This is a genomic window from Kitasatospora sp. NPDC032757 (assembly GCF_055579305.1).
Genome location: NZ_JBVINN010000030.1, coordinates 3,471 through 111,640, shown reverse-complemented (window position 1 = coordinate 111,640; position 108,170 = coordinate 3,471). Strand labels below are relative to the sequence as shown.

The 108,170-nt window shown below is 74.5% G+C and carries 93 protein-coding genes and 1 pseudogene; 48 read left to right on the top strand and 46 right to left on the bottom strand.

From position 1 onward, the window contains the following. Positions 1-500 precede the first annotated feature (500 nt). On the top strand, positions 501-950 hold the full coding sequence (locus ACZ5WK_RS28010; protein ID WP_465551266.1) for a PTS sugar transporter subunit IIA: 450 nt from the start codon (positions 501-503) through the stop codon (positions 948-950). A gap of 100 nt (positions 951-1,050) precedes the next feature. Further along, positions 1,051-2,721 carry a phosphoenolpyruvate--protein phosphotransferase gene (ptsP, locus tag ACZ5WK_RS28005; RefSeq protein ID WP_465551264.1) on the top strand — a complete coding sequence of 557 codons (1,671 nt, stop codon included), beginning with the start codon at positions 1,051-1,053 and terminating at the stop codon, positions 2,719-2,721. 91 nt (positions 2,722-2,812) lie between these two features. On the opposite strand, the gene ACZ5WK_RS28000 is transcribed toward ptsP, so the two are convergent. The 3 genes from ACZ5WK_RS28000 to ACZ5WK_RS27990 all read right to left on the bottom strand — a co-directional run bounded on the left by ACZ5WK_RS28000 (position 2,813) and on the right by ACZ5WK_RS27990 (position 6,627). After that, a complete protein-coding gene (locus ACZ5WK_RS28000; protein WP_465551261.1) occupies positions 2,813-4,831 on the bottom strand; it encodes an acetoacetate--CoA ligase in 2,019 nt (672 codons plus the stop codon). Positions 4,832-4,985: 154 nt separating this feature from the next. Continuing rightward, positions 4,986-5,534: an NUDIX domain-containing protein gene (locus tag ACZ5WK_RS27995; RefSeq protein ID WP_465551259.1), complete on the bottom strand. Its 549-nt coding sequence runs from the start codon at positions 5,532-5,534 to the stop codon at positions 4,986-4,988. A gap of 136 nt (positions 5,535-5,670) precedes the next feature. Next, positions 5,671-6,627: an NUDIX hydrolase gene (locus ACZ5WK_RS27990; protein WP_465551257.1), complete on the bottom strand. Its 957-nt coding sequence runs from the start codon at positions 6,625-6,627 to the stop codon at positions 5,671-5,673. A gap of 169 nt (positions 6,628-6,796) precedes the next feature. Here ACZ5WK_RS27990 and mmuM point away from each other — a divergent pair, with 169 nt between their 5' ends. The 7 genes from mmuM (at position 6,797) to ACZ5WK_RS27955 (ending at position 17,764) form a co-directional block, all read left to right on the top strand. Further along, a complete protein-coding gene (gene mmuM, locus ACZ5WK_RS27985; protein WP_465551255.1) occupies positions 6,797-7,735 on the top strand; it encodes a homocysteine S-methyltransferase in 939 nt (312 codons plus the stop codon). 104 nt (positions 7,736-7,839) lie between these two features. Next, positions 7,840-8,604 (top strand): IclR family transcriptional regulator, encoded by a 765-nt coding sequence (locus ACZ5WK_RS27980; RefSeq protein WP_396324888.1) that lies wholly within the window; start codon positions 7,840-7,842, stop codon positions 8,602-8,604. A 323-nt stretch (positions 8,605-8,927) separates the two neighbouring features. Continuing rightward, on the top strand, positions 8,928-9,647 hold the full coding sequence (locus ACZ5WK_RS27975) for an MIP/aquaporin family protein (protein ID WP_465551253.1): 720 nt from the start codon (positions 8,928-8,930) through the stop codon (positions 9,645-9,647). Between the two features lie 108 nt (positions 9,648-9,755). Beyond that, a complete protein-coding gene (gene glpK / locus ACZ5WK_RS27970) occupies positions 9,756-11,282 on the top strand; it encodes a glycerol kinase GlpK (RefSeq protein WP_465551251.1) in 1,527 nt (508 codons plus the stop codon). A 152-nt stretch (positions 11,283-11,434) separates the two neighbouring features. Further along, positions 11,435-13,030, top strand: a complete 1,596-nt coding sequence (locus ACZ5WK_RS27965; protein ID WP_465551249.1) for a glycerol-3-phosphate dehydrogenase/oxidase — start codon at positions 11,435-11,437, stop codon at positions 13,028-13,030. A 259-nt stretch (positions 13,031-13,289) separates the two neighbouring features. Further along, positions 13,290-17,312 carry a DNRLRE domain-containing protein gene (locus tag ACZ5WK_RS27960; protein ID WP_465551247.1) on the top strand — a complete coding sequence of 1,341 codons (4,023 nt, stop codon included), beginning with the start codon at positions 13,290-13,292 and terminating at the stop codon, positions 17,310-17,312. Beyond that, positions 17,312-17,764 carry a hypothetical protein gene (locus tag ACZ5WK_RS27955; RefSeq protein WP_465551245.1) on the top strand — a complete coding sequence of 151 codons (453 nt, stop codon included), beginning with the start codon at positions 17,312-17,314 and terminating at the stop codon, positions 17,762-17,764. Before ACZ5WK_RS27960 ends, ACZ5WK_RS27955 begins: the two co-directional genes overlap by 1 nt. A gap of 63 nt (positions 17,765-17,827) precedes the next feature. Here ACZ5WK_RS27955 and ACZ5WK_RS27950 read toward each other — a convergent pair whose 3' ends face one another. Then, positions 17,828-19,048, bottom strand: a complete 1,221-nt coding sequence (locus tag ACZ5WK_RS27950) for a metal-dependent hydrolase family protein (protein WP_465551243.1) — start codon at positions 19,046-19,048, stop codon at positions 17,828-17,830. 82 nt (positions 19,049-19,130) lie between these two features. Between ACZ5WK_RS27950 and ACZ5WK_RS27945 the strand changes: the two genes are divergently transcribed. Continuing rightward, positions 19,131-19,751 (top strand): TetR/AcrR family transcriptional regulator, encoded by a 621-nt coding sequence (locus tag ACZ5WK_RS27945; RefSeq protein WP_465551241.1) that lies wholly within the window; start codon positions 19,131-19,133, stop codon positions 19,749-19,751. A 185-nt stretch (positions 19,752-19,936) separates the two neighbouring features. Here ACZ5WK_RS27945 and ACZ5WK_RS27940 read toward each other — a convergent pair whose 3' ends face one another. Further along, a complete protein-coding gene (locus ACZ5WK_RS27940; protein ID WP_465551239.1) occupies positions 19,937-21,328 on the bottom strand; it encodes a GntT/GntP/DsdX family permease in 1,392 nt (463 codons plus the stop codon). Next, positions 21,325-21,891: a gluconokinase gene (locus tag ACZ5WK_RS27935; protein WP_465551237.1), complete on the bottom strand. Its 567-nt coding sequence runs from the start codon at positions 21,889-21,891 to the stop codon at positions 21,325-21,327. Before ACZ5WK_RS27935 ends, ACZ5WK_RS27940 begins: the two co-directional genes overlap by 4 nt. 206 nt (positions 21,892-22,097) lie before the next feature. On the opposite strand from ACZ5WK_RS27935, the gene ACZ5WK_RS27930 reads away from it, so the two are divergent. Beyond that, positions 22,098-22,838 (top strand): FadR/GntR family transcriptional regulator, encoded by a 741-nt coding sequence (locus ACZ5WK_RS27930; protein ID WP_465551235.1) that lies wholly within the window; start codon positions 22,098-22,100, stop codon positions 22,836-22,838. Positions 22,839-22,960: 122 nt separating this feature from the next. Next, positions 22,961-23,443, top strand: coding sequence for a hypothetical protein (locus ACZ5WK_RS27925; RefSeq protein ID WP_465551233.1), 483 nt, complete (start codon positions 22,961-22,963; stop codon positions 23,441-23,443). Between the two features lie 142 nt (positions 23,444-23,585). Here ACZ5WK_RS27925 and ACZ5WK_RS27920 read toward each other — a convergent pair whose 3' ends face one another. Genes ACZ5WK_RS27920 through ACZ5WK_RS27900 form a run of 5 tightly spaced genes read right to left on the bottom strand, consistent with a single transcriptional unit; the run spans position 23,586 to position 31,586 of the window. After that, positions 23,586-24,347, bottom strand: coding sequence for a metallophosphoesterase (locus tag ACZ5WK_RS27920; RefSeq protein WP_465551231.1), 762 nt, complete (start codon positions 24,345-24,347; stop codon positions 23,586-23,588). Between the two features lie 46 nt (positions 24,348-24,393). Then, complete coding sequence (locus ACZ5WK_RS27915; RefSeq protein WP_465551229.1) at positions 24,394-28,968, bottom strand: hypothetical protein; 4,575 nt, start codon at positions 28,966-28,968, stop codon at positions 24,394-24,396. A gap of 58 nt (positions 28,969-29,026) precedes the next feature. After that, positions 29,027-29,902: a hypothetical protein gene (locus ACZ5WK_RS27910; RefSeq protein WP_465551227.1), complete on the bottom strand. Its 876-nt coding sequence runs from the start codon at positions 29,900-29,902 to the stop codon at positions 29,027-29,029. Further along, positions 29,899-30,039, bottom strand: coding sequence for a hypothetical protein (locus ACZ5WK_RS27905; protein WP_465551225.1), 141 nt, complete (start codon positions 30,037-30,039; stop codon positions 29,899-29,901). The genes ACZ5WK_RS27910 and ACZ5WK_RS27905 overlap by 4 nt, the downstream gene beginning before the upstream one ends. Continuing rightward, complete coding sequence (locus ACZ5WK_RS27900) at positions 30,036-31,586, bottom strand: hypothetical protein (protein WP_465551277.1); 1,551 nt, start codon at positions 31,584-31,586, stop codon at positions 30,036-30,038. Before ACZ5WK_RS27900 ends, ACZ5WK_RS27905 begins: the two co-directional genes overlap by 4 nt. 164 nt (positions 31,587-31,750) lie before the next feature. On the opposite strand from ACZ5WK_RS27900, the gene ACZ5WK_RS27895 reads away from it, so the two are divergent. From ACZ5WK_RS27895 to ACZ5WK_RS27875, 5 genes are all read left to right on the top strand, one after another. After that, the gene (locus ACZ5WK_RS27895; protein WP_465551223.1) at positions 31,751-32,785 is read left to right on the top strand and encodes an IPT/TIG domain-containing protein; all 1,035 of its coding nucleotides are present in this window, start codon (positions 31,751-31,753) and stop codon (positions 32,783-32,785) included. A 207-nt stretch (positions 32,786-32,992) separates the two neighbouring features. Then, positions 32,993-33,529, top strand: a complete 537-nt coding sequence (locus tag ACZ5WK_RS27890) for a hypothetical protein (RefSeq protein ID WP_465551221.1) — start codon at positions 32,993-32,995, stop codon at positions 33,527-33,529. Positions 33,530-33,653: 124 nt separating this feature from the next. Then, positions 33,654-34,430 (top strand): LamB/YcsF family protein, encoded by a 777-nt coding sequence (locus ACZ5WK_RS27885; RefSeq protein WP_465551219.1) that lies wholly within the window; start codon positions 33,654-33,656, stop codon positions 34,428-34,430. Positions 34,431-34,546: 116 nt separating this feature from the next. Then, entirely contained in the window at positions 34,547-35,254 is a 708-nt protein-coding gene (pxpB, locus tag ACZ5WK_RS27880) for a 5-oxoprolinase subunit PxpB (protein ID WP_465551275.1), read from the top strand. Then, complete coding sequence (locus ACZ5WK_RS27875; RefSeq protein WP_465551217.1) at positions 35,247-36,152, top strand: 5-oxoprolinase subunit C family protein; 906 nt, start codon at positions 35,247-35,249, stop codon at positions 36,150-36,152. Before pxpB ends, ACZ5WK_RS27875 begins: the two co-directional genes overlap by 8 nt. A gap of 206 nt (positions 36,153-36,358) precedes the next feature. Here ACZ5WK_RS27875 and ACZ5WK_RS27870 read toward each other — a convergent pair whose 3' ends face one another. Together ACZ5WK_RS27870 and ACZ5WK_RS27865 are read right to left on the bottom strand one after the other, a co-directional pair. Next, entirely contained in the window at positions 36,359-36,676 is a 318-nt protein-coding gene (locus tag ACZ5WK_RS27870) for an aminoglycoside phosphotransferase family protein (RefSeq protein ID WP_465551215.1), read from the bottom strand. Positions 36,677-37,141: 465 nt separating this feature from the next. Then, entirely contained in the window at positions 37,142-37,921 is a 780-nt protein-coding gene (locus ACZ5WK_RS27865; RefSeq protein WP_465551213.1) for an alpha/beta fold hydrolase, read from the bottom strand. Between the two features lie 256 nt (positions 37,922-38,177). Between ACZ5WK_RS27865 and ACZ5WK_RS27860 the strand changes: the two genes are divergently transcribed. Next, the gene (locus ACZ5WK_RS27860) at positions 38,178-38,735 is read left to right on the top strand and encodes a PadR family transcriptional regulator (protein WP_465551211.1); all 558 of its coding nucleotides are present in this window, start codon (positions 38,178-38,180) and stop codon (positions 38,733-38,735) included. A gap of 96 nt (positions 38,736-38,831) precedes the next feature. On the opposite strand, the gene ACZ5WK_RS27855 is transcribed toward ACZ5WK_RS27860, so the two are convergent. After that, the gene (locus ACZ5WK_RS27855; RefSeq protein ID WP_465551209.1) at positions 38,832-39,434 is read right to left on the bottom strand and encodes a DUF4396 domain-containing protein; all 603 of its coding nucleotides are present in this window, start codon (positions 39,432-39,434) and stop codon (positions 38,832-38,834) included. Positions 39,435-39,567: 133 nt separating this feature from the next. Between ACZ5WK_RS27855 and ACZ5WK_RS27850 the strand changes: the two genes are divergently transcribed. Together ACZ5WK_RS27850 and ACZ5WK_RS27845 are read left to right on the top strand one after the other, a co-directional pair. After that, positions 39,568-40,263 carry a class I SAM-dependent methyltransferase gene (locus ACZ5WK_RS27850; RefSeq protein WP_465551207.1) on the top strand — a complete coding sequence of 232 codons (696 nt, stop codon included), beginning with the start codon at positions 39,568-39,570 and terminating at the stop codon, positions 40,261-40,263. A gap of 250 nt (positions 40,264-40,513) precedes the next feature. Beyond that, a complete protein-coding gene (locus ACZ5WK_RS27845) occupies positions 40,514-41,356 on the top strand; it encodes an undecaprenyl-diphosphate phosphatase (RefSeq protein ID WP_396324897.1) in 843 nt (280 codons plus the stop codon). Positions 41,357-41,644: 288 nt separating this feature from the next. Here the strand turns inward: ACZ5WK_RS27845 and ACZ5WK_RS27840 are convergent, their stop codons facing one another. Next, positions 41,645-43,159 carry a HEAT repeat domain-containing protein gene (locus ACZ5WK_RS27840; protein WP_465551205.1) on the bottom strand — a complete coding sequence of 505 codons (1,515 nt, stop codon included), beginning with the start codon at positions 43,157-43,159 and terminating at the stop codon, positions 41,645-41,647. 287 nt (positions 43,160-43,446) lie between these two features. Between ACZ5WK_RS27840 and ACZ5WK_RS27835 the strand changes: the two genes are divergently transcribed. Beyond that, positions 43,447-43,983: a hypothetical protein gene (locus ACZ5WK_RS27835; protein WP_465551203.1), complete on the top strand. Its 537-nt coding sequence runs from the start codon at positions 43,447-43,449 to the stop codon at positions 43,981-43,983. Between the two features lie 166 nt (positions 43,984-44,149). Here ACZ5WK_RS27835 and ACZ5WK_RS27830 read toward each other — a convergent pair whose 3' ends face one another. Beyond that, positions 44,150-45,634, bottom strand: coding sequence for a DNA-binding protein NsdB (locus tag ACZ5WK_RS27830; RefSeq protein WP_465551201.1), 1,485 nt, complete (start codon positions 45,632-45,634; stop codon positions 44,150-44,152). Positions 45,635-46,104: 470 nt separating this feature from the next. On the opposite strand from ACZ5WK_RS27830, the gene ACZ5WK_RS27825 reads away from it, so the two are divergent. After that, on the top strand, positions 46,105-47,319 hold the full coding sequence (locus ACZ5WK_RS27825) for an aminoglycoside phosphotransferase family protein (protein WP_396324861.1): 1,215 nt from the start codon (positions 46,105-46,107) through the stop codon (positions 47,317-47,319). Positions 47,320-47,372: 53 nt separating this feature from the next. On the opposite strand, the gene ACZ5WK_RS27820 is transcribed toward ACZ5WK_RS27825, so the two are convergent. The 3 genes from ACZ5WK_RS27820 to ACZ5WK_RS27810 form a co-directional block, all read right to left on the bottom strand. Beyond that, positions 47,373-48,725: an acyl-CoA dehydrogenase family protein gene (locus tag ACZ5WK_RS27820; protein WP_465551199.1), complete on the bottom strand. Its 1,353-nt coding sequence runs from the start codon at positions 48,723-48,725 to the stop codon at positions 47,373-47,375. Positions 48,726-49,127: 402 nt separating this feature from the next. Beyond that, on the bottom strand, positions 49,128-49,622 hold the full coding sequence (locus ACZ5WK_RS27815) for a hypothetical protein (RefSeq protein WP_396324859.1): 495 nt from the start codon (positions 49,620-49,622) through the stop codon (positions 49,128-49,130). Between the two features lie 744 nt (positions 49,623-50,366). Further along, a complete protein-coding gene (locus ACZ5WK_RS27810; RefSeq protein ID WP_465551273.1) occupies positions 50,367-50,570 on the bottom strand; it encodes a DUF397 domain-containing protein in 204 nt (67 codons plus the stop codon). A 479-nt stretch (positions 50,571-51,049) separates the two neighbouring features. Here ACZ5WK_RS27810 and ACZ5WK_RS27805 point away from each other — a divergent pair, with 479 nt between their 5' ends. Both ACZ5WK_RS27805 and ACZ5WK_RS27800 read left to right on the top strand, forming a co-directional pair. Next, positions 51,050-51,589 carry a PTS-dependent dihydroxyacetone kinase phosphotransferase subunit DhaM gene (locus ACZ5WK_RS27805; protein WP_465551197.1) on the top strand — a complete coding sequence of 180 codons (540 nt, stop codon included), beginning with the start codon at positions 51,050-51,052 and terminating at the stop codon, positions 51,587-51,589. A gap of 128 nt (positions 51,590-51,717) precedes the next feature. Beyond that, complete coding sequence (locus tag ACZ5WK_RS27800; RefSeq protein ID WP_465551195.1) at positions 51,718-52,647, top strand: NAD-dependent epimerase/dehydratase family protein; 930 nt, start codon at positions 51,718-51,720, stop codon at positions 52,645-52,647. A 48-nt stretch (positions 52,648-52,695) separates the two neighbouring features. Here the strand turns inward: ACZ5WK_RS27800 and ACZ5WK_RS27795 are convergent, their stop codons facing one another. The 7 genes from ACZ5WK_RS27795 to ACZ5WK_RS27765 all read right to left on the bottom strand — a co-directional run bounded on the left by ACZ5WK_RS27795 (position 52,696) and on the right by ACZ5WK_RS27765 (position 58,762). Next, positions 52,696-53,895 carry a GDSL-type esterase/lipase family protein gene (locus ACZ5WK_RS27795; protein WP_465551193.1) on the bottom strand — a complete coding sequence of 400 codons (1,200 nt, stop codon included), beginning with the start codon at positions 53,893-53,895 and terminating at the stop codon, positions 52,696-52,698. Further along, on the bottom strand, positions 53,892-54,380 hold the full coding sequence (locus ACZ5WK_RS27790) for an NUDIX hydrolase (RefSeq protein WP_465551191.1): 489 nt from the start codon (positions 54,378-54,380) through the stop codon (positions 53,892-53,894). Before ACZ5WK_RS27790 ends, ACZ5WK_RS27795 begins: the two co-directional genes overlap by 4 nt. A 128-nt stretch (positions 54,381-54,508) precedes the next feature. After that, the gene (locus tag ACZ5WK_RS27785) at positions 54,509-55,150 is read right to left on the bottom strand and encodes a NeuD/PglB/VioB family sugar acetyltransferase (RefSeq protein ID WP_465551189.1); all 642 of its coding nucleotides are present in this window, start codon (positions 55,148-55,150) and stop codon (positions 54,509-54,511) included. A gap of 67 nt (positions 55,151-55,217) precedes the next feature. Next, positions 55,218-55,952 carry a sugar transferase gene (locus ACZ5WK_RS27780; protein WP_465551187.1) on the bottom strand — a complete coding sequence of 245 codons (735 nt, stop codon included), beginning with the start codon at positions 55,950-55,952 and terminating at the stop codon, positions 55,218-55,220. Positions 55,953-55,989: 37 nt separating this feature from the next. Next, complete coding sequence (locus tag ACZ5WK_RS27775; RefSeq protein ID WP_465551185.1) at positions 55,990-57,180, bottom strand: glycosyltransferase; 1,191 nt, start codon at positions 57,178-57,180, stop codon at positions 55,990-55,992. 79 nt (positions 57,181-57,259) lie between these two features. Then, a complete protein-coding gene (locus tag ACZ5WK_RS27770) occupies positions 57,260-58,219 on the bottom strand; it encodes a polysaccharide deacetylase family protein (RefSeq protein WP_465551183.1) in 960 nt (319 codons plus the stop codon). A gap of 270 nt (positions 58,220-58,489) precedes the next feature. After that, positions 58,490-58,762, bottom strand: a complete 273-nt coding sequence (locus tag ACZ5WK_RS27765) for a hypothetical protein (protein ID WP_465551181.1) — start codon at positions 58,760-58,762, stop codon at positions 58,490-58,492. Positions 58,763-59,269: 507 nt separating this feature from the next. Here ACZ5WK_RS27765 and ACZ5WK_RS27760 point away from each other — a divergent pair. Next, a complete protein-coding gene (locus ACZ5WK_RS27760) occupies positions 59,270-60,211 on the top strand; it encodes a polysaccharide deacetylase family protein (RefSeq protein WP_465551179.1) in 942 nt (313 codons plus the stop codon). A 215-nt stretch (positions 60,212-60,426) separates the two neighbouring features. Here ACZ5WK_RS27760 and ACZ5WK_RS27755 read toward each other — a convergent pair whose 3' ends face one another. Next, the gene (locus tag ACZ5WK_RS27755; protein WP_465551177.1) at positions 60,427-61,203 is read right to left on the bottom strand and encodes a glutamate racemase; all 777 of its coding nucleotides are present in this window, start codon (positions 61,201-61,203) and stop codon (positions 60,427-60,429) included. Between the two features lie 18 nt (positions 61,204-61,221). Between ACZ5WK_RS27755 and ACZ5WK_RS27750 the strand changes: the two genes are divergently transcribed. Continuing rightward, positions 61,222-62,400: a glycosyltransferase gene (locus ACZ5WK_RS27750; RefSeq protein ID WP_465551175.1), complete on the top strand. Its 1,179-nt coding sequence runs from the start codon at positions 61,222-61,224 to the stop codon at positions 62,398-62,400. Positions 62,401-62,424: 24 nt separating this feature from the next. After that, positions 62,425-63,171: an SAM-dependent methyltransferase gene (locus ACZ5WK_RS27745; protein WP_465551173.1), complete on the top strand. Its 747-nt coding sequence runs from the start codon at positions 62,425-62,427 to the stop codon at positions 63,169-63,171. Positions 63,172-63,195: 24 nt separating this feature from the next. On the opposite strand, the gene ACZ5WK_RS27740 is transcribed toward ACZ5WK_RS27745, so the two are convergent. The 7 genes from ACZ5WK_RS27740 to ACZ5WK_RS27710 form a co-directional block, all read right to left on the bottom strand. Beyond that, positions 63,196-64,071 (bottom strand): alpha/beta fold hydrolase, encoded by an 876-nt coding sequence (locus tag ACZ5WK_RS27740; RefSeq protein ID WP_465551171.1) that lies wholly within the window; start codon positions 64,069-64,071, stop codon positions 63,196-63,198. A gap of 48 nt (positions 64,072-64,119) precedes the next feature. Continuing rightward, positions 64,120-65,319: a glycosyltransferase family 4 protein gene (locus ACZ5WK_RS27735; protein ID WP_465551169.1), complete on the bottom strand. Its 1,200-nt coding sequence runs from the start codon at positions 65,317-65,319 to the stop codon at positions 64,120-64,122. A 3-nt stretch (positions 65,320-65,322) separates the two neighbouring features. After that, a complete protein-coding gene (locus ACZ5WK_RS27730; protein ID WP_465551167.1) occupies positions 65,323-66,522 on the bottom strand; it encodes an ABC transporter ATP-binding protein in 1,200 nt (399 codons plus the stop codon). Continuing rightward, complete coding sequence (locus ACZ5WK_RS27725) at positions 66,512-67,417, bottom strand: ABC transporter permease (RefSeq protein WP_465551165.1); 906 nt, start codon at positions 67,415-67,417, stop codon at positions 66,512-66,514. The genes ACZ5WK_RS27730 and ACZ5WK_RS27725 overlap by 11 nt, the downstream gene beginning before the upstream one ends. A 147-nt stretch (positions 67,418-67,564) precedes the next feature. Then, positions 67,565-68,248, bottom strand: coding sequence for a thiol:disulfide interchange protein DsbA/DsbL (locus tag ACZ5WK_RS27720; RefSeq protein ID WP_465551163.1), 684 nt, complete (start codon positions 68,246-68,248; stop codon positions 67,565-67,567). Positions 68,249-68,444: 196 nt separating this feature from the next. Then, complete coding sequence (locus ACZ5WK_RS27715; protein ID WP_465551161.1) at positions 68,445-69,353, bottom strand: slipin family protein; 909 nt, start codon at positions 69,351-69,353, stop codon at positions 68,445-68,447. Positions 69,354-69,513: 160 nt separating this feature from the next. Then, on the bottom strand, positions 69,514-70,629 hold the full coding sequence (locus tag ACZ5WK_RS27710; RefSeq protein WP_465551159.1) for a glycosyltransferase family 4 protein: 1,116 nt from the start codon (positions 70,627-70,629) through the stop codon (positions 69,514-69,516). 302 nt (positions 70,630-70,931) lie between these two features. On the opposite strand from ACZ5WK_RS27710, the gene ACZ5WK_RS27705 reads away from it, so the two are divergent. From ACZ5WK_RS27705 to ACZ5WK_RS27655, 11 genes are all read left to right on the top strand, one after another. After that, positions 70,932-72,071, top strand: coding sequence for a glycosyltransferase family 4 protein (locus ACZ5WK_RS27705; protein WP_465551157.1), 1,140 nt, complete (start codon positions 70,932-70,934; stop codon positions 72,069-72,071). Between the two features lie 331 nt (positions 72,072-72,402). Next, the gene (locus ACZ5WK_RS27700; protein ID WP_465551155.1) at positions 72,403-74,265 is read left to right on the top strand and encodes a nucleotide-binding protein; all 1,863 of its coding nucleotides are present in this window, start codon (positions 72,403-72,405) and stop codon (positions 74,263-74,265) included. Continuing rightward, positions 74,262-75,392, top strand: coding sequence for a glycosyltransferase (locus ACZ5WK_RS27695; protein WP_465551153.1), 1,131 nt, complete (start codon positions 74,262-74,264; stop codon positions 75,390-75,392). Before ACZ5WK_RS27700 ends, ACZ5WK_RS27695 begins: the two co-directional genes overlap by 4 nt. A 58-nt stretch (positions 75,393-75,450) precedes the next feature. After that, the gene (locus tag ACZ5WK_RS27690) at positions 75,451-76,509 is read left to right on the top strand and encodes a GNAT family N-acetyltransferase (RefSeq protein ID WP_465551151.1); all 1,059 of its coding nucleotides are present in this window, start codon (positions 75,451-75,453) and stop codon (positions 76,507-76,509) included. Then, positions 76,509-78,209 carry a hypothetical protein gene (locus ACZ5WK_RS27685; RefSeq protein WP_465551149.1) on the top strand — a complete coding sequence of 567 codons (1,701 nt, stop codon included), beginning with the start codon at positions 76,509-76,511 and terminating at the stop codon, positions 78,207-78,209. Before ACZ5WK_RS27690 ends, ACZ5WK_RS27685 begins: the two co-directional genes overlap by 1 nt. Further along, the gene (locus tag ACZ5WK_RS27680) at positions 78,206-79,399 is read left to right on the top strand and encodes a DegT/DnrJ/EryC1/StrS family aminotransferase (RefSeq protein WP_465551147.1); all 1,194 of its coding nucleotides are present in this window, start codon (positions 78,206-78,208) and stop codon (positions 79,397-79,399) included. Before ACZ5WK_RS27685 ends, ACZ5WK_RS27680 begins: the two co-directional genes overlap by 4 nt. A gap of 129 nt (positions 79,400-79,528) precedes the next feature. After that, the gene (gene mscL / locus ACZ5WK_RS27675) at positions 79,529-79,987 is read left to right on the top strand and encodes a large conductance mechanosensitive channel protein MscL (RefSeq protein ID WP_465551145.1); all 459 of its coding nucleotides are present in this window, start codon (positions 79,529-79,531) and stop codon (positions 79,985-79,987) included. Between the two features lie 460 nt (positions 79,988-80,447). After that, positions 80,448-81,263: a DUF6643 family protein gene (locus ACZ5WK_RS27670; RefSeq protein WP_465551141.1), complete on the top strand. Its 816-nt coding sequence runs from the start codon at positions 80,448-80,450 to the stop codon at positions 81,261-81,263. A gap of 209 nt (positions 81,264-81,472) precedes the next feature. Then, positions 81,473-82,351 (top strand): MOSC domain-containing protein, encoded by an 879-nt coding sequence (locus tag ACZ5WK_RS27665; protein ID WP_465551139.1) that lies wholly within the window; start codon positions 81,473-81,475, stop codon positions 82,349-82,351. A gap of 217 nt (positions 82,352-82,568) precedes the next feature. Further along, positions 82,569-84,995: a right-handed parallel beta-helix repeat-containing protein gene (locus ACZ5WK_RS27660; RefSeq protein ID WP_465551137.1), complete on the top strand. Its 2,427-nt coding sequence runs from the start codon at positions 82,569-82,571 to the stop codon at positions 84,993-84,995. Positions 84,996-85,136: 141 nt separating this feature from the next. Continuing rightward, a complete protein-coding gene (locus tag ACZ5WK_RS27655; RefSeq protein WP_465551135.1) occupies positions 85,137-85,484 on the top strand; it encodes a DUF6191 domain-containing protein in 348 nt (115 codons plus the stop codon). 85 nt (positions 85,485-85,569) lie between these two features. Here the strand turns inward: ACZ5WK_RS27655 and ACZ5WK_RS27650 are convergent, their stop codons facing one another. Next, positions 85,570-86,160, bottom strand: coding sequence for a TetR/AcrR family transcriptional regulator (locus ACZ5WK_RS27650; protein ID WP_465551133.1), 591 nt, complete (start codon positions 86,158-86,160; stop codon positions 85,570-85,572). Positions 86,161-86,281: 121 nt separating this feature from the next. On the opposite strand from ACZ5WK_RS27650, the gene ACZ5WK_RS27645 reads away from it, so the two are divergent. Further along, positions 86,282-86,785, top strand: coding sequence for a DUF4267 domain-containing protein (locus ACZ5WK_RS27645; RefSeq protein ID WP_465551131.1), 504 nt, complete (start codon positions 86,282-86,284; stop codon positions 86,783-86,785). 22 nt (positions 86,786-86,807) lie between these two features. Here ACZ5WK_RS27645 and ACZ5WK_RS27640 read toward each other — a convergent pair whose 3' ends face one another. Then, complete coding sequence (locus tag ACZ5WK_RS27640; protein ID WP_465551129.1) at positions 86,808-87,941, bottom strand: PLP-dependent cysteine synthase family protein; 1,134 nt, start codon at positions 87,939-87,941, stop codon at positions 86,808-86,810. A 217-nt stretch (positions 87,942-88,158) separates the two neighbouring features. Further along, a complete protein-coding gene (locus ACZ5WK_RS27635) occupies positions 88,159-89,340 on the bottom strand; it encodes an ROK family protein (RefSeq protein WP_465551271.1) in 1,182 nt (393 codons plus the stop codon). Between the two features lie 146 nt (positions 89,341-89,486). On the opposite strand from ACZ5WK_RS27635, the gene ACZ5WK_RS27630 reads away from it, so the two are divergent. From ACZ5WK_RS27630 to ACZ5WK_RS27620, 3 genes are all read left to right on the top strand, one after another. Then, the gene (locus ACZ5WK_RS27630) at positions 89,487-90,776 is read left to right on the top strand and encodes an MFS transporter (protein WP_465551127.1); all 1,290 of its coding nucleotides are present in this window, start codon (positions 89,487-89,489) and stop codon (positions 90,774-90,776) included. Between the two features lie 84 nt (positions 90,777-90,860). After that, complete coding sequence (locus ACZ5WK_RS27625) at positions 90,861-91,004, top strand: hypothetical protein (protein ID WP_465551125.1); 144 nt, start codon at positions 90,861-90,863, stop codon at positions 91,002-91,004. Positions 91,005-91,036: 32 nt separating this feature from the next. Continuing rightward, positions 91,037-91,615, top strand: coding sequence for a HutD/Ves family protein (locus ACZ5WK_RS27620; RefSeq protein WP_465551123.1), 579 nt, complete (start codon positions 91,037-91,039; stop codon positions 91,613-91,615). A gap of 98 nt (positions 91,616-91,713) precedes the next feature. On the opposite strand, the gene ACZ5WK_RS27615 is transcribed toward ACZ5WK_RS27620, so the two are convergent. Further along, on the bottom strand, positions 91,714-92,625 hold the full coding sequence (locus tag ACZ5WK_RS27615) for an esterase/lipase family protein (RefSeq protein WP_465551269.1): 912 nt from the start codon (positions 92,623-92,625) through the stop codon (positions 91,714-91,716). A gap of 201 nt (positions 92,626-92,826) precedes the next feature. Between ACZ5WK_RS27615 and ACZ5WK_RS27610 the strand changes: the two genes are divergently transcribed. Continuing rightward, on the top strand, positions 92,827-94,104 hold the full coding sequence (locus tag ACZ5WK_RS27610) for a PucR family transcriptional regulator (RefSeq protein ID WP_465551121.1): 1,278 nt from the start codon (positions 92,827-92,829) through the stop codon (positions 94,102-94,104). 183 nt (positions 94,105-94,287) lie between these two features. Here the strand turns inward: ACZ5WK_RS27610 and ACZ5WK_RS27605 are convergent, their stop codons facing one another. Beyond that, positions 94,288-95,046: an acyltransferase gene (locus ACZ5WK_RS27605; RefSeq protein ID WP_465551119.1), complete on the bottom strand. Its 759-nt coding sequence runs from the start codon at positions 95,044-95,046 to the stop codon at positions 94,288-94,290. 164 nt (positions 95,047-95,210) lie between these two features. Next, positions 95,211-95,984: an enoyl-CoA hydratase family protein gene (locus ACZ5WK_RS27600; protein ID WP_465551117.1), complete on the bottom strand. Its 774-nt coding sequence runs from the start codon at positions 95,982-95,984 to the stop codon at positions 95,211-95,213. 189 nt (positions 95,985-96,173) lie between these two features. On the opposite strand from ACZ5WK_RS27600, the gene ACZ5WK_RS27595 reads away from it, so the two are divergent. Beyond that, complete coding sequence (locus ACZ5WK_RS27595) at positions 96,174-96,971, top strand: ATP-grasp domain-containing protein (RefSeq protein ID WP_465551115.1); 798 nt, start codon at positions 96,174-96,176, stop codon at positions 96,969-96,971. A 58-nt stretch (positions 96,972-97,029) separates the two neighbouring features. Next, the gene (locus tag ACZ5WK_RS27590; RefSeq protein ID WP_396324814.1) at positions 97,030-97,446 is read left to right on the top strand and encodes a RidA family protein; all 417 of its coding nucleotides are present in this window, start codon (positions 97,030-97,032) and stop codon (positions 97,444-97,446) included. A 30-nt stretch (positions 97,447-97,476) separates the two neighbouring features. Here the strand turns inward: ACZ5WK_RS27590 and ACZ5WK_RS27585 are convergent, their stop codons facing one another. Further along, complete coding sequence (locus ACZ5WK_RS27585) at positions 97,477-98,925, bottom strand: MFS transporter (protein ID WP_465551113.1); 1,449 nt, start codon at positions 98,923-98,925, stop codon at positions 97,477-97,479. Positions 98,926-99,007: 82 nt separating this feature from the next. Between ACZ5WK_RS27585 and ACZ5WK_RS27580 the strand changes: the two genes are divergently transcribed. Then, entirely contained in the window at positions 99,008-100,000 is a 993-nt protein-coding gene (locus ACZ5WK_RS27580; RefSeq protein ID WP_465551111.1) for an ArsR/SmtB family transcription factor, read from the top strand. 46 nt (positions 100,001-100,046) lie between these two features. Further along, positions 100,047-100,511: pseudogene (locus tag ACZ5WK_RS27575) on the top strand (glycosyl hydrolase family 18 protein); the annotation flags it as partial. Here the strand turns inward: ACZ5WK_RS27575 and ACZ5WK_RS27570 are convergent. Further along, a complete protein-coding gene (locus ACZ5WK_RS27570; protein WP_465551268.1) occupies positions 100,510-101,751 on the bottom strand; it encodes an RNA-guided endonuclease InsQ/TnpB family protein in 1,242 nt (413 codons plus the stop codon). The pseudogene ACZ5WK_RS27575 and the gene ACZ5WK_RS27570 overlap by 2 nt on opposite strands. Before the next feature lie 278 nt (positions 101,752-102,029). Beyond that, positions 102,030-103,337, bottom strand: coding sequence for a geranylgeranyl reductase family protein (locus ACZ5WK_RS27565; protein ID WP_465551109.1), 1,308 nt, complete (start codon positions 103,335-103,337; stop codon positions 102,030-102,032). Between the two features lie 170 nt (positions 103,338-103,507). Between ACZ5WK_RS27565 and ACZ5WK_RS27560 the strand changes: the two genes are divergently transcribed. Then, complete coding sequence (locus tag ACZ5WK_RS27560) at positions 103,508-104,875, top strand: M20/M25/M40 family metallo-hydrolase (RefSeq protein ID WP_465551107.1); 1,368 nt, start codon at positions 103,508-103,510, stop codon at positions 104,873-104,875. A 13-nt stretch (positions 104,876-104,888) separates the two neighbouring features. Here ACZ5WK_RS27560 and ACZ5WK_RS27555 read toward each other — a convergent pair whose 3' ends face one another. The 3 genes from ACZ5WK_RS27555 to ACZ5WK_RS27545 form a co-directional block, all read right to left on the bottom strand. Beyond that, a complete protein-coding gene (locus ACZ5WK_RS27555) occupies positions 104,889-105,716 on the bottom strand; it encodes a DUF4184 family protein (protein WP_465551105.1) in 828 nt (275 codons plus the stop codon). A 122-nt stretch (positions 105,717-105,838) separates the two neighbouring features. After that, a complete protein-coding gene (locus ACZ5WK_RS27550) occupies positions 105,839-106,906 on the bottom strand; it encodes an NUDIX hydrolase (protein WP_465551103.1) in 1,068 nt (355 codons plus the stop codon). Positions 106,907-107,484: 578 nt separating this feature from the next. Then, a partial coding sequence (locus ACZ5WK_RS27545) for a C40 family peptidase (protein WP_465551101.1) occupies positions 107,485-108,170 on the bottom strand: 686 nt, incomplete at its 5' end.

Sequence of the window (108,170 nt, the reverse complement as noted above, 5' to 3'; positions counted from 1 at the left end):
TTGACTTTTGGCACGCTGTTGAGTTCTCAAGGAACGGACACTTCCTTCGGACCGCCTTCCAGCGGGCCCTCCGGGCGCTTCGTTCTTTCGTGTTTCCAGCTTACCAGATGATTTCCGCTCCGTTTTCCGGCGCTTTTCGCATCTGAAATCTGCTGTTAACCGTCGACTTGCGGCGACTCGACCAACCATAGCGGGTCCCGCGCTGGATCGCGAACCGGGCCGCGCCCGGCATCACCCGGTCGGAGGCATGATTTGTTGCTCTCGCGAGCATATACAGCAATGGTCCTGATTCGCCAAGATGCCTGTAGAGTGCGGCGCATCGGTGAAGAGGACTAGACCACTGTCGGTCGCTGAGATGTCGGCCGAGTTGGGTGGTCGGGGCGTGGTTCTTCGCCCGGGAATGTCAGCATATGTCCGAAGTTGACATAATTTAGGCTTCAGCCGATGTCCTGCCGCAGCTCGCGGCCGCTCGCTGTACTGCGCACTTGGGAGGCTCAACCATGACCACTGTGACGTCGCCGCTGACCGGCCGTGTCGTCGGGCTCGCCGGCGTGCCCGATCCGGTCTTCTCGGGCGCCATGGTCGGCCCCGGCACCGCGATCGACCCGGTTCGCCGGCCGACCGAGGCCGTGGCCCCGGTGGACGGTGTCGTCGTCTCCATGCACCCGCACGCGTTCGTCGTGGTGGACGCGGACGGGCACGGTGTGCTGACGCACCTCGGGATCGACACCGTCCAGCTGAACGGCGAGGGCTTCGAGCTGCTCGTCAACAAGGGCGACACGGTGACCCGCGGCCAGGCCGTCATCAAGTGGGACCCGGCCGCCGTCGAAGCCGCCGGGAAGTCTCCGATCTCGCCGATCGTCGCACTGGAGGCTGCGGCCGACTCGCTCGGCGGACTCCGCGAGGACGGGGAGGTCGCCCTGGGCGACGCCCTGTTCAGCTGGAGCTGACCTCTTTCCTTCCGACACACCCGCCCCGCCGCACTCGACGGGGCGGCCCGGCACACAGCGGTACCCGGCGGGGCCGCTTCTCTCAGTGGAGACAGTGACTATGGAGAAGACCCTGCGCGGCGTGGGTGTGAGCCACGGGGTCGCGATCGGCCAGGTGCGGCACATGGGGACGGCGGTGCTGGAGCCGCCGGCCACCCAGATCCCGACCGAGGACGCTCCCCGTGAGCAGGCCCGCGCCCAGGCGGCCGTCGAGGCGGTGGCCGCGGACCTCACCGCTCGCGGCAACCTGGCCGGCGGCGAGGCCCAGGCCGTGCTGGAGGCTCAGGCGCTGATGGCGCAGGACCCGGAGCTGATGGCCGACGTCGCGCGCCGGATCGCCGTCGGCAGCAGCGCCGAGCGCGGCGTCTACGACGCCTTCGCCGCCTACCGTGCGCTGCTGGCGTCGGCCGGGGACTACCTGGCCGGCCGCGTCGCCGACCTGGACGACGTCCGCAACCGCATCGTGGCGCGGCTGCTGGGCGTGCCGATGCCGGGTGTGCCGGACAGCGACGAGCCCTACGTGCTGTTCGCCCGGGACCTGGCGCCGGCCGACACGGCGCTGCTGGACCCGACGCTGGTGCTCGGCTTCGTGACCGAGGAGGGCGGGCCGACCAGCCACAGCGCCATCCTGGCCCGGGCCATGGGCGTGCCGGCCGTGGTGGCGCTGCCGGGGGCGACCGATGTCCCCGAGGGCACCGTCGTCGCGGTGGACGGCAGCTCGGGCGACGTGCTGGTGGAGCCGTCGCTGGAGAAGCAGGACGAGCTGCGCCGGATCGCCGCCGAGCGCAAGGCCGCGCTTGCCGCGTCCTCCGGTCCGGGGCAGACCTCGGACGGGCACCGGGTGCCGCTGCTGGCCAACGTGGGCGGCCCGGCCGACCTGCCGGCCGCGCTGGAGGCCGGGGCCGAGGGCGTCGGGCTGTTCCGGACCGAGTTCCTCTTCCTGGACGACTCGGCGAAGGCGCCCAGTGAGGAGAAGCAGGTCGAGGCGTACCGCAAGGTGCTGGAGGCGTTCCCGGAGGGCCGGGTCGTCGTCCGGGCCCTGGACGCGGGCGCGGACAAGCCGCTGGACTTCCTGACCCCGGCGGACGAGCCGAACCCGGCGCTCGGTGTGCGCGGTCTGCGCACGCTGCTGGAGCACCCCGACGTCATGCAGACCCAGCTGCGCGCGCTGGCCAAGGCCGCCGAGGGCCTGCCGGTGCACCTCGAGGTGATGGCCCCAATGGTGGCCGACCGCAAGGACGCCAAGGACTTCGCGGACGCTTGTCGTGAGGCCGGGCTGAGCGCCAAGTACGGTGCGATGGTGGAGATTCCGTCGGCGGCGCTGCGGGCGCGGTCGATCCTCCAGGAGGTGGAGTTCCTCTCGCTGGGGACCAACGACCTCGCCCAGTACACCTTCGCCGCCGACCGCCAGGTGGGTGCGCTGGCCCGGCTGCAGGACCCTTGGCAGCCCGCGCTGCTGGACCTGGTCGCGTTCTCGGCCGAGGCCGCGCAGATCACCGGCAAGAGCTGCGGTGTCTGCGGCGAGGCCGCCTCCGACCCGCTGCTGGCCGTCGTCCTGACCGGTCTCGGTGTCACCAGCCTCTCCATGGGCGCGGCGTCGATCCCGTACGTGCGGACCGCGCTGGCCAAGTACACGCTGGCGCAGTGCCGCCGGGCGGCCGAGGCGGCGCGGGCCGCGGACAGTGCCGAGAGGGCACGGGCCGCGGCGCAGCAGGTGCTGTCCGGCGAGTAGCAGCACGAGTCGCCCGCCGCACGAGCGGCGGCAGCCGGAGATGTCGAAGGGGCGCCCCCGCCGTCCGGGGCGCCCCTTCGTCGTGCCCGGATCAGGCCTGGCGGTCGCGGCGGAGCTGCTCGAAGAACCGCAGGTGGTCGAGGTTGTCGACGGATCCGGGGTTGACGGCCTGCTCCAGCGGGGTGCCGGAGAGCAGGCGCTTCACCGGGACCTCGATGCGCTTGCCGGTGAGGGTGTGCGGAAGGCCGCGGACGGCGATGACCTCGTCGGGGACGTGGCGCGGGGAGAGTTCGGTGCGCAGCGAGGTGCGGATGCGGCCGGTCAGGTCGTCGTCGAGGGTGGCGCCGGGGGCGAGGACTACGAAGAGCGGCATCCAGTAGCCGCCGTCGGGCTCCTCCAGGCCGATGACCAGGGATTCGGCGATCTCGGGGAGGCGTTCGACGACCTCGTAGATGTCGGAGGAGCCCATCCGGACGCCCTGGCGGTTGAGGGTGGAGTCGGACCGGCCGTGGATGACGACGGTGCCGCGCGAGGTGACGGTGATCCAGTCGCCGTGGCGCCACACTCCGGGGTACATGTCGAAGTAGCTGTCGTGGTACCGGGCGCCGTCGGGGTCGTTCCAGAAGCCGGTGGGCATGGACGGGATCGGCTTGGTGACGACGAGTTCGCCGACGGCGTCGGTGAGCGGGCGGCCCTGGACGTCCCAGGACTCGACGGCGGCGCCGAGGCAGGGGGCCTGGATCTCGCCGAGGTGGACGGGGAGGGTGGGGACGCCGCCGACGAAGCAGGAGCAGACGTCGGTGCCGCCGCTGACGGAGGCGAGCCAGACGTCGTCCTTCACCTCGTCGTAGATCCAGCGGAAGCCGTCGGGCGGGAGCGGGGAGCCCGTGGTGCCGATGCAGCGGACGGCGGAGAGGTCGAGGTCGCGGCCGGGGTGGAGGTCGGCCTTGCGGCTGGCGATGACGTAGGCCGCGGAGGTGCCGAGGACGGTGGCACCGGTGCGGGCGGCGACCGACCAGAGGGCGCCGGTGTCGGGGTGGCCGGGGCTGCCGTCGTAGGTGACGATCGTGGACCCGGTGAGGAGGCCGGCGAGGAGGAAGTTCCACATCATCCAGCCGGTGGAGGTGTACCAGAGGAAGCGGTCGTCGGGGCCGAGGTCGAGGTGGAGGCCTGCCTGCTTGAGGTGTTCCAGCAGGATGCCGCCCTGGCTCTGGACGATGGCCTTGGGCAGGCCGGTGGTGCCGGATGAGTAGAGGACCCAGAGCGGGTGCTCGAAGGGGAGGGGTTCGAAGACCGGCTCGACCTCGTCGGCCACCAGGTCGTCCCAGTGCAGGGCGCCCTCGGGGGCGGGGCCGCCGAGCAGGGGGACGTGGACGACGGTGTGCAGGGTGGGGAGCTCTCGGCGGAGTTCGGCGACGACCTCGGTGCGGTCGTGGTCCTTGCCGCCGTAGTGGTAGCCGTCGACGGCGAAGAGGACGGCGGGTTCGATCTGCTGGAGGCGGTCGAGGACGCTTCGGGCACCGAAGTCGGGGGCGCAGCTGGTCCAGACGGCGCCGACGGCGGCGGTGGCGAGGAGGGCGACGGCGGCCTGCGGGATGTTGGGCAGGTAGGCGCTGACGCGGTCGCCGGGGCCGATGCCGCGGGCGCGCAGGGCGGCGGCGAGGGAGCCGACCTGGCGGCGCAGCTCGCCCCAGGAGAGCGCGACCGGGTGGTCGGTGGTCTCGTCGAGGTGGAGGATGGCCGGCTTGTCGGCGTTGGCCCGGTCCTCGGCGGCGCGCAGGGCGTGCTCGGCGTAGTTGAGGCGGGCGCCGGGGAACCAGCGGGCGCCGGGCATGGCCGGGTCGGCGAGGACGGCGTCGGGGGCCTGGGTGAAGCGGACGTCGAACCACTGGGTGACGGCGGTCCAGAAGCGGTCGAGGTCTTCGGTGGACCAGGCGTGCAGGTCGGCGTAGCGCCGGGCGGCCTGCTGGTCGTCGTCGGCGGGGGCGAGCGGTGCGGCCGGGGCGCCGTGGTGTTCGGCGGCCCAGGCCTGGAAGGCCACGAGCGTGGTGGCGGCGGCGCGAGCGGGGGTGGGGCGCCAGAGCGGCTGGTCCTGGGGTGGGGTGCTCACGGTGGTGGTCTCCCGGCCGGTGGATGGGACGGGGGTGCTTGTGGCAGGGCCCGTCCGGTTGGGGCTGTCGGTGCAGACCCTGCCATGTGATCGCCCGGTGCGCCAGGGTCTGCCCCGGGGGTGCGGGCCTGGTCAGCCCGGTGCCGGTGGCCGGTCAGCGCGGCGGGAACTCGCCGTTGAACCAGGCTCGGGAGACCCGGGTGTGGAAGGCGAAGACGAGTGGGGTCTCCGGGGTGGCGAGCTGCCAGCCGTCGGTCTCGTCGGTGGGCTTGGACGGCGGGAGTTCGGCCAGCGGGCGGGCGGGGAGCAGGCCGAAGAGGCAGAGGAAGCCGCCGTGGGTGTCGGAGTCGGTGGCGACCAGGGTGACGTCGGAGGCGTCGGCCAGGATGCCGGTCTCCTCGCGGAGTTCACGGACGCAGGCCTGCTGCCAGCTCTCGCCGTAGTCGATGTAGCCGCCGGGCAGGGCGAGTTCGCCGTAGCCGGGCTCGATGGTGCGGCGGATGACGACGAGGCTGGGCTCGGCGCTCTCCTGGGTGACCGGGAGGACGGTGACGACGACGGGCAGCGGGTTGCGGTAGCTGATCTCGGAGCAGCCCAGGCAGGTACGGGGCCAGGCCTCTGTGCCGGGCGGGTAGGGCGTGCCGCACCAGTGGCAGTGGGAGTTGGGCCGGTTGCTCGTCCTGCTCACCTCTTGAGTGGTCATGGCCGGATGGTAGTGCCGCCGGGTGGCCGGCGGCAGCGCTCCGCCGATCTTGGTCGGATCGTCCCGGGCGGTGTGCGCCGGCGGGCCGGTACTGGGGCCTGTCGGAGGGCGCAGGGAACGGGGCCGGTGGCGCCGGTCAGCGGATCTCGTCCTCGCGGGTGGGGCGGAGGAGGGCCGGGTGGAGGAGTTGGGCGTCGCCGGCGCAGTAGTTGCGGGCGCGGGGGCCGCCGCGGGCGCCGCCGCGCTCGGTGGTGGTGCCGGTGCTCTCGACGAAACCGGGGACGGAGAGGACCTTGCGGTGGAAGTTGCCGGGGTGGAGCTTCTCGTCCCAGACGGCCTCGTAGACGGCGCGCAGCTCGGGGATGGTGAAGTCGTGCCGGAGGAAGGCGGTGGCCAGCGGGCTGTACTCGATCTTGGCGCGGGCCCGGTCGAGGCCGTCGGCGAGGATGCGGGCGTGGTCGAAGGCCAGCGCGATGGGGGCGGGCCGGCCGTTTTCGGGCTCCTCGGTGTGGGGCTGCGCGGTGCGGGGCTGCCCGGCCTCGGCGGAGGGGCCGGCGGGCCCGTCGACGCCACCCCCGTGGGTGTCGACGGGCCCGTCGGCGGCTGGTGACCGGCCGGTGGGCGGCCGGAGGTCGAGGGCGGTGACGGGGTGCCAGGCGGCCGTCGCCGCGTCCGAGCCGGCCTGAGGATCCGGCAGGTCGGGGGCGAAGGCCAGGTAGGCGACCGAGACGACGTGCATGCGTGGGTCCCGGTCGGGCGCGCCGTAGGTACCGAGCTGTTCGAGGTGGATGCGGCTGAGGGCGGCTTCGGCGTCGGAGCTGCCGTGCAGGCCGGTCTCCTCGGCGAGCTCGCGGGCGGCGGCCTCGTCGAGGCCCTCCTCGCCGGCCCGCAGGAAGCCGCCGGGCAGCGCCCAGGAGCCCTGGTAGGGCGGGCCCGCGCGCTCGACCAGCAGGACGTGGAGGCTGCCGTGGCGCAGCGTCAGTGCGACGACGTCGACGGTGACGGCCACCGGGGTGTAGGCCCGTGGGTCGTAGGCGGCGAGCCACGCGCGCTCGTCCATGCCGGCGGTGACGGGGGGCTGCTCCACGGCCATGGCCGGCTCCTTTCCGGTGTGGCGCCCGGTACGGCGTCGTCGTTCTCGGGATGAGCACAACGTAGCGAGCCGTTGACTCTGCGGCAAATGGATTTCCGGGAGGCCCGCTCGGGCCGTCTTCTAGGCTGTGGCCAGGAGCTTTGCCCGAGGACAGGTCTTGGAGGCCGTCATGCCCGCCACTCCCCCGCCGGACTTCGCCGCGGCGGTGGCCGCCGGTCCGCTGGTACTGGACGGCGGGATGTCGAACCAGTTGGCGGCGGCCGGGCACGACCTGTCGGACGCGCTGTGGTCGGCGCGGCTGCTGGCGGACGCTCCGGAGGCCGTGGTGGCCGCGCACCGGGCGTACTTCGCGGCGGGGGCGGAGGTCGCGATCACCGCGAGCTACCAGGCGAGTTTCGAGGGTTTCGCGCGGCGCGGGCTGGGCCGGGCGGAGGCGGCGGGGCTGCTGGCGCGCAGCGTGGAGCTGGCGCGGGAGGCGGCACGGCGGGAGGGGGCACGGCGGGAGGGGGCGGGCCGGCCGCTCTGGGTGGCGGCGTCGGTGGGCCCGTACGGGGCGGTACTGGCGGACGGGTCGGAGTACCGGGGGCGGTACGGGCTGACGGTGGCCGAGCTGGAGGCGTTCCACCAGCCGCGGCTGGAGGTGCTGGCGGCGGCCGGCCCGGACGTGCTGGCACTGGAGACGGTGCCGGACGCGAACGAGGCGCGGGCGCTGCTGCGCGCGGTGCGCGGGCTGGGGGTGCCGGCCTGGCTGTCGTACAGCGTGGCGGGCGGGCGGACCAGGGCCGGGCAGCCACTGGCGGAGGCGTTCGCCCTGGCCGCGGAGGCCGACGAGGTGGTGGCGGTGGGGGTGAACTGCTGCACACCGCAGGACGCGGACCGGGTGGTGGCGCTGGCCGCGCGGGTGACCGGCAAGCCGGTGGTGGTCTACCCGAACAGTGGTGAGTCCTGGGACGCCGGGGCCCGGGACTGGCGCGGCGGTCCGACGTTCCGTGCCGACCGGGTGGGCGGCTGGCTGGCCGCCGGCGCCCGGCTGGTGGGCGGCTGCTGCCGGGTCGGCCCGTCCGAGATCTCCGCACTGGCCGCCGAGGTGACGCGCGGCCGGCGCTGAGATTACCGAGGGGGAAGGTGCACGGACGGGGGGCAGCCTGGCAGACTCATCCCGTTACCACTGCGGTCGACATTGTCGACCGCCTGTCAGCCCGGAGGTACCGAATGCCCGGCCCGATCCAGTCGCTCTCCCGGGCCGCCGCGATCATGCGCCTGCTGGCCGGCGGTGAGCGCCGCCTGGGCCTGTCCGAGGTCGCGACGGCGCTGGACCTGGCCAAGGGCACCGCGCACGGCATCCTGCGGACCCTCCAGCAGGAGGGGTTCGTGGAGCAGGACCCGGAGAGCGGCAAGTACCAGCTGGGCGCGGAGCTGCTGCGGCTGGGCCAGAGCTACCTGGACGTCCACGAGCTGCGCGCCCGGGCCCTGGTCTGGGCGGACGACCTGGCCAGGGCGTCCGGCGAGACCGTCTATCTCGGGGTGCTCCACCAGCAGGGCGTCCTGATCGTGCACCACGTCTTCCGGCCGGACGACACCCGGCAAGTGCTGGAGGTCGGCTCGATGCAGCCGCTGCACTCCACCGCGCTGGGCAAGGTGCTGCTCGCGTACGACCCGGTGGCCCGCGGCGAGCTGGGCGACGGGCCCTTCGAGGGGTACACCCCGCGGACCCTGACCGAGGCGGCCGACGTGGACGCGGAGGCGGCGCTGATCCGCGAGCGCGGCTGGGCGGACTCCGTCGAGGAGACCTGGGACGGCGTGGCCTCGATCGGCGCGCTGATCCAGGACCGGCGGCGCAACCCGGTGGGCGCGGTCTGCATCAGCGGCGCGGTGGAACGGGTCTGCGAGGACGGCTTCGTCAAGCCCTCGCTGGTCGCCTCCGTGCGCAGCGCCGCCCGGGCGATCTCGCGGGACCTGGGGGCCGGGCGGTTCTGACGCCGCCGCAGGGGCGGTCCGGCGGGTCGGTGCCGGAGATCCGACGTTCACGCTGAGGCGCGGACAGGCGCGATGCCTGTCCGCGCCTTAGCGTTTTGTCCGTATGTGGTGCTAACCGATCGGTCACCAGGAGTGAAGGGTCACAGCTGCGTAACCCGGCCTTGACGTGAAGGCGGCCCGGGGAGGAAGCTTCCGCATGACGGTCGACATTGTCGAACGATGGCCGAGCGAACCTCTCCCACAAAGCGCTCACCCGCACAGTGATCGCTCGGCCACCTGCCCCCACCCCCGCACCTCCGGGCCATATGGACAAGGGAGTCTTTGTGTCCGCGTTCTCCACCGGCGACATCTTCGTCGGCGAAACCCTCGGCACCGCCGCCCTGATACTTCTCGGCGGCGGCGTCTGTGCCGCTGTGACTCTCAAGAAGTCGAAGGCCATCAACGCCGGCTGGCTGGCGATCACCTTCGGCTGGGGCTTCGCCGTGATGATCGCCGCCTACATGTCGGCCCCCAAGTCCGGCGCGCACCTCAACCCGGCCGTGACCCTGGCCCTCGCCGTCAAGTCCGGCGAATGGAGCGACGTCCCCGTCTACCTCGGCTCGCAGCTGCTCGGCGCGATGATCGGCGCCGTTCTCGTCTGGGCCACCTACCTCGGCCAGTTCCAGGAGAACAAGGAGCCGACCCTGGGCATCTTCGCGACCGGTCCCGAGATCCGGAACCCCGTCCAGAACCTGCTCACCGAGATCATCGGCACCTTCGTGCTCTGCTTCGGCATCCTCACCCAGGGCGTCAACACCAGCCTCGCCGACTCGGGCCTCGGCATCCTGATCGTCGCCTTCACCGTCGTCGGCATCGGCCTCTCGCTCGGCGGCCCGACCGGCTACGCCATCAACCCGGTCCGTGACCTCGGCCCGCGCATCGTGCACGCGCTGCTGCCGATCCCCAACAAGGGCACCTCGGACTGGTCCTACGCCTGGATCCCGGTGGCCGGCCCGGTCGTCGGCGGTCTGCTGGCCGGTGGCCTGTACAACGCCATCTTCTAAAGCCACGGCCGAATATCCGCGGCCAGGCTTCGCGCCACCCGAGCACGGGGACTGACCGGACAGTCAGACCCACCCACCCGAACCCCCATTCTTGAGCCGAGGACCCTCATGACCTCCACTGGCACGGGCAACTACATCTCCGCGATCGACCAGGGCACGACCTCCAGCCGCTGCATCATCTTCGGTGCGGACGGACGGATCGTCGCCGTCGACCAGCAGGAGCACCGGCAGATCTTCCCCCAGCCCGGCTACGTCGAGCACGACGCCGCCGAGATCTGGACCCGCGTCCAGTCGGTCGTCCGCGGCGCGCTGGAGAAGGCCGGCCTGACCAGGGACGACATCCGCGCGATCGGCATCACCAACCAGCGCGAGACCACCGTCCTGTGGGACAGGCACACCGGCGAGCCGGTGCACAACGCGCTGGTCTGGCAGGACACCCGCACCGAGGCGCTCTGCCGCGAGCTGGGCCGCAACGTCGGCCAGGACCGCTTCCGCCGCGAGACCGGCCTCCCGCTGGCCAGCTACTTCGCCGGCCCGAAGATCCGCTGGCTGCTGGACAACGTCGAGGGCCTGCGTGCGCGTGCCGAGGCCGGCGACATCCTGTTCGGCACCATGGACACCTGGGTGATCTGGAACCTCACCGGCGGTGCCAACGGCGGCAAGCACGTCACCGACGTCACCAACGCCAGCCGCACCATGCTGATGAACCTGCAGACCCTGGCCTGGGACGAGAAGATCGCCGAGTCCATGGGCGTGCCGCTGGCCGTCCTGCCGGAGATCCGCTCCTCCGCCGAGGTCTACGGCCACGCCGTCGGCGACCTCGAGGGCGTGCCCGTCGCCTCCGCGCTGGGCGACCAGCAGGCCGCGCTGTTCGGCCAGACCTGCTTCGACAAGGGCGAGGCCAAGTCCACGTACGGCACCGGCACCTTCCTGCTGCTGAACACCGGCGAGGACATCGTCAACTCCTACCACGGCCTGCTGACCACCGTCGGCTACCGGATCGGCGACCAGAAGCCGGTCTACGCCCTGGAGGGGTCGATCGCCGTCACCGGCTCGCTGGTCCAGTGGCTGCGTGACCAGCTCGGCATCATCTCCACCGCCGCCGAGATCGAGACCCTCGCCAACACCGTCGAGGACAACGGCGGCGCCTACTTCGTCCCGGCCTTCTCCGGCCTGTTCGCCCCGTACTGGCGCTCCGACGCCCGCGGTGTGATCGCCGGCCTCACCCGGTACGTCACCAAGGGCCACCTGGCCCGGGCCGTGCTGGAGGCCACCGCCTGGCAGACCCGCGAGGTCGTCGACGCCATGGAGAAGGACTCCAAGGTCAAGCTGACCGCCCTGAAGGTCGACGGCGGCATGACCAGCAACAACCTGCTCATGCAGAACATCGCCGACGTACTCGACGCACCGGTCGAGCGCCCGTACGTGGCCGAGACCACCGCGCTGGGCGCCGCCTATGCGGCCGGCCTGGCCGTCGGGTTCTGGAGCGATCTGGACACCCTGCGGGCCAACTGGCACCGCGCCGCCGAGTGGACCCCGCGCATGGACGAGGCCACCCGGGAGCGTGAGTACAAGAAGTGGCTCAAGGCCGTCGAGCGCACCATGGGCTGGGTGGAGGAGGACGAGCAGAGCTGACCCGCCAAGCCGGTCGGGGCCCCGCGGCCCCGGCCGGCTTGCCCCCGTTTCACCGGCCCGCCGCACCGGGCCGACCGGCCTCTCAGCAGGGGCCGCACCGCACACCGAGAGGAGTAACGGCGCCGCCCGACCCGCGCCGCCGTACACACACCATGGCTACCATCCCGACCCTGGGCGCCGAGCGCACCGCCGGCCGCACCGCCTCCCGCGCCGAGACCCGCGAGCTGCTGGGCAAGGCCACCTACGACCTGCTGGTGATCGGCGGCGGCATTCTCGGCACGGCCGTCGCCTGGACCGCCTCCCAGGCGGGCCTCAAGGTCGCCATGGTCGACGCCGGCGACTTCGCCGGTGCCACCTCCAGCGCCTCCTCCAAGCTGGTCCACGGCGGTCTGCGCTACCTGCAGACCGGCGCCGTCAAGCTGGTCGCCGAGAACCACAAGGAGCGCCGCGCGCTCGCCACCGACGTCGCCCCGCACCTGGTCAACCCGCTGACCTTCTTCGTGCCGGTCTACAAGGGCGGCCCGCACAGCGCGCCCAAGCTCGGTGCCGGCGTCTTCCTCTACTCGGCGCTCTCCGCCTTCCGCGACGGCATGGGCCGGGTCTCCACCGCCGCGCACGCCGCCCAGCAGGTGCCCGCGCTGCGCACCGAGGGCCTGCGCTCGGTGGCCGTCTACGGCGACCACCAGATGAACGACTCGCGCGTCGCCGTGATGACGGTGCGCGCCGCCGTCGACGCCGGCGCCGTGGTGCTCAACCACGCCGAGGTCACCGGCCTGCGGTTCACCGGCGGCCGGGTCACCGGCGCCGACCTGAAGGACCGCCTGGACGGCACCGAGTTCGGCGTCGACGCCCGCCTGGTGCTCAACGCCACCGGCCCCTGGGTCGACCACCTGCGCAAGATGGAGGACGCCGGCGCGGCCCCGTCCATCCGGCTGTCGAAGGGCGCGCACGTCGTCGTCAAGCGGCGTTCCCCGTGGCGTGCGGCCCTGACCATCCCGATCGACAAGTACCGCGTCTCCTTCGCCATCCCGTGGGAGGACCACGTCCTGCTCGGCACCACCGACGAGGAGTACACCGGCGACCCGCAGGACGTCCGGGCCACCGAGGCGGACATCGACCAGATCATGGGCGAGGCCGCGCACGCCATCCGCGACGAGCACATCGACCGCGACCTGATCACCTACGCCTTCGCCGGCCTGCGGGTGCTGCCCGGCGGCCCCGGCGACACCGCCGCCGCCAAGCGCGAGACCGTTGTCACCGAAGGCCGGGGCGGCATGCTGTCCGTCGCCGGCGGCAAGTGGACCACCTACCGGCACATCGGCCGCACCGTGCTGGAGAAGCTCGCCCACGTGCCCGGCACCAGCCTCGGCGAGGACATGTCGCCGATCGCCCCGACCGTGCCGCTGCCCGGCGTGGGCGCGCCGAACGCCGTCGCGCACCGTCTGCTGATCGACCGCGAGCCCGGCAACCGGATGGAGCCGCTGGTCGCCAGGCACCTGGCCAGCCACTACGGCACGCTCTCCTTCGAGATCGCCCGCATGATCGACGAGAACCCGGAGCTGGGCCGGCCGATCCACGAGGACGGGCCGGACGTCTGGGCGCAGGTCGCCTACGCCGCCGACAGCGAGTGGGCGTACACCGCGGACGACGTGCTGCGCCGCCGCACCACCATGACCGTGCGCGGCCTGGACACCCCGGAGATCCGCGACGAGGTCGAGGCCTTCCTGGGCAAGCGCCAGGGCAAGTAAGGGCTCGCCGGAGGCCCCGTGGCCCGGCGCGCAGGACTCGGAGGGCGGGCACCCCAGGGCTGGGGGTGCCCGCCCTCCCGCATGCCCGGACGGAGCCACCGCGATCGTTTGCATACCGCGCGTCACAATCGCATCAAGTTCCTAAGGAAATCTTTAGGCATTGGGTCTTTTTGTCCTGATTTATCATGATCATCTCGCTCTATGGCCTTCCTTATGCTCCGCCCAGCACTGTTGATCAACAGTGGGTCAAGGAGCAGCAATGCACGTCTCAAGACGGGCCCTCGCCGGCCCGCTGGCCCTCACGCTGGCGCTGACGCTGGCGGGCGGGTCACAGGTCGCGTTCGCGGCCAAGCCACAGCCCAAACCCTCCCCCGGCAAGCCCCCGATGGTCGCCGCCACCGACCCGACCGGCAGCATCGCCGCCGCCCGGGTCGCCGCCCGTACGACCGGAAAGCGCGTCGAGGCGGCCTCCGAGCGCAGCGAGGTCTCGACCACCTGGGTCAACCCGGACGGCACCCTCACCACCGAACTCTCGGCCGGTCCGGTGCGCTTCCTGCGCGACGGCAAGTGGGCCGATGTCGACCTCACCCTCAAGGCCGCCGCCGACGGCTCGGTCGCCCCGGCCGGGCACCCCAACGCCATGAAGCTGGCCGGCGCCGGCGGCAAGCGCCCTCGCTCGCTCCAGGAGGCGCAGGCCCAGGGCGTGCAGGGCGGCGCGGAGGCGGCCCGCACCCTGGTCTCGCTCGGGTCCGGCGACGACGCGCTGGCCCTGCAGTGGAAGGGCGGCCTGCCCGCGCCCGAGCTGAACGGCCCGCGCGCCACCTACCGGGACGCCATCGGCGACGGCGCCGGCGACCTGGTCGTCGAGGCCACCCGGACCGGCTTCGAGCAGTTCGTGACGCTCAAGCAGCGCCCCGGCGCGGCCGGCTACTCGTACACCATGCCGTTCAGGGCCAAGGGCCTGAAGGCGGTCGCCCAGGCCGACGGCAGCGTGCTGTTCACCGACCGCAGGAACGGGCAGAAGCGCGCCGTCCTGCCGGCCCCCGTCGCCTGGGACGCCACCACGGCGCCCGGCTCCAGCGAGCACCCGCGGCAGGCGAAGGTCGACCTCAAGGTCGTCCAGCACGGCGACGACGTCGACCTGGTCTTCACCCCGGACGCCGCGTTCCTGAACGACCCGGCCACCGCGTACCCGGTGACCGTCGACCCGGCCACCGCCGGTCTCGGCAACGCCTTCGACACCCGCGTCCAGAAGGGCGAGACGGTCGACTGGTCGGCCGACACCGAGATCTACTGGGGCAACCCCGGCACCAAGAACGCCGACGGCAGCTCCCGCGAGGCCCGCTCCTTCATCAACTGGAACACCGCCTCGATCGCCGACGCGCTGGTCTCCGGCGCCACCCTGTCGCTGTACAACTTCCACTCCGGCAACAGCGACTGCCTGAACTACGCCTGGGACGTCTACGACACCGGCCTGGCCTCCACCGCCTCCCGGTGGACCGCCCAGCCGGCCTGGGGTACCAAGCGGGCGACGTCCACCGAGACCAAGGGCCGGGACGCCTGCGGCGGCGACGGCTGGATCAACGCCGACGTCACCACCATGGTGCAGAACTGGGCCTCGGCGAAGAACGCCACCTCGGGCCTGGGCCTGCGCGCCCCCGACGAGACCAGCACGAAGGTCTGGAAGGAGGTGAACTCCGCCAACGCGGCGAGCAACGTGCCGAAGCTGACGGTGAACTACAACTACCGGCCGCGCACCGGCACCAAGCAGCAGGCCGGCCCGCCGTTCCTGCAGGACGGCACCGGCACCTGGCGGGTGGACACCACCACCCCGGTGCTCCGCGACACCTTCGTCGACCCCGACGGGGACAAGGTGACCGGCACCTTCCAGCTGGTGGACGCCATCTCCGGCGCCCAGGTCGGCAACGTCAACGTCTCCGGCTACGTGGCCAGCGGCACCCCCGCCGAGGTCACCGTGCCGGCGGGCCTGCTCCAGTACGGGCACACCTACCGGTTCCGCACCTCACCGTACGACGGGCTGCACTACAACCTGAGCTGGTCCGCCTGGGCCACCTTCAGCGTCAGCCCGCTGCCGGACGTGCCGACCGCCCTGCAGAGCGGCGCCCAGCAGACGCTCACCCCGGTCCTGTCGGCCCTGGTGACCAATCCCAACCAGGGGCGCATCCGCACCGAGTTCGCACTGAAGGCCCAGGACGGCCAGCCGCTGCCGACCGTGCTCGCGCCCGTCTGGGTGGACAGCGGCAACCGGGCCTCCGTCCAGGTGCCCGCCGGCGCGCTGACCGACGGCGGCAGCTACACCTGGGCGGCGCGCGCCTGCGCCGCCGTCGGCTGCTCGGCCTGGACCGCCGACCAGCCGCTGACCGTCCACGTACAGACGCCGCCGGTCCCGCCGACGCCGACCACCGTCGTGCTCACCGGCGCCGCGCTCGCCGACGCCTCGGCGGCCACCGCCGGCGGCGGCTGCGACACCGGCGCCTGCCCGGCGGCGGACCCGGCCGAGCTGCGGATCGGGACCGTCGACGGCAGCAGCTGGACCAGCTGGCTCAAGCCCGACCTGTCGGCCGTCCCGGCCGGCTCCCGGGTGATCGGCGGCAAGCTGGAGCTGACCCGCTCGGACTGCACGGCCGGTGCCCCCGGCTGTGACGAGGCCGCGGTCGACGTCTTCCAGCTCGGCTCGGCCTGGGCCCCCGGCGAGAGCGGCACCGCGCTGACCGCGGCCGCCGGCGCGGAGAGCTACGCCTCCGCCGCCAAGCTCTCCGAGACCGACCTGGCCGCCCTGGCCGGCTCCTGGATCGAGAAGGGCGAGGCCTACGGGCTGGCCCTGCGCCCGCCGGCCGGCTGGACCGGCGCCGCCCGCTACTGGTCGGCCACCGCCGCCGACCCGGCACAGCGGCCGAAGCTGACCCTGGACTACCTGGCGCCGACCGCGCCGGGCGCGGCCGAGCTGGTCACCGCGACCGGCGGCGACGCCGGGCTGGTCGTCGGCTGGAACGCCCCGACCGACCGGGGTTCGGTCGGCGACATCGGCTACACCGTCCGGGTCGAGACCTCCGACGGCGCGTTCGTCCGGGAACTCACCACGGCCGACGTCCGGGCCGTGTTCACCGGTCTGGACAACACCCGCTCGTACCGCGCCGTGGTCACCGCCCGGAACAGCTACGGCAGCGCCGCCGCGGTCACCTCGGCCACCGTGCAGGGCACTCCCGCGGCCGGCGGCCCGGACCAGTACCGCGGCTTCGTGCAGGAGTACCTGGACGCCCGCAACAAGGTGAAGATGAAGGCCGGGTACACCGCGCCGGACGCCGCCGCCGAGGCCGCGCACGGCACCGTCTTCGTCGACCTGCTGGCCACCCAGGAGGCCTCGCTGGTCGCCAACCGCGAGGCGCTGGCGACCCAGAACCAGGTGTACACCGCGGCCGCGGTCACACTGACGGACGTGGTGGTGGACCAGCAGACGGCCGGCAAGGTCGTGGTGCGGGCCACCGCCAAGGACTCGGTGATGATCCGGTCCAACGGCGTGGACTCCCCGAGCGAGAGCGCGGGCCCGAAGCGGTTCGAGTTCACCGTCGGCCAGACGGTGGTGCTGGCCTCCGAGGCCGACGACCTCGCCGCCCAGCAGAAGCTCTCCTCCTCGGCCGCGGCGCAGGCCCAGGTCGAGGTCGCGGACGCCGCGCAGCCCGACCCGGCGGACAGCCAGAAGGCGATTCCGCTGGACGCCAACGGCTTCCCGGTCCAGCCGGTGCAGCAGGCCGCCGGTGCCGTCCAGGCCGGGTACAACTACTACGGCACCGCCGACTGGGCCCGCCGCAACGTCGGGATCAAGTGGGACTTCCCGCAGGACTGCACCAACTTCGTGTCCAAGGCGCTGTACTACGGCGGCGGCATGAAGGTCCGGTACGGTTTCAAGACCTTCGACAGCGCCTGGTGGACCAACGACTACTGGATGTTCGGCTGGCACATCAACCGGAGCTACACCTGGGCCGGCGCGGCCAACCTGCACCGGCACCTGCTCAACTACCGGTACTCGACCTGGCTCCGGTGGACCTCCGACGCCCGGCCCGGTGACATCGTCTTCTTCAAGTGGAAGTACGAGTCCCGGATCAACCATGCTGCGGTGGTGGTCAGTTGGGGAGCATCGATGGAGCTGCGCCAGCACGGCCGGCAGGGTGTCACCACCCTGAACGAGGTGCTGTCGTACTACCGGCAGAAGGGTGACCCGATCGAGTGGTTCGTCGTCGTCCGCCCGCTCGGGACCAACTGATGGCGCCGGGGCGGCCGGTCGCGGCGGCGCTGGCGGCCGTGCTCTCGGCCGCCCTGGCGGCGGGGTGCTCCGGCGGCACCCCGGACGCCGAGCTCGCGTACGCGAGCGACTACGCCGGCCATCCGCACCTGCGGGTGACGGGCTATCCGGTCACCGGCACGCTGGACGTCGTCCAGCAGGTCGTCTGGCGGCTCGCCGACGGCGCCGCGGACCGGCTGGAGAAGCTGGCCGCCTCGGACGGCTCGGCCGACGGGCACCGCACCGCCGCGGCCGCCTGGGTGCGTGAGTACCAGCAGGGCGCCAAGGGGTCGGTCACCGCCGACTTCGGCGACGACCCGGCCGACCGGCAGACCGTGCAGCTCAGCTTCCACGACACCGGTCAGGTGAAGGAGCTCACGCTCCGCCTGGACGGGCAGGCGGGCGGCTCCGGCTGGCGGGTGCTGTTGAAGTAACTCCCCGGCGACGGGCGGGCGTTCCTCCGGGAGCGCCCGCCCGTTCTCGTTCGACACCCCTGCTCAGACCACCGCGCCGGCCTTGACCACGTGCTTCAGGTGCCGCTCCGGGGCCGTCAGCACCCCGAGGTCGGCCAGCGGGTCGCCGTCGACGAGCAGCAGGTCGGCGTGGGCGCCGGGCGCGAGGGTGCCGAGCTGCCCCTCCATCCCGAGCAGCCGCGCCGCCGTGCTGGTGGCCGAGCGGATCACGTCCGCGGCCGGCTGCACCTCGGCGCGGAGCCGGAACTCCTCCAGCTGCGCCGGGTGCAGCGGCCCGAGCAGGTCGCTGCCGTAGACCAGGTTGGCGCCCGCGCGGTGGGCGCGCTCCAGCGCCGCCAGCCCGGCGTCGCGCACCTCGGCCAGCTTGCGCTGCGAGGACTCGGGCAGGCCGGACCGGGCTCCGAGCTTCGCCGTCTGCTCGTACGCGATCAGGGTCGGCACCAGGAAGGCGTCCTTCTCCACCAGCAGCGCGAGCGTCTCGTCGTCGATCAGGTTGCCGTGCTCGACGCAGCGCACGCCGGCCCGCAGCGCCCGGTCGACGGCGCGCGGGTGGTAGGCGTGCACGGTGACGTAGCGGTTGTGGTTCTCCGCCTCCTCGACGGCGGCGCGGATCTCCTCCTCGCTGTACTGGACGGCGGCTATCTCGTCGTGCGGCGAGGCGACACCACCGGAGAGCAGCACCTTGAGGTGGGCGGCGCCCTTGCGGAACTCGTCGCGGGCGGCGGCGCGGACGGCGTCCACACCGTCGGCGATCCGGGCGAAGTTCGGGCGGGACTCGCAGCAGGGCAGCGTGTCCTCGCCGAGCGGGCGCAGGTCGCCGTGGCCGCCGGTCTGGGAGAGCGCCTTGCCGCCGTGGACCAGCCGGGGGCCGAGCGCCAGGCCCTCGTCCAGCGCGCGGGCCATGCCGTGGTCGGCGCCGCCGACGTCCCGGACGGTGGTGAAGCCGCGGCGCAGCATCCGCCCGGCCTCGGCCAGGGCCCGCACGGTGAGGTAGCCCGGGGTCCAGTTCGCGACCGCCCCCAGGTCGAGGGTGGTGACCAGCAGGTGGACGTGGGCGTCGATCAGGCCGGGCAGTGCGGTGGCGCCCTGGGCGTCGATCACCCGGACGCCGTCGCCGGGCGCGGGCGGGCGGCCGGTGCCGGTGGCGGCGATCCGGCCGTCGGCGATCTCGATCCAGCCGGTGTCGGTACGGGTCCCGGTCTCGGGGTGGAGCAGGTGGGCATGGGTGATCAGCAGTCGGCTCATGACGGCGGTTCTCCTGGCGGGCAGAGTTCAGGGCGAAGATTTCAATACGACCTGTATTGAATACACCATGTATCGTGATCCTGTGAACCCACCCACGGTCGAACCCGATGCCCCCAGACCCCCGCGGCGGCGCGTCCACACCCGGGCGCGGATCCTCGCGGCCGCCGGCGAACTGTTCCTCTCCGCCGGGTACGGGCGGACGAGCATCGAGGACATCTGCGCCGCCGCCGGCTACACCCGCGGCGCGTTCTACTCGAACTTCGCGGGCAAGGAGGACCTGCTGCTGGCCCTCTTCGACGAGCAGGCGGCGGGCCGGATCGACGAGCTGGAGCGGCTGGCGGCGGCCGCCGGGGCGCTGGCGCCGCAGGAACGGGCACGGCGGCTGGTCGAGGCACTGCTGCGGGTCGAGCCGGCCGAGACCGGCTGGATCCTGCTCTTCCTGGAGTTCCGGCTGCTGGCCGCCCGGACACCCGGGCTGGCCGAGCGGGTCGCGGAGCACGACCGGGCGGTGTCCGCGGCGCTGGCGGCCGTCCTGGAGCGGGCGCTGCCCGGGCTGGTGCCGCCGGGCACGACGGCCGGGCAGGCCGCCGCGGTGATCCTGGCCGCCCGCGAGGGCCTGCTGGCCCGGACGGCGGCCGGCGGCGCGGCGGCGGAGGAGCTGCTGGCGGCCTCGGCGGCTGTTCTGGGCGGGCTGCTCGACTGAGCCCTCCGCGGCGGCGAACACGCCGAAGGGCGGCACCCGTTGCGTACGGGTGCCGCCCTTCGGCGTGCGGTCGCGCTCGCGCGGTGGAGACCTCGGTGCCGTGGAGCCGGCGCGGTCGAGAGCTCGGCGCGGTGGAGCCGGTGCGGTGGAGCCCGTGCGGTGGAGCCCGTGCGGTGGAGCCGGCGTCAGATGATCAGGCTGAGCGGCATGATCAGGGCGATGGCGACCACCGAGATCACCGTCTCCATCATCGACCAGGACTTCACGGTCTGGCCGACGCTCATCCCGAAGTACTCCTTCACCAGCCAGAAGCCGGCGTCGTTGACGTGCGAGAAGAACAGCGACCCGGCGCCGATCGCCAGCACCAGCAGGGCCGCGTGGGTCGACGACATGTCGGCGGCCAGCGGGGCCACGATGCCCGCGGCGGTGATGGTGGCGACGGTGGCCGATCCGGTCGCCAGCCGGATCAGGACGGCGATCAGCCAGCCGAGCAGCAGGGCCGAGATGTGCCACTTGCTCGACCACTCGCTGACCGCGTTGCCCACGCCGACGTCGATCAGGGTCTGCTTGAAGCCGCCGCCCGCACCGACGATGAAGACGATGCCGGCGATCGGGCCGAGCGACCTGCCGACGGTGTCGGAGATCCGCTGCTTGGAGAAGCCCGCGGCCCGGCCGAGGGTCAGCATGCCCAGCAGGGTCGCGGCCAGCAGGGCGATCAGCGGGGAGCCGATGAAGTCGAACACCCGCTGGACCATCGCCTTCGGGTCGTCGATCACGACATCGGCCAGCGCCTTGCCGAGCATCAGCACGACCGGCAGCAGGATGGTCGCCAGCACCGCACCGAAGGACGGGGTCCGCTCGGGCTTCTCCGTCTCCGCCGGGGCGGCGGCCTGCGGGATCTCCAGCGGGCCGACCCACCGCTCGGCGACGCGGGCGAACAGCGGCCCGGCGATGATCAGGGTCGGGACGGCGATCAGCAGGCCGAGCGCCAGGGTGACGCCGAGGTCGGCCTTCAGCGCGTCGACGGCCACCAGCGGGCCGGGGTGCGGCGGGACGAGCCCGTGCAGCACCGAGAGGCCGGCCAGCGCGGGTATCCCGATCCGCATCAGCGGGACGTTGCCCCGGCGGGCGACCAGCAGCACGATCGGGATCAGCAGGACGACGCCGACCTCGAAGAACAGCGGCAGGCCGAGGACGGCCGCGATCAGCGCCATCGCCCACGGAAGCATCCTGGGACCCGAGCGGGACAGCACGGTGTCCGCGATGATGTTCGCCCCGCCGGAGTCGGCGAGCAGCTTGCCGAGCATCGCGCCCAGGCCGATCAGCAGGCCGACGCCGGCGACCGTGGCGCCGAAGCCCGTCGAGAAGCTGGACAGGAGCTTGTCGAACGGAGCGCCCGCGACGGCGGCCAGCAGGCCCGAACCGAGGGTCAGGGCGAGAAACGGGTGCAGCTTCAGTTTGGTGATCAGCAGCACGATGGCGCCGATGCTGAGCAGCACCGCGATCAGCAGCTGGGAGTCGCTGCCGGTGTGCGGCAGGGCCGGTGGGGCGGCCGCGAGCACGAGGGTGGGGGTCACGCGAGGTCTCCATTGACGGGCCGCAGCAGAGCCACGGCCATCTCGACGAGTTCTTCTGGGGACGGGCCGACGTCCAGGACGGCGCCGCGCTCGTCCGCCTCGAGGGGTTCCAGGGCGGCGTACTGCGAGTCGAGCAGCGACGGCGGCATGAAGTGGCCGCTGCGGTGGGCGAGCCGGTCCTCGACCAGCTCGTGACCGCCGCTGAGGTGCAGGAAGAAGGCGCCCGGGCAGGCCGCGCGCAGGGTGTCGCGGTAGCGGTGCTTCAGCGCCGAGCAGGTGACCACGCCGCCGGTGCCGGCCTCGGTCCGCTCCCCGAGCCAGCCGCCGAGGGCGCGCAGCCAGGGGGCGCGGTCCTCGTCGTCCAGCGGGATGCCGGCCGACATCTTGGCGATGTTGGCGGGCGGGTGGAAGTCGTCCGCCTCGGCGTAGGGGAGGCCGAGGCGGTCGGCCAGGAGGCGGGCCAGGGTGGTCTTGCCGACACCGGAGACGCCCATCACCACGACCGTGAGGGGGCCGGGGGTGGTGGGCGCGGGGGTGTCGTGGTTCTCGACGCTGAGAGCCATGGGTGGTGCTCCTTCGTTGCCAGGCCGCCACTATCGCCCCAAAGATATGACGTATTCAAGTAGTGGAAACCAAATCGTCATACTTTTGATGACGGGGGGATGGAATGGGCTCCGCGGGCGACGGGCTCCGCGGGCAGCGGGCTCCGCGGGCAGCGGGGACGAGGGCCGCGCGGCACGCGGCTGCGGGTGACGTCTAGGCTGGGCGGATGGAGATCCAGGGGCTGCCCGGCCGACTGCTTGCCGAGCTCGGACCGGCCATCGCGTCCGGGGAGATTCCCGAGGGCGCGGTGCTGCGCAGCGAGGAGCTGGAGGAGCGGTTCGGGGTGTCGCGGACGGTGGTCCGCGAGGCGGTGCGGATCCTGGAGGGGATGCGCCTGGTGGCATCCCGGCGCCGGGTCGGCATCACCGTCCAGCCGAGGTCCGACTGGGACGTCTTCGATCCGCTGGTGATCCGCTGGCGGCTGGCGGGCAGCGACCGGCCGGCGCAGCTGCGTTCGCTCGGCTCCCTGCGGGTCGCGGTGGAGCCGGCCGCGGCCGCCCTCGCCGCACAGCACGCCAGCGACGACGACCGTCGCCAACTCAGCGCGCTGGCAGTTGAGCTGACGATGACGGCGCGCGCCGCCGATCTGGAGACCTTCCTTCGGCACGACATTGCCTTCCACGCCACCGTGCTGCGGGCGTCCGGGAACGAGATGTTCGCCCACCTCGGGGAGACCGTCGGGGCGGTGCTGACCGGCCGGACCGAGTACGATCTGATGCCCCATCAGCCGGAGCCGTACGCGATCCGGCTGCACCGCAAGGTCGCGGAGGCGATCTGCGCGGGGGATGCCGGGCATGCGGAGCAGGCGATGCGGACGATCGTGGCGGGCGCGCTGGAGGAGCTCAACCAGCAGTTGGACCGGCCCGCGGCCGAGCCGGGGCTTTCCGGTACAGATCACACGATTTGACGGCAGTTCGGTGAATTCGGGCGCATAGTCCGGGTACGGCAGGGCAGAGTGTTCCCCGGGGGGCGCGTTTCGTGCGCCCGTCCCGCACGCCTGCCACCGTCGACCGCGCTGGGGGTCGCCCGATGTCCGTCGCACGCCGTCGCCGCCGTCTGCCCGAGGAGGTGCGGGTCGCCGCCGTCCGGGCGGTGCTCTGCCTGGCGTTCACCCTGGTCGGACTGTTGATCGCCACGCTGGCCTCGTACGCGGGCAGTTGGCTGATGACGCCCGCGCTGATGGCGATGGGGCTCGGGGTCTTCGGCTCGGCGTGGTGCCTGCTGGAGATCCTGATCTCGCGCCAGGTCGCCGCGCAGCGGATGCGCGGTCCGAACTCGGCGTCGCCGATGGCGGGCAGCCGGGCCCCCTCCGGCCCCCGGCCGCTCCCCCGCCCGGCCGGCCCACCGGCCCGCGGAAGCACACCCTACGGAGGCAGCCCGGGAACGGGCACGCCCTACGGAGCCGCGCCGGGCGCGGGCATGGCCTATGGAGCCGCGCCGGGCGGGCGTCCGTCACCGGGTGGTCCGCCGCCGGGCGGCCCGCCGCGTCAGCCGCGGATGCCCGCCGCGTAGCCGTACGGCTCTGGCCGGTCGCACTCGGCGCCCGGCTCGTGGGCAGCGCCCGGCTCGCGGACGGCGCGCAGCGGCCGGTCCGGGTGGCGGAGCGGTTCGCGGCCCGCACAGGACGGCGCCCGCCGCGGCTCCTCGCAGACGGTCAGGCCGGGACGGCCCGGTAGTGCGAGGTGATCCGGCCGGTGTCGTCCAGCACGTGGAAGACGAGCATCGGCGGCTGGTCGAAGGTGACGTCGCCCTCGCCCTCGCAGGCCAGCGTGACGGTGGAGACGACGCCGGGCGCGACCAGGACGGGCAGCCCGGCGAAGGTGGTGGCCGCGCCGGTGTGGGCGTGGCCGCAGAGCAGGGCGGCCACGCGGGGGTGGCGGGCCAGCACCTCGGCGAGGCGCTCCTCGCCGAACTGACGGATCGGGTCGACGTACGGCAGCTGGAGGTCGGCCGGCGGGTGGTGGAAGGCCACCAGCGCGGGCAGCTCCGGGCGGCCGTCGGCGAGCCGGGCGTCCAGCCAGGCCAGCGTCTCGTCGTCCAGGAGGCCGTCGTCGCGGCCGGGGACGGAGGAGTCGATCATCAGGAGGTCGGCACCGGGCAGCTCGTGCCGCCGGTTCACCGGCCCCTCGGCGGGCACCTCGCCGAGCAGCACCTCGCGGTACGGCGCGCGCCGGTCGTGGTTGCCGGGGCAGGTGAACACCTGGTGACGGGAGCTCAGCACCTTGGCGACCCGCTCGTACTCCCCCGGCAGGCCGTGGTCGGCGAGGTCGCCGGTGACCAGCACGGCGTCCAGCGGGCCGGGCAGGGCGTTGAGGTGGGCCATCACCTGCTCGGCCCGCCGGTACGCGCGGGCGCCGGCGTCGCCGTCCTGGTCCTGGCCGATGTGGATGTCACTGAAGTGAGCGATCGTCAACATGCGGACACGCTAGTACGACCACCGGACGGCGTCACCTGACAACCTGTCACGCGATCGGGGCCTCCGCGGGGCGCTTGAACATCCGGGTGGCGGTGATCTCGCCGTGGATGGCCGGGCCGTCCGGGTCCGGCGCGGCCGGCAGGCCCGGGCGCAGGTGCTCCTCCACGGAGATGTACTTGAGCCCGGCCCGCAGGTCCGCGTCGTTGCGCAACCGGATGACCAGCGGGAACTCGGCCAGCGCGGTGGTGTCGAAGAGGCCGGTGGTGTAGATCAGCTGGACACCGAGGGCGTCGGCCACGGCCCGCTGGAGCTCCAGCAGGTAGGTGGCGTTGGCGCGGCCGATCGGATTGTCCAGGAAGAGCGTGCCGGCGTGCCGCAGCTGGGACTGGCCGCGGTCGTTGGCGCGCAGCGCGGCCATCGTGCAGTAGAGCGCGATGGCGGCGGTGAGCAGCTGGCCGCCGGAGAAGACGTCGGACATCTGGCCGACGCCGACCCGCTCGGCGCGCAGCACGGCGTCCGGCTTGAGGATCTCGACGGAGACGCCGCGCGGGCCGATCGCGGCGGCGACGCCGCGCAGCAGCAGGGACATGCCGTCGCGGCGCAGGTCGCTGTTCTTCTTGACGGCGGCGCGGGTGGCCTCGTCGATGACCTCGCCGAGGCGTTCGACCAGGGTGGCGTGGTCCGGGTCCTCGAAGCGGATCCGGAGGAACTCCTGGCCGGACCACTCCCCCAGGCCCTCGGGCAGGCGGGAGAGCCGCTGGGCGGCGCGCAGGGTGGTGAGCGAGGACTCCACCAGGCCGCGCAGGCGGTCGACGATCGAGCCGCGGTTGCGCTCCAGCTGGGCGAGTTCGTCGGTGAGCACGCGCAGCCGGGGGGCGAAGGCGGTGGCCCAGGCGGCGGCGTGGTCGGGCAGGGCGGAGGCGGGCAGTTCGCGGATCTGCTGGCGGGCGGGGGTGCGGACGGCCTCGTAGCGGACGGCGTTGGCGTGCCGGACGAGCGCGTCGGAGGCGTCGCGGACGGCGAGTTCGGCGGAGGAGAGCTCGCCGGCGGCGGTGCGCAGGGCCCGGCGGGCCTCGGCGGCGGCGGTGCGGGCGTCGGCGAGTGCGCCGAGGTAGGGCTCGGCCGGCCGGCCGTCGTCGTCCTGGTGCTCGCGCAGGCCGTCGCGGAGCTGGCCGGCGTGCTCGTCGAAGTCCGCGGCGGCGGACTGGGCGGCGTCGAAGGTGCGCTGCAGGTCGGCGTGCGCGGTGCGGGCGGTCTCGACCGTCTCGCGGCGCTCGGCGAGCCGGCTGGTGGCGGTGCGCAGCAGGACCTGGGCGTGCTCGGGGTCGGCGGGGACGAGGTCCTCGGGCAGCTCGGTGTGGGCCTCGCCGTCGGCGGGGGCGGAACGCTCGGCCTCGCCGCGCAGCCGGCCGAGCTGCTCGCTGGCGGCGGCGGAGCGGGCCTCGATGGTGGCGACCAGCTCCTCGGCGCGGGCGGCGGCGGCCTGACGGGCGGGGCCGTCGGCGCCGTCGGGGCTGCCGAGCAGCTCCTCGGCGCGGGTGCGGACCTTGTTGGTGAGGCGGTCGAGTTCGGTCGCGGCGGCGGCCTCGTCACCCTCCGCACGGGCCTGTTCGGCACGCAGGTCGGCGCCGACGCCGACCTTCTCGTAGAGCTGGGAGGCGGCGCGGTAGGCCTCGCGCAGGGCGGGCAGGGCGGCGGGGGTGCCGGTGTCGGGCTCGTCGTCCTGCTCGGCGGCGGGGATCTCGGCGCGTTCGGCGCGCAGGGTCCGTGCGGTGCGGCGGGCGTCGTCGGCGGCGCGCTGGGCGGCCCGGCGGTCCTCGTCGCAGGTGCGGGCGCGCTCGGCGCACTGGGCCTGGCGGCGGTCGCACTCGGTGGCGTCCTCGGCGAGTTCGCGCAGGGAGCGCGTCCAGCCGGCGCGTTCGCGCAGCCGGAAGGCGAGGCCGGAGAGGGCGTCGGCGCGGCGGCGGGCGCGCTGGGCGGCCTCGCGGTGCTCCTCGTGGGCGAAGGCGGCTGCGGCGTGGTCGGTCTCGGCCTCGTCGTGGTCGGCGCGAAGGGTGCCGAGGGCGGCGGCGGCCTGCTCGGCGTGCTCGCGGGCGGCCTCGGCGGCGGCGGCGAGCTCGGCGAGGGTGCCGGGCGGGCAGCTGGCGTGCCAGGAGGCGAGGCGGGCGGCGAGGGCGCGGTCGCCGCCGAGCCGGGCGGCGAGTTCGCGGATGTGCTCCTCGCGGGCGGTGGCGCGGGTGCGCAGTTCGCGGCGCTCGTCGTCGGCGGCGGACTCGTCGTGCATGGCCGGGTTCGGCGGCACGACGAAGAAGGGGCAGAAGGCGGGCCCCTCGTCTGCCGTGAGCGGGGCGATCAGCGAGGCGGCGGCGCCGACGGCCACGGTGGAGCGCGGCAGCAGGGCGGCGGCCTGGAGCGCCTCACGGGCCCGCTCCAGCGAGTCGGTGTCGGTGATGACCACGCCGTCGACCAGTTCGGGCCGGGCGGCGAGGATCGCCTCGTGGTCCACCGGGTCGACGGACTGGGCGAGGTAGCGCCAGCCGGGCAGGGCGGGGATGCCGTGCTCGGCGAGGTACTCGACGGTGGCGAGGACGTCCGGGCCGGGCGGCAGCAGGCCGCCGTCGCCCAGCGCGGCGAGGATGCGGGAGTCGTCGGCGGCGGCGGTGCGCAGGTCGAACAGGGTGCGTTCGGCGGTGGCGATGGCCTCGTCGAGCTGCTCGCGCAGCGCCTCGGCGGAGCGGTCCAGCACGGCCGGGGTGAGGAAGCCGGCCTCCTCCTCCGCGCCGTCCTGGTAGGGGGTCAGGGAGAGCAGGTCGGCGAGGCGCGGCTCGGTGGCGAGCAGGGCGGCGGTGCGCTGCTCGGTGGCGAGGGCGTGGGCGGCGGCCTTGCGGGCGTCGCCGGCGCGTTCGGCGGCGAGTTCGGCGCGGCCGGTGGCGGCGGCGGCCTCCCGCAGCCGGGCGGCGGCGGACTCGGCGGCCGTGCGGGCCTGGGCGAGCGCCGCGCCGGCGGCCTTCTCCACGTCGGCGGCGTGCAGGGCCGCGCGGGCCGGGTCGACGTCGCCGTCGGCGTCGATGAAGCCGGCCTCGACGGCGGCGGCGGTCTCCTGCTCGACCTCGGCGAGGCGCTGGCGCAGGTGGTCGGCCTCGCTGCGGGCCTTCTGGGCGGCCGTGGCGGCCTCGGTGGCGTCGCTCTGGGCCTTGGAGCCGTCGGCCTGCAGCTCGCCCGCCCGCTGCTCCTCGGTGTCGGCGCGGTCCTCGGCGGCCGCAGCGGCGGCTTCGAGGGCACGGGCCAGGGCGGTGGCGGCGCGGGCGCGGGCGGCCAGCGCGGGGGCGGCGTCCAGCTCGGCCTCGCGGATGGCGGCGGCGACCCGGGCCATCCGGTCGGCGGCGGCGCGCTGGCGCAGCACGGCCTCGGCGGCCTGCCAGGCGGCGTGCAGGGTGCGGGCCTCGGTCAGCTCGCGGCGCAGCGCGGCGGCCTCGGTGGTGGCGGCGGCCAGGCCCAGGGTGGCGTGCCGGTGGGTGAGTTCGGCGGTGATCAGGGTGTGCCGGGTGCGGTCGGCCTCGGCGGCGGTGACCGCGCCCGCCGCGGCGGCGACCTCGATGGCGAGGTCCTGGGCGCGGTCGCGTTCGGCGGCGGCCCGGGAGGTGAGGGCGTGGGCGAGCCGGCGGGTGCGGCGTTCGGCGGTGCGGTGGGCCTCGCGGACGGTCTCGCGGGCGGTGGTGGCCTCGGCGATCCGCTCCAGCAGGTCGAGCGAGCCGGCCGTGAAGTCGCGTTCGGCGGTGAGTTCGGCGCGGCGGCCGAGCTTGGCGGCGAAGCCGTGGACGAGGTCGGCGAGGCCGTCGGTGTCGCGGGTGTCGGTGACGGCCCGCAGCAGCAGGTCGGTGAAGTCGCTGTCGTGCTTGACCGCGAAGAGGCCGGCCGCCTCGCCCTCGTCGGCGTTCATCTCGCGCTGGTAGCGGAAGAGTTCGGGGTCGAGGCCGAGGTCGCCGAGGTGCTCCGTCCAGCGGTCGTGGCCGTCCTCGAAGACCAGGTCGAGGTGCAGGTGGGCCTTGCCGGCCTCGGTGAGGGCGTCACGGAAGCCCTTCATGGTGCGGCGGCGGCCGCGGGCCTTCTGGTCGCCGGCCAGGCTGACCCGCTCGGCGACGGGCAGCGAGTCCAGGGTGAGGCCGGGGCCGGGGCGGAAGGAGTACCACGTCTCGGCGAACTTGCGCGGGTCGGAGGAGACCTGGCGGCCGCGCCACTCGCTGACCTTGCCGACCACGATCAGCTCGCCGGTGACGGTGTGCTGCCACTCCAGGGCGACGTGGCCGCAGTCGTCGGCGAGCAGGAACTTGCGCAGCACGCCGGAGCTGGCGCCGCCGAGGGTGTTGCGGTGGCCGGGGAGCATCACCGAGAAGATCAGCTTGAGCAGGACGGACTTGCCGCCGCCGTTCTCCAGGAACAGCACGCCGGCCGGGGCGGGCCGGCGCACCGGGCCCTCGGCCTCCTCGCCGAAGAGGCCGATCTGCTGCGGGGCCGGGTCGGCGACGGGCTCGCCGACGCCGCGCAGGTCGAGCACCGTGTCGGCGTACCGGGCGCCGGCCGGCCCGATCGAGTAGAGGCGGACCCGGTTGAGCTCGTACATGTGCGGCGGTTCTCCAGATGGGCGGTGCGGGAGGAGACGGGCGGTGCGGGAGGTTCGGTCAGAGGGAGTGGAACGGCAGGCCCGCGTCGGCGACCAGCTCGTCGGCGGTGTCCGGCGGGAGCAGGCTGGCGGTGCCGTCGGAGACGGGGACGACGCCGAGGTCGAGCAGCTCGGCCATGGCGGCGCTGCCGGCCAGGTCGCGCACCTGGAGCTGGTAGCGGGCGGTGGTGCGGTAGGTGCCGCCGGCGTCGTCCGAGGTCTTCTGCAGGAAGCCCGAGTCGACCAGGAACATCACGGCCTTGGCGACGATGCCGATGGTCGAGCCGGAGAGCCGGCGGGCGTCCTTGGTGGCGCCGGTGGCGGTGCGCCGGGCCCAGACCCGCCAGGCGGCCTCCAGGCCGGGGGCGTCGCTCTGCGGGTCGGTGTTGGCGCCGTCGGCCTCGGCCTGCTCCTCCAGCCGGCGGCAGGCCTGGCGGACGAAGGAGTCGACGCCGTTGACGGTGATCCGGCCGAGGTAGCCGTCGTCGGCGAGGTCCTCGGGGCGGGGGAAGGCCATCGCGGCGACGGCCAGGTGGGCCAGACCGTGCAGGAAGCGGTCGGTGGACTCGGAGGCGGCGCGGCGCGAGTAGTCGCCCATCCGGACGGCGAAGACGGAGTCCTCGGCGGCGGCCACGGCCATGCCGGCGCGCGGCGAGACCTCCAGCACCACCAGGCCCATGCCGGTGGCGACGGCGTCGGCGAGGCGGGCGAACGGCGGGTCCTCGCGGTGGCGGCGGACCAGCTCGGCGTACTCGGCGTCACGGGCGGGGAGCAGCTTGGCCTGGAGGCCGAAGGAGACCAGCCGGGCCGCGTCGGCGACATCGGCCGGGGTGATCGCGGCGGGGGCGGCCGGCTCGGTCTCGGGCGCCCAGGACGTGTCGTGGTGGGTCGTCACGGGCGGTGCTCCTCGGGGGTGTTGCCACCGGTGCGGGTGGTCTGCGCGGTCTGCGTGGCCTGCGTGGTCTGCGTGGTCCGGTTGGCCCGGATGGCCCGGATGGCCTGTACGGTCCGGACGGTCTGGCGGTGCGTCAACTGGCGTCCTTGCGGTCGGCCGCCATGCCGGCCGCGTCCAGCAGGGCGCTGCCGACGATGAGGTCGGCGCCGCCGAACTCCGGGTCGTGCAGCCGGGTGCCGTCGTCGACCGCGAAGAGCAGCCGCTCCTCGCCCTGCCGGTAGGCGGTGCCGACCGGCGGGCTGGCCGCGTGCACGGCCAGCAGGGCGACCAGGTACGGGAGCTCAGGGTCCTGCTTGCGAGCGTCGGCGAGCAGGCCGGACAGCCGGCGGGGGGCGTCGGCGGGCAGGTCGAGCAGCTCCAGCGCGGACTCCAGCTGCGCCTCGGAGAACCGGCTGTCGTCGGGGGTGGCGACGAGGTCCGGGTCGGGCAGCTCGGCACCCAGGTGCTCGCGCTCGACCGGCGGGGTGAGCAGCAGGTCCACCAGGTCGGCGACGCGGACCGAGACGGGCGTGCGCAGGCCGGTGCCGCGGGCGAAGAAGGCGCCGGTGGGCCGGACGGCCTGCTCCACCGGCAGCCGCAGCACGGGCGCGAGCAGCTGCCCGTAGAGGTCGATGCCGCTGCGGGCTCCGGGCGTGGCGAAGGCCTGGCGGTCCTGCTCGGCGCGGAACAGCGGGCCGGCCTCCAGCAGACGGGTCTGCAGTTTCGTGTGGCGGCGGATGCAGTCCTTGACGATGTCGAGCAGCTCGGCGGCGCGGCGCTTGTGCTCCGCCCCCTCGGGAGTGTGGGGCTCGGCCTCGTCCCGGGCCTTGCGGATGTTGGTGAGAATCGCGTTCTCGTGCCGGTAGCGGTCGGCGATGTGGTCGAGCGCCTCGTCGATGAGGTCGGGGATGGCCTGCATCCAGTCGACGGCACGCACGTTGCGCCGGGTGGCGTCGAGGGCGCGGCGCAGCGTCTCGGCGTACTGGACGGTCCGGTAGCGGGCCTGCTCGGCGGCGAGCTGGGCGTCCGCCAGGCGGCCCCGGCGGATCAGCACCTCCAGCTTGACCTCGGCGGCGATCTGGGCCGAGGTGACGTCGGTGTCGAGTGCGCCGACCAGGACGTTGACCGCCTCGTCGGTGGTGCGCAGGTAGACGCCGCCGTCGGGGCCGGGCACCTCCTCGATCAGCTTGAAGTCGTAGTCGCGGCGGACGTACGCGCCGTCCGCTCCGAAGGTGCCGTAGACGGCGCGGAAGCCGCGGTCGACGCTGCCGACGTTGATCAGCGACTCCAGCACCCAGCGGGCGACCCGCTCGTGCTCGGCGGTGGGCCGGCCGGCGGCCTGGGCGGCGACGCGGGGCAGCAGCCGGGCGAGCACTATGTCGCGGTCGGCCCCGGTGTCGAAGTCCATGTGCAGGGTGACCAGGTCGATCGCGGCGAGGCCGACCTCGGCCATCGCGTAGCCGCCGTACTCGCCGGCCAGCATCCCCTTGCGGTTGTCCAGGTCGTGGAGCGGGGCGGTGCAGGCCAGCGCCTTGAGCCGGCGGGCGAGGCCCTCGTCGGCTGCGGGGCCGGGCGCGGGCCGCACGGCGGCGGTGGCGGGCCCGGCGGGCGGCCGGAGCCCGTGCTCGGTGGGCGGGTCAGCGATGGCGGTCACGGTGGACAAGATTAGAGGTAGGCACCGACTTCGACCGAAACGGACCTTACGGGCGGGCCGAGGCGGGGGCCGGGGCCGAGCCGAACGCGCGGCACTAGAACTGGATTTCGAGAAAACGGCTTCGCGGCGCGCCCGGCCCGGCCATCATGCGTCCTATGATCACCAGACTGGTTCGAGGCGGCCTGGCCGCCGCACTGGCCGCGACCACCCTCGCCGCGGGCGCCGCCATCTCCGCCGCCGCGACCCCCGCCCGGACGGCGGTCACCGGCCCGAACGTCAGCGTCACCCAGGCCGGGAACTACCCGATCTTCCCGGTCGACAACACCAACTTCTCGGTGACCTGGAAGTCCTCCGGCACCACCGACCTCACCGGCGTCACCCACCTCACCGTCGAACTGCCGCCCGGTCTGACCACGAGCGGCGCGACGATCACCTCGTTCCAGGACTACACCTTCACCGAGACGATCTCGCCCGACGCCCGCCGCCTGGACGCCTACTTCACCGGCAACCGGGCTCCGGGGCGCAGCGAGTTCATGAAGGTCTTCGTGCAGTCCCACGGCACCAGGCCCGCCGGGACGATCAAGGTGACGGCCGCGAACCGGAACGACGCGGACCCGTCCGACAACGTCTCGACCTACGTGCTCGGCAGCGGCCCGCAGGCCCCGGCCACCCAGGCGGCGCCCGTGGTGGCCGGTGTCGACACCTCGTCCGGCGCGGGCACGGGCGGCACCGCCGTCACGCTGACCGGCACCGACCTGGACAACGGCTTCGTGCTGTTCGGCGACTCGGTCGCGGCCGGCGGCTGCACCAGCACCACCTGCACCGTGACCACCCCCGGCGGCGCGGGCAGCACGCCGGTCACCGTGGTCACCCCGGGGGGTTCCGCGGCCGCCTCCACCCCGTTCGACTACACCGGCGCGGCTCCCCCGGCGCCGCCCGCCCCGGCGGTCACCGGCCTGACCACCGGCTCCGGCCCGGCCGCCGGCGGCACCCAGATCTACGTCCAGGGCAGCAACCTGGCCCAGGGCACGGTGCGCTTCGGCGGTGTCCCGGCCAGCCGTTACTCCTGCGGCGTATCGCTCTGCTCGGCGACCGCCCCGGCGGGGACGGGCGTGGTCGACGTCACGGTGACCACGCCCGGCGGGACGAGCGCGATCGGCGCGGCGGACCGGTTCACGTACACCGCGTAGCGGGTTTCGCAGGGAGTGGCCGGGCGCGGGGTTCGCGTCCGGCCACCGGCGTTTCCGGGCGGACCACGGGCGGGTGCCGGGTGCGCCCCGGGTGTGCCCCGGGCGCACCCGCAGCTGAAAGTTGAACGCGTTCAATTCGTGGGTCTAGAGTCGTGCTGCGCAGGTGGGACAAGGCCCCACCTGTCCTTCGGCATGGAGGTTGGCACGATGGGCACTGATTCCGAGGCGATCCTGCGGCGGGTACGCGGGTGGCTGTGGACCTTCGTGGTCTGCCTGGTGCTGAGCGGCCTGACCGCCTTCCCGCTGGAGACCGAGACCAGGTGGCTGGCCGGATTCGCCACCGGCCCGGCCGCCCCCGTCACCGACCACCTGCCGGCCCTGGTCGAGTGGCTCGAACGGGTCCGCGACGGCCTCGCCGAGACCAACGCCCGCTACCCCTTCCTCGCCTACGGCACCGACTGGCTCGCCTTCGCACACCTGGTGATCGCCGCCGCCTTCCGGGGGCCGCTCAAGGACCCGGTCCGCAACATCTGGGTGATCCGCTGGGCCGTCCTCGCCTGTGCGGGCATCATCCCGTTGGCCCTGATCTGCGGTCCGCTCCGGGGCATCCCGCTGTACTGGCGATTCATCGACATGTCGTTCGGTGTCGTCGGCGTCGTCCCGCTGCTGATCGTGCTGCGCGCGCTGCAGCCCCTGGAGCGGGCCGCCGACGCTGCTGCCCGCGGCACCGCCGCCACCGGGTGAGCCGTCCGGGGGAACGCCCGGGCAGCGGGCCGCCGGTGGGGCGGGCCGGTGCCCGGACGGACGGCGCCGGGCTTCACGCGCAGGCCCTACCATCTGGCTCAACAGCTGTGGGAGGCGGACGGGCGTGACCGATGCGGTGATCGATCTCAATGCGGACCTCGGTGAGGGGTTCGGGCGGTGGACGCTGACCGACGACGAGGCACTGCTCTCCGTGGTGACCAGCGCCAACGTCGCCTGCGGCTTCCACGCCGGGGATCCGTCGACCATGCGCCGGGTCTGCGCGCTGGCCGCCGAGCGCGGCGTCCGGATCGGTGCCCAGGTCTCCTACCGCGACCTCGCCGGCTTCGGCCGGCGCGCGATGGACGTCCCGCCGGAGGAGCTGGCCGACGAGATCGCCTACCAGATCGGCGCCCTCCAGGTCTTCGCCCGCGCGGCCGGCTCCCGGGTCTCGTACGTCAAACCGCACGGCGCCCTCTACAACCGGGTGGTGGGCGACTCCGAGCAGGCCGAGGCGGTGGTCGCGGGCGTCCTGCGGGCCGGGGCGGTCTGCGACGGCCCGCTGCCCGTGCTCGGCCTGCCCGGCTCCCGCTTCCTGGCGGTCGCCGAGGGCGTCGGGCTCCCGGTGGTCACCGAGGCGTTCGCCGACCGCGCGTACACCTGGGCCGGCACCCTGGTGCCGCGTCGCGAGCCGGACGCCGTGGTGCACGACCCCGAGACGGTGATCACCCGCGCGGTCGGCATCGCCCGGGACGGCATGGTGGAGGCCGTCGGCGGCGAGCCGATCGCAGTCGAGGCGCGGTCGCTCTGCGTCCACGGCGACACGCCCGGCGCCGCCCAGCTCGCCTGGCGCATCCGGGGCGCGCTCGCCTCGGCGGGCGTGCGGGTGGAGGCCTTCGCATGACGGCGGCGGGGGGCGGCGAGGGCCGGGGGGACGGTGCGGGCCGAACGGGTCCGGATGTCGGGGCGGCGGGCTCGGGCGCCGGGGCGGTCGGTCCGGGCGCCGAGGGCTCGGGCGTCATAGCGGCGGGGGGCCGCGAGCCGGAGCTCCGGCCGGCCGGGGAGCACGCGCTGCTGGTCGAGGTCACCGGGACGGCCGAGGTGGGCGCCCTGTACGCCTGGCTGCGCGAGCGGCAGGCCGCGGGCGAGCTGCCCGCAGTCGAGGAGATCGTCCCCGCCGCCCGGACCGTCCTGCTGGACGGCGTCACCGACATCCCCGCCCTCACCGCCCTGCTGCGGACGGCCCGCCCGACGGCGGCGGACGCGACGCCCGGCCCGCTGCTGGAGGTGCCGACCGTGTACGACGGCGCCGACCTCGCCGAGGTGGCCGCGCTCTGGGGGGTCTCCCCCGAGGCGGCCGTACGGATCCACACCGAGCCCGAGTACGTGGTCGCCTTCTGCGGCTTCGCCCCCGGCTTCGGCTACCTCACCGGCCTGCCGGAGCAGTACGCGGTGCCTCGGCGTGCCACCCCGCGCAGCGCCGTCCCGGCCGGCTCGGTCGCCCTGGCGGGCCCCTACACCGGCGTCTACCCGCGCTCCTCCCCCGGCGGCTGGCAGCTCCTCGGCCGCACCGGCCTGCCGCTCTGGGACGCCGCCCGCGAACCGGCCGCGCTGCTCGCACCGGGTGTGCGGGTCCGGTTCACGGCGGCGCGGTCCACGGCGGACGGGGCGGCGGCGAACGGAGGCACGGAGGACGGGGCCGCGGCGACGCGGGGTGACCGTGGCTGAGCGGGAGCCCGGGGCCGGGGCCGAGGCCGAGGCAGGAGCCGAACTGGAGGTCGTCCGGCCCGGCCCGCTGACCACCGTGCAGGACCTCGGGCGCCGGGGTGTCGCCCACCTCGGTGTTCCCCGGGCGGGTGCGCTGGACGAGCCGGCGCTGCGTGCGGCCAACCGGCTGGTCGGCAACGAGCCCGGCGCGGCCGCCCTGGAGACCACCCTCGGCGGGGTCGCGCTGCGCGCGGACCGGCCGGTGGTCGTGGCCGTCACCGGTGCGCCCTCCCCGGTCCGGGTGGACGGGCGGCCCGCCGCGTGGGGCGCGCCCGTCGCCGTGCCGGCCGGCGGGCTGATCGAGGTCGGTGCCGCCACCCACGGCGTGCGCGGCTACCTGGCGGTGGCGGGTGGGCTCGCCGTCCCGCCCGTCCTCGGCAGTCGCTCGGCCGACCTGCTCTCCGGCCTCGGCCCGGCCCCGCTGGCCGCCGGCGACCGGCTGCCGGTCGGGCCGCCCCCGCCGTACCGGCCTGCCCCCGACCTCGTGCCGCTGCCCGCGCCCCCGGCCGAACTGGTGCTGCGGCTGCGGCTCGGGCCGCGCGCCGACTGGTTCGAACCGCAGTCGGTGGCCTGGCTGGCCCGCGAGCGCTACCGGGTGGCCCCGACCAGCAACCGGATCGCCCTGCGGACGGCGGGCCCGTCGGTCAGCCGGGCGCGCGGCGGCGAACTGCCGAGCGAGGGCATGGTGCTGGGCGCCGTCCAGATCCCCCCGGACGGGCTGCCGGTGGTCTTCCTCGCCGACCACCCCACCACCGGCGGCTATCCCGTCCTCGGCGTCGTCCCGCGCGCCGACCTCGCGGCAGCCGCCCAGGCCCGCCCGGGGACGCCGGTCAGGTTCGTGCTGCTGCGGTGGCGGTAGGGCGTTCCCGCGGCAGCGTGGTGAGCCGCGCGAGGATCGGCCCGCCGCTGCGCGCACCCGTGGCCGGCGACGACCCGTCCGGGCGACGCGGTAGGGGTGGAGCAGTCGGGCGTAGCAGTCAGGGCGCAGCAGTCAGCGGGACCGCCCCAACAGGGCCTCCGCGATGGCGCGTTGGGCCGGGTCGACGACGGTCTCACCGCTCTCGATCAGTGCAGGTCCCAGTGGAGCAGACGGTCACCCGGTTCGTGCCGGACCTCGCGGAGGGCGGCGGCGCAGTCGGCGAGCAGGCGCCGGTCGGCCGGGCCGGTCAGTTCGGCGAGCGCCTCCGGCACGCGGGTCAGCGTCCTGTCGGCGACCTCGGCCAGGCTCCGCAGGCCGGGCGGGGCCCGGTGCGCCGTCAGCCGGGCCAGCAGGTCGGCGAGGACGCGCAGGGCGGTGAGGCCGTCCGGCACGGTGAGCAGGGAACGGTCCGGGTCCAGGCGTTCCAGCAGCATCGAGCCGGTTTCCGGCTCGTGGGCGAGCAACCGGACGGCTCCGTTGCCGCCCCAGGCGCGCAGGGCGACGGGCTCGCCGCCGCCTCCTCGTCCACCGGCTGGAGCTTGAGCGCGGCGGGTGTGCCGTCCGCGCGCAGCACCGGGAGGACGAGGCCGACCACACCGTGGGCGGGTGCGCCGTCGGGGCACAGCGACCACATCTCCGACAGCTCGGCGGCGAGCGCGGGGAGGCAGGCGGCCCAGTCGCAGCCCCGGTCGCCGAGGCACTCGGCGAGGGAGGCGGTCAGCGCGTCCGGGACGCGGACCGGTGATTGGAAGGTGGCCGGCATGGCGGGCGGCTCCTGGGGCGGCGGGGCAAACGCATAGCGGACGGGGCAGGCGCGCGTCGTACGGGGCAGGCGCGCGTCAGGCCAGTGTGGCGCACCGCGCCGAGGTGACACGTCGTGCCGCTGAGGCAGGGCAGGCCACCATGACACGCCCTGCCGCATCAGCGTGTCATGCCACCACGGAGCGACGAGCCAGGGCCACGGCGGCGGCCTCGGCGAAGCCGTCCGGATTGTCGAACATGATGTTGTGCCCGCAGTCCGGGACGGCCACCACCTCCACGCCCGCCTCGCGCAGCCGGTCCGCGCCCTCCGGTGCACCGTCGGCCTGCGGGTGGAGGAAGGTGCGCGGGACGTCCAGGTCGAGCAGGAGCTCCCGCATGGTCGGAACGGTGCCGCGGGCGAGGTTCACGGCACTGCGGTGGAGGGCCTCGGGGCCGGCCAGCCGCATGGTGGACCACCAGAGCGGGCCGACCCACCGGCCGACCTCCTCCCGGCCGCCCGCCAGGAACTCCTCCTCGGTGAACGTGGCGATCCCACTGCTGCCCGGGCGGCGGGTGGGCGTGATCGGGTCGAGGTTGGAGTCGACCAGGAGGAGGTTGGCGACCAGCCGTGGATGCCGGTGGGCGAGCACGATCGCCACCGCGCCGCCCATGCTGTGCCCGACCACCTCGACCTCGGCCAGCCCGGCCGCGTCCAGCGCCGCCGCCACCGCGTCGGCGTGGGCCTCCAGCGTGTAGGAGAAATCGGCGGGCCGGTCGCTGATGCCGAAGCCCAGCAGGTCGAGCAGGAGCGAGCGGCGCCCGGCGATCAGCGGGTGGGCCGCGGCTGCGGCGAAGTAGACGGGCGAGCTGGCGCCGAGACCGTGCAGGTAGAGCCGGGCCGGTTCGGCACCCGGCAGCTCCACCCAGCGGATCCGGTCGCCGTTCGGGGTGACGGTTGCGTGATGCACGGTCGTTCTCCTCCTCGGGTCGGGGTATCGCAACGTTCGCTGTCCAGCCGCAGGAACCATACCTCGCGATCGAGGTATAGCGGTAGCGATATAGTAAACGGCCGCCGGCCGACGACCGCCCGAACCCGGAAACGACCTCCGGACGCCCGGGCCGGCCCGGTGAACCCGGGAACGACCCTCTGAAACCCGACAACGACCCTCGGAGCCCGGGAACGACCCCCTGAGCCCGGGAACGACCCCCTGAGAGAGTGGTCCCATGCTGAAGCTCGCGATCCTCGGGTTCCTCCACGACCGACCCCTGCACGGCTACGAGCTGCGCCACCACCTCGCAGCGCTCACCGGGCACGTCCGGCCGATCAGTGACGGCACGCTCTACCCGGCGATCAAGCGACTGGAGTCCGGGGGCCTGCTGGTGCGCGAGACCGAGCCGGGGACGGCGGCCGCCCCGCGCCACACCCTCCACCTCACCGAGGCCGGGCGGGCCGCACTGCTCGACCGGCTGCGCACTCCGGACGAGCTGGACATCAGCGACGAGAACCGCTGGTTCGCCGTGCTGGCCTTCCTCCGCCACCTCGACGGCGAGCCGGCCGCCCAGGCCGCCGTACTCCGCCGCCGCCTGGCCTTCCTGAGCGAGCCGGCCAGCTTCTTCTACGACGGGGCACACCCGGTGGACGCCGAGGAGGCGACGGACCCGTTCCGCCGCGGGATGCTGCTGATCGCCCGCGCCACCACCGAGGCCGAGCTGACCTGGCTGCACGACACCCTCGCGGAGCTGGACCGCAACGAGCAGCAGCCCGGACGCAACGGGCAGTAGCCCCGGACGCACCGCGAAAACGCCGCGGCCCGCACCGACCGTCGAGCGGGTCGGTGCGGGCCGCAGGCGAGTCCCCGGCGCCTTCGGGGCGGGCGCTCAGTGCTGGTGGTGGGCGTGGACGACCGCATGGCCGCGGCCGCGCCCGATCATCCACTTGTTGACCGGCACGGTCAGCGCGAAGGCGAGGGTGAGCGAGCCCGCCAGCGCGATCCAGAACAGGAGGTCGCCGAGGCCCGCGTCCATCGCCCCCGGGACGGTGACCATCACGGTGTTGTCGATCAGCTCCATGACCAGGATCGAGACGGTGTCGGCGGCCAGCGCCACCTTCACCGCGGCCCGGACGTCCAGGCCCGCCTTGAGCACGCCGCGCATGGTGAGGGCGTAGCCGAAGACGAAGGCCAGCAGCACCGAGAGCACCACGGTCGCGCCGTTGTGCAGGCCGAACGCGGTGCCGAGCACCATGCCGAGGATCTCGCCGATGGCGCAGCCGGTGAGGCAGTGCAGGGTCGCCTGCGCGGCGGTCTGCCAGCTCGCCCCGCCGCCGTGCGCGGCGCCGTGGCCCGCGTGACCCGCGTGACCGGCGTGGCCTCCGGGGCCCGCGTGCAGGTCGTGCCCCTCATGCCCGGCCGGGTGGCCGTGCTGCTCGTGGTGCCCGTGGCCGGTGTGCTGCTCGTGCTCGTGCTGTGCGGGGTGTGCCATGTCGTCCTCCGCTTGCCCTGGCGCTTCGTTCCTCGCTCCGTCGATGAGGAACATATACCCCCTGGGGGTATGCCGCAACCATCTCTCCGACGCCCTCTTCCCCACCCCCGCGGGCCCGTGTTCCGATGGGACGATGACTGATGAGCGACGCAGGGGATACGACGGCACGGGACCGGGCGCGATCACACCGGACGGCTGCGCCGTCGAGCTGTACACACGGCTGCCGGTGCACGGCGAGCCGGAGGTGATCGAACAGGCGGTGCCGGCCGGCGCGCGCATCCTCGAACTGGGCTGCGGCGTGGGCCGGGTGACACACCCGCTGCTCGAACGGGGCTTCACGGTGACGGCCGTGGACGAGTCCGCCGAGATGCTGGCCCGGGTGCGCGGGGCCCGGACGGTCCGCAGCCCGATCGAAGGACTGGACCTCGGCGAGCACTTCGACGTCGTCATGCTGGCCTCCTTCCTGGTACACGCGGGCGACCTGGAGGTCCGGCGCAGGCTGCTCGCCACCTGCCGGCGGCACGTCGCCGCGGACGGCTGCGTCCTGATCCAGCGGGAGGGCGAGGACTGGCACCGCGAGGTGCCGCGCGAACGCCCGCTGGGCCGGGACGGGCTGGTCCGGATCGCCTCGTCCACGCCGGTCGGCGAGGGGGTGAACTCGGTGGTCGCCGAGTACGAGTTCCCGGACGCGCGCTGGACCCAGACCTTCCTCTCCCGCCCGCTCGGCGCCGCCGAGTTCGAGCAGGCGCTGGCCGACGCCGGCCTGGCCGTGGACCGCTACCTGACCGACGACCGGACCTGGGTCAGGGCACGGCCGGACACCGCCTGAACAGGGCTCGAACACCGGCCGCGCCGGTGGAGCGGGACCGGGGCAGGGGTGAACGAAAACCCGTCACCTTCACCGCGTACCATCAGGCGCGCGCCGGGCCCTCGCGCGACCCGAGCGTCGGGCGGGACCGGCCGTTCGCATGCCATCGGCATGTGCCCCGGGCATGCCGTCGGGCATGCTCCCGCACCGACGACCAACAAGGACCGCTGATGCGCATCGAGCGACGGATACCCCGGGCGGGTGTCCGGTGATCGAATGGTTCCACGGAGCCGTCCTCGGCCTGATCCAAGGGCTCACCGAGTTCCTGCCGATCTCCTCCAGCGCTCACCTGCGGGTCTTCTCGGCCCTGCTGGGCTGGGACGACCCGGGCGCGGCGTTCACCGCCGTAACCCAGCTCGGCACCGAGTCCGCCGTGCTGATCTACTTCCGGCGCGACATCGCCTCGATCGTGAAGACCTGGACGCTCTCGCTGTTCCGGCCCGCGCTGCGCTCGCACCAGGACGCCCGGATGGGCTGGTTCGTGATCATCGGCACTCTGCCGATCGGCATCCTGGGCAAGCTGTTCCAGGACACCATCGAGACCAACCTCCGCGACCTGCGGATCATCGGCACCACGCTGATCGTCTTCGGCCTGATCCTGGCGGTGGCCGACCGCACCCGGGCGGTCCGGCACGCCAAGCCGATCACCGACCTGACCCTGCCGCACGCCGCCGTCTACGGCATGGCGCAGGCGCTGGCGCTCATCCCCGGCGTCTCGCGCTCGGGTGGCACCATCAGCGCGGGCCTGCTGCTCGGCTACAGCCGCGAGGCGGCCGCCCGGTACTCGTTCCTGCTGGCCATCCCGGCGGTGCTCGCCTCCGGTCTGCTGGAGCTGTTCAAGATCGGCGAGGGCCCGGCCCCGGCCTGGGGCCCGACCGTCCTGGCCACCCTGATCGCCTTCGTCGTCGGATACGCGGCGATCGCCTGGTTCCTGAAGTACATCTCGCACAACAGCTTCATGCCGTTCGTGGTGTACCGGGTGGCGCTCGGCATTCTGATCATCGCGCTGGTGAGCGTCGGCACCCTGGCGCCCGACGCCGGCGTCGTGAAGTAGGCGGCATCCCAGAAGCAGCCGGTCCAGCAGCAGCAGGTCCGGAGCAGCCGTTCCGGAGCAGCAGGTCCGGAAGCCTCCGGTCCGCGAAGCAGCGGATCCGAGAGCAGCGGATCCGAGCGCAGCGGCTGCGGAAGCCGTGCCCCTGCGGAGCAGTGGCCTTCCCGAGTAGAACGCGGTTCCACCGCTCCACCGACAGCAGCGGGCCGGGGCACCTCACCAGGTGCCCCGGCCCGTTTCATCGTCCCGGAAGCGGCTCACGGCCGCGCTCGTCAGACAGCCCCCCGCGCCCTAGCGGCTTCGCTCGCGGGCGGCGGTCAGCCGGCCCCGCACGGCGGCGTGGACCTCGGCCTCCTCGGCCGGGTCGGCGGCGAGGCGGCGCAGGCGCTCCAGCACGCGGGCGTCGCCGGTGGTGGCGACGTGCCTCGCGGCGAGCTCCCGGGTGGACTCCTCGCAGTCCCAGAGGCACTCGACGGCCGGCCCCTCGGGGAAGTGCACGTCGGTCACGGCGAGCGCCCGGGCGGCGCGGCCGCGCAGTTCGGACGAGGCGGCCTCGCCGTAGATGTGGCGCAGGACGGGGACGGCTTCGGCGGCGGCAAGCCGCCCCGCACCGTCGACCAGCGTCCCGAGGCCGGTACCGGTGCCGGTCACGCCGCGCACCGAGATCCAGCGACGCAGCCCGGCGACCACCAGGGGCGCGTCGCAGGGCTCGCCGGCGTCGGCGAGCAGCTGGACGGCGGCCTCGCCGAGGGCGCTGTCGGCGCCGCCGGTGGCCGGGTCGGCCCAGCGGCGGGCGTGCGCCAGCACCTCGGGGCCGCGCATCCGGCCGAGCAGTTCCAGGGCGGCGCGCACCATCCGGTCGTCCACGTCGGCGGCGGCGGCCTCGATCAGGCCGGCTGCGGCCGGATCGCGCCGGTCGACCAGGTAGCGGAGGGCTGCCCGGCGGGCGCCGGGCAGGCCGCTGCGGGCCGCCTCCAGCACCGCGGGGCGGTCCTCGGGGCGGACCACCGCGGCCAGGCAGCGCGCGGCCGCGGCCGCGCGCCGGTCCACGGCGTCGGGGCCGGCCGGGTCACCGGCGTCGCGGGCGGGCTCGGGACGGTCGGGCTGGCCGGCGAAGGCGCCGGCACTCAGGCCGCCCAGCTCGCCCTGGTCGGCCCAGGCCAGCACGTCGGCGGTGGACCAGCCGGGGGTGACGCCGCTGCGGTTCAGCTGGCGTTGCCAGAGGTCGAAGGGGGACTGCTCGCTCGCCGCGGCGACCCGCGGGTGGTAGGCCGCCCAGAGCCGCCAGGGCCGGGGCTCGTACGCGGCGCGGATGAAGTCGCGCAGCTCGGCATCGCCCTCGGGGCCCGGCGGGAAGCGGTCCAGCACGGCGGTGCCGAGCAGCAGCAGGCCGCGGTCGTCGTCCCGCAGGGCCAGCTCGTCCAGGGCCCAGGCCCAGTTGGTGCCGGTGGCGGCGTACTCGCGCAGCATCAGCAGCGCGTCGCGCCGGCCGTAGGCGGCGAGGTGGCCGAGGACGGAGAGCGCGAGGCCCGTGCGGCCCTCGTCGTCGTCGAGGAGGTCCTCCGGGTCGTGAAGGTGGTCCTCGATGCCGCCGAGGGGCGCCTCCAACTCCATGTAGAGGCGTGCGTAGTAGAGGGAGCGGTTCTCGACCTGCCAGTCGGCTCGCGGGTCCCTGGTGACGCACTCCTCCAGCGCGGCGATGGCTTCGGTGCGGTCGGCGGCCAGCGCATGGAGCTGCCCGTCACCGCGACCTCGCTGAAGGAGGCCGAGGAGGCTGGCACTGGGTGCTATCACTGGCTCGAACATGAGGTCAGCATCCGTTGCGGCGGTCGTAGTGGCAACGGGATTTCCGTCGCCGGGGTCACTGGTCGGTACTGCGGTGGGCGCCCGGGCGCCGGAATCACCGAAGGTTACCGCCTCGGGCACCCCGCCGCACACAGGGCGACCGACCCTACTGTCCGGTTGGCATATGCCGGAGGAATTTTGCCGGGGATCTGCCCGAATCCCCCACGGGGGTCAGGCCGCTGTGCAACAGTCTTTTCACCACCCGGACAGGCCCCGCGAGGCCGCCACCTCCGACCGATGGAACCGCCATGAGCATGCCCAGAACCGCCGGCCGTCCGCCGGGCACCGCCGCGGCGGACGGGCCGGCGGGCAGCCCGGCGGACGGCGGCGCCCGGAGCGGAGCGGACGGTTCCACGGACCACCGGGCCGGCAGCGGAACGGGCACCGGGTCCGGAGCCGGGGCGGCCGACGACGCGGTGGACGGCAGAGTGGACGGCACGGCGCAGGCGCCGTCCGACCCCGGGGTCGGCTCGGCCGAGTGGGATCTGCTCACCGACGACGTCCGGTGGTCCGCCGAGGTGTTCCGGCTGCTCGAGTGCGACCCCGTGCACGGCCCGCTCAGCCTCGACCGGCTGCCCGACCGCCTCGACGAGGCGGACCGGCCACAACTGCGCCGCATGATGACCGAAGCCCTGGTGCACGGACGCCACGCCTACGGCACCCTTCAGGTACGCCGCCCCTGCGGCGGACACGGCGCGATCGAGTGCACGGGCGAGCCCGTCTTCGGCACCGACGGCACCGTCACCGCGCTGCGCCTGCTGATCCGCCCGGCCGACCGGGCCTGAGCCTCCTCCCGTCGCGCACGAGGTTCCGCGCAACGTCCTGCGCAAGGTCGCACACGAGGTTCCGCACGAGCTCCCGCACGCGAGGTCCCGCACGAACGCCGCCGGTGCCGGCCTGCCCCGCGCCGAGACCGGATCACGGTCGGACCGAAGTCGACGACCTCCGGGCTCAGGCGAGGTTCGGCCGGTTCTTGGCGTCCGCCTGCCGCAACTCCCGCCCCAGCTCCGCACGGAGCTCGTCCACCACCGGCACCCCCCGGTAGCGGGCTGTCAGCCGGTACATCTCGCGCAGCCGGTCCCAGGTGCGGTGGGAGGAGTTCTGGCCGATCAGGTTCATCGCCATCTTGGCCTGGAGCTCCGCCGCGTCCGGCTCGCCGGTGAGCCAGTGCACGGAGGCGAGGGTGATCCGGTCGAAGAGCGCCGAGCGCAGCTGCCCGGTGCCCTCGCGGAGCTTGATCACCCGCTCGGCCTGCTTCCGGGCCTGCGGGGCCGCCGACGGGTCGTGCTCCGCGAGGGTGCGCAGCACCAGCGCCTGCATGCCGCGCAGCTCGGCCTCGTCGAAGACCTGCATCCAGGACGGCGGCGGCTCGGGGACGTCCTCGGCGAAGAGGTCCTCGGCCTCGCCCAGCAGCCGCCAGGTGTCCTGGGAGTGCCCGATCGAGGCGTGCGCCCAGGCCTCCACGGTGTTGAGCATCGCGCGCGTTCTCGGCAGCACCCGGCCGCCGCCGGCCTTCGCGGCCGACATCAGGTCGAGCGCGTCGTCGGCCCGGCCGAGGTGGACCATCTGACGGGCGGCGCGCGAGATCGCCTCGCCGGCCCTCGGGCGGTCGCCGGCCTCCTGGGCCGCCTCGGCGGCGATCACGAAGTACTTCTGCGCGGTCGGCTCCAGGCCGACGTCGTGCGACATCCAGCCCGCCAGCACCGCGAGGTTGGCGGCGACCAGCCACAACCGCTGCTCCACCGCCGGGTTGTGGCGGCTCGTCAACAGACCGCCCACCTCGTTGAGCTGACCCACCACCGCCTTGCGCTGGAGGCCTCCGCCGCGCGCGGCGTCCCAGGCGCGGAACACCTGCACCGAGCGCTCCAGCGCCTCCACCTCGTCGAGCCCGACCGGGCCCGCGTCGTACACGTCCACCACCGGGCGGCCACCGCCCTGCCCGGTGACCACCGGTCGCGGGCCGGGCACGGAGGCCGCGTACGCGACCGCGTCCCCGCCCAGCCAGCCTTTCAGGGAGTCGGCGACGACCGCCCCGGCCGTGAGCGCGGCACCCGCGCCCACCAATCCACGTCGGTTCAGCATGAGGTCCATTCCCGTGAACTCGGTGAGGACCGCGGCCGTACGATCCGGCTCCCATGGATGTGCTGCGGGCTGCGCCGCTCCGGTCCTGGTGGGCCGGTGTCGTTCCAGACCGAGGTCCTCAGTGGTGACGACACGGCCGAGCCGCTCCGTGAACACGGTTGCCAGCACCCTCGGCACCGGATCGCGCGGGATCTCCCCCTGCTCGATCCACCGCCGGACCCGTGAGGTGTCGGTGGACAGCTGCTGCTGTCCCATCGCGGCACCGCGCCGGTTGACCAGCCGTGCCAGCTCACCCTTCGACCATCCGGTCAGGACGAACAGATCGGCGAGTCGGGTGTTGGGTCCCCTGCTCACGTGAAGCCCCCAGGTTCCTCGGCTGGTTCGAGGCTAGAGGCTCCGTCATGTGCCAGGCGAGCATTCGCCAGGCTTCGCCAGGGTCCGCCACATTACCAACCAGTGCCATCCGGGTGTGATGTAGAGGTGCGCCACCTCGCCCCTCGGGTCGGGCGGCGCCCCAGGCCGGACCGGGGACTCCCCCGCCCGTGCCAGGGGGCGTCCCCGGTCCTCACCCGAGGGGGTGGCGCGGCCGGGTGGCGCGGGGGCGCCGGGCACGGCCACGGCAGTACCGGCCGACCGCACTCCCCAGGGTGCGGGCGGCCGGAACACCGCCGCAGCAAGGGGCTTCGGCCCCCGCGTCCGTGCCCGGCGCCCGCGCTCCACCCACCGCACCAGGGCCGCCGTCACGCCAGGAAGCACGCGGCACCGGCCCTCCCCGCACCGCGGGGCGTACCCGCCGACGGACAGGAAGGGACCACCCTCACCCCATGTACTCCTCAGCGACCTCCCCCTCGCCGACCGCGACCCGCACCGCGCTGCGCCCCCCCACCGCAGCCACCGGCCGTCCCGGCCCCAAGCAGGTCCCGCCGCCGAGCCGCCCCGCGGCCCCGCGCGGCACCGACGGCCGGTCCGCGGACGCCCGGGGCCAGGCCGCGCGCACGGCACTGGGGCTGCGCGCCCCCGACTCCGTCCTGCCGGGCGGCGCCCGCGTCCCGGCCGCCCGCCCGGGCGACGGCCGGATGCTGCGCCCGCCGATGCGGCCGGGCCAGCCCGGCACCGCCGAGCGGATCGACCCGTCTGCGCTGCAGACGCCCGCGGTCCGGGCCGCGCTGGCCGGAGTCGCGCGGATATGTCCCGCCTTCACCCCGCGCCAGGTGCTGCGCGAGGGGAGCCGCCACATCCTGGTGGCGGGCACCATCGGGCGGGCGCCGGTGGTCGCCAAGTGCCTGGCGCCGCAGGCGGTGCGGAGTGAGTACTTCGAGCAGCTGGTGGCCGACTTCCACCACGAGGTCGCGGTCTACCGGGCCTTCGTCCGGCACCGTCCGCCGGTGCGGCTGCCCCGGCTGGTCGCGGCCGACCACGACCGCTGCGTGCTCGTCATGGAGCGCGTTCCCGGGCGGCCGGCCGCCCGGGAACGCCACCCGGTCAACGCGCCCACCCCGGGCGAGGTGCGGGCGCTGCTCGGCGCCGTCCGCACGCTCAACCTGTGGCGGCCGCCGACCGACGTGTTCCAGCCGCGGCTGGACTACCAGTTGGAGATCGCCCGCTACCACTCGGTGGGCCAGCTCACCGACCGGGACGCCGGCGACCTGCGCGGACTGCTGCACGGGCTGAGCCACACCCCGCTCCAGCTCTGCCACGGCGACGCCCTGCTCAGCAACATGCTGCTGGCGCCGTCCGGGCCGGTGCTGGTCGACTGGGAGCAGGCCGGCTGGTACCTGCCCGGCTACGATCTGGCGGTGCTCTGGAGCGTGCTCTCCGGGGACACCGCGGCCCGCCGCCAGATCAGCCAACTCGCCCAGAGCGGCGGCACGCTGGCCCGGGACGCGTTCCTGGTCAACCTGGTGCTGGTGCTGATGCGGGAGATCCGGCTGTACGACGTGCCGGGGGCCGGCGAGGAGCAGCGGATCATGATCCGCCGGCTGTACGACGACGCCGCACTGGCCCGCCGTGCCGTCCGCGCCGCGGTCGGCACGCGCTGAGCAGGGTCGGCGGAAGCCGGCTGCGCGTCAGGCCCGACCGCGGGGCCCGGTCCTCAGGACCGGGCCCCGCGGTCCAGGGCGGCACGGCCGGCGGCGTCCAGGACGGCCTCGTCCGGGGCGAAGTACACCCGGCTGCTGAGCACATCGCGCAGGTAGCGTTCGAGCGGGTGACGCCGGCTCAGACCGGGATTGCCGGTGAGCGAGACGGCCTGCTGGACGGCCGTCGTCGCGGCGCGGGTGACCAGCAGGTGGGCGGGCCCGGTCCGGGCGACGGCGTCCGGATCACCCCGGTCGACGCGCTGGGCAAGGCCGTTGACCAGCTCCTCGGCGCCGATCAGCTGGGCCTCGATCTCGCCCAGCGCGCAGCGGTACCGGGGCAGGCGGCCGAGCGGCTCGGTCAGGTTGGCCGGGGTGCGCTGGTGCAGGAAGCGCACCAGCCAGTCCTCGGCGGAGCGGGCCACCCCGAGGGCGACCGCGGAGAGGGCCAGGTCGTGCCAGGCCCGGGTGAGTTCGGCGGCCGGCACGGCGGACTCCCCGACTCCGGTTCCCGAAGGGGAAGTTCCGGTTCCTGTCGGCGCGCTTCCCGAAGGGGAGGTTCCGCTTCCCGAACGCGCCACTCCCGACAGGACGGGTCCGGCGGGGGTGGCTCCCGAAGGGGCGGCGGATCCCGAGGGAACGGTTCCGGCCACGGTCATCGGCACAGCGAGCCCGAGGGCGAGTTCGGCCGGCACCCGGACGGCGTCCAGCAGCACGTCATGGCCGGCACTGGCCCGCAGGCCGAGCTGGTCCCAGGTCGGGTCGACCTCGAGGCCCTCGCTCTCGCCGCGGACCAGGAACGTCCCGACCCGCGGCACCGGCTCGTCGGTCCGCGCGGTGACCGCCATCCAGGCGAGCGCCTCGGCGCCGGCGCAGTACGTCTTCCGGCCGGTGAGCAGCCATCCGTCGCCGTCCCGGCGGGCCGTCGTGGCCGGAATCGCACCTCCCGGCCCGCCGCCCTGGCCGCCGGGCTCCGCGTGCAGGGTGTTGACCAGCGCCGGCCCGCGCCGGGACTCGGTGAGCAGCCGCCGGTAGCCGGCCGCCGGCCAGCTCGCCACCCGGGCCTGCTCGGCGTGCCGGAGCAGGGTGAACGCGGTGACCACGGCCACCGAGGCGTCTCCGCGCCCGAGTTGGGCGAGCACCCGGACGGTGTCGGCGAGCGTCCCGCCCGGCCCGCCGTACCGCCGGTCGACGGTGAGGGTGAGCAGTCCGGCCTCGTGCACCGCCTCGATGCCCTGGTACGGGAAGGTGGCGTCGCGGTCGTGCTCCTCGGCCCGGGCGGCCAGCAGGTCGACGACCCGGGGCAGTCCCGCCAGAGCGGCGGCGACGGGCGACTGGTCGGCGGCGAAGGTGGTCGCGGTGCTGGTCATGGTGCTGGTGCCTCCGGGCGGCAGCGTGGGCTCGGCAACTGCGGGCGGCACGCCGACGGGCGCGCGGTACCGGTTCGGCGGCCCCGGAAGTCAGCGGAACGCCCGCCCCCGGATCGGCGCCGGCCCTCCGGCCGGCCGCACGCCGCCTCGGGGACGAATCCCCCTCAGTGGCCCGGACACGCCGCGCTGGCGGTGCGCCGCAGGTCCAGATAGCTGCGGCGGGTCAGCAGCGGGAGACGGCACGACATGTTCGCGACTGTACGAACCGGTGATCGAAACCGTCAAGCAGCGACCGGGCCGCGGGACGGCCCCGTCGCTCCCGGCCTGCCCCGACCGTCCTCCCGGCCGTCCGCCTGACCGTTCTCCTGGCCGGAATCCGACCGGGTACGGGGCGGGTGCCGGTCAGCCCTGCTGGAACATGTCCGCCGGGAGCGGCTTGAGCAGCTGGTAGAGGTCGTCCGAAATCGGTCGGTCCCAGGAGGCGATGGTGACCTGCACGCCGTCGCTGCGCCCGAACTGGGAGCAGAACAGCCGACCCTCGCTGACCTTGACCTTCTTCACGATCAGCAGGTCGTCCCCGAGCATCACCGGGAAGTCCTCGGCCGAGACGAACTCGACCGGTTCCTCGTTCTCCAGGGCCGCGAGCAGCTGCCGGACCTCGAAGGGCACGTCGTCCCCGGTGTCGCGGGCCGGCGAACCCTCGGGGAGGTTGCCGATGAACATCGCCGGGCCTCTGCCGCCGAACAGGTCATAGCGCAGGAAAATCCCCTGGCAGGAGCCGTCCGGACCGGTCATCATGGCCGCACCGAAGTCGCCGGGCCAGTCGCCCGGGTCCATCGCGAGCACGTCGAAGTCCGGGCCGGTGGGCTGTCCGGAGCGACGGCGGAGAAAAGACATGGGAACATCGTACGTGCCCGGCACACCGCGCTCACGGGGTGGGTGGGGCACCGGACGGAGATCCACGCTCAGAGACCAATGTTGACTCTGAGCAACCGTCCGGGCTACGTTCGGTTCAGCACGACAGCCGTTCTGGGTTTCACCCTCCGGGGGGACGGCATGTCGCAACGCGGCCCTACACGCGTATCCCTCACTGTGCACATTTGTCGTGCCGAACCGTCGAGCACCCAGCTTCGTCGTCGCACACAGCACTGCACAGCGAGCACAACACAGAAGCCAACAGTTCCATGCCACACAAGCAAGGTCCGCGGGGCCCCGGCCCGTCGCTCCCGCGGATCTGCTCGGGACGCCGCCGCGTGGGGGCGTGCGGGTCCCGAGCACCCGGTACCGGCTCCGAGTCGCTCTCGGTTCCGGTGCCAGCCTCCCGGCGACTGCCGGCCCCCTCGTGGGGCCGGGACCGGCCGACGCACCCCCGGTGCGCAGGGGACGACTGGGAGGCAGGCCTGGCATTACTGCCGGGCTACACAGCAGGCGCCGTGTCTGGCCGCGTGGGGGCGGTGGGCACGGCGTCTGCCTGTGCTCATACTCTGAGCTGCGTTTGTCTAACAGTCAACAGAAATTATGACCGGGTACGCTCAAATGAGATCGGACCGATGCAACCCCGATGCCCAGGGGGTGCACAGCGGAACGGGCCCCTGGTCGGGGCCCGTTCGGGCGGGTCCGGGGCGAGGCCCGGCCGGCGCCTCAGGTGAGGTCGAACTCGCCGTCCCGGGCGCCGAGCACGAAGGCCCGCCACTCGCCCGGGGTGAAGACCAGGACCGGGCCGTCGTCCTGGCGGCCGTCCCGCATGCCGATGTAGCCGTCCACGAACGCGATCTGGACATCCCCGACGCCCTGACTGCTGCACAGCCAGGTGGCCCCGGTGAAGTCGACCTTCGGCTTCCCGATCGGCGCGAGCTCCCGGACGGCTCCGGCCCCCTCGACGGCGGACCCTCCGGCCGCCCCGACGGCCGATTCCACGTCAGTCCCGATGTTGGCTGCCACTGCTGCTCTCCTCCCGACGGTCTTCCGGGGCCAGCCTAGCCATCGCCACCGCCCCGGTCAGGGGGTTGCCGAGGACTCCCCCGACGGTGGGACTCCTCGCCCGGGCCGTACTCCGGCGAGCGGCCCCGCCCGCCCCTCGCCGCCCGCCGGTGGACCGGAGCCCCCTCTCGCCCCTCGCCCCTCCGCCCTCGCCCGTGGACCGGAGCCCCGGACCGGAGCCGGTGCGCCGGAAGCGCTGAGCGTGTCCCGCCCGGGCGGGCGGCGGGCGAGCTGCCAGAGTGTGGGAAGCCCCCACCGAGCACCCCCCACCGAGCACCCCTCGCCGAGCAGCTTCACCGAGCACCCCCGCCGAACACCCCACCCCGCGCCCCCAGGAGCAGCCGATGAGCCGCCGGGACGGCACCCGCGCCGATGTCATCCCCATCTCCGACGCCCCCTCGGCCCACCCCCCGGCGCCCCGCACCCCGCCCTCGCGCACCCCGCTGCCCCGGCCGACCCCGGGCCGGCCCCCCGCGCACGGCCGGGTCGGGGTCGTCCTGGTCTCGCACAGCCAGGAGCTGGCCGCCGCCGTCCGCGCCCTGACGCTCGCGCTCGCCGGCTCCGACTCCCCCGCCCCGGTCGCCGCGACCGGCGGCGACCTGGTCTCCGGCCCCGGCATCAGCGCCGTCCTGGTCGCCGCCGCCACCCGCCGGGTCGACCAGGGCCACGGCGTGGTGATCCTGGCCGACCTGGGCGGCGCGGTCTCCACCGTCCGCGCGCTGCTCGCCGCCGCGGACGAGCACGGCCTGCCGTTCCCGGCCCGCTTCGCCAATGCCCCGTTCGTGGAGGGCGCGGTGGCGGCCGTCGCCACCGCCACCGCGGGGGGCGACCTCTCCGCGGTGCTGGACGCCGCCGAGGAGGCGTACCGCCAGCACAAGGACTGAGCCGCCGTCACCGCCTCGGTTCCCAGTGGCGCTTCTCGGCGTTCCACCCCACGGCGGGTGACCGCGCGGCTACCATCGGCGCAGGACCTGCCGGGCGGGCCGGTCGGTCGGAGGGGGGAACCTCAGCCATGCGCGTGGTCGTCACCGGCGGGGCCGGATTCATCGGAGCCAACCTGGTCCGGGCCCTGCTGGCCCGCCCCGAGGTGGACCAGGTCCGGGTCGTGGACGACCTGTCCACCGGCAGCAAGGCCAACCTGGCCGGCACCGGCGCCGTGCTCCACGAGGGCAGCATCCTCGAACCGGCACTGCTGGACGAGGCGTTCACGGGTGCCGACGCGGTGGTGCACCTGGCCGCGCTGCCCTCCGTCCCGCGCTCGGTCAAGGACCCGCTGGCCAGCCACCACGCCAACGCCACCGGCACCCTGGAGGTCCTGGAGGCTGCGCGGCGGGCCGGCGGACTGTACGTGGCCGCCGCCTCCTCGTCCTCGGTCTACGGCGCCAACCGCGAGCTGCCCAAGCGCGAGACCATGCGCACCGCGCCGATGAGCCCCTACGCGGTGAGCAAGCTGGCCACCGAGTCGTACCTGGCGGCCTACCACCACTGCTACGGGCTGGGGGTGCTCCCGCTGCGCTTCTTCAACGTGTTCGGCCCGCTCCAGCCGGCCGGGCACGCGTACGCCGCGGTGGTGCCCGCCTTCCTGGACGCCGCACTGGCCGGGCGGCCGCTGACCGTGCACGGGGACGGCGGCCAGAGCCGGGACTTCACCTACGTCGGCACGGTGACCCAGGTGATCAGCGAGGCGGTGGTCCGCCGGGTGGTGCACGCCGACCCGGTCAACCTGGCCTTCGGCACCCGCACGTCACTGCTGGAGCTGGTCGGCGAGCTGGAGTCGGTGCTCGGCCACCCCGTCGAGGTCACCCACACCGACCCGCGGCCCGGCGACGTCCGGGACTCCCAGGCCGACAACTCCCGGCTGCGCGGGCTCTTCCCGGACGTCCGCCCGGTGCCGCTGCGCGAGGGGCTGGAGCGTACGGCGGAGTGGTTCCGGACGCTCTGAGGGTCTGCCGGGAGGGCATGCCGTGAGGGTGGCGGCCCGCGCGCCGCGTCACGGCGCGCGTTGACCCTCGCCGTCCCGGACGTCCCGGCCCTGACCCTCGCCGTCCCGGCCCTCGTCATCCTTGTCGTCCCCGTCCCGGGCCTCGTCGGCGAACGGTCCGCCCGGGCCGAAGACCAGCGCGGCGAACCGTTCGCCGATCAGCCGGTGCCCGGCCGGGCTCGGGTGCAGCAGGTCGGCCAGACCCTCGGCGTCCTCCGGGCCCAGCAGCGCGAGCCCGTCCAGGTGGTGCAGGTGCGGGTCGCCGGCCGCCCGGGCCGCGGTGATCTCGGCCAGCTCGGCGCGGACCGCCTCCAGGGTGAGCGCACCGGCCGCGATGTCGGCCGGGTCGCCGAGCGCCGCGAACCGGGGCCCGTCCGCCGTCTGCTCGTACGCCGCCGGGCCCGGGGTCCGTTCGAACGGTGGGCTGAGCAGCGGGGAGACCACCAGGAGCGGGGTGTCCGGGTGCCCCTCGCGGACGGTGTCCAGGAAGCCGTGCACGGCCGGGACGAAGGCGCGCCGGCGGAACGAGGCCGCGGTGATGACGTTGATGCCGATCTTGAGGCTGATCAGATCGGCCGGCTGGTCGCGGATGGTGCGGGCGGTGAACGGGTCCAGATGGGCGTTGCCGGCCAGCGAGAGGTTGAGCAGGTCGACGCCGGCCCGCTCCGCGGCGATCCACGGCCAGACGTCGGCGGCCGAGTCGGCCTCCGGGGCCTGGCTGATCGAACTGCCGTGGTGCAGCCAGCGCCGCCGCGCGGTCGGCCGGGGCGGGTGGACCGCCGCGTCGGCGCGCAGGGCGACCAGCTCGACGGAGGTCCACTGCGGCAGCCACAGCTCCACCTCGCGCTCGGCGTCCGGGGCGCCGGGGTGGAAGCGCAGGACGGCCGGACCGCCGGCCGCCGGCAGTGGCGCCCGGTCGGCCCGCACGCCGTCCAGCACCAGCTCGACCGCGCCCGGGTGCGGCGGCTCCGGCGCCGCGTGCAGGACGAGTTCGAGCACCGTCGCCGCCGTCCGGAAGGCCAGCCGCACGCCGGACGGCATCATGGCCACCCGGCGCACCGCGTCGCCCGGGAACTGCGCGGCCGTCCAGGCGGGCAGCCGCCAGGGCCGCAGACCGGCCGCGGTGCGCTCCAGGTGCAGCGCACCGCGGAACTCCACCGGCCCGGCCGGGAGCGGGACTTCGGTCAGGTCTGCCGGGGATCCGGTCACGGCCGCTCCTTGCCCTCCCACTCGAAGAAGGTCCCGCCCCGGGACTCCCTGGCCTGGCGCAGGCACTGGTGCTCCTCGTCGATCATCGGCGGCAGGTCGTCCAGGTCGAACCAGCCGACGGCGAGCGCCTCGTCGTCGTTCACCCGGGCCTCGCCGCCGACCGGCCGGCAGCGGAAGACGAGCACCAGGTACTGCGACACGTCGCCGTTGGGGTAGGTGATGTCGTCCGTGACGCGCACGCCGGCGAGCACCTCGGGGACGGCGACGACGCCGGTCTCCTCCAGGCACTCGCGCACCACGCCGTCGGCGGGCTGCTCGCCCGGGTCGAGGATGCCGCCGGGCAGCGCCCAGCGGCCGTCGTCGGCCCGCTGGATGAGCAGCACCCGGCCCTGGTCGTCCAGGACGACGGCGATGGCGGCGCTGAGCCAGAGCTTGCGGGTGCCGACGACGGCGCGGAGGTCGGCGAGGAACGCGGGAATGGCCATGTCCCGCACCCTATCCGGCGACCGGGAACGACGGTCGGGAACGACGGGTCGGGAAGCGGCCGGGAAGCGCTGGTCGGAACCGGTGGCCGGGAACCCCGGTGGAGGATGTCGTCGGGAGTCTGCGGCGGTCAGGAACCGGACGCCCGCAGCGGCCGGGCGGGCGAGCCGACCACCACCTCACCGGGCTGGACGTCCCTGGTCACCACGGCGGCCGCGCCGACGAAGGCAGCCGCGCCGATCTTGCGGCCCTGCAGGACGACGGCGTTGCTGCCGACGGTGGCGCCGTCGGCCAGCAGCACCGCGCCGGACACGTTGCCGCCCGGGTAGACCGTCACCCGCTCGCCGAACACGGTGTCATGGCCGACGGTCGCGTTGTAGTGCACCTGGCTGTGCGCACCGAGGCGCACGCTGCTGGACACGTACGCGCCGCCCATCACCAGGCAGCCCGGCCCGAGCACGGTGTCCGGCGCGATCAGCGCCCGCGGGTGGACGAGGGTGGCGGGCACCGCGCCCCGGCCGTCCAGCAGGGCGGCGAGCCGCTGCCGGACGGCCGGGTCGGCGATGCCGACCAGGTAGCGGGCGCCGGACGGAAGGTCGGCGGGCCTGCGGACGGGCAGGCCGCGGACGGTGGCGCCGTGCTGGTGGTCGTCGAGGAACCCCGCTACCGGGACGCCGGCCGCGAGCGCCGTGTCCAGCGCCTCACGGCCGACGCCGCCGGCGCCGGCGATCCAGAGTTCCTGATGGTCCGTGGCGGCGGTCATGGCGGTCATGGCGGTCATCCTGCCCGGTTCCGGGCCCGGCCTGCCCGGGCCGTGCCCGGCCTGCTCGGTTCGGTGTTCAGGAGGGCTCCTCGACGACGGTGCGGACGGGCTGCGCCAGGCGCGGTCCGGTGGCCTGCCGGGGCAGGCTGATGGCCGGGAACGGGGTGACCGGCGCGGGTGCGGTTGCTGCTGCCGTTGCCGCCGGCGCTGTTGCCACGGGCGTCTCGGCGGGCTCGGTGGGCGCCGGGAAACCGGGGTTGACCCCGCCGGCTGCGGTGATGCCGCTGGGGTTCAGCAGCACCTTGACGGTGAGCACGAGGATGCGCAGGTCCAACAGCAGCGAGCGGTGCCGGACGTACCAGAGGTCCAGCTCGATCCGCTCGGGCCAGGTGATCGAGTTGCGGCCCCTGACCTGCGCCCAGCCGGTGAGCCCCGGACGGACGTCGAGCCGGCCGCGCTGGCGCCGGGAGTAGTGGACGACCTGCTCGGGCAGCGTGGGCCGGGGCCCGATCACGCCCATCTCGCCGCGGGCGACGTTCCAGAGCTGCGGCAGCTCGTCCAGGCTGGTCCTGCGGAGCAGTTCGCCGAGCCGGGTGATGCGGGGCGCGTCCGGCTCCTCGGGGAAACGTTTGTCCCGCATGGTGCGGAACTTGAGGATCTCGAACTCCTTGCCGTGCCACCCGGTCCTGGTCTGACGGAAGAGCACCGGTCCGCCCATCGTGCAGCGGATCAGCAGGGCGATCACCAGGCCGAGCGGAATCGCGACGATCCCGGCCAGAACGGTGACCGCGAGGTCCCCCCCTCGCTTCATGACGGTCCTTCCCCCTGATGTGGTGTGGCGGATGGGCTCAGCCGACCGTCCAGGGCAGGGCCTTGGCGCGGGCGACGGCCGCGTAGGTCTCCAGCGAGACCCTGGCGACGGCGCGCTGGTCGAAGTGCGCCGTGGCGCGGCGCCGGGCTGCGGCGCCGAGCCGGTCGCGCAGGCCGGGCTCGGTGAGAAGCCGGTCCAGCGCGGTGGTGAGGGCCCGGGCGTCCCCGGGCGGGGCGAGGAGCAGGTGCTCGTCGTGGCCGCCGATCTCGCGGCAGCCGCGGATGTCGCTGAGCACCATCGGGAGACCGCCGGCGGCGGCCTCCATGGCGGAACGCGAGAACCCCTCCCGGTAGGAGGGGAGCACGAAGACGTCGAGGGCCGCGTACACCGCGGGCATGTCGCTGCGCGCGCCGAGGAACTCGACTCCGGACTCGGCGCCGTGGGCGTCCGGCTTCTCCGGGTCGTCCGGGCCGATCCAGACGAACCGGGCCTTGCCGGCCAGCGCCCGGGCCGCCTCGGCGTACTCGCCGATGCCCTTCTCGGCCACCCGCCGGCCGACTCCGCCGACCAGCAACTCCTCCGGGCCGACGCCGAATTCCGCGCGGACCCGGGCCCTGGTGCGGGCCCGCTCGCCCGGGTCGGTGGCGAACCGGGTGAGGTCGACCCCATTGCCGACCACCCGCGAGCGGCGGGCCGGGACGGCGCGGGCCAGGGTACGGCGGTCCTCGCCGTTCTGGTACAGCTCCGCGTGCGAGAAGCGGCCCGCGAAGGCCTCGGCACCGAGGACGAACGCCCGCTTGGCGAACGGGTCGTGGGCCTGCGCCCAGAGGCCGTGGCAGGTGTTCACCACGACCGGCACCCGGGCGAGCCGGCCCAGCACCCGGCCGATCACGCCGGTCTTGGGATTGTGGGTGTGCAGCACGTCCGGGCGGAGCCGGTTCAGCACGGCGAGCAGTTCGCGGGCGGCCGCCGCGTCGGCGCGCGGCTGCCAGGCCCGGGTGAGCGCGTGCAGCGGCTCGTGCCGGACGCCGATCGCCTCGATCTCGGGGACGTACGGGCCGGGCGCGCTGATGCCGTAGGTCTCGAAGCCGGACTCCACGTCCACCTTGAGCTCGGTGGCGAGGAGGAGGTGCAGGCTCATGTCGACGGTGGTGAGGTGGGCGACGCGCAGCGGGCGGCCGCCGGGGCCGCGCAGTCTGGGCATCGGCGTCACGGGCTCGGTCGTCACGGGCTCGGTCGTCAGCAATGCGGGCGTCGGGGATGCGGTTGCGGCCGGCGCCGGTGTCACGGGCTCGGGCGTCACGGGCTCAGGCACGGGCCCCCACCGCCTTCGCGCTCGCCACGATCCGGGCGTAGGCGCGCTCGGGTATCAGCCGCCCGTAGAGCTTGGCGCGGAAGAAGTCGATCGGGTCGGTGCGGCGGACCGGCACCCGGCGCAGCCGGACCGGGTCGACACCCGGCGTGTTGCGGCCGACCTCGCCGGTCGCCGCGGTCCGGAACCGGGCCCGCAAGGCAGGCTCCATGTGCGGCACGGGGACACCCCAGGTGTAGGCGTAGTGCCGGGGGCGGACGCCGAGGTGCTGCTCGACGTCGTCGTTGCAGGCGTCCAGCTCGGCGGTGGTCAGCAGCTCGGGGCGGGCATGGCTGCGGGTGTGGTTGGCGACGGTGCACAGGCCGGAGGCGGTCATCTCGCGCAGCTGCTCCCAGCTGAGCCCGGGTGCGCCCGAGGTCTTCGCGGTCGATCCCTCCCAGCGCATCTCGCCGCCGACGTGCCCGCTGGCGAGGTAGATGGTGAACGGGAGCCCGCGCTCGCGCAGCAGCGGCCAGGCGTTGTCGTAGACGTCGGCGAAGCCGTCGTCGAAGGTGAGCACGGTGCTGGGGGTACGGCGGCCGGCCTCGATCCGGTCCACCGCCTCGTCCAGCGGAACCACCCGGCCGGGCGGGAGTTCGGCGAGCAGGTCGGCCTGGGCGGTGAAGTCGGTCGTGGTGACGTCCAGTTCGTCCGGGCTGCCGCCGCCGACGCGGTGGTAGATCAGGACGGTGGCGCCCTCGCCCGGCCGGGCCCCGACCCTGCGTGCCAGGTGGCGTTTGACCTGCGCGCGGATGCCCCCGGTCGTACCGGCCTCGGCGGCGGCCCCGGTCGCACCGGCCTCGGCCCTGGTGGGTGTCGTCCCGGCTTCGACCGGTGTCGTCCCGGCCTCGACCGGTGTCGCCTCGGCTTCGACCGGTGTCGTCCCGGCCTTCGTGGGCCCGGTGGTGCCGCTCAACGTTCCCCCTCTGCCCTCTGCCGCTCTCGGCAGCACCCTCCCCGGCGCCGTCAAGTGGCCTTTCATCCGGCGCAGTTGGCGCACGGATGGAAATCACAGTAGGGGGAACTGTGGGGCTGGTGCCCCGGAATTGTGAAAGAAGCGAGAAGGAGTTGGCAGATGGGCTGAAAACCGGCCGATCTGACCGGTTGGAATCGATCGGCCGTTCAGGCGGCAGCCGGGCTTTCCGGCCTCCCCGGCCCGCGCGTCAGGGGATCGCGCGCCCCGGATTCAGAGGGTGGCGCCGCGCCGGTACCGCAGCAGGGCGAACGCGATCCGGCCGAGCAGCAGCACCCCGGCGGCGAGGCAGCCGGACACCGCCATCGCCCAGGCCGGGCCGTCACTGTCCGGAACCGCCACCGCGACCACGATGCCGATCGCGAGACAGGCCAGCCCGACCACCGCCAGCGGGATCTGGTGGGTGACCAGTGCGCCACCACTCCACGCTCGGGCCATCCGGGTCGCACCGTGCAGGTGGAAGTGATCACGTTCCGCATCTGCCATGAGCCCAAGGTACCGCGAGGCCGCTCCGGAGGCAGCCCGCAGGGAGTGATTCCGTAGCGACCCTGCGCAACCGAAAGGGCGCCGGAAGCACTCCGGCGCACATCCGGGGCGCCGGTTCCGGGCCCGCGAAAAATCCCTCGGCCGTCCGGTACAACCATCTACGGCGTGTAGGGGTCTCCACTACATTGAGCGATCCAGGAGCCGTCCGCGGTGCGGGTTGGGAGTCCCCGCCGAGGACCGGAAGAACCCAGGGGGCGGAGCCGCCGTGCCCTGGAGTCGGAGGCCGGGCTCCGTCCTCCGGCGGTACCGCCACGCCGCACCGGCGACCGAGGGGGAACCGTGCCGCAGTCCCAGTCCATGACATCGACCTCCAGGACCCGGACCAGCTCCGTGGTCCGAGCCCTGCCGAGCGTGAACGTGCGCCCGTTGTCGCAGGCGGCCGCCGGGCAGCCGGCCGCCCGGCAACCCGCCGTTCGCACGCCCGTCCGGCAACCCACCGTCCTTCCGGTGGCAGCCCCCCGCCCGACGCCCCGGCCGGCCGCCGGGCGGGGTGACTGGCTGCGCTTCGCCCCTGTCCAGCCGCTGTTCCGGGCCCGGGCCGCGCAGCGGCTCGCCGTGCTCGCGTACCACGGCGTCACCGACCCGCGCTCCTTCGGCGCCCAGCTCGACCGCCTGCGAAGACTTGCCACACCCGTCTCGCTCGCCGCCGTCCAGCAGGCCGTCACCGAACGACGCCCCCTGCCGGCCCGCAGCGTGCTCGTCACCTTCGACGACGCCGACCGCAGCGTCCTCACCCACGCCCTCCCCGCCCTCAACGACCGGGGCATCCCGGCCGCCGCGTTCGTCATCTCCGAGCTGATCGGCACCGAGAAGCCGTTCTGGTGGCACGAGGCGGACTTCCTCGCCCGGCACGGCGGGCGCGCCCGCTCACTCGACTGCGGACCGGCCAACCAACTGCTCCCCCGGCTCAAGGCCATGCCCGACCCCGACCGGCGCCGCAGCCTTCAGGAGCTCCGGGTCAGCGCCGACCGCCGACCGCCCCGGCAGGAACAGCTCACCCCCGCCGACCTGCTCGCCCTGCGCGCGGGCGGCGTCGCCATCGGCAACCACACCCAGGGCCACCCCTGCCTGGGCCGCTGCGACGACGCCACCGTCCGCGCCGAGATCACCGGTGCCCACGAGGCCCTCACCCGCTGGCTCGGTGAACCGCCGGCCGCCTTCGCCTACCCCGACGGCGGCCACGACCCCCGCGCGGAAACCGTCCTCCAGGAGCTCGGCTACCGCCTCGGCTTCCTCTCCGACCACCGCCTCGGCCCCCGCCTGCCCGACCATCCGCTCCAGATCAGCCGCCTCCAGGTCGACTCCACCACCAGCACCCGCCGCTTCGACACCATCCTCTCCGGCCTCGAACCCGCCTACCGCCGCTGGCGCGGCCAGGCGGTGGCCTAGGGCAGCTCGGCGCCGCACGGGACGTCGGGCGGGGCCGACGTCCCGTGCGGCGGCGCAGGGTGCGGCCGGCTGCGGGAGTGGCGGGGGTGCAGCAGCGGGGTGCGGCGGCAGGTGGTCACGCCTCGCGCGCGGCGGTCAGCCTCCACGACCGGGCCGGCCAGGGAGCAGGTGCTCCGGCGACCGGCCCGCCCCGCTGCCCCTCCCGTTCCCGCTCGTCAGACCGCCGGGGCCGGAGCGGCCAGGGCGTGCCCCTGCGGGTAGAGGAGCGCCGCCGGCGGGAGCGTCGCGGGAGCGCCGGCGTGAAGGACGGCGAGGGTGGCGTTGCCGGTGCGGCCGGGGTCGGCGACGCGGCGGAGGGCCTGGGCGGCGACGGCCTCGGCGGAGCCGTGCAGCGTGAGGTGCGGGGCCGCGAGGGGGGCGACGGCGGTGCGGATGCGGTCGGCGACCAGTTCGTAGTGGGTGCAGCCGAGCACGATCGCCGCCGTGCCCGCCGGCGTACGGGCGGCCGCGTCGGCGATGGCCTCGTCGATGGCGCCGTCGTCGCCGTGTTCGACGGCGTCCGCCAGGCCGGGGCAGGCGACCTCGGTGACGGCGGCGGTCCCGGAGAAGTCGTGGATGAGGCCGCGCTGGTAGGCGCTGCCCGTGGTGGCGGGGGTGGCCCAGATGGCGACCGGGCCGCCGAGGGCGGCGGCCGGCTTGATGGCCGGGACGGTGCCGATGACCGGCAGCGCGGGCTCCAGTTCGGCGCGCAGCGTCGCGAGCGCGTGGACGGAGGCGGTGTTGCAGGCGATCACCAGGGCGTCCGGGCGAAGGTCCGCGGCCGCCCGCGCGCAGCCGAGGGCGAGCGCGGTGACCTCCTCGGGCGTGTGCGGGCCCCAGGGCATCGAGGCGGGGTCGGAGGAGAGCACCAGATCGGCGTCCGGGCGGAGCTTCCGCAGGGCGGCAGCGGCGGCGAGCAGGCCGATTCCCGAGTCCATCAGTGCGATCTTCACAGGGCAAGACTTTAGTCGATGCCCCGCCGCGGGCCCCGGGTGCGGCAGACTGCCCGGGTGACCGTCCTGCTGTGGATCGCCCTGCTCTCCCTGCTGGTCTGGCTCTGGCTGGCGTGCTGCCACGGCTTGTTCTGGCGTACCGACGTCCGGCTTCCGCCGCGTCGCCCGCCTGCCCGCTGGCCGGAGGTCGTGGTGGTGGTACCGGCCCGGGACGAGGCGGCGGTGCTGCCGCTCAGCCTGCCGGGCCTGCTGGCGCAGAAGTATCCGGGGCGGGCCCGGGTGGTGCTGGTGGACGACCACAGCTCGGACGGGACCGGCGCGCTGGCGCGGGCGCTCGCCACGCCCGGTGGGCTGGGGCTGACCGTCACCACCCCGCCCCCGCTGCCGCCGGGCTGGACCGGCAAGCTGTGGGCGCTGCGGCACGGGGTGGAACTGGCCGGTCCGGACGCCGAGTACCTGCTGCTCACCGATGCGGACATCGCGCACGGTCCGGACTCACTGGCCGAGCTGGTGGCCGCCGCCGAGGGCGACCGGCTGGACCTGGTGTCGCAGATGGCCCGGCTGCGGGTGGAGACCGGGTGGGAGCGGTTGATCGTGCCGGCGTTCGTCTACTTCTTCGCCCAGCTGTACCCGTTCCGCCGCAGCAACCGGCCCGGGGCCCGGACGGCCGCGGCGGCGGGCGGCTGCTCGCTGGTGCGGCGGGAGACGCTGGAGCGGGTGGGCGGGGTGGCGGCGATCCGGGGGGCGGTGATCGACGATGTGTCGCTGGCCCGCGCGGTGAAGGCGGCGGGCGGCCGGACCTGGCTCGGCCTGGCCGAGCAGGTGGACAGCGTCCGCCCGTATCCACGGCTGGCCCAGCTCTGGCGGATGGTCTCGCGCAGCGCGTACGCGCAGTTGCGGCACTCGCCGCTGCTGCTGCTCGGCACCGTCGTCGGACTGGCGCTGGTGTACCTGGTGCCGCCGGTGGCGGCGCTGGCCGGCCTGGCCACCGGCAGCTGGGCGGTGGCCGCGGCGGGCGGGGCGGCGTGGGCACTGATGGCGGGGACCTTCCTGCCGATGCTGCGCTACTACGGGCAGCCGGCGCCGGCCGCGCTGCTGCTGCCGTTCACCGCGTCGCTCTACCTGCTGATGACGGTGGACTCCGCGGTGCAGCACTGGCGCGGGCGCGGGGCCGCGTGGAAAGGCCGGACGTACTGACCCCGGCTGGTCCACACTGTTCGGATGGACCGCCAGACGATCTCCCGCCTCGCCCATGCCCACCACCCGATCGCCGCGCCGGTCGCCGACGACTCGGTGGCCAGGCTGCTGGCCCGGGCGACCTCCCGCTCCGAGGCCGGCCGGGCGCTGGACCTCGGCTGCGGTGAGGGCGGCTGGCTGCTGCGCCTGCTGGCCGCCCGTCCGCGCTGGCAGGCGGTCGGGGTGGACCTGGACGCGGAGGCCCTGACCCGGGCCCGGGAGACCGCGCAGGCCCTCGGGGTGGAGCGGCGGATCGGCCTGCACCATCTGGACGCCCGGGAGTTCACGGCCACCGAGCCGTTCGGCCTGGTGCTGAACGTCGGCGCGACGCACGCCTTCGGCGGCCTGCTGCCGACCCTGGCCGCGGCCCGCGAGCACCTGGCGCCGGGTGGCCTGGTGCTGGTCGGCGAGGGATTCTGGGAACGCGAGCCCGCCCAGGCCGTGCTGGACGGCCTGGGCGCGACCCGGGACGACTACGCGGACCTGGCGACCACCACCGACCGGGTGCTCGCGGACGGCTGGACTCCGGTGTACGGGTATGTCAGCAGCCCGCAGGAGTGGGACGACTACGAGCTCTCCTGGACGGGTTCGCTGGCCGAGTGGGCGCTGGACCACCCGGACCACCCGGACGCGGCGGCCGCGCGTGAGGCGGCGGACCGGCACCGCGCCGAGTGGCTGCACGGCTACCGGGGCACCCTGGGCTTCGTCACCTATCTGCTGCGCCTCGGCTGAGGGCCGGCTCGTCCCGGCAGGCGATCACTTCTGCGTGCGGGCGAGGAAGTCGTCGATCAGCGGGGCGATCTCGGGGAGCTTCTCCTCCAGCGCGAAGTGGCCGGTGTCGAACACGTGCAGCTCCGCGTCGGGCAGATCGCGCAGGTAGGCGCGGGCGCCGGGCTCGGTGAAGAAGGGGTCGTTCCGGCCCCAGATGACGAGCGCCGGCGGCCGGTGGGTGCGCAGCCACTCCTGCCAGACGGGGTAGAGCGCGACGTTGGAGTGGTAGTCGAGGGCGAGTTCGACCTGGATGTCCTTGCGGCCGGGCTGGTCGAGGAAGTGCTGGTCGAGGGTCCAGCCGTCCGGGGCGACGAGTTCCGGGTCGCCGGTGCCGCCCTCGTACTGGCTGCGGGTGACCTCCAGGGTGAGGATGGAGCGCGCCCGTTCGGCGGCGCCGTCGACGCCGTGCCGGTTGGCGATGAACTCCCGGGCCTGGTCGGAGAGTCCCTCCTCGTAGGCGTTGCCGTTCTGGACCACCAGGCCGGTGATCCACTCCGGGTGGCGGGTGGCCAGCCGCAGGCCGACGGGGGCGCCGAAGTCGAAGACGTAGAGGGCGAACCGGTCAAGGCCGAGGGCCAGGCAGAAGCCTTCGACGACGTCGGCGAGGGTGTCGAAGCGGTAGGTGAAGTCGCCGGGCGCGGGGCTGTCGCTGTGGCCGAAGCCGGGGTAGTCGGGGGCGATCAGGCGGTAGCGGGTGCCGAGCGCGTCGAGGAGCCGGCCGAACTGGTGGGAGGCGGAGGGGAATCCGTGCAGCAGCAGGAGGACGGGCGCGTCGCTCGGACCGGTCTCCCGGTAGAAGACGCGCAGGCCGTCGACCTCGACGTGGCGGTGCCGGATGTGCGGGATCGTCAGCTCGCTCATGCTAACCATTAAACACCGCAGTAATGGTTAGAAGCAATGGCCCGGCGATCACCGCCCCAGCAGCCGCAGCACGGCCGGCTTGGTGAACTCGTACCGCGCCATCTGTTCGAGGTCCTTCAGCCAGCCCGTCACCCGGGCCGGCCGGGCCAGCACCCGGCCGTACAGCTCCTCGAAGGCGGTGGTCACGCTCTCCAGCGAGAACCGCCCGACCACCCACTCACGCCCCCAGGAGCCCAGTCGACCCCGGCGCCCGGCGTCGTCCAGCAGGCCGCGGAGCTGGCCGGCCAGCACCTCCGGGGCGCGCGAGCCGTCACCGAACCCGTACATGCACCGTGAGGCGTGCGGCTCCACCAGCGGGCCCGGCTCGTGCACGGCGGTGTACCCGGCCGCGCCGTGGACCACCACCGGCTTGCCGAAGGCCAGGCCGCGCAGGGCCGAACCGCCCATGCCGAGGACGACGTCGGCAGCCTGGTAGGCGGGCCGCGGATCGGCCAACTGGCCCGGGACCAGGACGGCTTGGCGGCCGAGCGCCGCGTTCGCCCCGGCCGCTCGGGCGCGCAGCTTCTCCAGACTGGGCCCGGCGCCGACGATGACGAGCCGCACCCTCGGGTCGTCCAACTGCCGGACGGCATCGACGGTCAGCTCGGCACCGGCGTCCTTCTCCAGCGCGGGCACCAGGCGGGTGACGATGGCGAGCAGCAACTCGTCGTCGCCGATACCGTGTTCGCGGCGGAAAGCGGCCCCGTCCACCCGGCCGGGCGCGTCGGTGGCGGTGTTGACCGGCGGCTCGATCAGGCTGACGTCCCGGTGGCCGAAGGCCCGGCCGTCCCCCATCAGCGCACCGAGTCCGAGCACCAGCGGCTGGTGCCGGGGCAGGCCTCGCAGCATCCGGATGCCGTAGAAGGTGGTGACCACCGGCAGCCGGCCGTAACGCCCGGGCCCGAAGTAGGAGTTGCGGGCGGCCCGGACCTCCCAGGCGTGCAGCAGCTGGCTGCCGTGCTCGGCGGCGAGACGGCCGAGACGGCGGCGGATCTCGGCGTGCGGGGTGTCGGGCCCGCCCGCGACCACCACCTCCAGACCGTGCCCGGCGGCGACCTCGACCAGCGGGGCGGGGCCGGCCACGCCCTGCGCGAACAGCACCGGGTCGTGGCCGCGGTCGCGCAGGGTGCGGGCGATGTCGACGGCGTTGAGCTGGGCCCCGCCCAGGGCGAGGTTGTTGAGATGGACCAGCACCCGGACAGGTCGCAAGGCTCACTCCTCCCAGTGGTGCGGGACGAACACCGGCGCGGCCAGCACGACCGCGCGCGGCGGCGTGTCCAGCATCGGCCCGAACACGTCGAACTGGCCGACCGAGTGCCAGCTCATCAGCGTCCCGCCGTCGGTCCGGCCGATGCTGTAGACGCCGGCCCAGAGCGTGTACCGGCCGCGCGGCAGCGGCAACCTGGGTATCACACAGGCGACTTGGTGGTCCTCGCCGGTGAGCCGGACTTCGTGGCTGATCTGGAAGATCGGGCTGGAGGTGCCCTCGCTGACACCCAGGTGCAGGGTGGCGTCGCCGCGGTAGTCGCCGCCGAGGGTCAGCTCGATCGTCATCGGCTCGTCGGTGGTCAGGCTGTCGCGGTCCTCGCCCCGGACGGCGTGCTTGAGCAGTTGCAGCGGCTCGCCGGTACGGCCGCCGGCCTCGGACTGCGCCTCGATGGAGTCCCGGTAGCCGGCCATCGCCTCCTTGATGCCCGCGTCCACCCGCACCGAGCCCTGCTCCAGCCAGATGCCGCGGCGGCAGATCGACTCCACCGCCGGCAGGTCGTGGGAGACGAAGACGATCGTGGTGCCCTGCTCCGCGACCTCGCGCATCCGGTCCAGGCAGCGCTGCTGGAAGACGGCGTCGCCGACCGCCAACACCTCGTCCACCAGCAGGACATGGGGCTCCAGGTAGGCCGCGACGGCGAAGCCGAGGCGCATCTGCATGCCGGAGGAGTAGAACTTGACCTGCCGGTCGATGGCGCCGCCGAGCCGGGCGAACTCCACGATGTCGTCGAAGCGGGTGGCCACCTCGCGCCGCCGCAGGCCCAGCAAGGCGCCGAACAGGTAGATGTTCTCCCGGCCCGTCAGATCCGGGTGGATGCCGGCCCGGATCTCGATCAGCGCGCCGATCCGGCCGCGTACGTCGATCACGCCGCCGTACGGGTACATCACCCGGGTCAGCATCTTCAGCAGGGTGGACTTGCCGGAGCCGTTGGAGCCGATCAGGCCGACCGACTCGCCCGGCTCGATGTGCATCGTGATGTCGCGCAGGGCCCAGCGCCAGTCCTCGCCCTTCTCGCCGCGCAGCCGGCGGGCCAGCGAGTCGACCTTGTCGCGCAGCAGCATCCGCTGCTGGTCGGCCTTGAAGCGCTTCCACACCTGGTCGGTGCGGATGGTGCCCAGGGGGTACGTCCGGCTAGGCGACATCGGCGATCCCCGTCTCCAGCTTCTTGAACAGCAGGTAGCCGCCGACCAGGAACACCAGCGAGGAGACCGCGGCGATCGAGGTGAGCGTGACGTCCGGCGCGTCCCCGTACAGCAGGGCTCCGCGGTAGCCCTCGATGACGGCGCCGAGCGGGTTGAACCCGACGTAGATCTCCTGCAGGCGCTGCGGGATCTGCGCCAGCGGGTAGGCGACGGGGGTGGCGAAGACTCCCATCTGCGTGATGATCGGCAGCAGGTGGCGGACGTCGCGCAGGTAGACCACGGCCACCGAGAGGACCAGCGCGACGCCGTAGGTGAAGGCGAACTGGATGAGCAGCAGCGGCAGCACCCAGAGGAAGGTCGCGGCGGGGGCGGTCCAGAAGATCAGGAAGAGCAGGCCGAGGACGCCGATGCCGATCACCATGTCCACGCTGGCGACCAGCATGGTGGCCAGCGGGAAGACCTCGCGCGGGCAGTAGACCTTGTTCAGCAGGCTGAGGTTGTTGGCCAGGCTCAGCGCGCCCTGGTTCATGGTGTTGCTGAAGAACTGCCAGACGATCAGGCCGACGTAGGCGAAGAGCGGGTAGGCCGCCGTGCCGGTGTCGATCTTCACCGCGCGGTGGAAGACCAGCGTGAAGATGGAACAGAGCGCGAGCGGGGTCAGCACCGCCCAGGCGAAGCCGAGCACCGCCTGCTTGTAGCGGGCGCGCAGGTCGCGCTCGGCCAGCGCGCGGACCAGCTCACGCGCGCCCCACAGCTCCCGGGCCACCTGCGCGGGGCGCAGGTGGCGTTTGAAGACCAGCTCCGGTGGCGGCCCGTCGGCGGCCGCGGGCCGCCTCGGAGCGGCCGATGTCTGGCTGTCGCGCTCGTCGACGAGCTGCGCGCGTTGTCCCCCCACGGACCCCTGCCCTCTCCGGTACCGCCGGAATCGAGAAGTGGGCCTTCCGCCACGGCAGTTCCCGGCCTGAGCGGTGCGGCCCGGCGTCCACTCTGGCACAGAGTGTGGTCGCCGGGGGTCGGTTCGGTGAAGGTGATCGGGGCGGGGTCAGTACCGCGTCCGGCGCGGGTTGCGCTGCTGATCCTGCTGCACCAGCTGGTCCATGACACCGGGCATCGCCTCAACGCTCCCGGCGTGGGTCGGCGAGGTGCGGTGCTCGCCCTGCACGACGACGGTGGGCAGCTCGTTGATCCCGTACCGGACGAACAGTGCGGCGGCCTCGTCGACGGCGTGCCGCACGTCGGCCGAGCGGTACGCGTCCCGGAACTGCTGCTGGTCGACGCCCTGGCGCAGCGCCCAGTCGGTGGCGGTGTTCTCGGTGGTGAGGTCCTGCTTGTCGGAGTGGACCGCACGGAAGGCGCTGGTCTGCAAGCGCTCGACCAGGCCGAGGCGCTCCAGCGTGTAGTAGAGGCGCGCGTGGCCGCGCTGCGCGCCCTCCTCGCGCTTGCCCGGCCAGATCGCGGGCACCCGGCGCAGGTCGACGTCCTCGCGGTGCTTCTCGGCCCAGGCCTGGAGCGGCTGCTCCAGCTGCTGGGAGTGGCTGCAGTCGTACCAGAAGAACTCGAGCGCCTCGGTGCGGGCGCTCGCGCGCGCCGCCTGCGGGTGGTCGAGGCGGGTGAACCGGGAACCCTCGGTGGCGGGTTGATGCGTGGCTGCGCCGGCCTGGACAGGGGATGCGGCGATCCCGGTGGCGACGGTGAGCAGGACGGTGGACCTCAGCAGCGATTTCACACCGCGCATCCTCGCGGCCACGGTCCGCGACCGGCTGGTTCCGCCGGTGCGTCGCGGACGGATTCACCCGGACGGCCCAGCGCGGCCGGCCGCCCCGCCCGGGCCCACCCCGGCCCGGCCCGCCCCGGAGCCGGCCGCCGCCACGGCGACAGGCGGGACCAGGCGGGACCAGGCCGGACCAGGCCGGGGCCCTATGTCACTCCGGACGCGGCGCCTGCTCCGGGCGCGGCGGGACCACGGCGGGCGTGGGCACGGGCGCGGCCTGGGCGAGGGCGGGCGGCTCCCCGGCCGGGCGGTGCTCCCCGGCCGGCCCCTGCTCCCCGGCCGGCTCGGGCGACTGCCGTGGGGCGGTGCCCGCCTTCGGCGTGGCGCCCTCGAAGAAGCGCAGCAGCTCGACCGGGAACGGCAGGACGAGGGTGGAGTTCTTCTCCGCCGCCACCTCCACGACCGTCTGGAGCAGGCGCAGTTGGAGCGCGGACGGCGTGCTGTCCATCATCTCCGCCGCCTGGGCGAGCTTCGCGGCGGCCTGGAACTCGCCGTCGGCGGTGATGATGCGGGCGCGCCGCTCGCGGTCGGCCTCGGCCTGCCGGGCCATCGAGCGCTTCATCGAGTCCGGCAGGGCGACGTCCTTGATCTCGACCCGGTCGATGTGCACGCCCCAGCCGACGGCCGGGCTCTCCAGCATCAGTTCCAGCCCGCGGTGCAGGTTCTCCCGCCCGGACAGCAGGTCGTCGAGCTCGCTCTTGCCGATGATCGAGCGCAGCGAGGTCTGCGCGACCTGCGACATGGCGAAGGTGTAGTTCTGCACGTCGACGGTGGCGAGCACCGGGTCGACCACCCGGAAGTAGACGACCGCGTCGACGCGCACCGAGACGTTGTCCCGGGTGATGCCCTCCTGGGCGGGCACCGGCATGGTGATGACCTGCACGTTCACCTTGCGCATCCGGTCGATGACCGGCACCAGCAGCGCGGGGCCGGGCTGGCGCACCCGTCCGCGCACCCGGCCCAGCCGGAAGACCACACCCCGCTCGTACTGCTGCACCACCCGTACCCCGGTGGCGAGCCAGAGAATTCCCAGGGCCGCGAGGCCCGCGAGTACCACCATGCCGGTGACCTTTCCCCGTGCCGGCGCACCCGGGCGGAGTCCCTGCTGGCTCCGTCGTACGGGCGCGCCGCGCAGCGAAGTATGCGCCTGTCCGGCGTCCGTTCCCAGGGGCGGATGCCGTTTTGACGCATCGTCGGTGCGCGCCCCGGGCACGGGCCGGTCAGCTCCGGCGCCAGACCTCGGTGAACAGGCCCTGCCAGGCGTCGGTCACCACGCCGAGCTCGTTCTGCGCGAGCGTGTGCGCGCGGGCGGCGGCGCCGAGCGCGGCACGGTCGCCGGCCAGCACCTCGGCCAGTGCCTCGGCGAGCGCGAGCGGGTCTCCGGGGGCGACCAGGGCGCCGGTGACACCGTCGCGGACCACCGAGCCGACCCAGCCGACGTCGGTGGCGACGGCGGGCAGCCCGGCCAGCCCGGCCTCGATCAGGACACCGGGCACGCCCTCGCTGTCGCTGGTGAGCAGCAGCGCGTCGGCGGCCCGGTAGAGCGGGCCAGGGTCGGCGAGGGTGCCGAGGAAGTGGGCCCTGGCCGCGGCCGGATGCTGTTCGAGGGAGGCGCGCTGCGGGCCGTCGCCGGCCACGGCGAGGCGGACGTCGGGGAGCCGGTCGAGGGCGTCGAGGGCGAGGTCGAGCCGCTTCTCCGGCGCGATCGCGCCGATCCAGGCGACCAGCAGACCGTCGGCGGGCAGGCCGAGGGCGTGCCGGGCGGCCCGTCGGCCGGCCTCGCCGTCGGCGGGCGGGTAACGGTCGGCGGCGCGGGCGTTGGGGATGGTGCGAACCTTGCCGGCGGGCAGCCGGAAGCGGTCCCGCAGGACGCCGCGGGCCTCGTCGGCCAGTGCGGTGACGACGGCCGCGCGGTGCAGCAGGACGCCGGTGCGCAGCCGGCGCAGTGGGCTCGCCGTCCAGTGCCGGGGGTCGCCGATGGAGACGTAGACGAAGGGCGTGCGGGTGCCGGCCAGGGCGAGGGCGCAGGCCGGGAGGGTGGACGAGCCGTGCGCGACGACGAGGTCGGCGGTGCGGGCCGCGGCGCGCAGGGCGCGCAGGGTGGCGGGGTGCAGCCGGCCCGGTCCGAGCACGGTGGTGGCACGGGTGTCGGGCGCGTCCGGGTGGGCGTCGGGGTGCGGGGCGAGGGCGCGCAGTGCGGAGGCCTGGCCGCGGCGGCGCAGCTCCCGGTGGAGGTCCCTGGCGAGGTTCTGGGCGCCGCGGCGGCGCGGATCGGTGATCAGGTGCAGGATGCGGGGGCGGGTTCCGGCCGTCTTCGCCGGCGTCGCGTCGGGCATGGGAACGACCTTGGCACAGGGCCCGGCGCGGTACAGCCCGTTCGCGCAACCCCGTGGTGGCCTGCGCGCCCGCGTGGGTACTCCCGCGAGGCGCCGCGGGATGCCACCGCCCGCCGGGCGCACCGGCTCTGCGCCCTGCTGCGCGCCCCCGGCCGCCCCCGGCCGCCCCGGGAGGCGGGGGAGCGTCCTGGCCGATTCCCTGGCGGGCGGCGGCCGCCACCTGCGATGCTGATCGGCAATCAGGGTGCCGGCCGGCAGGGAGACCGGGCGCGCCCCAGGAGGGCGGGGGTTGGCCTGTGCATGTGCTCTATGTGATCGACAGCGTGAGCCGGGTCGGCGGGGCCGAGCAGGGTCTGGTGGCGATGGCCCCCCAACTGGTGCGGGCCGGGGTGAAACTGGACGTCGCGTACCTCAAGGACTCCCCCGGCGGCTTCCAGCCGGAGCTGACCGGGGCCGGTGCCGACGTGTTCGGCGTGGGCCGGGCCACCCGAGGGCGGACGGGCGCCGCACTGCACCGGCTGATCCGGGAGCGCCGGCCGGACCTCGTGCACACCACGCTCTACGAGTCCGACGTGCTCGGCCGGGCCGCCGCCCTGTCGGCCCGCACCCCGGTGGTCTCCAGCCTGGTGAACTCGTCGTACGGCCCGGAGCACCGGGGCGCGCGCGGGCTCAGCCCGTGGAAGGTTCGGGCCGCACAGGCGGTGGACGCCGCGACCGCCCAGGGCACCCGGCGCTTCCACGCCCTCACCCGGTACGTGGCCGGGACGATGGCGCAGCGGCTGCGGGTGCCGCGGGACCGGATCGACGTCGTCCCGCGCGGGCGCGACCCGGAGCTGCTGGGCTCCGTCACCCCGGACCGGCGGGCTGCCGTCCGGTCCGCGCTGGACCTCCCGCAGGACGTCCCGGTGGTCCTCGCGGCGGCCCGCCAGCAGTATCAGAAGGGCCTGGACGTGCTGTTGGAGGCCTGGCCCGGGGTGCTGCGCGCCGAGCCGGACGCGGTGCTGCTGCTGGCCGGCAGCGAGGGCGGCGAGACGGCCCGGCTGACCGCGCTCGCCGCGGCGGCGGGGAACGTGCGCTTCCTCGGGCCGCGCGACGACGTGTTCGACCTGATGGCCGCCTCCGACGCGTTCGCCGTGCCCTCCCGCTGGGAGGGGCTGGGCAGCGCCGCGATGGAGGCGATGGGCGTCGGCGTGCCGCTGGTCTGCGCGGACGTGCCCGCGCTGCGCGAGACGGTCGGCTCGGAGGACTACGCCCGGCTGGTGGCGCCGGAGCGGCCGGCCGAACTGGCGGCGGCGCTCACCGACACGCTGGAGGACCGGGCGGCGGCCCGGGTGCGGGCGAAGGCGGCCCGGGCCCGGTTCCTGACCTCGTTCACCCTGCACCAGGTGTCGGCACGGATGGTCGAGTTCTACGAGCGGTCGCTGCGGGTGCGCGCGGTCTGACGGGTTCCGGCCACTACCGGGCCGTTCGTCGGGAATCGGCCGGTCCCAGTATCGCCAAAGCGGTTGCGCCGCACGTCGCGGCTCGGCAAGCATCGCAAGGGGGGACCGGCGGGGGCGGCGGGCCGAGAGCGGGCTCGCGCGGCGACGCCGGACGGGGAACGCCGGGGAGCGAGTCGTCAGGGGGGCGAGTTGCGACATCAGCCGAGGGATCCCACCGTGCCGCGAGTCCGGCACAGGTAGCAGCACCCGGACCGTCGCGCTCCCGAACGGGCCGCCCCCGGGCGGGAGTTCCACAGCACCACCGCACCACGAACGCGAGGGGATCCAACCGGTGGAACCGGCAAACCACTTCACCGTCCTGCGGCGGTACTGGCGGCTGCTCGTCGGCTGCACGCTCGCCGCGCTCGTCGTCGGCTGGCTGCTGACCCCGGCCGGTGACACGGTGGACAACGCCAAATGGAAGTGCAAGGTCGCCATCACGCCGGTCGCGGGGGCCGGCGACACCGTGCGGGCCGACCAGGTGCTCTCGTACGCGCAGGGCTCGGACGTCGCGACGGCGGCGGCCAGCCAGCTCGGCATCGCCGACGCCGCCGCGGTGATCGCCCGCCGGACGGTGACGGCCGACAGCGCCCAGATGCTGTCGATAGCGACCACCGGGCCGACCCAGCAGTCCTGCTCCGACTTGGCGGCCGCCTACTCGGCCGCGATCATCAAGGGCTTCAGCGACGAGTCCGCCAAGAGCGCCGCCGAGACCATCAAGAAGCTCCAGTCGCAGGCCGACGCCCAGCAGAAGGCGCTCGACGACATCCAGCAGCAGTTCAACCGCTCCTCGGCCGGCGACCAGCCCAAGCTCCAGCCCAAGCTGACCGCCGCGTCCACCTCGCTGACCGCGACGCTCACCGCGATCAGCAAGTTGCAGAACGGCGCCCAGACCGACGCCATCCAGCAGTGGGGCAGCATCGACGCCCGCCAGGGCACCAGCAACCTGCTCTCCTCCCCCACCCGCAGCGTCCGGCTCGGCCTGGCGGTGGCCCTCGGCCTCGCCCTGGGCGTCGTCGCGGCGCTGATGCTCAGCCGGATGGACACCCGGCTGCGCACCCGCAACGCGGTCGAGGAGGCGTTCAACCTGCCGGTGATCGGCGAGGTGCCGCAACTCTCCCGCCGGCTGCGGCGGTTGCGCGAACCGCTGGTGCGCGCCCGGCCGTCCGACCCGGCCGCCGAGGCGTACCGTTCGCTGCGTTCCACCCTGCTGCTCACCGGCCCGGACGCGCTCGCCCTGCCGGCCCACGGGCAGACCAGCCGGGAACCGGCCGAAGGCGTCGCGCGCCGGCTCGGCCGACCGGCGCCGGTGGTCCTGGTCGCCTCCGGCAGCAGCGGCGACGGGCGGACCACCACGGTGGCCAACCTGGCCGCCGCGCTCGCCGAGACCGGCCGCGAAGTCCTGGTGCTGGACTGCGACTTCCGCCACCCGCAGCTGCACGCCCACCTCGGCGTGGGCGGCGGGCCGGGCATGGCCGAGCTGCTCAGCGGCGAACAGCTGGGCGAGCTGGACGAGTTGATCCGGCCGACCAACGTCGAGGGCGTCTCGCTGATCACCGGCGGCAACACCACCGCCTACCCGGCGGCGCTGGTGCTGCGGGCCGCCGAGGTGCTGCGCCGGGCCCGGCGGCACGCGGACGTGATCCTGGTCGACACCTCCCCGCTGCTGCACGCCAATGACGCGTACGACCTGGTCCAGCACGCCGACGCGGTCCTGGTGACCGTGCGAAGCGGCAACGTGACACCGGAACAGGCGGACCGGGTGGCGGAGTTGCTCTCCCGGACGGGTGTGCCGGTGGCCGGCGTGGCACTGCTCGGCACCTACGGCCCGGCCGGGCGGCGGCGACGCAGCACGGCGGGCGGCGGTCCGGTGGCGGTCGGCGGCCGCTCGGCGCAGACCGCCCTGCCGCGCGCGGCCGCTCCGGCGACGGCACCGGCGCTGGAGCGGGCTCGGGAGCGCGGGGCCGAGCGGCCGGCGGAACGGTCGGCGCCCAGCTGGGCCCGGCGCGGCGCCGACGGCCACCGTGTCGACGGTCAGGGCGGTCACGTCGGCCAGGGAGGCAAGGGCGGGCACGCCGCCCAGGGCGGCCCGGACCCCGAGGGCGACGGCGACCACGACGAGCCCGCCCTGCTGCGCGAGGCGGAGGAGCGGTGAGCGGGCCGACGAGGGTCCTCTGGCTGGCCAAGGGCCTCGGCCGCGGCGGCGCCGAGCAGCTGCTGCTCAACTGCGCCCGCCACGCGGACCGTTCACGCTACGAGATCGAGGTCGCGTACGTGCTGCCGTGGAAGGACGCCCTCGCCCCGGCACTCGTCGAGGCCGGGGTGCGGGTGCACTGCCTCGGCGGTGCGCCGGGCACCCCCGGCCGGGCCGACCCGCGCTGGCCGCTGCGGCTGCGCCGGCTGCTCGCCGGCCGCCGCTACGGGCTGGTCCACACCCACATGCCGATCCCGGCCGCCGCCGCCCGGCTGCTGGCCCCCACCGCCGGGTCCCCGCGGCTGGTGCACACCGAGCACAACGTCTGGGAGCGCTACCGGCCGGCCACCCGCTGGGCCAACGCACTGACCTACCGGCGCAACGACGCGGTGATCGCCGTCTCGCACGCCGTCGAGCGGACCATCCCCGCCGAACGCCGACGCCCCGGCGACTGGGTTCACGTGGTGCACCACGGCCCCGATCTGGCCGGCGCCCCCGGCGGTCCGGCCGCCCGCGCCGCCGCGCGCACCGAACTCGGGCTCCCGCAGGATGCGTTCGTGGTCGGCACGGTCGGCAACCTCACCCCGAAGAAGGACCAGGCCACCCTGCTCGCGGCCCACGCCACGCTGCGCCGCCGGCACCCGCAGGCCCGGCTGGTGCTGGTCGGCGCCGGCCCGCTGGACGGCCGGCTGCGGGCCCGCGCCACCGAACTGGGCGTCGCCGACAGCGTGTTGTTCGCCGGTTCGCGCTCCGACGTGCCGGTGCTGCTGCCCGGACTGGACGTGTTCACCCTGAGCTCCCGACAGGAGGGCCTGCCGGTGGCCCTGATGGAGGCGATGACCAGCGGCCTGCCGTCCGTCGTCACCCGGGTCGGCGGCATGCCGGAGGTGGTGGACGACGGCGGGCAGGGCCTGCTGGTGGAGCCCGGCGACCCGGCCGCGCTGGCCGAGGCCCTGGCCCGGCTGGCCGGCGACCCGGAGCTGCGCGAGCGCCTCGGCGCGGCGGCCCGGGAGCGCGCGAAGGGCTTCGACGTGGCGGGCGCGCAGCGGGCCGTCGAGGCGGTGTACGAGCAGGTCCTGCGGCGCTGAACCCCCGACCACCGCCTCCTCCGGAGGCCCTACCACCGAAATGAGTGCGAGTCCGGACGTGAGTGCCCTGCCCTCCCCCGCCGAGCCGGCCTTCCGCCCGCTCACGGACGCCGACCTCCCGGCGGTACTCGACCTGCTGACCGCCTCACTGGCCGGCGGCCCGACCGGCACCCGCACCGCCGAGTTCTTCACCTGGAAGCACCGGCAGAACCCCTTCGGCGCCAGCCCCGGCCTGCTCGCCGAGACCCCGGACGGGCGCCTCGCCGGCGTCCGGCTCTTCCTGCGCTGGCAGTGGCACGAGGGCGCCACCGGCCGTACGATCGCCGCCGTCCGGCCGGTGGACACCGCCACCCACCCGGACTTCCAGGGCCGCGGCATCTTCCGCCGGCTCACCCTGGACCTGCTCGAACAGGTCTCCGGTGAGACGGAGTTGGTGTTCAACACTCCGAACGGCAAGAGCCTGCCCGGCTACCGGACGATGGGCTGGCAGGAGCTCGGGACGGTCCCGGTCGCGCTGCGGGCCGTGCGCCCGGCGGCGTTCGCCCGCGGCGTGCGCGCCGCACTGGACCGCCGTCCGGCCGGTCCGGCGGCGCCGGTCGCCTGCCAACTCCCCACCGCCGGGGACTGGTTCGATGCCCAGCCGGCCGACGGCCCGCTGGCCGAGCTGCTGCGCGAGCGGGCCGCGGCCGACGCGGCCGACCCCCGCCTGGCCGTGCGCCGCACCCCGGAGTTCCTGCACTGGCGCTACGGGCGGGCCCCGGGCCTGGACTACCGCGTCCTCACCGCCCACCGCGGCGGCGAACTGACCGGCCTCGCCCTCGGCCGGCCCCGCCGGCGCGGCCCGCTGGCCGAGTTCACCCTCGCCGACGTCCTGGTCCGCCCCGGCGACCGGGACAGCGCCGCCCGGCTGCTGCGCGCCGCCGCCCACGAGTCCGGCTGCGACCACGTCGCCACCCACCTCTCCCCCGGCACCGAGGCGGCCGCCGCCGCACTGCGCACCGGCTACCTGCGCGCACCGCGCACCGGCATGCGGCTGGCCGCCCGCACCCCGGCCGGCCGCACCGAACTGACCGTGGCCGACTGGCGGTTCACCCTCGGCGACCTGGAGGTCTTCTGATGCCATGGCCGGCCCCGGCGGCCCGGGCCGCGCTGCACCCCGCCCGGGCCGCACTGACCCGCGTGCCCTGGCCCTCCACCGTCGCGGCCGCGCTGGTGACCGGCTACGTCACACTCTTCGTGCTCGCCATGGTGCACACCTCGTACGACACCTGGGGCGCACTGCTGATCCTCCCGGCGCTGATGGCGGTCGGTACCCCGATCCTCGCCCGGATCGCCGCCGCCAACCCCGAGCGGGACGTGTTCCGCCTGCTGCTGCTGGCCATGACGGCCAAGCTGCTCTGCGCCTTCCCCCGCTACCTGATGGCGTTCGTGCTGTACGGGGGCGCGGCCGACGCCAAGATGTACCACCAGAAGGGCACCGAGCTCGCCGTCTACCTCGACCAGGCCGACCTGTTCGCCGGCGTCCACTACGACCTCGGGATGAAGGTCGCCGGGACCGGCTTCGTCATCATCGTCACCGGCGTCGTCTACGCGATCACCGGGCCGTCGCTGATCGGCGGGTTCCTCGTCTTCTCCTGGCTGGGGTTCTGGGGCCTGCTGCTGTTCTGGCGGGCGCTGCAGATCGCGTTCCCCGAGGCGGACACCCGCAAGTACGCCAAGCTGGTCTTCTTCCTGCCCTCGCTGCTGTTCTGGCCGTCGAGCATCGGCAAGGACGCCTGGATGATGTTCTGCCTGGGCCTGACCACCTACGGCACCGCCCGGCTGCTGGACCGCCGCTTCGGCGCCTTCGCCTGCATCGCGCTCGGCTCGCTCGGCACCGCGATGGTCCGCCCGCATGTCACCGCGCTCGCCGGGGCCGGACTGATGGTCGCGTACGTGCTGCGCAAGCGCCCGCAGCAGGCGAGCGCGCTCGGGCCGCTGCGGACCATCCTGACCGCGGTGGTGCTGGGCGCGATGGCGGTGCTGATGCTCCAGCAGGTCTCCACCTTCTTCGGCACCGACGGCACCGGCGGCGACGCCGTCAACCAGGTGCTCTCGGAGACCTCGCGGCGCACCAGCCAGGGCAACTCCATGATCAGCGCGACCGCGCCGGAGGACGCCGCGCCCAGGTTCAGCCTCAATCCGGCGGGGCTGCCGGTCGCCGTGGTCAGCGTACTCTTCCGGCCGTTCCCGTTCGAGGCGTCCAACATCCAGAACCTGATCCAGTCGGTGGAGTGCTTCGCGCTGCTGGTGATGTTCATCCGCAGCTGGCCGCGGCTGAGCCGCTTGCCCCGGCTGTTCGTGCAGCGCTCGTACCTCGCCTTCACCGCCGTCTACACGCTGCTGTTCTGCTGGGCCTTCTCGACCATCAACAACATGGGCATCCTGTCGCGCGAGCGCGTCCAGGTGCTGCCGCTGGTGCTGGTGCTGCTGGTCGTCCCGGCGGCCACCACGGCCCGCGGGCCGGCCAAGCGCCGCTCGCCACCGGTCTGGCGGGTCGCGCCGGGGCAGTGGGGTGGGCGGCTGCGGCCGCCCGAGGTCCACGCCGTCGGCCGCGTCGGCGGTCCGGGCCGCACGGAGGCCGCTGCGTCGTCCGGCTCGCCGCCTCCCTGCCCACCACCGCAGCCCTCGCCCCGGTCACCGTCACAGTCCTCGCCCCTGCCCTCGTCGCAGCCCTCGCCCCGGTCACCGTCCGGGCCACCGTCGGCGGGCAGGCTCCCGTTCCCGCGCAACTCCGAGTCCCAGTCACCGTTCCAGGGGGGATCCACCGCGCCATGACCACCGACACCCTTGCCCTGCCCGCCGCCCTCGGCGGCACGCCCGCGTTCCCGGACGGACTCCCGCTCACCCGCGTGCGGGTCCCCGACCGCGCCGCGCTGCTGGAGCGGCTCGGCACCGTCCTCGACAGCGGGCAGCTGACCAACGGCCGCACCGTCGCCGAACTGGAGGAGACCGCCGCCAAGCTGCTGGACGTGCCGCACGTGGTGGCCGTCTCCAACTGCACCGCCGGCCTGATGCTGGTGCTCCAGGCCGCCGGGGTCGAGGGCGGGCGCCCGGTGGTGATGCCCGGCTTCACCTTCTCCGCCACCGCGCACGCCGCCCACTGGGCCGGCGGCACCCCGGTGTTCGCCGAGGCCCGCGAGCAGGACATCACCCTCGACCCCGACGACGCGGCCGCCCGGCTCGCCGCCGCCGACCGCCCGGCCGCGCTGATGGCCACCCACGTCTACGGCACGCCCTGCCAGGTCGAACGGCTCCAGGAAGCCGCCGACGCGGCCGGCGTGCCGCTGGTCTACGACTCGGCGCACGGCTTCGGAAGCCGCCGCAAGGGCGTGCCGGTCGGCAACTTCGGCTACGCCGAGGTGTTCTCGATGAGCCCGACCAAGGTCGCGGTGGCCGGCGAGGGCGGCCTGGTCGCCACCCGCGACGCCGGCCTCGCCGGCCGGCTGCGCACCGCCCGCGACTACGGAAACCCCGGCGACTACGACACGCTCTTCCCCGGCCTGAATGCCCGGATGAGCGAACTGCACGCCGCCGTCGGCCTCAACTGGCTGGCCGGGCTGCCCGAACGGGTGGCCCATCGAGGCACTCTTGTGGCCGAGTTCGCCGCGGAGACTTCCGGCCTGCCGGGGCTGCGGCTGGCCCTGCCGGAGGAGGGCGACGTCTCCACCTTCAAGGACCTCACGCTGATCCTGGACGCCGCCGCCTTCGGGCTCACCGCGTCCCGACTCGCCGACGCCCTGAGGGCCGAGGGCATCGACTCGCGCCGCTACTTCCACCCGCCGGTGCAGCGCCAGCGCGCCTACGCCCACCTCGGCCAGGCCGAGGCCCTGCCGGTGACCGACCGGCTGGCCTCCGCGGTGCTCACCGTGCCGCTCTGGTCGCACATGGACGCACCCGTCGTCCGCCGGATCGCCGCGGCGGTGGCCCGGATCCAGCCGTACGCGGAGCGCCTGCGCGCCGCCTGACCGGCCGCCCGCCCGGTTAGGCGGATCGGGTGAACGCGGTTGGACCGCGGGCACCCCCGGTCGGCAGGATGTCCGGCCGGGGCCCGCGGTCCCATCTCGCCCTCCCCCGTCCGGATTTGGAGTCACCCGGTGCTCAAGGGATTCCGCAGCTTCCTGCTGCGCGGAAACGTCGTCGACCTCGCGGTCGGCATCGTCATCGGCGCGGCCTTCACCGCCGTCGTCACCGGGTTCGTCACGGCCTTCCTCACCCCGCTCATCGGCGTCGCCACCGGCGCCGTCGGCGACTTCACCCAGAAGACCTTCGCGGTGGCCGGCACCGCCTTCCCGTACGGCGTGTTCGTGAACGCGCTGATCAGCTTCGTGCTGGTGGCCGCGGTGATCTACTTCATCGTGGTGGTGCCGGTCGGCAAGCTCCAGGCGAGGCTGGACGGCGCCAAGCCGGCACCGGTCGCCAAGGCGGACTGCCCGGAGTGCCTGAGCCCGATCCCGGCGGCGGCGGTGCGCTGCTCGTTCTGCACCTCCGAGGTGGCCGGCCGGCCGGGCTTCCCCGCCCAGGCGTCCCACCGGCAGCCGGCCCAGGCCCGCTGACGCCCGGGCCCCCGGCACACACGCCCACGGCCCGTACACGACGACCCGCACACCAGGGCCCACACATCCACGACACACCGGCCCGCGGCCGCGCAGGCTCGCTGACCTCGGGCTTCGCGCCCCTGACCAGCCCTCACGGGAAATTTATTCCCGAAACATTCACGAGCCGCTGCCGGCCCCCCGGCAGGGGCTCGAATGCGCCAGCGCACGCCCCGCCCGCAAAGGTTTCTTCGCCCGGACCGGAACCGTCCACTGCCCCGTCACCGCACCGGCCTTCGCGGGCCCCGTCCGGGCTCCGTTCGAGGCCGCACCCCGGCCCGAACCTGGCCTGAACTCGCTGCCAGAATGTCCGTTCTTACTACTTTCGAAACCTTTGTGCGAGCGAAGACTGTGTAAACACTCGAACTGCTCGGCCTCCCACTCTCCTCAGCAGGCGCATTGTGGGCTTACCGTATGCCCCATGACCTCGCCCCGCTCCTACGACGGAGTCGGCTACCCCTCTCCGTCCTTCTCCTCCGGCACGCCCATCTACGACTCCCTCGTCGCAGAGCGCGGTGTCCCGCAGATCGCGCCCATCAACGTGCCGGCCGCCCTGCCGCCGGCACTGTCGTCCGGTTACGGATCCGGCCTCGGCCCGTCCTACGACAACCGGTACGGCGGTGGGTACGACACCCCCGGCAGCAACCTCCCCGCGCTGCCGCCCGCCCGCCTCGCCCTGGGCCCCGGCCCGAGCAGCGGTCCCTCCGCCGGCCCCGCCACGACGTACATCCCGGCCCAGCCCGCACCGGCGTACGCCTCCGCGCCCCAGCCGCCCGTCCCCGGTTACGGAGGCCCGCAGCCGTACCTGTCCGGCCAGCGTCCGCAGGCTCCCGCCCCCGGCTTCTCGCAGGCCACCGGCGGCGGCTACCAGCCGTCCGGCGGCCAGAGCTTCGGCGGGCAGAACACCTTCGTCGGCGCCGGCCAGGGCGGCCCGCAGTCCTTCGGCGCGCAGCCGATGGGCGGCCCGGGGTCCTTCGGCGGCCAGCCGCAGCCCGCCGGCCAGCCGAACGGCGGCCCGCAGAGCTTCGGCGGCCAGCAGTCCTTCGCCGGCGCCGGCCCGGCCGGCGGCCCCGGCTTCCAGGGCCAGGGCGGCGACCAGGGCTTCGGCGGCGCCCAGCTGCGCCCGGCCGTCTCCCCGGTCGCGCCGGTCCGCCCGATGCAGCCGCAGCGCCCGGGCGCGTACGGCGAGCCGGGCCAGTTCCAGCAGGGCTACCAGCCGCAGGGCCAGGGCTACTGACGCCCTCGGGCCGGCCCCACCCGGCCCGAACCCGCACCACCTGAGCACCACCCGGCGCCACCGCGCGCCGGGCGTACGGAGAAACGGGTCATCCACGGACCGCCCGGACCGCCCCCCACGGCGTCCGGGCGGTCCGTGCGCGTACGGGGTGCCGCAGCCCCGGCCACCGGGGGTGCCGGCGGTCCGGCGGGTGCTGGCAGGATAGGGGGATGCTGCTCACCGGACTCCACGTCTACCCCGTCAAGTCGATGTACCGTCTGAGCCCCGCGAGCGCCCGGGTCGAACCGTGGGGTCTGGTAGGCGACCGCCGCTGGATGCTGGCCGACGCCACCGGACGCTTCGTCAGCCAGCGCGAGAACGCCGCCCTCGGCCAGATCCGCGCCGAGCTCTCCGAGAACGGCACGCTCACCCTGACCGCCCCCGGCGGCTCCCGGATCGACGTCCCGGCTCCGGCCGTCGCGGCCGGTGACCCGCTCGCCGAGGTCGAGGTCTGGGGCACCCGGTTCCGCGCCGCCGAGGCGGTCAAGGAGGCCCACCTCTGGATCGCCGAGCACCTCGGCGACTACCGCCTGGTGCACCTGGACGACCCGCGGGCCCGCCCGGTCGACCCGCAGTTCTCCGCGCCCGGCGACACCGTCTCGATGGCCGACGGCTTCCCGCTGCTGCTCGTCACCACCGCCTCGCTGGAGAAGCTCAACGCGCTGATCGGCGAGGAGCACCCGGAGGGCCACGAGACCCTGCCGATGGAGCGGTTCCGCCCGAACGTCGTGGTCGGCGGCGCCGAGCCGTGGGCCGAGGACGGCTGGCGCCGGATCCGGATCGGCGGGCTGACCTTCAAGGTGGTCAAGCCGTGCGGCCGGTGCGTGGTCACCACCACCGACCAGGAGAGCGGCGAGCGGCGCGGCCCCGAGCCGCTGCGCACCCTGGCCCGGCACCACAAGCTGCTCAAGAAGGCGGCGTTCGGGCAGAACCTGATCCCCGAGCGCCCGGCCGGCACCGACGGCGACGTGCTCGGCACGCTCCGGGTCGGTGACGAGGTCGAGGTGCTGGAGGACGGCGCCCACTGGCCGGCGAACGAGACGGTCTGAGCCTCCCGGCCGCCTCCTTCGTTCCCGTCCCGTCCGGAACCGGAACTGTGCGCGCTCGTTGAAGCATGTGGTGAAGACGAAACGGCCCCCGGCACCTCTCTGCGCCGGGCGGCCGGACCACCCGCGCGGGCGCGCTACGGTGGGCGGGCGGCCCGCGCAACACGCGCACACGGCCCGTTGATCGCCGGCTCGACGAAGGTGGGGACGACAGACCGTCATGGCTGAGCACAGGGTCCGGGTCACCCAGGACAGCGCATCCCGCTGGCGGCGTCGCGCCGGCGAGTACGACACGCTCGCGGAGGCCCTCGCGGCCGCCGAGCCGGGCGACACGGTGACCGTCCGGCCCGGCACCTTCCGGGAGAACCTGGTGCTGGACAAGGCGGTCACCGTCGTCCCCGCGCAGGGCCCCGGCACGGTCCGGATCGACCCGCCGGGTGGCGTGCCCCTGACCGTCACCGCCGCCGCCATCGTCCGTGACCTGGTGATCGAGGGCAGCGACAGCTCCGTCCCGGCCGTGCTGGTCACCGGCCCGGAGGCGACTCCCTCGCTCAGCGGCTGCCGGGTGGAGACCCGCTCGGCCACCGGCGTCGAGGTCACCGGCGGCGCCCGGCCCACCCTGCGCGGCTGCGTGGTCACCAACCCGGCCGGTCTCGGCCTGCGGCTGCGCGGCGAGGGGACCGCGGCCGCCTTCGAGGACTGCGAGGTCGCCGCCGCCGGGCAGGCCGGACTGGCCGTCCTCGACGGCGCCACCGCCGCGCTCGAACGCTGCCGGATCCACCACGCGGGCGGCGCCGGCGTGCTCCTGGCCGACCCGGGCAGCGCCGCCGAGCTGACCGGCTGCGAGATCTACGAGATCCGGGGCAGCGGGGTGCAGGCCGAGGCGCAGGCCGGCGGGCGGCTGGTCGACTGCGAGATCCACCGGGTCACCGGCAACGGCGTGACCCTGGACAGCGAGGCCGAGTTGGTGCTGACCGGCTGCCGGGTGCACGACCTTCCGGAGAACGGCGCCGACCTGCGCGGCCGGGCCCGGCTCAGCCTGGTCAACAGCACCGTGCGGGACTTCGGGCGCGGCGCGCTCTCGGTCTGGGACCAGGGCACCGAGGCCACCGCCGAGTCCAGCGAGATCCACGGATCGTCGGGCGAGTACCCGGCGCTCTGGGTCAGCGACGGCGCCCGGCTCACCCTCACCGACTGCTCGCTGCACGACCTGCCGGACGCGCTCTTCGTCCTGGACCGCGACTCCACCGCCACCGCCGAGGGCTGCTCGTTCAGCCGGATCCGCAGCTCCGCGGTCTCGGTCAGCGGCGGCGCCGGGGTGACGCTCACCCGCTGCCGGGTCCAGGAGGCCGGCACCGGGCTCTGGTTCCGCGACCACGGCAGCGGCGGGCTGCTCACCGACTGCGAGATCTCCGACGTGGCCACCGGCGTCATCGTCACCAAGGGCGCCGACCCGGTGGTGCGCGACTGCACCGTCCGGGCCAGCTCGGACGCCGGTGTGTACGTCTCGGCACAGGGCCGCGGCACCTTCGAGGACTGCCGGGTCTCGCACGGCAAGGGCTTCGGCTTCCACATCATCGACGGCTGCCGCACCGTCCTGACCCGCTGCCGGGCGGAGCAGAACGAGCGGGCCGGCTTCGAGTTCTCCGAGCCCGGGCCGGTGGTGGAGGCCTGCACCTCGGACGACGTCGCGCCGGCCGCACCCGGGCCCGAGCTGCCCGCCCCGCGGACCGCCCAACTCGCGGCACCGGCACCTCCGTTGACCGCACTGGTGGCTCCCGCCCCGGTGTCGGCACCGGCATCGGCGGCGATCGGGCCGATTCCGGACTGCCGGCCCGCCGACGAAGCGCTCGCCGAACTCGACGCGCTGGTGGGCCTGGCCACGGTCAAGCAGGAGGTGCGGACGCTGATCGACCTGATCTCGGTCGGCCGGCGCCGCCGACAGGCCGGGCTCAAGGCCCCCTCGCTCCGCCGCCATCTGGTCTTCACCGGCGCCCCCGGCACCGGCAAGACCACCGTGGCCCGGCTCTACGGCGAAATCCTCGCCTCACTCGGGGTGTTGCAGCGCGGCCACCTGGTCGAGGTGGCCCGCGTCGACCTGGTCGGCGAGCACATCGGCTCCACCGCGATCCGCACCGCCGCCGCCTTCGACCGGGCCCGCGGCGGGGTGCTCTTCATCGACGAGGCGTACGCGCTGGCCCCCGAGGACGGCGCCCGCGACTTCGGCCGCGAGGCGATCGACACCCTGGTCAAGCTGATGGAGGACCACCGGGACGAGGTGGTCGTCATCGTGGCCGGCTACACCGCCGAGATGGAACGCTTCCTCTCCGCCAACCCGGGTGTCTCGTCCAGGTTCTCACGGACCATCACCTTCTCCGACTACAGCGCGGACGAGCTGCTGGAGATCGCCCGCGCCCAGTGCGCCGAGCACGAGTACGCGCTGGCCGAGGCCACCGAGGGCGCGCTGCTCGACCACTTCGCCGGCCTGGAGCGCGGCCCCAACTTCGGCAACGGACGCACGGCCCGGCAGGTCTTCGAGACGATGGTCGAGCGGCACGCGATGCGGGTCGCCCACCTGGAGGACCCGTCCACCGAGGAGCTCCAGCTGCTCGTCCCCGCCGACCTCCCGGGCGCCCGGATCCCCTGACCGGCTGCCCCGAGCGGCCGCCCCAACCGACTGCCCCAACCGGCTCGACGTGGCACCGTCCGGCTCGACGTGGCACCGTCCGGCTCGGCGTGGCACCGTCCGGCGAGGAACTCCCCTCCACCCGCCGGGCGTTGAACCGGCATGAGCATGCTTCTCACCGGCGCGGCGGGCGGGCTGTTGCTGCCGGCCGCCCTGGTCGTGGTGTTCTTCCTCGGCGCGGTCGCCCGCCGGCTGCTCGCCCGGCCGGGGGCGGACGGCGCGCTTCCGGGATCGCGTACGGGATCGCGCAGGGGTGGGGGCGGCGCGGGAGCGACCGCCACCGAGGAGCTGCACGCGCTGCTCTACCCGAGCAAGCGTGTGCAGCTGGAGCAGCGGCGGATCGAGCTGGTGCTGCGGGACGACGAGCACGACGGCGCGCCGAAGCGGACCGGCATCGACCTCGCGGGCGGCAGGGCGGTGCTCCGCCGCACGGGCAGGCAGGGCGCCTGACCTGCGGAGCCGCAGCTGACAAGCGGCAGAGGACGACATCCGACATGCGTTCGCTGCCCACAGTGCCTCTGCCAGCGACGTCCCGTCACCCCCGACGGGCCGCACCACCCAGCATCCGCTCCACCAGCAGCGCCAGCCGCTGCTCCGCGAAGTCCGGGCGCAGCCGGCCGCTCCGGGCGAGGGTGACGAGGCCGTGGAGGGCCGCCCAGACCATCTCGGCGAAGGGCTCCGGATCCTCGGCACCGGCCACCTCGGCGATCGGCCCGACGAGCGCGGCGAAGGCCTCCTTCAGCGGGACGGGCGAGTCCGGCTGCCCGAACGGCAGGTCCGTCGCGAGGGTGAACATCGCGTCGTAGAGCGCCGGATTGGCAGCCGCGAACGTGAGATAGGTGCCGGCCACGGCGCCGAAGGCCTCGGCCGGCCCGTCGGCCTTCCGTACGGCGGCCCGCAGGTCGGCGGCCAGCGCGGGGAAGCCCTCCAGTGCGACGGCCGCCACGATCGCGTCCTTGTTGGCGAAGTGGCTGTAGAGCACGGGCTGGCTGTACTCGATCCGCTCGGCGAGCCGACGGGTCGTCACCGCCTCCCAGTCCTCGCCCTCGGCCAGTTCGCGGGCGGTTCGGATGATCAGCTGCTGCCGCTCGGCGCGTTCGCGCTCGCGGCGCTCCCGGATTGACATGGGACGAATCCTAGCAGCGCTAGACAAGGGAGCGTCGATAGGGCTAGCCTCGTTTCAGTTCCTAGCGGCGCTAGAAAGCAGTGCGGCGCAGGCTTCCGGTTCACATCAAGGGGGATCCACCATGTCCGGCACCACCACCGTCACCCCGGCCGCCACCACCGCGACCTCCACCGGCACCGCCACCGCCACCGCCACCGGCACCCGCCCCGTGCGCACTACCCGCACTACCCGCACCGCCCGCGAGAGGACCGCCACCGTCCTGGCCGTCCTGCTCGCCCTCGGCATCGGATACGTCGGCGTCAGCTACCTGTTCGCCCCCGAGACCACCGTCACCGGCTTCGGCCTGCCCGAGTGGCCGCACGGCGGGGCCGCCGCGTTCTTCGACGTCAAGGGCATCCGAGACCTCGCCTCGGGCATCGCCGTCCTGGCCCTGCTCGCCACCGGCCACCGACGCGCCCTGGGCATGCTCCTGCTGGCCGACGCGCTCGTCCCGCTGGACGACGCACTGAACGTGCTGAGCCACCACGGCTCGGCGGCCGCCGCCTACGGCATCCACGGCGCCACGGCCGTCCTCGTTGCGCTGACCGGCGCCCTGTTCCTCACCGAGCGCCGGCCCGGCGCCTGACCCGAGCGGGCCGTGGCCGGCGTCAGCCCGACCAGGCGCCGCCGGCCAGGAAGGACTCCAGACCGGCCCGGTACGGCGCGATGTCGATCCGCTCGCCGGCCAGCCAGTCGTCCGAGTAGTACTTGTCGAGGTAGCGGTCACCCGGATCGCAGATCAGGGTGACCACGCTGCCGCGCTCCCCCGCCGCCCGCATCTGCGCGACGATCTTCAGCGCTCCCCACAGGCCCGTGCCGGTGGAGGCGCCGGCCTTCTTGCCGAGCACGTCCTCCAGCACCCGCACGGCGGCGATCGACGCGGCGTCCGGGACCTTCATCATCCGGTCGATCGCCCCGGGCACGAAGCTCGGCTCCATCCGGGGCCGGCCGATCCCCTCGATCCGGGAGCCGCTGTCGCAGAGCGCCTCCGGGTCGTGCTGGACCCAGCCGTCGAAGAAACAGGAGTTCTCCGGGTCGGCGACACAGATCCGGGTGTCGTACTGCATGTAGTGGACGAACCGGGCGATGGTCGCCGAGGTGCCGCCCGTCCCGGCCGTGGCGACGATCCAGGCCGGTTCGGGGTGCGGCTCCAGGCGCAGCTGGGCGAAGACCGACTCGGCGATGTTGTTGTTGCCGCGCCAGTCGGTGGCCCGCTCCGCGTAGGTGAACTGGTCCATGTAGTGGCCGCCGGTCTCCTCGGCGAGCCGGGCGGACGCCTCGTACACCTCGTCCGAGCGCTCCACCAGGTGGCACTCGCCGCCGTGGAACTGGATCAGGTCGATCTTGGCCTGGCTGGTGGACTTGGCCATCACCGCGACGAACGGCACGCCGATGAGCTGTGCGAAGTACGCCTCGGAGACGGCGGTGGAGCCGCTGGAGGCCTCGATCACCGGCTTGCCGGGGCGGATCCACCCGTTGCAGAGCCCGTACAGGAAGAGCGAACGGGCCAGCCGGTGCTTGAGCGAGCCGGTGGGGTGGGTGGACTCGTCCTTGAGGTAGAGGTCGATGCCCCAGTCGGCGGGGAGCGGGAAGCGCAGTAGGTGGGTGTCGGCGGAGCGGTTGGCGTCGGCGTGGACCTTGCGCACCGCCTCCTTGAGCCAGCTGCGGTAGGCCGCGTCGGAGCGGTCGACGTCGTCGGTCCGCGCGGTGCTCGTCCGCTCGGCGCTCAGCTGGCTTCCCATGGTTGCTCTCCTCGCTCGACCCCCCGTATTGCTCACTACGAGTGTACGGGAGTCACGATAAGTAACCATTTCCGTAGCCCCAGCTTCCGCTTATCGCCCTGCCGGTCCTCGCCCCGCCGCCCACCGCCGCGGAACCGCGGAGCCGCCGAACCACAGAACCGCAGAGTCTCCGAGTGACCACACCACACCCCGCCCCGGTCGCCTCCGTGGACGCGGGCTACACCCCCGCCGCCACCGACTGCGGGTCCGCCAGGTACGGCCGCCAGGCGAGCTCCGCCGCACCGGCCAGCGCGCCGTGCGCCAGCTCCGCGCCGACGATCGGCACCCGGCCGCTGCGCCCCCAGAGGCAGCGCTCGGCGACCACCGCGCGCAGCCGCTCGGGGGCGGCCTCCAGCAGGTCGAGGTGGAGCCCGCTGAGCACCACCCGGTCGGGGTTGAGGATGTTGGCGACGCCGGCCAGCCCGAGGCCGAGCCGGTCGATGACGTGCTCGACGGCGGCCCGGGCGCGCTCGTCGGTGGCGGCGGCGCGGCAGAGTTCGCGGGCCTGGTCGAGCAGCGGCCGGTCCGGGTCGGGGGTGAGCCCGGCGGCGGCGAACAGGGCGTCCGGGTCGGTCTCGGAGTTGAGGCAGCCCCGGTTGCCGCACTGGCAGGGTCGGCCCTGCGGGTCGACGGTCAGGTGGCCGACCTCCAGCGCGAGCCCGGCGCTGCCGGTGTGCAGCCGGCCATCGATGACCAGCGCGCCACCGACGCCGCGGTGGCCGGAGGTGACCAGCAGCAGGTGGCGGGCGCCGCGGCCGGCGCCGTGCCGGTACTCGGCGAGCGCGCCCAGGTTGGCGTCGTTGGCGATGGCCGTGGGCAGCGGGTCGAGCGCGCGCGGACCGTTGTCGGCGCGGCCGACCTCGACGTCGTAGAGGTCGGCGACGGGCGTGCCGCTGGGCCAGGCGAAGTGCAGGGCGGCGAGCGCGGTGCCGTCGGGCTCGGTGACCGGGTTGGGCAGCGCGAGGGCGGCGCCGAGGCAGCGGCGACTGCTGTTGCGGGCCAGTTCGGCACCGGCCTCGGCGACGGCGCGCAGCATCCGGACGGGGTCGGTGGCGGCGGGCAGCGGCCGGTGGACCGGCGGTTCCAGCAGTCCGCCGAGCCCGGCGAGGGTGACGCTCAGCCCGTCGGCGTGGATCTGCCCGGCGATGACGACCGGACCCTCGGGGTCGATGGCCAGCCGATGCGAGGGGCGTCCGCGTCCGCCGCCGGCCGGGCGGGAGTCGACGGTGATCAGGCCGAGCGCCTCCAGCTCCGCGGTGACGGCGCCGGCGGTGGCCCGGGTGACGTCCAGCGCGCGGGTGAGGGCCGAACGGGTCGGCGCCTGGCCGGTGTGGATGAGCGCGAGCGCGGGGCCGAGCAGCGTCCGGCCGCGATCGGGGGCGGCGCGACGGTGGGCTTCGCGCTGCGCGTCGTGGTCGGCCTCAGCGCCGGGCCGCGGTCCTGAGGGCTTCGGACTCGAGGGCTTCGGACTTGAAGGAGTGAGCTGCACGCCCCTATTGTTACTTTGTGCCGCTCCGAAACAAAATCCAAGACCATGCCCGCACCGACCGGCCGTTCCCCGAGTCTCGCAGCACACCCGCCCTCTCCGACACCCCCCGGGGAGCCGACGGGGCCCCACGGGGCGCCACCGGCGGCTCCTGGGGTGCCGCGCGCCTGGCGCTCACCGCCTTCTTCGCCGTCGACGGCTTTCTCTTCGCCGCCTGGGTCGTCCGCATCCCGGACATCCGCAGCCAGGTCAGCGCCTCGCACAGTGCGCTCGGGCTCGCCCTGCTCTGCGTCTCGGCCGGCGCCGTCGCCACCATGCCGCTGGTCGGCCGGCTCTGCCTCCGGTACGGCTCCCGGCCGGTCACCGTCGGCTCGCTCGCCCTGCTCAGCCTCGCCGTCCCGCTGCCCGCGCACGCCCACTCGGTGGCGGCACTCGGTGGCGTCCTGCTGCTGTTCGGCGCGGGGTACGGCGGGGCCAACGTCGCCATGAACAGCGCCGCCGTCGACCTGGTGGCGCAGCTGCGACGCCCGGTGATGCCCAGCTTCCACGCCGGGTACAGCCTCGGCGGCCTGCTCGGCGCGGGCGTCGGCGGCCTCCTCGCGACCACCCTCACCACCGCCTGGGCACTCGCCCTCGGCGGCCTGCTCGGGCTCGCCGTCACCGTGGCCGCGGGTGTCGTCCTGCTCCGCGGGCCGGCCGCGCCGGTGATCGCCCCCGGCCGCGCCCCGGCTCCGGCGGCCTCCTCCGACGCGCCGGACAACCGCCTGCCGCACGCCCGGCTCCTCGTGCTGCTGCTCGGGCTCACCGCCCTCTGCACCGCCTACGGCGAGGGCGCCATCGCCGACTGGACCACCCTGCACCTCACCGACGACGTCCACGCCAGTGCCGGCACGGCCGCCGCCGGGTACGCCGCCTACGCCTTCGCGATGACCAGCGGGCGGGTCGCCGGCACCTGGCTCTCCATCCGCTTCGGCCAGACCCGGCTGATGCTCCTCGGCGGACTCACCGCCGCGGCCGGCATGCTGCTCGCCGCGCTCGCCCCCTCGGTGCCGCTCGCCCTCACCGGCTTCGTCCTGGTCGGCCTCGGCCTGGCCAACCTCTTCCCGCTCGCCATCGCCCAGGCCGGCGCCACCGGCGGCCCGCAGGGCGTCGCCCTCGCCTCCACCCTCGGCTACGGCGGCATGCTGATCGGCCCGCCGGTGATCGGCTTCCTCGCCGACGCCGTGGGCCTGCCGCTCGCCCTCACCACCGTCGCGGTGACCGCCGCGCTGGCCGCCTTCCTCCCCCTCACCGTCCGCACCCGCCGCTGACACAGCGCGCGGCGCCGCTCCCGGCACGGCCGCTGACGCCCCTTCACCACCGGCCCCGGGGAGCGTCACCCGTACCCTGGCACGGTGGACGGAGCCCTGTACCGCCTGACCTGCGGCGAAGAGGGCCTCCACCGGCACCGTGCCGACCTCGCCCGCACGCGGCTGCCGCGCCTCCCCGTCGTGTGGGAGATCCTGCGGGAGAGCCGGGTCGAGGTCGTCCTGCTCTGACCTCTCCCCCGGCCCCGTGGCAGGATGCCGCCATGACGACCAGCGGGCGGATCCGGGTACTGCGGGCGGGCGAGCGCCCGGCGACGGCGTGGCTCAACGGGGGCGGGGTGACCAGGGAGGTCGCCGGCTTCCCGGCCGGGGCCGGGCTGGACGCCTTCGACTGGCGGGTGAGCCTCGCGGACGTCGCCTCCGCCGGGCCGTTCTCGGTGTTCCCCGGGATCGACCGGGTGATCACGCTGGTCGACGGCCCGGGGATGGCGCTGACCGTCGACGGCGCCGAGCACCGCGTCGACGCCCCGTTCCGCCCGTTCGCGTTCTCCGGCGACGCGGCCACCGACTGCCGTCTGCTCGGCGGCCCGGTGGTGGACTTCAACGTGATGACCCGCCGCGGCCGCACCACCGCCGGCCTCGCCCTGGTCACCGCGCCCGGGCCGGTGGAGGTCCCGGCCGGCGCCACCGCCCTCGTGCTCTGCCTCGCCGGCACCGCCGCCCTCGCGGACGGCACCGCCCTCGACCGCTTCGACGCCGCCCTGCTGGACGGGCCGGGCACGTACGAGCTGCGGCCCGACGGCGTGACCGCCGTGGTCACCTTCCGCACGGCCACCCCCTGAAATGCCGCTGCACAGGACGTCGGACCGGCCGACTTCCTGTGCAGCGAACTCCGCGGACACAGCGCACGCAGCGAACGCGGCGAACGCGGCGGCTGCGATCAGCCGCAGAACGCCGGTGTCGCGTGCGCCGGGTCGAGCGCGTTGGTGACCAGGTGCAGCGCGGTCGGCGAGAAGGCGATCGCCACATGCTCGGCGAGCGAGACCGGGCAGTTGTCCTGGAGGACCACGTTGTCCACGTTCGGACCGCTGAGGAACTGGGTGCGGTACGGCGTGACCACCTCGTCGTACACGGTCGAGATCACCGTGTAGCGAACGCCCGGCACGGTGTCCGGCACCGAGGCCATCTTCTGGTTGAACGCGGAGCCCACCGCCTGGTCCCGGCAGGCGTTGCAGGCGGTGTAGATCAGGTCGGCGGCCCCGGGGAAGTACGGCGCCAGCTTGGTAATGCCGTCGAGCGTGGTCCCGTGGTTGGACGGCGCCAGGCCGACGACCTTGTCGACCTTGGCCGCGCCCCCGAGGAACTTCAGGTAGTAGTTCGGGAGCATGCCGCCCTGCGAGTGGCCGACGAGGTCGACCTTGGCCGCGCCGGTCGCCGCACGCACCAGGTCGACGAAGCCGCCGAGTTGGGCCGCCGACCGGTCGGCCGGACCGAGCCCGCCGATCGGCAGCAGCAGGCCGCTGCCGGACGAGGTGATGCCCGGCACCGTGCCGTAGTCCAGGGCGAAGACGCAGTAGCCCTTGCTCTTGAGCAGCGGTGAGAGGGCGAGCCAGTTCTCGTACCGGTTGGCGAAGGTGCCGTGCACCAGGACCACCGGGTCGGGGTGCGCGGCCGTCGGCTTGCAGGACCAGTCGTTGGCGCCCGGCGGCGAGGCCACCGTGTCACCGTCCGGCGGTAGTTGGGCCGAGGAGGGCTGTGCCTCCGGGAGCGGGACCGACGGGGCGGACGCGGTGGGGGTCGCGTCCGTCCCGGCAGCCGCGTACGCGGCACCGGCCTGCCCGCCCGCGAGCAGCGCACCGGCCAACAGGGCCGGGCCGAGGGTGCCGAGCAGCCCGCGGCGGACCGGTCTTGCGGAGAAGCGGAGAAGTGGGGTTCCCAACTGTTGCCTCCACAGCGGAAGTTTGTTACCAACAGGTAACCCGAGTGCCTCCATCATGCGGTCGCCCCTCCGACCCGGCCCTTGGGTGTCCCCCAGACCTGGACGGTGTTTTCTGTGACCAGTCACAATTCACCCGCTCTCGCCCCCGGTTGGCGGATCCCGGTGATCGGTGGAGTGCCCGCCGACCAACGGCTGCTCGGCGCCGTGCCGGAGTTGGTCGAGACCGTCATCGCCGCCCTGCTGGAACGCGTACCGACCTACCGCCGGCTGCCGCGCGAACAGGTCACCGGTGAACTCGCCCAGGTCACCGAGCGCCGGATCCGCGCCCTCGCCCAGGCCGTCCGCACGGGACTGCCCGCGCCCGAGGGCGAGTTCGCCGCCGTCCGGGAGGCCGCCGCCCGCCGGGCGGAGGAGGGGCTGCCGCTCGACGCCGTCCTGCTCGCCCACCACCTCGGCATGGAGGTCTGCTGGGAGCTGGTCACCCGGCAGGCACGGGACGGCGACGCCGCCGACCTGCTCGTCCTCAACCGGCTCCTGCTCGACCAGCTCCGCCAGGCCACCTCCGCCGCCGGCGCCGGCTACGTCGAGGAGCACCGCGGCCTCGCCGACGAACGGCACGCCACCCGGCACGCCCTGCTCACCGCGCTGCTCGACGGCGCCCCCGCCGACGAGGCCGCCGCCCGCGCCGGCCTCCGGCTCCCGCCCGCGTACGCCGTGCTCTGCCTCGCCGTCGCCGACCACCCCGACGAACGGGCGCCCGGCGTCGACCGGACGGTGGCCGGCCACCGCAAACTCCGCCGGCTCCGCGCCGAACTCGACCACCGCACCCGGCAGTCGGCGCTCACCTCGCTCACCGTCTCCGGCGGTGTGGCACTCGTCCCGCTCGACCACCGGCCGGACGCCGTCCCCGTCACCACCTGGCAGCAGCTCGCCGACACCGTCCACCGGGCGGCCCGCACGGCGGGCGCCGCCGTCCAGGCCGGCGCCGCGGCGACCACCCCCTCCGGCGTCCCGGGCGCGGCCGCGCTCGCCCACGAGGTGCTGGAGGTCGCGCAGGCCTTCGGCCGCCCGCCCGGGCTGCACCGGCTCGACGACGTCCTGCTGGAGTACCAGCTCAGCCGGCCCAGCCACGCCCGGTCCGGACTCGCCTCCCTGATCGAGCCGTTGGCGGGCTCCGGCGACCTGCTCGCCACCCTCCGCACCCACCTGGCCGGCGGCCTCAACCGCCGTCACACGGCCCGCGCCCTCCATCTGCACCCGAACACCGTCGACTACCGGCTGCGCCGCATCGCCGTCCTCACCGGCCTCGACCCCACCCGCCCCGCCGACCTCCTGCGCATCACCGCCGCCATCGCCGCCCACGACGCCGAGCGCACCCAGGAGCCGGCCTGACGCCGGCACCGGCACCGGCGGGCAGAGAACGGGGGGCGGACCCGAGGCCGGAGCTGTCGCCTCCGCCCGCGAGCAGCCGACCGCGAGCCGACCGCGGCCCGCCCGGGCCCGGCAGCGGCTCGCCCCGGCCCGCCGGGCCCCGCCGCGGCCCGCCCGGGGCAGCTCAGGACCCCGACGGGCCCCTCACGCCCCCGACTCGCCCGGCAGCCTCAAGTCCCAGCCCGCCAGCGCCCGCAGCTGCTCGGCGGTGATGTCGTCGGCGAGCGGGTTGGGCGGGTCGTGGCGGAACGGCGGCTGCCACCCCTCCTCCGCGGTCCAGCGGCGGACGATCTTCGCGGGCGCGCCGGCGACGACGCTGTGGTCGGGCACCTCACCGCGGACCACCGAGCCGGCCGCGACCACCACGTTGCGGCCGAGCCGGGCGCCGGGGAGGATCACCGCGCCGGTGCCGATCCAGCTGCCGGCGCCGATCTCGACGGGCTCGTTGCGCGGCCACTGCTTGCCGATCGGCAGGTCGGTGGCGCGGTACTCGTGCGCCTGGTCGGATATGTAGACGCCGGGGCCGGTCCAGACGTCGTCGCCGAGGACGATCGACTGGTGGCCGACGATGTGGCTGTCGCGGCCGATCACGCAGCCGCCGCCGATCCGGATGATCGGCTCGGGCCCGAGGTCGAGTCCGGGCAGGAAGCCGGCGCTGATGGTGACGCGCTCGCCGATGATCGAGAACGGGCCGATGGTGATCCACTGCTCGTTGAACACCGCGCCCAGCGGGAAGGTCAGCTTCGTCCCCGCGCCCAGTTCGCCGAACCGGTACGGCCCGGGGCTCTCGCTGGACACCGCACCGGCCCGCTGCACCCACTGCCAGCCCCGGTGAACGAGGCGGCCGGCGGCGCGGCGACCGCCGGACCGGACGGCGGAGAACAGGGAACGGGTGATCGACATGCGGCCACGTTACCGGTCCGTAGGGCGCCGCCACCGGGCAGGCGGCCAACATCACACCCGGCTCGGCCGGCCCGGAACCCCGTCCGAAATCCGCCGACGGGTGCCACGCTCGTGCGCCACGGAGATCACCGAGCACACCACCTCGCCGCGCCGCACGCCCTCCCTCAGCGGGCCCAGGGCGCCGGCCGCTTCTCCAGGAAGGCCCGCATGCCCTGCTGCGCCTCGTCCGAGCCGAACAGCCTGGCCGACAGCTCGACCAGCTCGTCGGCGTCCCGCTCGAAGGAACGCACCACCTCGGCGTTGGCCAGCCGCTTGGACTGCGCGAGGCCCTGCGGCGAGCCGAGCCGCAACGCGTCCAGCAGTCCCTTGAGCGCGGTGCCGGTGGACTCCGCGGAGTCCGTCGCCTCGGTGATCAGGCCGATCCGGGCGGCCTCGGCGGCGTCGAAGACCTCGCCGGTCAGGTAGTACCGGGAGGCGGCGCGCGGGTCCAGCTTGGGGCGCAGCGGCAGCGAGATGACGGCCGGCGCGAGGCCCAGCCGGACCTCGGTGAACGCGAAGGTGGCGGCCGGCCCGGCCAGCGCGAGGTCGGCGGCGCCGACCAGCCCGAGGCCGCCGGCCCGGACGTGCCCGTCGATCACGGCGATCACCGGCTTCGCGCAGTCGACGATGGCCCGCTGGAGGTCGACCAGGCCGCGCGGGCCGACGGTCGGGTCCGCACCGGTCGCCTCGGAGAGGTCCGCACCCGCGCAGAACACCTTGCCGGTGTGGCCGAGCACCACGGCGCGGACCTCCGGGTCGGCCGCGGCGGCGGTCAGGCCGGCGGTCAGTTCGGCCATCAGCCGGGTGGAGAGCGCGTTGCGGTTGTGCGGCGAGTCGAGGGTGAGGGTGGTGACGGCGTCGGTGGTGGTGACGCGGACGAAGGGCACTTCGCGGGTCATCGGTGCGGGCCTGCTTTCCGGCTGAGGGTGGGTCGGATTGCCGGGCGTCGGTCCTGCTCGGACGCCGCCCGGACGACTCTGACATGCCCACCCGCCACTCGGCCAGAGCCACCCGCCGCGAGACCCGTCACCCCTTCGCCCCGAAAACCGGTGGTCGGCCCGCCTCCCGGCACGGCAGCATCGGTGCACATGACCACCGACGCCGTCCTCCTGCTCGCGCCCCGGATCAACGACACCGGTCTGCAGCTCCGTACCGCCGCAGGCCGCCGCGGCCTGCACGCGCACACCGCGACGGCCTGGCGCGCCCCGGCGGAGCTGCTCGGCGCGTCCGTGCACGTCTACGGCGGCCCGCTGTTCGGCGATGCGGTCGGCGGCGCGTTCGGCCTGGGCCTGCTGCAGCCGCCGGACGACTGGCCGGCCCTCCTGCCGCAGGAGCTGACCGGCCGGCCGCTCTCCCTCACCACGCTGGCCGAGGCCCGCCGGCTGCGCCGCCCGATGTTCCTCAAGCCGCCGGGCGACAAGCTGTTCCCGGCCAAGGTCTACCCGGACGGCTCCGGCCTGCCCGGCCCGGACGCGCTGGACGACGACACCCCGGTGCTGGCCAGCGAGGTGGTCCGGTTCCTCCGCGAGTACCGGCTGTTCGTCCTGGACGGCGAGGTGCGCACCGCCTCGCGCTACGCCGTGGACGGTGACCTCGACGTCGCGCCGCTCGACGAGGACCGGTACCGCGCCGAGGTGACCGCCTTCGCCGCGGACGTGCTGGCCGCCTCGGCCGGGACGCTGCCGAGCGCCGTCGTGATCGACGTCGGTCCGCTGGACGGCGGCCGCTGGGCGGTGGTCGAGGCCAACTCGGCCTGGGCGAGCGGCGGTTACGCCTGCGCCCCGGACGCCGTGCTGGACGTGGTGCTGCGGGCCGGCGGCCCGGCCGCCGGCCTCCCCGCGGCCGACCGTCCGTACTGCCGCGAGCTGCCCGAGGTGGTCCACTGACCGGCCGGGCGGCGAAAGGCGCTGGTGCGGTGATCATTCGTCGGCCACGATGGGGGCCATGAGCTCCCGCACCCCGCACCTCACCCACATCACCGAGCCGCCCGGGGTCGCCCCCGGCACCGGCTACACCCAGGTCGTCACCGGCACCGGCCGCCTGGTCGCCGTCTCCGGCCAGGTCGCGTTCGACGAGCAGCGGCAGCTGGTCGGGGCCGGCGACCCGAAGGCGCAGGCGCGGCAGGTCTTCGAGAACCTGAGCCGCTGCCTGGCCGCCGCCGGTGCCGGCTTCGCCGACGTCGTCAAGCTCACCTACTTCGTCACCGACATGGCGTTCATGCCCGCCGTACGCGAGGCGCGGGACGAGCACTTCGGCTCCACGCCGCTCCCCGCCAGCTCGGCGATGCAGGTCGCCGCGCTGTTCCTGCCCGAGGTGCTGATCGAGATCGAGGCGCTCGCCCTGGTCCCCGGCCAGTCCTGACAGGCCCGGCGGCTGTCCGTCGGCCCCGCCCTACTCGCCGGTGGCCCGGCCGCGTCGCCGGGCCCACCGGACGGCGGGGCCCATGGCCAGCCCGGCCGCCGCGAGCACCCCGCCGAGGACGGACCAGCCGATCAGGCCGTGCGCGATGACGGCGCTGCTGACCACGGCCGGCCCGATCATCATCGCGCCGGAGGTGCCGGCGTTGTAGACGCCCTGGTAGGCGCCGTGGTCGCGGTCGCCGGCCAGGTCGTAGCTGAGCGCCCAGCCGCCGGCCTGGCTGAGCACCTCGCCGAGCGCCTGCAGGGCGACGCCGCAGAGCACCACCACCGCGGCGACGGCCGCGGGCAGGCCGTGGGCGAGCGCGAGCACCAGGCAGGAGGCGGCCAGGATCAGTCCGGCCCGGCCGCAGACCCGGGCGGCGGTCGCCGGGTCCTCGGTGCCCCGGGTGGCCCGTACCTGCAGGGCTATGACCAGCACGGTGTTGACGACCATGGTGGCGGCCACGGTGATCCTGGGCGCGTCGGTGTGGTGGACGATCCAGAGCGGCACGCCGACCTCCAGCATCGCGAACTGCAGGCAGAGCAGCGCGTTCAGCACCGTCACCACCAGGAAGGGCCCGTCCCGCAGTGCGGGGTTGCGCCGCCGTCCGCCCCCGACGCCCTCGCCTTCCGCCGCCCGGGCCGACGCCCCGGCCGCGGACCCCTCAGCCGGCCCCTCGGTCGGCCCGCCCGCGGATCCGACCGCCGATCCCGCCGACGCCGCCTCGGCCTTCCGCGCCGCCCGCGCGTCCGGGAGCCGGTGGAACAGCACCGCGACCACCGCGTACGAGACGGCGTCGGCCAGGATCGCCGTCAGATACGCCGGCCGGGTGTCGATCTGGAGCGCGATCGCGCCGATCCCCGTGCCGAGACAGATCCCGACGTTGGTCACCACCCGCAGGTAGGCCCGGCCGGCCACCCGACGGTCGGCAGGCAGCACCTCGGCGTAGAGCGCGTTGCGCACGGCGGCCGAGCCCCGGTCCACGGCGGTGACGACGCAGGCCAGCGCCAGAAAGGCCGGGTAGCTGTGCACCAGGGCGTAGCAGGCGGTTCCCACCGCGTCCACGGCGACCAGCACCACCAACACCGGCCGCGCACCCCACCGGTCGGCGGCCCGGCCCGCCGGCAGGCTGGCGGCGACCCCGCAGAGCCCGGCGGCGGTGAGGCCGAACCCGAGCTGGGTGGCGCTCAGCCCGAGGACGCGGGTGAAGAAGAGCACGCCGACGGCCAGCGAGAGCCCGCTGCCGACGGTGTTGACGAGGGTGAGCCCGGCGAGCCGGCGCACCATCGGATCGGGGTGCAGCAGCCGTGAGGCGCGGGACGGACCGGCGCCCGGCGAATCGACGCCGGGCGACCCGGGGCGGGACGAACCGGCGCCGGACGCACCCGCGCCGGTCAGGTCGGAGTCGGGTGCGGAGGTCTCCGCCTGCGAGGTGGTCATGCCGATGATCACACCCCGTTCTCCCACCCCGCAGTACTGATTTAGGCTCTGGCTAAAAGTGGCAGCCACCGGGGGGCGGGACATGCACAGGTTCAGGCTCGGCCTGGCCGACCTCGCCACCACCTGGTTCGCCTGCTCGCCGATCCAGGAGGCCGCCCTCAGCCTGCGGATGTGGACCCACCCGGGCGTCTACGTGTTGCAGGCCCCCGCCTTCGAGCGGCTGCGCCCGGCCTTCGAACGGCTGGACTCCACGCTGCTGCGCTCGCTGGTCGCCGGGAACCGCTGGATCCCGGACTTCCTCACGCCCCGCCCCGCCACCCCCTCCGCCGACTTCCGCAGCGAGCTGGCCGTGGTCCGCGCGCTGCCGCCGGAGCAGCTGCGCCCCGAGCTGGAGCAGACCTTCCTGCCGCAGGGCGCACCGCTGCCCGCTCCGCTGGCGGCCGGACTGGCCGATCCGGCCCGGCTGCTGGCCCGGATCGCGGACGCGCTGGAGGAGTACTGGGAGGTCTGCCTCTCCCCCACCTGGTGGCCGCAGGCCCGCGCGGTGCTGGAGGCGGACCTCGTGTACCGGGCGCGGGTGCTCTCCCAGCACGGCGCGGCGACGCTCTTCGCCGACCTGGACCACCGGCTGTACTGGGAGGACGGCGTGCTCTCGATCAACCGCCGCTGGTCGGCGCAGGACCACGACATCACCGTGGACGGGCGCGGGCTGGTGCTGACCCCGACCTTCTTCGCCCGCGGGGCGGTCACGATGATCAGCAACGACCGTGCACCGCAGATCGGTTACCCGGCGCGCGGCCAGGGCGGGATGGCCGGCCGGCCGGCCCCGGTCACCCCGCGCGCGCTGGAGCAGTTGCTCGGCGCCCCGAAGGCCCGGCTGCTCGCGGTGCTGGCCGAACCGGCCTCGACCACCGACCTGGCCTACCGGCTGGGGGTCACCCCGGGTGCGATCAGCCAGCACCTGGCGGTGCTGTACCGCACCGGCCTGGTGACCCGGGCCCGGCACGGCCGCTCGGTGCTCTACAGTCGCAGCCCGCTCGGTGACGAACTGAGCGGCGCCCCGCGGCGGGCCTGACCGAGCACCCCAACTCCCCAGTGGTACAGACCTGTTGACGCCTTGGTTCGGCTACCTGGACATCGCCAACGTCCAGGGCTACGACTTCCACGGCGCCGGCAGCGACAACTCCTGGGAGCCGAACAGGGCTGGTCACCAGGCCAACCTCTACGCGGACGCCTAGGACCCGTACACCTTCCACTTCAGCGTGGACGCGGCCGTCCAGGCGTCCCTCGGCGCCGGGGTCAACCCGCGCAAGCTCACCATCGGCCTCCCGTTCTACGGGCGCGGCTGGCAGGGCGTGGCGGACGGCGGCGCGGCGGGCGAGTGGCAGAGCGCGGCCGGCGCGGCGCCCGGCCAGTTCGCCGAAGAGGCCGGCACCCGCGGGTACAACAACCTGATCACCACCTTCCCCGACCTCACCGTCCACCACGACCCGCAGTCGATCGCGACGTACGGCTACACCGGCGCGGGCGGGCAGTGGTGGACCGACGACGACGCCTGGTCGATCGGCCAGAAGACGGCCTACGTCAACTTGACCCAGTCCTGAAGGACCGGGCTTGTGGGTAGGGTGCGGCTGGCTGCCGCGTGGCCTTCCACGTCTGAGCCACCTGTGGAGTGGCTGGGACGCGTGACTCACGCCCCGCGGTCCACGCGGCCTCGCCCTTGCGGGCGATGTTGCGGGACGCGTTGTGGTCCGCGTGCAGCATGACGCCGCAGGCGCGGCACGCGAACTCGGACTGCGTCGCCCGGTTCTTCCGGTCGACGTGGTGGCATGCGGAGCATTGCCGGCTGGTGTACGCCGGATCGACGTACACCAGCGGCACCCCGGCGCGCTTCGCCTTGTACTCCACGAAGGCGGCGAGCTGGTGGAAGCTCCACGAGTGCAGTTGTTGCCGCTGGTCCTTGCGGAGCCGTACCCGGTCGCGGATGCCCGTGAGGTCTTCCAGGGCGATCCCGTGGCCGGTGCGTTCAGCGGTGGCGACGATGGTCTTCGAGACGATGTGGTTGACGTTGGCGGTGTGCCGGGCTTCCTTGCGGGAGCGCTTCTTGAGGAGCCGTTTGGCGGACTTGGTGCCCTTGGCCTGCAACTTGCGCCGCAGGTGGAGCTGTCGTTTGCGGTGCCGGTTCAGGCCACGGCCGGCGGCACGGTACCCGGTCGAGGTGGTGGCGATGTTGACGATTCCCAGGTCCACCCCGATGAACCCGACCGGGTCCTCGTCGACCGGTTTCTCGGGAACATCGCAGGTGGCGATCAGGTAGAACACGCCGTCACGCTCGATCAGGTCGGACTCACCCTTGCGGTGGCCCCGCAGCATCGTGAGCGCCTCCGCCGAGCACACGAAACGCACGTTCTTCAGCCGCCCGACCGTCGTCCAGATGCTGACAGTCTGCCGGTCCAACTGCCAGGACAGGCACCGGTCGTCGTACGGCTGCGCGGCCTCCGCCCGGAACGTGATCGGCTTCGACTCCGCCCTGCGGCGGCGCTTCGACCCGGGCCTGCCCAGGTTCCCGCCCCGAATGTTCGCCTTCAACGTGGTGTAGGCGTCGCGGACCTTCTTGATGGTCTGCTGGGCGGCCTGGGCTCCCAGACCGCGCGCCTTCAACTCGGCGTAGGTGTGCTTGCGCAGCTCGTACTCACGCGGGACTCCGTGCTCGAACGCCACGACGGACACCCAGTTCGCCGCCTCGTTGACCGTTCGCAGGGTGGAGCGCAACGCGAACGCCGCGGAGGCATCCGGCAGCAGCTTGACCCGCACCACGAGCTTCACGGCGGGAACCGTAACAGCCGCCACCGACAGGCAACCCTCCAATGTTCCGGAATGCTCCACGCCGCAGGACTCGGGATGCGATTCCTCCCGGCCGTGAACAGCCGGGGTCCCTCGCAAGACCACACTGAAGTCGAAGAACCTGCTCGGCGCGATGATCTGGGAGATGACCGGCGACACGCCGGGAGGCGCCCTCATCACCGCCCTGGACGCCGGGCTCAAGTGAGCGCCGGGCTCCCGAGAGCGTGGCCGCACGCCCTCGGGAGCCCCCGCGCAGACCGCTACCGCGACGCCAGCGACGTCAGCTTCCGCGCCGCCCGGTACTGCCGCATTACCTGCGCGAAGGTGGTGTGCCCCTGGGTCGTCCGGGCGAACGCCCGCCAGGCCGGGGCGACCAGGCAGACCGCGGCGTGGAACAGGTACGGCCGGCGCTCGAACGCGGCCAGCATCTGCTTGCCGGCCCGCATCTCCACGCCCAGCCCGGCCTTGATGGCGAACGCGTAGTTCAGCGCCTCGCGCCGCACCTGCGCCGCGTTGCCCGCCTCGGCCACCTTGACCGCCCACTCGCCGGCCAGCCGGCCCGAGCGCAGCGCGTACGAGATGCCCTCGCGCGTCCACGGTTCCAGCAGGCCGGCCGCGTCGCCGGCGACCAGCACCCGGCCGCGGGAGAGTGGCGAGTCCTCGGCCCGGCAGCGGGTCAGGTGCCCGGACTCCACGCTCGGCGGGAAGCCGGCCAGGCCGAGCCGGCGGATGTAGTCGGCCAGGTACTGCTTGGTCCGCTCACCGTCGCCGCGGGCCGAGATCACCCCGACGGTGAGGCTGCCGGCCTCGGTCTTGGGGAAGACCCAGCCGTAACTGCCGGGCAGCGGCCCCCAGTCGAGGTGGATGCGACCGGCCCAGTCGGCCGCCACCGAGGGCGGGACGGGGATCTCCGCCTCCAGCCCGAGGTCGATCTGGTCGAAGGAGACCCCGACGTGCCGGCCGATCCGGCCGGCGCTGCCGTCCGCGCCGACCACCGCGCGCGCCTCGAAGGTGCGGCCGTCGGCGGCGGTGACGACCGCCGTCCGGTGCTCGCCGCCGCGCTGCTCCACGCCCGTGACGGTCACTCCGGTGACCAGCACGGCGCCGGCCTGCTTGGCCGCCTGCACCAGGCGCAGATCGAACTCGTCCCGGTTGACCAGCCCGAACAGCATCCGCTTCGAGCGCCGCGTCCGGGTGAACCGCCCGCCGTACGCGAAGGTGACGGCGTGCACCCGGTCCTGCAGCGGCAGCCGGAAGTCCGGCGGCAGGCTGTCCCGGGAGGGCCCGATGATGCCGCCGCCGCAGGTCTTGTAGCGGGGGTGTTCGGCCTTGTCGAGCAGCAGCACCCGGCGGCCCTGCGAGGCGGCGGCGTGCGCGGCCGAGGAGCCGGCCGGTCCGGCACCGACCACGACGACGTCCCAGACGCCGTCGAGGCGGTCGGTCCCGGGCGCCGCCCGGTCGGGCTGCGGCTCGTCGGGCTGCGGCTCGTGGGACTGCCGCTCGAACGGCTGTCCGGACGCCGCGGCGTCGAGCGGGCTACGGGAATCGGAGCTTCCGGAGTCAGTCACGTCGAGCAATCCTATGCGGCCGGGTGAGCCGGAGCCCGCCGCGCCGCCCCGAGCGTCCGCGGGACCCCCGGGGCCGCCCGTTCGACTCGGCCTATGATCGGCGGTATCCCCGTCAGCACCGTCCGCCCGGACCATCCCCCCGGACGGACCCGCCCTCCCGGAGCATCCGCATGCCGCAGCAGCCCCTGGCCGACGCCGTCCGGTCCCTGATGGACCGTGCCCGCACCGACCTCGCCGAGCTGGTCGCCTTCCCCTCGGTCGCCGACCCGCGCCAGTTCCCGGTCGAGGAGTGCGAGAAGGCCGCCCGCTGGGTCGCCGACGCCTTCGCCGCCGAGGGCCTGACGAACGTGCAGCTGCTGGACACCCCGGACGGCACCCAGTCCGTCTACGCCGAGCTGCCCGGCCCGGCCGGCGCACCGACCGTGCTGCTCTACTCCCACTACGACGTGCAGCCTCCGCTCGACGAGTCCGCGTGGCTGAGCCCCGCCTTCGAGCTGACCGAGCGCGACGGCCGCTGGTACGGGCGCGGCGCCGCCGACTGCAAGGGCAACATCCTGATGCACCTGACGGCCCTTCGGGCGCTGCGCGAGGTGTACGGGAACGCCTACCCGGTCGGGCTGAAGATCATCGTCGAGGGCTCGGAGGAGCAGGGCACCGGCGGCCTGGAGCGGTACGCCGAGGCGCACCCCGAGCTGCTCGCCGCCGACGCCATCGTGATCGGCGACACCGGCAACTTCGCGGCCGGCCTGCCCACCGTCACCGCCTCGCTGCGAGGCATGACGGTGGTCGAGGTGGCGATCACCACGCTCGCCGGCAACCTGCACTCCGGTGCCTTCGGCGGCGCCGCCCCGGACGCCCTGCAGGCCCTGGTGAAGGTCCTGGCCTCGCTGCACGACGAGCACGGCGACGTCGCGGTGGCCGGGCTGGTCAGCGACCAGACGTGGTCCGGCGTGCAGTACGCGGACGAGCAGTTCCGGGCCGACGCCAAGGTGCTCGACGGCGTCGCGCTGACCGGCACCGGCACCGTCGCCGACCGGCTCTGGGCCCGTCCGTCGGTCACAGTCCTCGGCATCGACGCCCCGCCGGTGATCGGCGCGACCTCCTCCGTCCAGGCCGCCGCCAAGGCACTGGTCAGCCTGCGGGTGCCGCCGGGCACCGACACCGCCGCCGCGCAGGACGCGCTGGTCGCGCACCTGGAGGCCCAGGTGCCGTTCGGCGCGCAGATCCGGATCGAGCGGCAGGGCAACGGCGCGCCCTTCAGCGCGGACACCTCCGGCCCGGCGTACGAGGCGATGGGCGAGGCGATGGCCGAGGCCTTCGGCACCGCGATGGTCGCGTCCGGCGAGGGCGGCTCGATCCCGCTCTGCAACACGCTGCGCTCGCTCTACCCGCAGGCCGAGATCGTGCTGATCGGCGTCGAGGAGCCGACCACGCAGATCCACGCCGTCAACGAGAGCGTCGACCCGCTGGAGCTGGAGCGGATGGCGCTCACCGAGGCGCTCTTCCTGCGCCGCTACGCGGAACTGCGCAAGGCCTGAGGCCGCCCGGCGGTCACACCGGCACCCGCTCGCGGTCGCGCTCGCGATCGCCCGGGCGGGTGCCGCCCCACCTCCCCAGCCGCCGTGCGGCGGCGTGCACCAGCGCGTAGCCGACGGCGCCGACCGCGAGGCCCGCTCCGGCCCCGAAGCAGAACTCGGGGATCAGGTTCCGCCGCAGCGGCGCGAGCCGGTGCACCACCCCGGCCGCCATCGCCGCACCCAGCGCCGCGACGGCCGTCCGCCGCACCCCCGCGGGGAGCACCACCTGCGGCCGGACCGGCTCCACCGCCCGGGCCGCCCGCCCCAGGTGCCCGGCCAGGGCGGCCAGCGCCAGCGCGGAACTGCCGTACTGCAGCACGGTGTACAGCGGCAGCCCGGCGACCGTCCGGTCCAGCACCGGCAGCAGCGTGACACCCAGCCGGCCCTCGTGGGTGAAGGCGTCCCAGCCGACGTGGGTGGCCGCGCCCAGCGCCGCCGAACCGGCGAACCACGCCGCGTCCACGACGCCGCCCGCCCTCGTGGCACCGCCCCGACGGGCCGTCAGCGCCTCGGCCGCACCCGCCCACCGGTCGGGCAGCAATCCCACCAGCGGCCCGCGCACCAGCCCGTGCCACCCCGCCACCAGCACGCCCGCGATCGCCACGTCCAGCGTCGGCACCGCCCACCACTGATGGGTCAGCCCGCCCCGCCCGTAGAGGCCGGGCAGCAGCGAATCCGCGAAGAACGGCACATCGGGCGCCATCGACCCGGCGACCAACGCCGAGGCGACCAGCGGCCCGCGCGCCCCCGCCGCGCGCAGCAGGGGCAGGACGGCGGCCGGATGGCTCAAGGTGAACGGCATGCCCCTATCCTGCCGTCACCGGTCCACCGGTGCGGCATGCCCGGGCATCCCCCGGCCGCCGCGCCACAACCAGCCCGGGGCCGCCACCCCGGACCGGCCCGGCCCCCGCACCGCCCCCGCCGCTACGCCGCGTCGGCCGCTCTCGCCAGGCCCAGCGCGGCCCGCCGCCCGGCCTCCAGGTACCGCAGCTCACCGCTGCGCCGGGCGTCCAGCGCGGCGGCGAGCCGGCGGTAACGGCCCGGCGGCAGCAGGCCGGCGGCCTCCTCCAGGCTGACGAAGCGCCAGCCGCGCAGCTCCTCCTGCGGGAGCAGCAGGCTCTGGCGGGCGTCGGCGTCCAGCAGCCCGCCGTCGTAGACCAGCCGCAGGCCGCCGCGGCGCGGGCCGGTGCGCGGTTCCCAGTCGACCGCGAGCAGGCGCAGCGTGGCCGGGTCGAGGCGCAGCCCCAGCTCCTCGGCGGTCTCCCGCAGGGCGGCGTCGGTCGGCGCCTCGCCGCGCTCGACCACGCCGCCGGGGAACTCCCAGTCCGGCTTGTAGACCGGGTCGACCAGCAGCACCCGGTCCTGCTCGTCGAAGAAGAGGACGGCGGAGGCCACGGTGTCGCCGGTCGGGTCGGGGGTCTGCACGATCGGGCAGCGGGCGGAGCCCTCCCGGACCAGCTGGGCGAGCCGGGCGGCGGTCTCGCGCGGGGTCAGGGTGCCGTTGTCGACCAGCCGGGCGTCTCGGCCGAGCCAGCGGCGGGCGGTCAGGTAGCGGGGCACCTGCTCCAGGCACCACTGCCGGATGCGCGCGCTGTGCTCCGGATCGCCGGGGACCTCCTCGCGCCGGGATATCCGCTCTCGCAGGATCGTTTCTTCAGGATCCAGCACGAGATGGTGCACCGTGATGCCGTTCGAGGCGAGCGCACCGAAGATCTCGTCCCGGTACTCCTCCCGCAGCAGCGTCATCGGGACGACCAGCGGGCCCGGCACCTCGCCGAGCAGCGCGGCCGCCGTCTCGGGGACGAGCCGGCGCCAGGCCGGCAGGTCCTGGAAGTCCGACACCGTCGCCAGCCGGTCGGCCGGCAGCATCCCGCGCAGCCCGAACCCGATCAGCTCCGGGTCGAACAGCATGCTGCCGGGCAGCAGCTCCACCAATTCACGACAGGCACTCGTCTTGCCCGCGCCGAACGTGCCATTGACCCAGACGATCACAACGTCCCCTGCCCCTCGACTTCCCCCGGTACCGTTCGCACCGGGCGGCGCCCCCGTCAGCCGTGCCGGCGCCACCCGAGGTGGTACCCCCGCCGCGCCGGTCCCCATGCCTCGGAAGCGGGCCCTCCCGCCGAACTGTGCCCCGCCCCGTGACAGCGGCATGTGCCCAGGCCAGGCGGCCTACCCTACCCGCCGCACACCCTCGCGACCGCCGGTCCGCACGCCCTCGATCACCGGCGTTCACCCACTCCGTACGCGCTCCCTCTGCGCCCTGCGCGCCCCCTCCGTACCCGACCCCTCCGCGCAAGAAGTCGGCCCGTCCGACTTCCTGCGCACCGCCCACCCCGAACCCTCACACCGAACGCCCGGGCCGGGGGGGGGGGGGGGGGGGGGGGGGAGGGGGGGGGGGGGGGGGGGGGGGGGGGGGGGGGGGGGGAGGGGGGGGGAGTGCGTTCTCCCCCCCCCCCCCCCCCCCCCCCCCCCCCCCCCCCCCCCCCCCCCCCCCACCCCCCCTCGCTGCCCCACACCCCCCCCCCCCCCCCCCGGCCCGGGCGTGGTGGCACCGGCGCGCGCAGGCCTCAGGGCCGGCCCATATGGGTGGGGTAGTAGCCGCTGCTGATGCCGGAGATGCGGATGTCGGTGCCCGGCCGGGCGGCCTCCACGTACTGGTTGTTCCCCAGGTAGATCGCCACGTGCTGGATGCCCCGGGCGCTACCGTCGGTCGACCAGAAGAGCAGGTCGCCGCGCCGGAGTCCGCTGGCGCTGACCGGCGTGGTCGCCGCGTACTGGTCGTTGGCCACCCGCGGCAGGTCGATCCCGCCGCGCCGGAAGGCCTGCTGGACCAGGCCCGAGCAGTCGTAGCCGTCCGGCCCGTTGCCGGCCGTGATGAACGGCTTGCCGAGCTGGGCGAGCGCGAACAGCACGGCCGTCTCGACGTCCCCGTCCGCCGCGGGCGCCGCGGAGTCCGCGGACGCCGAGGTCGAGGAGCCCGAGCCCGAGGACGACGAGCCCCCGGTGCGGTCGAGGTAGACGTCGTAGTGCGTGGTCCAGCGCCACTCACCCTTGCTGTTCTTGAACCAGTAGCGCGAGCCGTCCCACCCCTGCTTGATCCCACCGGACGAGGACGCCGAGGAGGTCGAGGCCGCCGAGGACGACGAGCCCCCGGTCCGGTCGAGGTAGACGTCGTAGTGCGTGGTCCAGCGCCACTCACCCTTGCTGTTCTTGAACCAGTAGCGCGAGCCGTCCCACCCCTGCTTGATCCCAC

Coding starts and splice junctions, on each gene's coding strand:
- ACZ5WK_RS27955 (WP_465551245.1), top strand. CDS start 17,312: ATGGCGCCGGGGCGGCCGGTCGCGGCGGCGCTGGCGGCCGTGCTCTCG.
- ACZ5WK_RS27670 (WP_465551141.1), top strand. CDS start 80,448: ATGACCTCGCCCCGCTCCTACGACGGAGTCGGCTACCCCTCTCCGTCC.
- ACZ5WK_RS27895 (WP_465551223.1), top strand. CDS start 31,751: ATGATCACCAGACTGGTTCGAGGCGGCCTGGCCGCCGCACTGGCCGCG.
- ACZ5WK_RS28010 (WP_465551266.1), top strand. CDS start 501: ATGACCACTGTGACGTCGCCGCTGACCGGCCGTGTCGTCGGGCTCGCC.
- ACZ5WK_RS27925 (WP_465551233.1), top strand. CDS start 22,961: ATGTCCGTCGCACGCCGTCGCCGCCGTCTGCCCGAGGAGGTGCGGGTC.
- ACZ5WK_RS27740 (WP_465551171.1), bottom strand. CDS start 64,071: ATGAGCGAGCTGACGATCCCGCACATCCGGCACCGCCACGTCGAGGTC.
- ACZ5WK_RS27820 (WP_465551199.1), bottom strand. CDS start 48,725: ATGACCAGCACCGCGACCACCTTCGCCGCCGACCAGTCGCCCGTCGCC.
- ACZ5WK_RS27685 (WP_465551149.1), top strand. CDS start 76,509: ATGCCATGGCCGGCCCCGGCGGCCCGGGCCGCGCTGCACCCCGCCCGG.
- ACZ5WK_RS27930 (WP_465551235.1), top strand. CDS start 22,098: ATGGAGATCCAGGGGCTGCCCGGCCGACTGCTTGCCGAGCTCGGACCG.
- ACZ5WK_RS27825 (WP_396324861.1), top strand. CDS start 46,105: ATGTACTCCTCAGCGACCTCCCCCTCGCCGACCGCGACCCGCACCGCG.
- ptsP (WP_465551264.1), top strand. CDS start 1,051: ATGGAGAAGACCCTGCGCGGCGTGGGTGTGAGCCACGGGGTCGCGATC.
- ACZ5WK_RS27555 (WP_465551105.1), bottom strand. CDS start 105,716: ATGCCGTTCACCTTGAGCCATCCGGCCGCCGTCCTGCCCCTGCTGCGC.
- ACZ5WK_RS27665 (WP_465551139.1), top strand. CDS start 81,473: ATGCTGCTCACCGGACTCCACGTCTACCCCGTCAAGTCGATGTACCGT.
- ACZ5WK_RS27965 (WP_465551249.1), top strand. CDS start 11,435: ATGGCTACCATCCCGACCCTGGGCGCCGAGCGCACCGCCGGCCGCACC.
- ACZ5WK_RS27890 (WP_465551221.1), top strand. CDS start 32,993: ATGGGCACTGATTCCGAGGCGATCCTGCGGCGGGTACGCGGGTGGCTG.
- ACZ5WK_RS27715 (WP_465551161.1), bottom strand. CDS start 69,353: ATGGTGGTACTCGCGGGCCTCGCGGCCCTGGGAATTCTCTGGCTCGCC.
- ACZ5WK_RS27590 (WP_396324814.1), top strand. CDS start 97,030: ATGAGCTCCCGCACCCCGCACCTCACCCACATCACCGAGCCGCCCGGG.
- ACZ5WK_RS27915 (WP_465551229.1), bottom strand. CDS start 28,968: ATGTACGAGCTCAACCGGGTCCGCCTCTACTCGATCGGGCCGGCCGGC.
- ACZ5WK_RS27600 (WP_465551117.1), bottom strand. CDS start 95,984: ATGACCCGCGAAGTGCCCTTCGTCCGCGTCACCACCACCGACGCCGTC.
- ACZ5WK_RS27935 (WP_465551237.1), bottom strand. CDS start 21,891: ATGGCTCTCAGCGTCGAGAACCACGACACCCCCGCGCCCACCACCCCC.
- ACZ5WK_RS27805 (WP_465551197.1), top strand. CDS start 51,050: ATGAGCCGCCGGGACGGCACCCGCGCCGATGTCATCCCCATCTCCGAC.
- ACZ5WK_RS27560 (WP_465551107.1), top strand. CDS start 103,508: ATGCCGCAGCAGCCCCTGGCCGACGCCGTCCGGTCCCTGATGGACCGT.
- ACZ5WK_RS27840 (WP_465551205.1), bottom strand. CDS start 43,159: ATGTTCGAGCCAGTGATAGCACCCAGTGCCAGCCTCCTCGGCCTCCTT.
- ACZ5WK_RS27835 (WP_465551203.1), top strand. CDS start 43,447: ATGAGCATGCCCAGAACCGCCGGCCGTCCGCCGGGCACCGCCGCGGCG.
- ACZ5WK_RS27950 (WP_465551243.1), bottom strand. CDS start 19,048: ATGAGCCGACTGCTGATCACCCATGCCCACCTGCTCCACCCCGAGACC.
- ACZ5WK_RS27750 (WP_465551175.1), top strand. CDS start 61,222: ATGCCCCGCCGCGGGCCCCGGGTGCGGCAGACTGCCCGGGTGACCGTC.
- ACZ5WK_RS27790 (WP_465551191.1), bottom strand. CDS start 54,380: ATGGCCATTCCCGCGTTCCTCGCCGACCTCCGCGCCGTCGTCGGCACC.
- ACZ5WK_RS27785 (WP_465551189.1), bottom strand. CDS start 55,150: ATGACCGCCATGACCGCCGCCACGGACCATCAGGAACTCTGGATCGCC.
- ACZ5WK_RS27860 (WP_465551211.1), top strand. CDS start 38,178: ATGCTGAAGCTCGCGATCCTCGGGTTCCTCCACGACCGACCCCTGCAC.
- ACZ5WK_RS27980 (WP_396324888.1), top strand. CDS start 7,840: ATGCCCGGCCCGATCCAGTCGCTCTCCCGGGCCGCCGCGATCATGCGC.
- ACZ5WK_RS27800 (WP_465551195.1), top strand. CDS start 51,718: ATGCGCGTGGTCGTCACCGGCGGGGCCGGATTCATCGGAGCCAACCTG.
- ACZ5WK_RS27995 (WP_465551259.1), bottom strand. CDS start 5,534: ATGACCACTCAAGAGGTGAGCAGGACGAGCAACCGGCCCAACTCCCAC.
- ACZ5WK_RS27920 (WP_465551231.1), bottom strand. CDS start 24,347: ATGTTGACGATCGCTCACTTCAGTGACATCCACATCGGCCAGGACCAG.
- ACZ5WK_RS27620 (WP_465551123.1), top strand. CDS start 91,037: ATGACGACCAGCGGGCGGATCCGGGTACTGCGGGCGGGCGAGCGCCCG.
- ACZ5WK_RS27815 (WP_396324859.1), bottom strand. CDS start 49,622: ATGTCTTTTCTCCGCCGTCGCTCCGGACAGCCCACCGGCCCGGACTTC.
- ACZ5WK_RS27595 (WP_465551115.1), top strand. CDS start 96,174: ATGACCACCGACGCCGTCCTCCTGCTCGCGCCCCGGATCAACGACACC.
- ACZ5WK_RS27850 (WP_465551207.1), top strand. CDS start 39,568: ATGACTGATGAGCGACGCAGGGGATACGACGGCACGGGACCGGGCGCG.
- mmuM (WP_465551255.1), top strand. CDS start 6,797: ATGCCCGCCACTCCCCCGCCGGACTTCGCCGCGGCGGTGGCCGCCGGT.
- ACZ5WK_RS27650 (WP_465551133.1), bottom strand. CDS start 86,160: ATGTCAATCCGGGAGCGCCGCGAGCGCGAACGCGCCGAGCGGCAGCAG.
- ACZ5WK_RS27745 (WP_465551173.1), top strand. CDS start 62,425: ATGGACCGCCAGACGATCTCCCGCCTCGCCCATGCCCACCACCCGATC.
- ACZ5WK_RS27780 (WP_465551187.1), bottom strand. CDS start 55,952: ATGAAGCGAGGGGGGGACCTCGCGGTCACCGTTCTGGCCGGGATCGTC.
- ACZ5WK_RS27990 (WP_465551257.1), bottom strand. CDS start 6,627: ATGGCCGTGGAGCAGCCCCCCGTCACCGCCGGCATGGACGAGCGCGCG.
- ACZ5WK_RS27655 (WP_465551135.1), top strand. CDS start 85,137: ATGAGCATGCTTCTCACCGGCGCGGCGGGCGGGCTGTTGCTGCCGGCC.
- ACZ5WK_RS27730 (WP_465551167.1), bottom strand. CDS start 66,522: ATGTCGCCTAGCCGGACGTACCCCCTGGGCACCATCCGCACCGACCAG.
- ACZ5WK_RS27960 (WP_465551247.1), top strand. CDS start 13,290: ATGCACGTCTCAAGACGGGCCCTCGCCGGCCCGCTGGCCCTCACGCTG.
- ACZ5WK_RS27660 (WP_465551137.1), top strand. CDS start 82,569: ATGGCTGAGCACAGGGTCCGGGTCACCCAGGACAGCGCATCCCGCTGG.
- ACZ5WK_RS27710 (WP_465551159.1), bottom strand. CDS start 70,629: ATGCCCGACGCGACGCCGGCGAAGACGGCCGGAACCCGCCCCCGCATC.
- ACZ5WK_RS27765 (WP_465551181.1), bottom strand. CDS start 58,762: ATGGCAGATGCGGAACGTGATCACTTCCACCTGCACGGTGCGACCCGG.
- ACZ5WK_RS27585 (WP_465551113.1), bottom strand. CDS start 98,925: ATGACCACCTCGCAGGCGGAGACCTCCGCACCCGACTCCGACCTGACC.
- ACZ5WK_RS27640 (WP_465551129.1), bottom strand. CDS start 87,941: ATGGGAAGCCAGCTGAGCGCCGAGCGGACGAGCACCGCGCGGACCGAC.
- ACZ5WK_RS27680 (WP_465551147.1), top strand. CDS start 78,206: ATGACCACCGACACCCTTGCCCTGCCCGCCGCCCTCGGCGGCACGCCC.
- glpK (WP_465551251.1), top strand. CDS start 9,756: ATGACCTCCACTGGCACGGGCAACTACATCTCCGCGATCGACCAGGGC.
- ACZ5WK_RS27605 (WP_465551119.1), bottom strand. CDS start 95,046: ATGTCGATCACCCGTTCCCTGTTCTCCGCCGTCCGGTCCGGCGGTCGC.
- ACZ5WK_RS27645 (WP_465551131.1), top strand. CDS start 86,282: ATGTCCGGCACCACCACCGTCACCCCGGCCGCCACCACCGCGACCTCC.
- ACZ5WK_RS27580 (WP_465551111.1), top strand. CDS start 99,008: ATGCACAGGTTCAGGCTCGGCCTGGCCGACCTCGCCACCACCTGGTTC.
- ACZ5WK_RS27855 (WP_465551209.1), bottom strand. CDS start 39,434: ATGGCACACCCCGCACAGCACGAGCACGAGCAGCACACCGGCCACGGG.